The organism is Longispora albida DSM 44784 (assembly GCF_000379825.1).
Lineage (GTDB): Bacteria > Actinomycetota > Actinomycetes > Mycobacteriales > Micromonosporaceae > Longispora > Longispora albida.
Map to the genome: position 1 here is coordinate 1 of NZ_KB903814.1, position 115343 is coordinate 115343.

At 70.2% G+C, this 115343-nt stretch carries 89 protein-coding genes, 1 tRNA gene and 3 pseudogenes (1 of these 93 running past the window's edge); 38 read left to right on the top strand and 55 right to left on the bottom strand.

Features of this window, described 5'->3' with window-relative positions:
- On the top strand, positions 1-195 hold a 195-nt coding region (locus A3G1_RS33130), incomplete at its 5' end, for a transposase family protein (protein ID WP_018348249.1).
- 54 nt (positions 196-249) lie between these two features.
- Here the strand turns inward: A3G1_RS33130 and A3G1_RS0104395 are convergent.
- From A3G1_RS0104395 to A3G1_RS0104435, 7 genes and pseudogenes are all read right to left on the bottom strand, one after another.
- On the bottom strand, positions 250-546 hold the full coding sequence (locus A3G1_RS0104395) for a hypothetical protein (protein ID WP_018348250.1): 297 nt from the start codon (positions 544-546) through the stop codon (positions 250-252).
- A gap of 33 nt (positions 547-579) precedes the next feature.
- Positions 580-1354: pseudogene (locus A3G1_RS33135) on the bottom strand (transposase).
- Between the two features lie 1338 nt (positions 1355-2692).
- Positions 2693-3187 (bottom strand): hypothetical protein, encoded by a 495-nt coding sequence (locus A3G1_RS0104410; protein WP_018348253.1) that lies wholly within the window; start codon positions 3185-3187, stop codon positions 2693-2695.
- A 97-nt stretch (positions 3188-3284) separates the two neighbouring features.
- Positions 3285-10013 (bottom strand): polymorphic toxin-type HINT domain-containing protein, encoded by a 6729-nt coding sequence (locus A3G1_RS33140; RefSeq protein WP_157640911.1) that lies wholly within the window; start codon positions 10011-10013, stop codon positions 3285-3287.
- A gap of 200 nt (positions 10014-10213) precedes the next feature.
- Entirely contained in the window at positions 10214-13264 is a 3051-nt protein-coding gene (locus tag A3G1_RS0104420; RefSeq protein ID WP_169437537.1) for a LamG domain-containing protein, read from the bottom strand.
- Positions 13265-14807: 1543 nt separating this feature from the next.
- Positions 14808-15494: a hypothetical protein gene (locus A3G1_RS0104430; protein ID WP_040477653.1), complete on the bottom strand. Its 687-nt coding sequence runs from the start codon at positions 15492-15494 to the stop codon at positions 14808-14810.
- A 102-nt stretch (positions 15495-15596) separates the two neighbouring features.
- A complete protein-coding gene (locus tag A3G1_RS0104435; protein ID WP_018348258.1) occupies positions 15597-16466 on the bottom strand; it encodes a M23 family metallopeptidase in 870 nt (289 codons plus the stop codon).
- A 147-nt stretch (positions 16467-16613) separates the two neighbouring features.
- Here A3G1_RS0104435 and A3G1_RS0104440 point away from each other — a divergent pair, with 147 nt between their 5' ends.
- Positions 16614-18584: an AfsR/SARP family transcriptional regulator gene (locus A3G1_RS0104440; protein ID WP_018348259.1), complete on the top strand. Its 1971-nt coding sequence runs from the start codon at positions 16614-16616 to the stop codon at positions 18582-18584.
- Positions 18585-18620: 36 nt separating this feature from the next.
- Here A3G1_RS0104440 and A3G1_RS0104445 read toward each other — a convergent pair whose 3' ends face one another.
- Complete coding sequence (locus tag A3G1_RS0104445; protein ID WP_040477654.1) at positions 18621-19706, bottom strand: golvesin C-terminal-like domain-containing protein; 1086 nt, start codon at positions 19704-19706, stop codon at positions 18621-18623.
- A 131-nt stretch (positions 19707-19837) separates the two neighbouring features.
- On the opposite strand from A3G1_RS0104445, the gene A3G1_RS0104450 reads away from it, so the two are divergent.
- The 4 genes from A3G1_RS0104450 to A3G1_RS0104465 all read left to right on the top strand — a co-directional run bounded on the left by A3G1_RS0104450 (position 19838) and on the right by A3G1_RS0104465 (position 24606).
- Positions 19838-20383, top strand: coding sequence for a histidine phosphatase family protein (locus tag A3G1_RS0104450; RefSeq protein WP_018348261.1), 546 nt, complete (start codon positions 19838-19840; stop codon positions 20381-20383).
- A 211-nt stretch (positions 20384-20594) separates the two neighbouring features.
- Entirely contained in the window at positions 20595-22517 is a 1923-nt protein-coding gene (locus tag A3G1_RS0104455; RefSeq protein WP_083936804.1) for a M4 family metallopeptidase, read from the top strand.
- Positions 22518-22643: 126 nt separating this feature from the next.
- Positions 22644-23996, top strand: coding sequence for a M28 family peptidase (locus tag A3G1_RS0104460; protein ID WP_018348263.1), 1353 nt, complete (start codon positions 22644-22646; stop codon positions 23994-23996).
- 64 nt (positions 23997-24060) lie between these two features.
- Positions 24061-24606, top strand: coding sequence for a GNAT family N-acetyltransferase (locus tag A3G1_RS0104465; RefSeq protein WP_018348264.1), 546 nt, complete (start codon positions 24061-24063; stop codon positions 24604-24606).
- 111 nt (positions 24607-24717) lie between these two features.
- Here the strand turns inward: A3G1_RS0104465 and A3G1_RS40310 are convergent, their stop codons facing one another.
- From A3G1_RS40310 to A3G1_RS0104480, 4 genes are all read right to left on the bottom strand, one after another.
- On the bottom strand, positions 24718-24864 hold the full coding sequence (locus tag A3G1_RS40310; RefSeq protein WP_157640912.1) for a hypothetical protein: 147 nt from the start codon (positions 24862-24864) through the stop codon (positions 24718-24720).
- A 39-nt stretch (positions 24865-24903) separates the two neighbouring features.
- Entirely contained in the window at positions 24904-25449 is a 546-nt protein-coding gene (locus A3G1_RS0104470; RefSeq protein ID WP_018348265.1) for a vitamin K epoxide reductase family protein, read from the bottom strand.
- Positions 25446-26081 (bottom strand): DsbA family protein, encoded by a 636-nt coding sequence (locus tag A3G1_RS0104475; RefSeq protein ID WP_018348266.1) that lies wholly within the window; start codon positions 26079-26081, stop codon positions 25446-25448. Before A3G1_RS0104475 ends, A3G1_RS0104470 begins: the two co-directional genes overlap by 4 nt.
- 186 nt (positions 26082-26267) lie before the next feature.
- Positions 26268-26639, bottom strand: a complete 372-nt coding sequence (locus A3G1_RS0104480; protein WP_157640913.1) for a hypothetical protein — start codon at positions 26637-26639, stop codon at positions 26268-26270.
- A gap of 66 nt (positions 26640-26705) precedes the next feature.
- Between A3G1_RS0104480 and A3G1_RS0104485 the strand changes: the two genes are divergently transcribed.
- The 3 genes from A3G1_RS0104485 (at position 26706) to A3G1_RS0104495 (ending at position 31814) form a co-directional block, all read left to right on the top strand.
- The gene (locus A3G1_RS0104485) at positions 26706-26915 is read left to right on the top strand and encodes an RNA-binding S4 domain-containing protein (protein ID WP_018348268.1); all 210 of its coding nucleotides are present in this window, start codon (positions 26706-26708) and stop codon (positions 26913-26915) included.
- Positions 26916-27057: 142 nt separating this feature from the next.
- Positions 27058-27429, top strand: a complete 372-nt coding sequence (locus tag A3G1_RS0104490) for an effector-associated constant component EACC1 (protein WP_018348269.1) — start codon at positions 27058-27060, stop codon at positions 27427-27429.
- On the top strand, positions 27426-31814 hold the full coding sequence (locus tag A3G1_RS0104495) for a caspase, EACC1-associated type (protein ID WP_018348270.1): 4389 nt from the start codon (positions 27426-27428) through the stop codon (positions 31812-31814). The genes A3G1_RS0104490 and A3G1_RS0104495 overlap by 4 nt, the downstream gene beginning before the upstream one ends.
- Before the next feature lie 10 nt (positions 31815-31824).
- Here the strand turns inward: A3G1_RS0104495 and A3G1_RS0104500 are convergent, their stop codons facing one another.
- Together A3G1_RS0104500 and A3G1_RS40315 are read right to left on the bottom strand one after the other, a co-directional pair.
- Entirely contained in the window at positions 31825-33966 is a 2142-nt protein-coding gene (locus A3G1_RS0104500) for a TerD family protein (protein WP_018348271.1), read from the bottom strand.
- A gap of 59 nt (positions 33967-34025) precedes the next feature.
- A tRNA-OTHER gene (locus A3G1_RS40315) sits at positions 34026-34154 on the bottom strand.
- A 108-nt stretch (positions 34155-34262) separates the two neighbouring features.
- Here A3G1_RS40315 and A3G1_RS0104505 point away from each other — a divergent pair.
- Positions 34263-34817, top strand: coding sequence for a TetR/AcrR family transcriptional regulator (locus A3G1_RS0104505; RefSeq protein ID WP_018348272.1), 555 nt, complete (start codon positions 34263-34265; stop codon positions 34815-34817).
- A 56-nt stretch (positions 34818-34873) separates the two neighbouring features.
- Positions 34874-36598, top strand: coding sequence for an alpha/beta fold hydrolase (locus tag A3G1_RS0104510; RefSeq protein ID WP_018348273.1), 1725 nt, complete (start codon positions 34874-34876; stop codon positions 36596-36598).
- Here A3G1_RS0104510 and A3G1_RS41320 read toward each other — a convergent pair.
- Positions 36588-38000 (bottom strand): SMI1/KNR4 family protein, encoded by a 1413-nt coding sequence (locus tag A3G1_RS41320; protein ID WP_018348274.1) that lies wholly within the window; start codon positions 37998-38000, stop codon positions 36588-36590. The genes A3G1_RS0104510 and A3G1_RS41320 overlap by 11 nt on opposite strands.
- Positions 38001-38048: 48 nt before the next feature.
- Positions 38049-39029 carry an aldo/keto reductase gene (locus A3G1_RS0104520; RefSeq protein ID WP_018348275.1) on the bottom strand — a complete coding sequence of 327 codons (981 nt, stop codon included), beginning with the start codon at positions 39027-39029 and terminating at the stop codon, positions 38049-38051.
- A gap of 85 nt (positions 39030-39114) precedes the next feature.
- Here A3G1_RS0104520 and A3G1_RS0104525 point away from each other — a divergent pair, with 85 nt between their 5' ends.
- Together A3G1_RS0104525 and A3G1_RS0104530 are read left to right on the top strand one after the other, a co-directional pair.
- Positions 39115-40086, top strand: a complete 972-nt coding sequence (locus A3G1_RS0104525) for an ArsR/SmtB family transcription factor (protein WP_018348276.1) — start codon at positions 39115-39117, stop codon at positions 40084-40086.
- 84 nt (positions 40087-40170) lie between these two features.
- A complete protein-coding gene (locus tag A3G1_RS0104530) occupies positions 40171-40932 on the top strand; it encodes a hypothetical protein (protein WP_018348277.1) in 762 nt (253 codons plus the stop codon).
- Positions 40933-40991: 59 nt separating this feature from the next.
- Here the strand turns inward: A3G1_RS0104530 and A3G1_RS0104535 are convergent, their stop codons facing one another.
- Together A3G1_RS0104535 and A3G1_RS0104540 are read right to left on the bottom strand one after the other, a co-directional pair.
- Entirely contained in the window at positions 40992-43298 is a 2307-nt protein-coding gene (locus tag A3G1_RS0104535) for an ABC transporter permease (protein WP_018348278.1), read from the bottom strand.
- Positions 43295-43978: an ABC transporter ATP-binding protein gene (locus A3G1_RS0104540; protein WP_018348279.1), complete on the bottom strand. Its 684-nt coding sequence runs from the start codon at positions 43976-43978 to the stop codon at positions 43295-43297. The genes A3G1_RS0104535 and A3G1_RS0104540 overlap by 4 nt, the downstream gene beginning before the upstream one ends.
- A gap of 140 nt (positions 43979-44118) precedes the next feature.
- Here A3G1_RS0104540 and A3G1_RS0104545 point away from each other — a divergent pair, with 140 nt between their 5' ends.
- From A3G1_RS0104545 to A3G1_RS0104555, 3 genes are all read left to right on the top strand, one after another.
- Positions 44119-45324: a sensor histidine kinase gene (locus A3G1_RS0104545; RefSeq protein WP_018348280.1), complete on the top strand. Its 1206-nt coding sequence runs from the start codon at positions 44119-44121 to the stop codon at positions 45322-45324.
- Positions 45321-46001, top strand: a complete 681-nt coding sequence (locus A3G1_RS0104550) for a response regulator (protein WP_018348281.1) — start codon at positions 45321-45323, stop codon at positions 45999-46001. Before A3G1_RS0104545 ends, A3G1_RS0104550 begins: the two co-directional genes overlap by 4 nt.
- A 135-nt stretch (positions 46002-46136) precedes the next feature.
- On the top strand, positions 46137-46388 hold the full coding sequence (locus A3G1_RS0104555) for a hypothetical protein (protein ID WP_018348282.1): 252 nt from the start codon (positions 46137-46139) through the stop codon (positions 46386-46388).
- Here A3G1_RS0104555 and A3G1_RS0104560 read toward each other — a convergent pair.
- Both A3G1_RS0104560 and A3G1_RS33145 read right to left on the bottom strand, forming a co-directional pair.
- Complete coding sequence (locus A3G1_RS0104560) at positions 46381-47472, bottom strand: glycerate kinase (RefSeq protein WP_018348283.1); 1092 nt, start codon at positions 47470-47472, stop codon at positions 46381-46383. The genes A3G1_RS0104555 and A3G1_RS0104560 overlap by 8 nt on opposite strands.
- Positions 47473-47483: 11 nt before the next feature.
- Positions 47484-49244 (bottom strand): DUF2264 domain-containing protein, encoded by a 1761-nt coding sequence (locus A3G1_RS33145; RefSeq protein ID WP_083936748.1) that lies wholly within the window; start codon positions 49242-49244, stop codon positions 47484-47486.
- 77 nt (positions 49245-49321) lie between these two features.
- On the opposite strand from A3G1_RS33145, the gene A3G1_RS0104570 reads away from it, so the two are divergent.
- Positions 49322-50395, top strand: coding sequence for a LacI family DNA-binding transcriptional regulator (locus A3G1_RS0104570; RefSeq protein WP_018348285.1), 1074 nt, complete (start codon positions 49322-49324; stop codon positions 50393-50395).
- A 43-nt stretch (positions 50396-50438) separates the two neighbouring features.
- On the opposite strand, the gene A3G1_RS0104575 is transcribed toward A3G1_RS0104570, so the two are convergent.
- The 3 genes from A3G1_RS0104575 to A3G1_RS0104585 are packed head-to-tail and all read right to left on the bottom strand — an operon-like array spanning position 50439 to position 53934.
- Positions 50439-52100: a type 2 periplasmic-binding domain-containing protein gene (locus tag A3G1_RS0104575; RefSeq protein ID WP_018348286.1), complete on the bottom strand. Its 1662-nt coding sequence runs from the start codon at positions 52098-52100 to the stop codon at positions 50439-50441.
- A 59-nt stretch (positions 52101-52159) separates the two neighbouring features.
- Positions 52160-53041, bottom strand: a complete 882-nt coding sequence (locus A3G1_RS0104580) for a carbohydrate ABC transporter permease (protein ID WP_018348287.1) — start codon at positions 53039-53041, stop codon at positions 52160-52162.
- Positions 53038-53934: an ABC transporter permease gene (locus A3G1_RS0104585; protein ID WP_018348288.1), complete on the bottom strand. Its 897-nt coding sequence runs from the start codon at positions 53932-53934 to the stop codon at positions 53038-53040. Before A3G1_RS0104585 ends, A3G1_RS0104580 begins: the two co-directional genes overlap by 4 nt.
- A gap of 238 nt (positions 53935-54172) precedes the next feature.
- Here A3G1_RS0104585 and A3G1_RS0104590 point away from each other — a divergent pair, with 238 nt between their 5' ends.
- From A3G1_RS0104590 to A3G1_RS0104610, 5 genes are all read left to right on the top strand, one after another.
- Positions 54173-55165, top strand: a complete 993-nt coding sequence (locus A3G1_RS0104590) for a hydroxyacid dehydrogenase (RefSeq protein WP_018348289.1) — start codon at positions 54173-54175, stop codon at positions 55163-55165.
- 50 nt (positions 55166-55215) lie between these two features.
- The gene (locus A3G1_RS0104595) at positions 55216-56355 is read left to right on the top strand and encodes a Gfo/Idh/MocA family protein (RefSeq protein ID WP_018348290.1); all 1140 of its coding nucleotides are present in this window, start codon (positions 55216-55218) and stop codon (positions 56353-56355) included.
- Positions 56352-57383, top strand: a complete 1032-nt coding sequence (locus tag A3G1_RS33150) for a dihydrodipicolinate synthase family protein (protein WP_018348291.1) — start codon at positions 56352-56354, stop codon at positions 57381-57383. The genes A3G1_RS0104595 and A3G1_RS33150 overlap by 4 nt, the downstream gene beginning before the upstream one ends.
- A gap of 70 nt (positions 57384-57453) precedes the next feature.
- Entirely contained in the window at positions 57454-58314 is an 861-nt protein-coding gene (locus A3G1_RS0104605; protein WP_018348292.1) for a sugar phosphate isomerase/epimerase family protein, read from the top strand.
- Positions 58311-59087, top strand: a complete 777-nt coding sequence (locus A3G1_RS0104610) for a sugar phosphate isomerase/epimerase family protein (RefSeq protein WP_018348293.1) — start codon at positions 58311-58313, stop codon at positions 59085-59087. Before A3G1_RS0104605 ends, A3G1_RS0104610 begins: the two co-directional genes overlap by 4 nt.
- A gap of 13 nt (positions 59088-59100) precedes the next feature.
- Here the strand turns inward: A3G1_RS0104610 and A3G1_RS33155 are convergent, their stop codons facing one another.
- The 6 genes from A3G1_RS33155 to A3G1_RS33160 all read right to left on the bottom strand — a co-directional run bounded on the left by A3G1_RS33155 (position 59101) and on the right by A3G1_RS33160 (position 66168).
- The gene (locus A3G1_RS33155) at positions 59101-61482 is read right to left on the bottom strand and encodes a polysaccharide lyase 8 family protein (RefSeq protein WP_245563446.1); all 2382 of its coding nucleotides are present in this window, start codon (positions 61480-61482) and stop codon (positions 59101-59103) included.
- 108 nt (positions 61483-61590) lie between these two features.
- Complete coding sequence (pth2, locus tag A3G1_RS0104620; protein WP_211216222.1) at positions 61591-61938, bottom strand: peptidyl-tRNA hydrolase Pth2; 348 nt, start codon at positions 61936-61938, stop codon at positions 61591-61593.
- A 42-nt stretch (positions 61939-61980) separates the two neighbouring features.
- Positions 61981-62556, bottom strand: a complete 576-nt coding sequence (locus A3G1_RS0104625) for a hypothetical protein (protein WP_018348296.1) — start codon at positions 62554-62556, stop codon at positions 61981-61983.
- Positions 62557-62637: 81 nt separating this feature from the next.
- Positions 62638-63903, bottom strand: coding sequence for a sulfate adenylyltransferase subunit 1 (locus tag A3G1_RS0104630; RefSeq protein WP_018348297.1), 1266 nt, complete (start codon positions 63901-63903; stop codon positions 62638-62640).
- An 11-nt stretch (positions 63904-63914) separates the two neighbouring features.
- Positions 63915-64811 (bottom strand): sulfate adenylyltransferase subunit CysD, encoded by an 897-nt coding sequence (cysD, locus tag A3G1_RS0104635; RefSeq protein ID WP_018348298.1) that lies wholly within the window; start codon positions 64809-64811, stop codon positions 63915-63917.
- Positions 64801-66168, bottom strand: coding sequence for a cation:proton antiporter domain-containing protein (locus A3G1_RS33160; RefSeq protein ID WP_018348299.1), 1368 nt, complete (start codon positions 66166-66168; stop codon positions 64801-64803). The genes cysD and A3G1_RS33160 overlap by 11 nt, the downstream gene beginning before the upstream one ends.
- 29 nt (positions 66169-66197) lie before the next feature.
- Here A3G1_RS33160 and A3G1_RS0104645 point away from each other — a divergent pair, with 29 nt between their 5' ends.
- A complete protein-coding gene (locus A3G1_RS0104645; protein WP_026211814.1) occupies positions 66198-66926 on the top strand; it encodes an SDR family NAD(P)-dependent oxidoreductase in 729 nt (242 codons plus the stop codon).
- Between the two features lie 61 nt (positions 66927-66987).
- Here the strand turns inward: A3G1_RS0104645 and A3G1_RS0104650 are convergent, their stop codons facing one another.
- Genes A3G1_RS0104650 through A3G1_RS0104675 form a run of 6 tightly spaced genes read right to left on the bottom strand, consistent with a single transcriptional unit; the run spans position 66988 to position 74888 of the window.
- Positions 66988-68394, bottom strand: coding sequence for a class-II fumarase/aspartase family protein (locus A3G1_RS0104650; protein ID WP_018348301.1), 1407 nt, complete (start codon positions 68392-68394; stop codon positions 66988-66990).
- A gap of 28 nt (positions 68395-68422) precedes the next feature.
- The gene (locus A3G1_RS0104655; RefSeq protein WP_018348302.1) at positions 68423-69586 is read right to left on the bottom strand and encodes a Glu/Leu/Phe/Val dehydrogenase dimerization domain-containing protein; all 1164 of its coding nucleotides are present in this window, start codon (positions 69584-69586) and stop codon (positions 68423-68425) included.
- An 18-nt stretch (positions 69587-69604) separates the two neighbouring features.
- On the bottom strand, positions 69605-70945 hold the full coding sequence (locus tag A3G1_RS0104660; RefSeq protein ID WP_018348303.1) for a cystathionine beta-synthase: 1341 nt from the start codon (positions 70943-70945) through the stop codon (positions 69605-69607).
- A gap of 10 nt (positions 70946-70955) precedes the next feature.
- Positions 70956-72575, bottom strand: a complete 1620-nt coding sequence (locus tag A3G1_RS0104665) for a thiamine pyrophosphate-dependent enzyme (RefSeq protein ID WP_018348304.1) — start codon at positions 72573-72575, stop codon at positions 70956-70958.
- A 16-nt stretch (positions 72576-72591) separates the two neighbouring features.
- Positions 72592-73818 carry an ABC transporter substrate-binding protein gene (locus A3G1_RS0104670; protein WP_018348305.1) on the bottom strand — a complete coding sequence of 409 codons (1227 nt, stop codon included), beginning with the start codon at positions 73816-73818 and terminating at the stop codon, positions 72592-72594.
- The gene (locus tag A3G1_RS0104675; RefSeq protein ID WP_018348306.1) at positions 73815-74888 is read right to left on the bottom strand and encodes a sulfotransferase family protein; all 1074 of its coding nucleotides are present in this window, start codon (positions 74886-74888) and stop codon (positions 73815-73817) included. Before A3G1_RS0104675 ends, A3G1_RS0104670 begins: the two co-directional genes overlap by 4 nt.
- Before the next feature lie 215 nt (positions 74889-75103).
- On the opposite strand from A3G1_RS0104675, the gene A3G1_RS0104680 reads away from it, so the two are divergent.
- Complete coding sequence (locus A3G1_RS0104680) at positions 75104-76099, top strand: bifunctional lysylphosphatidylglycerol flippase/synthetase MprF (protein WP_018348307.1); 996 nt, start codon at positions 75104-75106, stop codon at positions 76097-76099.
- A 20-nt stretch (positions 76100-76119) separates the two neighbouring features.
- On the top strand, positions 76120-76263 hold the full coding sequence (locus tag A3G1_RS41110) for a hypothetical protein (RefSeq protein WP_169437539.1): 144 nt from the start codon (positions 76120-76122) through the stop codon (positions 76261-76263).
- Between the two features lie 24 nt (positions 76264-76287).
- Here A3G1_RS41110 and A3G1_RS0104690 read toward each other — a convergent pair whose 3' ends face one another.
- Together A3G1_RS0104690 and A3G1_RS33165 are read right to left on the bottom strand one after the other, a co-directional pair.
- Positions 76288-77046, bottom strand: a complete 759-nt coding sequence (locus A3G1_RS0104690) for a bestrophin-like domain (protein ID WP_018348309.1) — start codon at positions 77044-77046, stop codon at positions 76288-76290.
- A 47-nt stretch (positions 77047-77093) separates the two neighbouring features.
- A complete protein-coding gene (locus tag A3G1_RS33165; protein WP_018348310.1) occupies positions 77094-77945 on the bottom strand; it encodes an SMP-30/gluconolactonase/LRE family protein in 852 nt (283 codons plus the stop codon).
- A 596-nt stretch (positions 77946-78541) separates the two neighbouring features.
- Here A3G1_RS33165 and A3G1_RS0104705 point away from each other — a divergent pair.
- A complete protein-coding gene (locus tag A3G1_RS0104705; protein WP_018348312.1) occupies positions 78542-80101 on the top strand; it encodes an LPXTG cell wall anchor domain-containing protein in 1560 nt (519 codons plus the stop codon).
- Between the two features lie 27 nt (positions 80102-80128).
- On the opposite strand, the gene A3G1_RS0104710 is transcribed toward A3G1_RS0104705, so the two are convergent.
- From A3G1_RS0104710 to A3G1_RS0104740, 7 genes are all read right to left on the bottom strand, one after another.
- Positions 80129-82816, bottom strand: a complete 2688-nt coding sequence (locus tag A3G1_RS0104710) for a tetratricopeptide repeat protein (protein ID WP_018348313.1) — start codon at positions 82814-82816, stop codon at positions 80129-80131.
- A gap of 63 nt (positions 82817-82879) precedes the next feature.
- Positions 82880-83872: a LacI family DNA-binding transcriptional regulator gene (locus tag A3G1_RS0104715; RefSeq protein WP_018348314.1), complete on the bottom strand. Its 993-nt coding sequence runs from the start codon at positions 83870-83872 to the stop codon at positions 82880-82882.
- A complete protein-coding gene (locus A3G1_RS0104720) occupies positions 83869-85218 on the bottom strand; it encodes a GH1 family beta-glucosidase (protein WP_018348315.1) in 1350 nt (449 codons plus the stop codon). The genes A3G1_RS0104715 and A3G1_RS0104720 overlap by 4 nt, the downstream gene beginning before the upstream one ends.
- Positions 85215-86036 carry a carbohydrate ABC transporter permease gene (locus tag A3G1_RS0104725; protein WP_018348316.1) on the bottom strand — a complete coding sequence of 274 codons (822 nt, stop codon included), beginning with the start codon at positions 86034-86036 and terminating at the stop codon, positions 85215-85217. Before A3G1_RS0104725 ends, A3G1_RS0104720 begins: the two co-directional genes overlap by 4 nt.
- Positions 86033-86899: a carbohydrate ABC transporter permease gene (locus A3G1_RS0104730; protein ID WP_018348317.1), complete on the bottom strand. Its 867-nt coding sequence runs from the start codon at positions 86897-86899 to the stop codon at positions 86033-86035. The genes A3G1_RS0104725 and A3G1_RS0104730 overlap by 4 nt, the downstream gene beginning before the upstream one ends.
- 3 nt (positions 86900-86902) lie before the next feature.
- Positions 86903-88195 (bottom strand): ABC transporter substrate-binding protein, encoded by a 1293-nt coding sequence (locus tag A3G1_RS0104735; protein WP_018348318.1) that lies wholly within the window; start codon positions 88193-88195, stop codon positions 86903-86905.
- A gap of 57 nt (positions 88196-88252) precedes the next feature.
- Positions 88253-89407 carry a GH12 family glycosyl hydrolase domain-containing protein gene (locus A3G1_RS0104740; RefSeq protein ID WP_018348319.1) on the bottom strand — a complete coding sequence of 385 codons (1155 nt, stop codon included), beginning with the start codon at positions 89405-89407 and terminating at the stop codon, positions 88253-88255.
- 391 nt (positions 89408-89798) lie between these two features.
- Here A3G1_RS0104740 and A3G1_RS33170 point away from each other — a divergent pair, with 391 nt between their 5' ends.
- A complete protein-coding gene (locus tag A3G1_RS33170) occupies positions 89799-91673 on the top strand; it encodes an endo-1,4-beta-xylanase (protein ID WP_157640914.1) in 1875 nt (624 codons plus the stop codon).
- 39 nt (positions 91674-91712) lie between these two features.
- On the opposite strand, the gene A3G1_RS0104750 is transcribed toward A3G1_RS33170, so the two are convergent.
- Positions 91713-92768 (bottom strand): LacI family DNA-binding transcriptional regulator, encoded by a 1056-nt coding sequence (locus tag A3G1_RS0104750; protein WP_018348321.1) that lies wholly within the window; start codon positions 92766-92768, stop codon positions 91713-91715.
- Positions 92769-92985: 217 nt separating this feature from the next.
- On the opposite strand from A3G1_RS0104750, the gene A3G1_RS0104755 reads away from it, so the two are divergent.
- The 9 genes from A3G1_RS0104755 (at position 92986) to A3G1_RS33175 (ending at position 102566) form a co-directional block, all read left to right on the top strand.
- Positions 92986-94281, top strand: coding sequence for an extracellular solute-binding protein (locus A3G1_RS0104755; protein WP_026211817.1), 1296 nt, complete (start codon positions 92986-92988; stop codon positions 94279-94281).
- Positions 94281-95171 carry a carbohydrate ABC transporter permease gene (locus A3G1_RS0104760; RefSeq protein WP_018348323.1) on the top strand — a complete coding sequence of 297 codons (891 nt, stop codon included), beginning with the start codon at positions 94281-94283 and terminating at the stop codon, positions 95169-95171. Before A3G1_RS0104755 ends, A3G1_RS0104760 begins: the two co-directional genes overlap by 1 nt.
- Complete coding sequence (locus tag A3G1_RS0104765; RefSeq protein ID WP_018348324.1) at positions 95168-95983, top strand: carbohydrate ABC transporter permease; 816 nt, start codon at positions 95168-95170, stop codon at positions 95981-95983. Before A3G1_RS0104760 ends, A3G1_RS0104765 begins: the two co-directional genes overlap by 4 nt.
- A 22-nt stretch (positions 95984-96005) precedes the next feature.
- On the top strand, positions 96006-97613 hold the full coding sequence (locus tag A3G1_RS0104770; protein WP_018348325.1) for a glycoside hydrolase family 43 protein: 1608 nt from the start codon (positions 96006-96008) through the stop codon (positions 97611-97613).
- Positions 97610-98773, top strand: a complete 1164-nt coding sequence (gene xylA / locus A3G1_RS0104775) for a xylose isomerase (protein ID WP_018348326.1) — start codon at positions 97610-97612, stop codon at positions 98771-98773. Before A3G1_RS0104770 ends, xylA begins: the two co-directional genes overlap by 4 nt.
- Positions 98770-100161, top strand: a complete 1392-nt coding sequence (gene xylB, locus A3G1_RS0104780; protein ID WP_018348327.1) for a xylulokinase — start codon at positions 98770-98772, stop codon at positions 100159-100161. The genes xylA and xylB overlap by 4 nt, the downstream gene beginning before the upstream one ends.
- Positions 100158-100922 carry an MBL fold metallo-hydrolase gene (locus A3G1_RS0104785; protein ID WP_018348328.1) on the top strand — a complete coding sequence of 255 codons (765 nt, stop codon included), beginning with the start codon at positions 100158-100160 and terminating at the stop codon, positions 100920-100922. The genes xylB and A3G1_RS0104785 overlap by 4 nt, the downstream gene beginning before the upstream one ends.
- Before the next feature lie 219 nt (positions 100923-101141).
- Complete coding sequence (locus A3G1_RS0104790; protein ID WP_018348329.1) at positions 101142-101591, top strand: hypothetical protein; 450 nt, start codon at positions 101142-101144, stop codon at positions 101589-101591.
- A gap of 123 nt (positions 101592-101714) precedes the next feature.
- Positions 101715-102566 carry a L,D-transpeptidase gene (locus A3G1_RS33175; protein ID WP_018348330.1) on the top strand — a complete coding sequence of 284 codons (852 nt, stop codon included), beginning with the start codon at positions 101715-101717 and terminating at the stop codon, positions 102564-102566.
- Positions 102567-102773: 207 nt separating this feature from the next.
- On the opposite strand, the pseudogene A3G1_RS0104800 reads toward A3G1_RS33175, so the two are convergent.
- The 3 genes and pseudogenes from A3G1_RS0104800 to A3G1_RS0104810 all read right to left on the bottom strand — a co-directional run.
- Positions 102774-102980, bottom strand: a pseudogene (locus A3G1_RS0104800) (DNA-3-methyladenine glycosylase family protein); the annotation flags it as partial.
- Positions 102981-103130: 150 nt separating this feature from the next.
- Entirely contained in the window at positions 103131-106604 is a 3474-nt protein-coding gene (locus A3G1_RS38145) for a laminin G domain-containing protein (protein ID WP_085985666.1), read from the bottom strand.
- A gap of 81 nt (positions 106605-106685) precedes the next feature.
- Positions 106686-107657, bottom strand: a complete 972-nt coding sequence (locus A3G1_RS0104810; RefSeq protein ID WP_018348333.1) for a DNRLRE domain-containing protein — start codon at positions 107655-107657, stop codon at positions 106686-106688.
- Between the two features lie 138 nt (positions 107658-107795).
- On the opposite strand from A3G1_RS0104810, the pseudogene A3G1_RS39425 reads away from it, so the two are divergent.
- Positions 107796-108001 (top strand): annotated as a pseudogene (locus A3G1_RS39425) (transposase); the annotation flags it as partial.
- 27 nt (positions 108002-108028) lie between these two features.
- Here A3G1_RS39425 and A3G1_RS0104815 read toward each other — a convergent pair.
- From A3G1_RS0104815 to A3G1_RS0104845, 7 genes are all read right to left on the bottom strand, one after another.
- Positions 108029-108661 carry a DNA-3-methyladenine glycosylase family protein gene (locus tag A3G1_RS0104815; protein ID WP_157640915.1) on the bottom strand — a complete coding sequence of 211 codons (633 nt, stop codon included), beginning with the start codon at positions 108659-108661 and terminating at the stop codon, positions 108029-108031.
- Between the two features lie 63 nt (positions 108662-108724).
- Positions 108725-109060 carry a VOC family protein gene (locus A3G1_RS0104820; RefSeq protein ID WP_018348335.1) on the bottom strand — a complete coding sequence of 112 codons (336 nt, stop codon included), beginning with the start codon at positions 109058-109060 and terminating at the stop codon, positions 108725-108727.
- A 62-nt stretch (positions 109061-109122) separates the two neighbouring features.
- The gene (locus A3G1_RS0104825; protein ID WP_018348336.1) at positions 109123-110571 is read right to left on the bottom strand and encodes an APC family permease; all 1449 of its coding nucleotides are present in this window, start codon (positions 110569-110571) and stop codon (positions 109123-109125) included.
- On the bottom strand, positions 110571-111557 hold the full coding sequence (locus A3G1_RS0104830) for a ferritin family protein (protein WP_018348337.1): 987 nt from the start codon (positions 111555-111557) through the stop codon (positions 110571-110573). The genes A3G1_RS0104825 and A3G1_RS0104830 overlap by 1 nt, the downstream gene beginning before the upstream one ends.
- 15 nt (positions 111558-111572) lie before the next feature.
- Positions 111573-112127, bottom strand: a complete 555-nt coding sequence (locus tag A3G1_RS0104835) for a flavin reductase family protein (protein WP_018348338.1) — start codon at positions 112125-112127, stop codon at positions 111573-111575.
- Entirely contained in the window at positions 112124-112630 is a 507-nt protein-coding gene (locus tag A3G1_RS0104840; RefSeq protein ID WP_018348339.1) for a hypothetical protein, read from the bottom strand. Before A3G1_RS0104840 ends, A3G1_RS0104835 begins: the two co-directional genes overlap by 4 nt.
- Positions 112631-112665: 35 nt before the next feature.
- On the bottom strand, positions 112666-113805 hold the full coding sequence (locus A3G1_RS0104845; protein WP_026211820.1) for an acyl-CoA dehydrogenase family protein: 1140 nt from the start codon (positions 113803-113805) through the stop codon (positions 112666-112668).
- A gap of 154 nt (positions 113806-113959) precedes the next feature.
- Between A3G1_RS0104845 and A3G1_RS33185 the strand changes: the two genes are divergently transcribed.
- Positions 113960-115343 carry the 5' portion of a pyridoxal phosphate-dependent decarboxylase family protein gene (locus tag A3G1_RS33185; RefSeq protein WP_051110427.1) on the top strand. 23 nt of this gene lie beyond the right edge of the window, so 1384 of the gene's 1407 nt are visible here — the first part of the coding sequence; the start codon lies at positions 113960-113962; its stop codon lies beyond the right edge, outside the window.

Here is a 115343-nt window from a genome sequence, read left to right on the forward strand (position 1 = left end):
CGCGCAGGCCGCGCCCTGCTGCCCGCCCAAGAGTCCGACAACACCGCCCACCGCAAGGTCAGAGCACGCATCGAGCACGTCATCGGCCGCCTCAAAGACTGGAAAATCCTCCGCGACTGCCGCCTCAAACACGACGGCCTCTGGCACGCGATACGCGCCATCGCACACATGCACAACCTCGCAGCCACCACCTGAAACACATCCGGGACGCCTTGCAGCGCAAGACATCCCGGAGTTATGAAACATCTTTTAAAGGCTGTTCCGTAACGGTGGGTTGACGCCAAGGAGGATATCGCCGGCGGTGATCCGGCTGGGGCCGGTCAGGGTGATCTCTGCGGTATGTGCTGGGTCCAACTCGTTGAGGAGGAAGCGGTCGTAGCGGCAGATCTTGATGACGGTGAGGTCGATAGTGAGCCCGGTATCGCGAATGGTGTGAAAGTGGGTTCCGAGTCGGGTGAGTTCCATGCAGCGCACGACCGCGACCAGGGAGTTGGCGTCCCGGGCGTCCGCCTCATGGATGATGATCGAAGCATCGTGGAACTGCATGTGCGACATCCTCGCACCTGCGGGAACGGCGGGTCAGCAGGCCAGGCTGAGATTGTGGAGGCGGACGATGCCGGCGGTGGCCCAGTAGACGCCACGTCGCTTCCGGCGACAGTCGCGGAGAATCTTCCAGTTCTTCATCCGGGCGAAGACGTGTTCAACGCGAGCCCGGACCTGGCGGTGGGAAGTGTTGTGGTGCTCCTTCCAGTCTTCGAGCCGCTCCTGGCCGGCACGCCTTCGGCGCGGCATAACGCAGTCGGTGCCCTGGTAGCCACCATCGGCGACCACCGTGGCCTGCCCAGCCATGGCTGCGATGCCGGACTCGGCGTAGGGTGCAGTCGTTGCGGTTGCCCGGCAACGGATCCCCGACCGCGACGACCAGGTGTTTATCGGCGTGGATGAGGACCTGTAGGCACGCCGAGTGCCGGTAGTTCTTGCTCGACGCCGCCACCGTCCGGTCGTGAACGGGAACAAGGGTGCCGTCCACGATCAAGACCTGCTCAGGTCCCATCGGCTTCACCGGCTCGGTGTCCGGCAACGGCGCGAGCCGGTCGATGATCCGATGGGCAGCGGTCGTGGAGATCCCAAACAGCACCGCGACCTGGCGCATGTTCAGGTTCGTCCGGTAGTACACCGCCAGCAGCAACACCCGGTCGGCAAGCAACAACGTCCATTGCCGGCCCGGCCTCCGATCAGCGATCACGTCACCACCTCCTCGCCGAACCAGACCCACCAGCCGCCGGAACTGGCGGAGACTCAACCCTGTGAACGGGTAAATCCACTCCGGACGCTGCGACGAGATGACCTGCACACCAGCCTTAACTGACCAACACCCTACCAATTACGGAACAGCCCTTAATCGCGGGTAGCGAGCCAAGACAGCCGGGGTCCAGGTCCGAAACCGCCGCACCTTCCGATCTGGATGATCCCTCTCAAAGGCAATGCCATGAAACTAGCGCCTACGAGACCGGCTTCGGAGGGTTAGTACCACACCTATCCACACCACCGGAGAGGCGACTACAGCAATCCCGAAGAGGATTGACGTCACCGAGCCGGGGGCTTGCTCGACAAGCACCGGACCGCCACCGCACGAGACTCGCATGTCGTAGGACTCGGGGTAGCTTTCCTCGCCGGCATAGTAGTACGTAACTCCGTTGTGCACTACCTGAGCCGGCGGCCGTTTGAATACGCCGAAAAATCCGTAGCCAAGCGATGCAGAAAATCCCGTGACTCCGCTGCCATCCTGCCGGGACGACTGACAGGAAATACCAGCTCCCGAGTTGGGGTCTACAGACTGGAAGATCCAATAAGAGGCACGTGCCTTCGCGGAATAGGCAGCCTTCTCACCCGGCCGGCCAACCGGTTTTGCCTCCCTGGATTCTGGGGTGGCCAGCGCCCCAGCGACCGCAAAAACCAGGGGGAGCGCAATAAGCCATGCAATGGGAAATATATACCAGCGGCGCGAAGGATGAGTTGTCTCGGTCGAAGGACTCATTTATCGCCTTCCGTGGTATGGGCTGCATGAGAACAGGGAGCAAGTCTGCCCGTTGAGCCAGCTGATTCTCTTGTCGGGAGCCACTGGCAAGGTCCACCATGTGCAATCCCTCGGGCCAGCTACTTTCAATGAGAGGCGACCCTACGGATCATAGCGCACGTTGTCAATGCTTTTGCCGATGAACAACGAAGCGATCCGATGCAGAGTGGAACCCTGGGATTCCCAGATGATTCCAGACTTCATGGTCGATACTCAAACCGTCCGAATATTTAAACTGACCAGTGTTGTCAAATACAGCACCGAACCCATCCGGCCGAATTACGCGCAGCCCTCCGGGGAAATTGCTTCTGCTGGCCCCGGGAATTCACTCCATCACTCCACCGGGGTGCGTCAGAGCTGCGACGGCTACGTGGAGGAAGGGGGCGGCCGATGCCGTCTTTACATTCGAGAACCGGCGCCCGGGCGGACTGCGTTGTGCGCAATGTCGGCCCGGGTTCGGGTCGCCGCTAGCTAGCGAGGCTGGGGCACCCAAGCGAGCAATCAGCGCCGGGCACACACGGCAACGCGGCGGCCTTGACGCATGCAAGGCCGCCGCGATGGCTGGGAAAACGCTGATGGCCGCCAGGGGGATTCCCTAGCCTGCCGTCAATTGGGTTACGGCCGTTCGAAGGTTTCTACGTTACGGCGGTAGTCCTGGAGGCCTGGTGCCTCCTCCGCGATCTGGATGACGAAATCCGGAAGGGCGTCAGGAAGCGGTTCCCCGTCTGGTCCAGCAGAGTTCGGGTCTGCTGCCCAGTCGACCAGGTGAACGATCACCCGATAGCGGCCAGGCTCGAGGCCGATCCTGAGCGGGTCGGCTCCGGCGTCGCCTCCGATGTCCTCAAGCCCGCCGACAGCCACCGTTCCCCGGGACTCCAGCAGGTAAGGGCTGGAACTGACAAGCCGGTACTCAATTTCGGCTTCGGTCAGAGGCACAAGGTCCGTTCCGATCCGGATGATGGCCTGGAACGCCCCGTCTCCGCCGACATTAAGCGGAACGAATGTCCCCGCCTCGATGTGCCGGACCAGCGCCTCATCCTCCGCCAGCTCATCTTCCCAGGAGTCCTCATTGACTCCGGCGAACGCCTCAGGCTGCCAGAGGGCACACATGCCTGCACCGGTCTGGACAACACATGAGACTTGCTGTGGTTCTACTGGCACCGTGCTTCCTTTCTGTCCTCCATCAGCTACGCCCCTGTCCCGGCCGTCAGCATCTGGGAGTGATTGTAAGGCTACATACAACATCGCCAGGCTTGAGGCCTAGCTTGCGAATCTTCCTGCTGATCTGGGCGCCTAGGCTCCGGTTTACCGATGAATCCAGCAGCCACATGTTGCCCAGTGCGTCGGCACCGCCGAGTTGCAGGTCGATGAGGTGGTCGACGTCTTTGCCTGCTTGTGTGGTGTTGCCGCCCTTCCGCCAGACGGCGGCGGCGCTGCCGCTCCGCTTGACCGCTGTCACCACCAGCCTGCCGGCATTGTTGAGCGCCGCCACCTTCGCATCGGCCTCTGCCATCTGTGCGGCAGACCAGCCCGTCTTGTATTTCAGGTCCAGGACCGCGCCGCCGCAGTTGTGGACCAGCACAGCTGTCGTGACGGCTACAACGTAGTACGTGTGGTCGCCAGCGACCGTCAGGTCACGCATGCGCTTGCTGCCGGTGTGGTTGACGACCGTCACAACAGTGACCACGGCGCCGTCCAGCGACCGCAGCCGGTGACCGGACACCAGGTCACCGGCGTTGACCCAGCTGCTGGTTGTGACGTCCCAGAAGGGATGGTGCTGTGTCGTCGACAAGGTGTGATCCAGCTGACCGTCTGCCGCGACAGTCAGCTCAGTCAGGTCGGTGTCAAGGTTGTCGTGGAGCGCGGTCACCTGCCGCTTACTGGTTACCCCTGTGGAGGGGTCAGTTGCTGTGACCTCGTCTCCGATCGCCACGTCGGCGATGGGCTTGGCCTCACCGTCAGCCATCTGCACAGGTGTGCTGGGGTCGAAGCTGTGGGGGCAGCCCTTCGCTGTTGACTCAGCGGCGTTAGATGCAGACGAGCCCGCACCCGCAGGCTGGGCAGCCTGCTTTTCTGCCGCAGCAGCGTCAGCTCCGCGGCGTTCTGCGGCTGCTGCTTTCGCTTCGGCGCGCTGGATGGCTTTTTCTTCGGCTTCTGCGGCTCTGATGCTCTCCTCAAGGCTGTCGCCGGTGGTCTTGGCACCTGCCTTGGCAGCGTTGTCTGCGCCCTTGGCGACCTTGCCGGCGTCTTCAGCAGAGTTCCCGCCACCCTTGATGAGCTTGGAGCCCTTCCCAACGACTTTGCCGAATGGGATGAGTCCGACAACGGCCCAGCCTGCGGACTCGGCCGCGTCGCCCCACTTTCCTTCGGCTGCGTAGTACGCAGCGTTCGCACCGTCGGCTGCGGTCCCGATGACCGGGATCATTCCGGCTGCATCCAGCACGTCGTGGCCGCCGTCGTCGTAGCACTCACCTGGCCGGCATTTGTTACTGCCAGGACCGGATCCGCCTTCGGTTTGCAGCCAGCATGTGTACGGACCGCTCGAAGAGTGGCAGGGCTGATCCAGCGAAGGGTCAAGGTAGTCGTCAGGGATCATTCCGCTGGGGTCGCTGCTGCTGATGGGGCTGTTGCCGGAGTAGGCGTAGCCGTGCATCTGCTGCGGATTGCCGATGTCGATGAGAGGGTCGACGGAGAGGAACCGGCCGATGGCAGGGTCGTACTCACGTGCGCCGAGGTGTGTCAGGCCGGCAGGGTCGGTTTCACCGCCGAGGAAGCCGTGGCTGTTGACCCATGCGGGGTTGCTGCCTCGGCTGCCGCCGTATGGGGTCTGCCGGCGCTGGGTCACATCCTGGCTGGCGGCCGCCTTGATCGCGATCTGGGCGGTGCCCTGGTGGTCACTCAGCAGCCAGGTCACTCCGCTGCTGGTGCGCATGGCGATCGACTGGCCGTTGTGGCTGTAATAGCGGGTAGCGGCCACAGCCCCCGACGACGTCGTCAGGCGCAGCTCCATACCGCCCAGGTAGAGAGTCGCTCCTGTGCCATCGCGCTTGATGAGGCGTCCGCCAGCGGGATCGTAGACGTAGCTAGTTCCGTCATCAGTGCTGGCAAGGTGCCCTTCGGCGTCCCAGGCGAGCTTCTGGACGCCACCTGCCCCGTTCGGCCTGGCGGTGGTGTTACCGCGTGTGTCGTAGCTGTAGCTGACACTGCGGGTGCCCGCGTTGTCAGTGGTGCTGGCCGTCTTGAGCGTGTGCGGCTGCGGCTGGCCCGCGGCCGGGTAGGTGTAGGTGGTTACGGCTTTGCCAGCTGCTGTCTTGTGATCGGTCTGGCTGAGACGGCTGCCGGACTTATCGAACGTCCAGCTCTGCCAGTACGGAGCCGCGCCGCCCAGGACCGCAAGAGACGGAGCCGCTGCACAGTCACCGCTGGACGGCGTCCATGCCTGGTTCAGGCGCTGGAGGTAGTCGTGGTTGAAGCACTGGGTGTCGGCGGTACCGCCCTGCGGAGTGTCGGCGATTTTGGTGATCTGCCCGGACGGGTCGTAGGTGTAGTTCAGGTCTGCGGCGACGCCTGGTGCGATATCTCGCAGCACCATGCTGCGGCTGACGCGGCGGGTGCCTTCCTCGTACCAGAATCCCTGCTGGACGAACGGCCCGGAGTTCGAAGTTCCGAAGGTGTGGACCGCGGGCTCACCGAACCGGGTGTACTGGCTGCTCGTCACATAGTTCACGGACGACAGGCCCAGTGTCCCCTTGAGGGTGGTCGGCATGCCGAGTGCGTCGTAGGCGTGGCTGAGAGTTTCCTTGGCCAGCCCGCCTGCTGCCGGGAACTGCGTGGTCGCGGGGCTGCCGTCGGCGAAGTAGGTGCTGCGCAGGGTGTAGCTTCCCGCGAGGCTCTTCTCCACCGCGGGGATGGTGATGGTCTTGCCGGTAGTGGCGTAGCGGTCGGTGTAGCCCGTGACCGTGCTGGTGTAGGCGTCTGAGCCAACCCAGCGCGTTGACGAAGACTGGTAGCCCTTGGCCTGGGTGACGCCGTCTGTCATCAGGGTGGTGTCGTAGGTCATCTCAGTGCGCTTGGCGCCGGATGTGGAGCCGGTGAACGTACCTGTGACACGGCCAAGGAGGTCATAGGCGTACGCGATGGTGCTTCCGGCTGCGTCCGTCGCAGACTGCAGCTGACCGGCGTCGTTGTAGGTGTAGGTGGTGGCGCCCCGGTCGGGGTCCGTTGCCTTGGTGACAAGGCCCCGCTGGTCGTAGGCGTATGTCCAGGAGTTGCCAGCCGGGTCGGTGACACTCGCGATCTGGCCATTACGGCCATAGATGTACTTCGTCGCGTCGTACGTGCCTGCTGGTGCGCCGTTGTGATACTGGCGCAGTTCGGTCTGACGGCCCACGGCGTCGATGAACACTGAGGTCGCGGTCCCTCCGGCGGGAGGCGTGACGTCGGCTCGGTCACCCGCGTAGTAGGTGGACGTCCGCCATTTCTCCGTGTTCAGCGACTTAAGCACGCTCGCCACAGGCCGGCCGGCACCGTCGAACAGGGTGACAGTCTGCGAAGGGATGACAGCGTCACCATTCGGCAGGAACAGGTCCGTCGAGGGGCTGCCATTGGCGATGTACGCCGCGTTGGTCTTGTACGCGCGGCCGGCACTGTCGTAGATCGTGTCGGTGATGCTCCGCCCGCCGTCAGGCCCGATGGCTGGTGCCTGCGTCTGGCGGGGGCGCATCAGCGAGTCGTACAGGGTGTGGCTGGTGATGTAGCCGCCGATGGGGTTGATCCTGCGGCTGGTCACTGCCGTCGCGCCGTCGGTACGGAGCAGGTAGGTGTAGCCGACGGTCGGTGCCGAGGGGAAGGATGCCTTGTCGCGTCCTGGCAGCCAGACGGATGTGACGCGTCCGAGCGGGTCGTAGCTGATGTCGCTGCGCTTGCCGTTCGGGTCGGTGCTGGCGGTGGTGAGTCCCCAGGCGGGGTCCACGTCGATGGTGGTGGTGTGGCCGAGGGCGTTGGTGCTGGTCGCCTTCGTGAGTGGGCCGTATCCGATGGCCGGGCTGTAGGTCTTGGTGTTGCGCGCGCCGGTAGCGTCCCAGGCTTCGGTGAGCCGGCCGTTGGCGTCGTAGGCGGCACGCGAGCTCGTCGCGTAGGCCGAGCCCGCGGCGGCCCAGGTTTTGAGTTCTTCGACCTTGGTGATGGAGCCCTTCACTGGTGCGGCCCCGTAGGCCTGGCCGTCGAAGGAGTTCAGTGTGTCGCCGAGGACATCGGCTGCGGATGCTGGGCTGGATGCGCATGGCAGAGCGAAGGACTGCACGCGGCTGAGCTGCCGCCAGACGCTGGTGCTGCCGTTGTAGGTGTATCGGGTACAGGTCGCTGTGACGCCGTCGCCTGTCGCTTCGGTCTGGGTCAGCAGGCCGATGGTGTCGAACTGGCTGGCCGAATCGGTGCGGCGGAAGCCCCGGCCGCCATCGAGGGCGACGCGGCTGTGAGTGCCGGAGCTGTTGCCGAACCGGGCGTAGGTGGTGGTGTTCCCGATGGTGCGGGTGGCGGTGGGTGCCGATTGCCACGGGTCGGTGATCTGGCTCGTGACGATGCTGTTGTCGGCGATGTTGTACCCGATCTGCTCGCGGGCGCGGCCTGCGAAGGCGTCCTCGTCGGGCCAGGTGCCGCCCTGGGAGTCGGTGATGGTGGCGGTGCGTGTGCCGGAGGCGAGCTTGTCGCCGTTCATGCCCCGGAAGTACCGGGTCTCGGACAGGGTCTGTTCCCAAGGCTGTCCCTTGCGGACCCGGACGGTGTCGTAGCCGCGCCATTGCGCCCAGGACAACCGGTTCACCGGCCCAAGTCCCATGTCGGGGTCGGAGTGCCAGGCTGCGCCACCGGGGTACTCGTAGAACGTGACGACGCCGACGCCGTTGCCGGTCGCGTCGTTTTCCGACACGGTCGTGACGACGTATTTGTGGAACCAGTCCAGGACCGGTTCGGTGTAGTTGTCGGGTGTCCAGTAGACGGGGAAGCAGCGCATCGTGTTGGTGTCGGGTGAGGCGGGCATGTTGCTGCCCGCGACGCACTCGGGTGCCGAGTAGGACACACCGATGCCCGCGCCGGTCTCGGTGGTGATCGACTGGATGCGCCACCAGTTCATGCCCGGTGAGTGCAGGACACCTGCGGCGCGGTTGTTCATCTGGACGCCGCCGAAGGTGACGTCGGGGACGGTTGCGGTTCCGCCAACGAGGCCGGAGTGGGAGATCTTCGACAGCCACAGCCCGGCCTGGGTGCCGTCACCTGGGTCGGGGTAGGTGTGGGTCAGTGTCCAGGAGTCCACCTCGCGGTAGGCGGATCCGCCCCAGACGCGGGTGGTGATCTTCGACAGGCGCTTGGTGCTCCAGAACGTGGGCTGGTATTTGCCAGTGCAGGTGCCGCCCGTGCACTCCTGGTCCCAGGGGGTGTCGGTCCAGTTGGAGCCGTGGCTGGCGCAGTTGGTGTCGCACCGGTCGGCGGAGTCGAAGCCGACGGTCATCGGCGCGCCGGTGAACTCGGCGTCTGCCCGTGTGCCGTAGTCGATGCGGCTGAGGTAGCCACCCCGGGTGTATTGGGTCGCTGCGCTGGCGGTGAGGTTGCGGCTGTAGTAGTTGGTTTCGCGTGTGTACCAGTAGGACATGGAGTTGCCGAAGGCGTCGACGACGTGGTCGAGGTTCCATCGCCATGCCTGCTGGCACCAGGATGCGTCGAACGTCGCGCCGCGGCAGGGTTCACCGGTGTTGTTGCCGTACACCGGCACCGTCCACACCGAAGCCGTCTCGGCTTTGCCCGCGCTCCAGCCGGGAAGCTGGTTGCGGCCGAAGAAGAGCTGTGCGCCGTCAGGGGTCGTGAACTTCCAGTACTCGCCGTTGTCGTCGCCGTTGGCCGCGCCGGTCAGACGCTCGACCTTGGAACCGTCATCAGACTTCGGCCGCCATACACCAGTGGTGTCATCACGAACCAGTTCCGAACCGCCACCGCCGCCGAGCATCATGACCGCGTTGTCGTTGGCCCAGCACATGTCGCCGGTCTTGACGGTGTTGTTGGCGTTACCGCCGAGGTCCTCGGCGCATGGCTTGTAGCGGCGTTCGATGTAGCCGGGCCAGAAGTCGAAACCCTGCCCGATCCACGAGGGCTGGTTGTTCGTCGCGGCGGTGAGGCCGTCGACGGACTGCGAGGAGTACGACAGCTCGACATGCGGGCTGGGGCCGCCGAGCGACGGCGGAACCCGCATCGGGTACGACCAGCCGAAGTCCCCCGACGAGCTTCCCGCACTCCATGAAGACGAGGTTGTCAGCGGGGTGGCTGCGAAGCTGCCGGTGCCGCCGGATGGCGATGCAGCCGCCGCCAGCAACATCGGAGCGGCAGCACCCGCGCCACTCAGCGCAAGGCCATCCGCCGTTGCTCCGCCGCTTCCGAGGTCCACATCGGCAGACACGCTGCCAGTGCCACTGTTACGGGAGGTGAAGGGCTTGGCCTGGCACTCCGCAGCCGCAGGGGTGGTAAGCGCGCACTCGGGTAGCTGGACGATCCGCAGGCGCGAGGCCCAGTCACCGCCGAACGCGCTCGCGAACTGTGAATAGTCGACGCGCAGAGCGACCTTGCCCGGCTGGTCCGCCTGGGCACGGAACACCACGCCGTGCACACCCGCTGCCCGTGCCTTCGCCTGGTCGAGAACCTCGACGCGCAGCTTCGACGGCTTGGCCTCAGCGGCCCGGGCCGCAGCCAGGGCAGGCGCAGCGTCTACGGCTGTCGCTGTGATGGCCCCCGTCTCCTGTGCTCCTGCTGCCCGGAGGGACGGGGCAGGTGCCAGGACCGGAACTTCGCTCGCGCCCGCTTTCGGCCACACCGGCGCGGGTGCGGTCTTGCGGGTCTTGCCTGCTGTCGCGTCCGCGCCGAGTTTCTTCGCTCCGGCTTTGGTCCCAGGCACGACGCGTTCCTTCTGCGGTTTCAGCCGCACCGGTGACGCTGCTAGAGCTGGTGTCTGCCCGACCAGGGTCATGACCAGCGCGAGTGTGACCCCTGTGGTCAGCGCCCGGCCGGCCCTGCGGGCACGACGTATACCAAATCCCATTACGGGCTCTCCAAGTCTTGAACCGCGAGAAAGAGGAAAGAAGGGCTGGGGCTGGGCTACTGTGCCGCCGCAGTGGCGATCTCCTGCAGCGACCGCACCCCGGCGTAGACCTTGACCTCGTCAATGTCACCGGCGAAGTAGCTGCCGTTGCGGGCCCTGCCGAACTCCAGCGCACCGGCGGCGTTCCAGCCGGTCACATTGGCCCGGGTGCCCTGATGCGTGCCGTTCACGTAGAACCGCAGTTCGCCCGCGCTGGCGTCGAAGACGGCTGCGATGTGGGTCCACGCGCCCACAGCGGGGACAGAGCTGCCGGTCGCGTAGCGCCATTCCTGTGGGCTGCTGCCGTCAGACGGTGATGTGATCAGCCACCGGTTTAGGCCCTTGTTGTACTCCACGTAGAACGGGTTGTAGGAGCCGCCTAAGTTGTTCTGCGAGACGACCACATGCGTGGAGTTCGTGTCGGCGAGTTTCACCCAGGCTTCGATCGAAAACGACTGCTTCGTGTCCAGCACCGCGTCCGCGCTGGCCGAGAAACTTGTCGCGGCATAGGCGCTCGTCCCGTTCAGGCGCAGGCCGGTCTGATCGTGACCAGTCCCCCAGCTCGCCCCGCCCGCCAGCGTGGCGTTCCTGCCGAACGGGCCGTCATCGGTGGCCGATGTGCCCTGTCCGTTGTTGAACGACCACTGCCCCACACCGATCGCCTTGGTCAGCTCTTTGACATCAGCGTCGTTGTCGCTGTCGGGGTACACGACACGGTCATAGACGCGGACGTCGGCGATGTCCCCGCTCCACGCGCCGCCCCAGCCCCCGGCCCACTGGTAGTGGCCGAGTGTCAGCGGGCCAGTGGCCCTGCCGATAGCGAAACCCAGGTTCGATGTCGCGGCCAGCGAACCGTTGACGTACAGGCGAAGCTGGCGGGTGCTCGCCTCGTAGGTGCCGGTCAGGTGGGCCCACACACCCAGCGGAGCCTTGCTGCCGACAGCCGGGTTGGTGCCACCGGAGGATTCATTCGGCCTGGCCCAGATCGTCCAGTGTCCCGAAGCGTCCAGGCCCATGCCCACTGGATTTGCCGAGGCAGAGTTAACACCGACAGCAGTCGGATAGTCAGTCCCGGGCCGGTCGGGACGGACCCACGCCGACATCGAGAAACTCTTACTGGTGTCAATCACAGGCACAGCCGCAGCAGCACCGGCAGTACCACCGTTAAGGCCAAGAGACTGCGGCCCGCCGCTGATCCGCCCCGCCGTCCACACCGCACCACCAGAAGGTGCCAGCGCCTGACTTCCGGCGGCCGGGTCGCCGTTGCCGTTCAGCTCCCAATGCCCCACAGGGCCGGTCGCCGCGCCGGTCTTGAACACATAGTTCTTCTTGACATCGCTCTTGTGGCCCGCACGGTCGATGCTGCGGACATACAGCGTCGTAATGCCGTACGCCAGTGGCGTCACCGACACGGTCGCGGTACCGCCCAAAGTGGACGCGGCAACATAGGTCGTCGGATCATCAGCCAGGCCATACTCGTAGCCGACGACATCGCTAACGCCGTTGGCTCCAAGGGTGAACAGGCCAGGACGCCCGACGCCACCGTGAGCGGACGTTACATCCGCCGGATAGTCAGGTGACGTGATTGTCGGCTCGGCCCACGGCCTCGTCCGGTCGATCGTCATCTCGCAGAACCCCGAGTACGGCCCCCAGTCGATTCCATCAGAGGACCGGACCCGCCACGAGTAGTCGCCGTCACCCAAGGCACCGGCGGGCACGTTCAGGACGGCGTCGTAGCCGGACAGCGTCGCGTAGACAGTCGCCGACCCGATCATCGAGCCACCGGTAACCCACCACTCGAATACCGTGTTCAGGTTCTCGCCGTCCGGGTCGCTGACCCGAGCGCGCAGTTCAGGGGTCGCCGTGTTCAGGTACGGCCGGTTCGCCCACGAAGCACACCCGATCCCCGCGTTCCGGAGATTCCCTGGGACGTTCGGAACGTTGTTGAACTTCACAGAGAGCGTCAGACTTGCCGGGTCAAACGTCTTCCAGCCGTGGTGGTTGGACTCATCACGTGCTCGTAGTCCGAACACCAGGTTCGCCCAGCCCGACGAGGCATTGACCGTGTTCGTCAGTGCAGGGCTGTTCCATGTCGTCGAGTGTCCGCCGCAGTTGCCTTCCGCGCCGGACGCCAGCAGGTTGCCGGACGAGAACTGGCCGTTGTAGCCCGTCCAGTCAGTGCCCGGGCCGAACACGACGCCGGAGACGTAAAGGTCAGCAGCACCGGACCCGCAGTCCCAGGTGTGGTTGATCTTCGCGGAAAGTGTCGCGTCGAGAACGTGCTTGCCTGCGTAGGTGCTCGGAGAGAACAGGAACATCGACCGATAGGTATTGTTCGGCCACCACTCATCGTCCTCGTAGCCGACCTTCGCACCTTGATTGCGGTCGTAGGCCCAGTACGACTGGGTTGGGTACGCTTTGTTGATCATCGACCAGTTCGCCGACTTCGGCGAGGCATAGCCGGGATCGATGTACAACGGGAACACCGTGCCAGCGCCCGTCAGCACACTCTGCTGGGGCGTAACCGTCAACTGCCCACTCGAAAGTTCCGTCGTCATTGGCGACAAGCGGCGGATATCCGCAGTCGGCACTGCTGGCGCGGACGGAGCAGCAAGAGCGGATCGGGCAGCGACCTGCCCCGGCTTGTATGAGTCCCACATCCACGCCGTACCGGAAGCGAACACCACATCCCCTGCGGCGTCCTTCGCGACCGTCGATCCGCCAGGCCCGGAACTCATCGTCAGCCCCTGCGTGGCCAGCGTGAACCGCAGCTTCGCCAGCGCAGGATTCGCAGCAGCTTCACGGGTCTTGACAACCAAGACCTCGGAGAAGCCAGTCACCTCGGCACGGACCTTCAGGTCGACGCCAGGCATCAGCTCCGGATACGTTGCTGTATCCCCCGAAACCACGGGTGCCGGCAACTTACCCGGCCACCCCAGGGAAAGACGGCTACCGGAACGCTCAGCCGAAACCATCGGCCCCGTCCCGCCGCCGGAAATCGTCACCGGCTGAGCCGCCGCCGCAGGCGAATACGAACCATCGGTGTTCTTCACCAGCGTCAGATCCACCGGAACCCAGCCAGACCCCTTACGCGCCCGGACCGGCTGAGTGTGCTCCTCCGACGTGAAAGTGCCATCCGGATTCGCAAAAACCTCCCCAGCTTCCGTGCGAAGAGAAGCCACCGCTACCCGCGTGCCAGAGCGCTTTGCCGCAGCCGAAGCACTCTCCATTTCAGAAGCTCCCCCAGGAGCCGGCTCAGCCGCAGCCACAGGCGGCGGACACACCGCGAGCCCCGCAGCCACAGTTACTGCCGCCAGCACGCCACGGAAAACCTTTAAGCCGGCCCGATTCCGGGCACGCAAAATCCCCGAAGACACTTACCCTCCCCGTTTCCCCAGCCCCAGCCAGACCAGCCCAGGGCCACGGGAGAGTAAAACTGGACAATACGAGGAGGCAAGAAACGCAAGACCGGGCTATGGAGGTAGCTGCCCAGCCGCCCGATTAGTCCTCATAACATTTTGGCATCGCCGCTGAACCCAACCGATCTAGCCGCACAAGAGCAGGCCCGGTACGTCCCGCGCCCGGTATGGACGCGGGCCGGGCAGTTGCCTGCTGACCACCCCGCCTCAAGTGGCTTGCCACAAGGGCGAGCCGGAGCCTGTTCCCGAGCCCTGAATGCGCGGCTCTAGGCTGGCTGGGTAGCCGAGCCCTCTTCAGAAGCTGTGCGGCGGCAGATCCTTGATGGTGCTCCGGGTCCCCGCAGAGGCGATCCGGAGGTTGTTGCGGCAGCGTACGCGGAACCTCGGCTGTGCCGGCCCACCGTACAAGGTGTATGCCGCCGGATACGAACGACTCCTGGGCGGGACCGACACACTGGAGGAAGCCATCGCGCTGTTGGCCGGCCACCTTCCCCGGGAAGCGCCCGCATCGTAGGCGTCTGAACTGGCTTGATCCTCAATGCGCTCGCAGGTTCGGCGGAAGGGCGGTTGGCTGGTGCCGGCGGCAGGCAGAGTGGTGGTTCGAGAATCCGCCGCCAGCTCGCCTCACCGAAGTTCAAGACTCGTGCTCCCCTAAGTGGTTCTCTCCCGCCTCCATGTGCGAGCGCCGGGGCGCGGCGGTAGCCTACGCTCGCCTCAATGACAAGCCTTACATAGGAAGCGGGAACGGGATTACCTGATACTCGCCCAGGCCGCGCTGACCACCCCCGTGTGCGAGTCCGGCGAGTCCGCCCTGCTGTGCAGCACGGACAACGACGACCGCGTGTATTGGAAGTTCACCTCCCCCACGGGCTCGGTCACCCGGCCCGGCACCGGCGGGGAGATCCTCTTCCTCTGCACGCCGGGGGTGCTCTACAAGGTGAAGTACAGCGAAACTATTGGCGGTCCATCAAGCGCGACCGTTTCCGTAACCTGCAACCCTGGTCCGTGGCAGTAGCCCGGAGTCCCTTCGGATAGCAGCGAGGTGCCCCGAGGGGGCACCTCGCCCATCAGCGCCATACCGGCTCTCGCTGGCTGCTCGGCGGCTCTGGCCACCAGCCCATCCTCACCTGGCCATCGTCACCACGCTGTCGCCGGCCGGAGCCCGACGTTCGGCGTGTCACCAGCCAGCCAGTCACTCTGAGGCCGGATAGCCGATCGAGGTCAGGGTTTCGGCCAGGTCGGCGAGGGAGGCCTCCGGGTTCAGCTGCGCCACGACGGCCTCGGTCAGTGGCCGCAGGGCGCACACGTGCCGTACTGCCTCGATGTCCACTGTGGTCTCGTAGTAGTCCTCGGCCCACTCCTGGAATGCCTCCGGGCCTTCCGTCAGGATGCCGAACAGCCAGGACGCGCTGTCGTCGGCCACCTCGCCGGGCGGCAACGGCTCAGGGTTCCCGGTCCGCCACGCGGAGTCGCTCGTCTCGCGCCAGAAACAGGCCGTGATCCGGGGCGTGTCCTCCTCGTCCCAGAACGCCGGCTCTTCGAGATTGTGGACGAACACGGCCGGCAGGCCGTCGAGCAGGCCCGGCCAGACCTCCCGGCTGTCTGGGTCCCGGTAGGGGCTCAGCGGCGACTCGTGGTCGAAGCCCTGGGCGTAGACGCCTGCCGGGGAGAACACGATCGCGTAGTCGTTGCCGCTGCCGTCGGCCATCGTCGCCAGTTCCTCGCCGTCCGCCCAGGTGGCGGTGTAGGAGTAGTAGCGGAAGTCCGGGTCGGGGCACAGGATGGCGTCGAGCACGGCGAGCGCCCGGGAGCGGTCACGGACGACGGCGATCTCCGGCAGGCGTTCCGCCACGCTCCGGGCAAGGTCAGCAACAGACACCCACGCATCCAACCAGCCGGGCCGGGCGGGCACTCTGGTGCCCCGGGCCGCCTCTCGGCGGTCCGGGGCACCAGTCCCCTCAGGTGGTGCGGTTCAGGCCGGTCAGCAGTGCTCGAACGGCGATGTGTAGCTGGAGCCGCCGGTCGAGCCACCCCACCTCACGCAGCTGGGCGCTGTGCGGACCACTGGCCCGGCGTAGGAGGTGAAGTTCCCGGAGTCAGTGCTTCTGGTCGATCCCTGCGGTTCCAGGAAGGCGCTGGTCGCCGTCGCGGTGCCGACATTTGCCATCTTCAGCGTCGTGACGCAGTTCTGGCTGGTCGATCCCTTCCAGAGCAGATTGACGGTACCGGCGGAGCCGAGCTTCACCGAGTCCGTCATCTCGAAGCCCGACCCGCACACCGCTGCCGGGTCGTACGAGGTCGCGCAGTTGCGGCTCGTCACGGAGCTGTTCGGGTAGGGGTAGGTGGAGCCGTTGAACACGGCGCGGATGATGTGCGACTGCGACCGGTCCGGGTACCGCACCTCGTAGTGCAGGTGCGGGGAGATCCCGTTGCCGGGCCGGCTGGTGTTGCCGACGCTGCCGATGGCCTGCCCCCGCAGGACCGCCTGGCCGGCGGACACGGCACGCTTGTTCAGGTGCGCGTAGTAGGTGTAGTAGCCGCCACCGTGGTTGATGACGATCAGGTTGCCGTAGCCGTTCGCCGATCCCTGGTGCGCTGAGGTCTCGACGGTGCCGGCCGCTGCGGCCAGCACGGTGTCGCCGAGGTCGGCTGAGGCCGAGTCGCCCCGGTTGAAGTCGATCTCGTAGGAGACGTGGGCGCTGCTGGCGCTGTTGTTGCCCTGCCAGGTCTGGTTACACGGGAACGGCAGCTGGAAGGCTGGGGCTGCCGAGGCCGGGTTGGCGATCAGGAAGGTGCTGCCGGCGCCGATGATCAGGGCGGCGACGGTACGCAGCACGACTCGCAGGCGCATCTGGCTGGTCCTTTCCGTAGGCGGTCAGGGGGTCCGCTGCTGCGCGGGACACCGGCCAGGGTGCTCGGGCTCCCTCCAGATCACCTCCAGAGCCGCTACAACGTCCACTATGGTGTGGACTTGCCAGGCCCGAGTACCCTGACGATCATGTCCCCCGACGGCCTTGAGCTGCGCATACTCGGCCCGCTGGAGCTGGTGCGGCAGGGCAGGCCATCAGCTGTCGACGGCCGCAAGCCCCGGCAGCTCCTGGCGACCCTGGCACTGCACCACGGCCGCACCGTGTCGGTCGACCAGGTGATCGGGGTGCTGTGGCCGGGTGACCCGCCCCGCTCTGCCGTCGCGAACGTGCACACCTACGTGTCGTACCTGCGCACGCGGCTGGGCGACGAGCGCATCACCCGCCGCCCGCCCGGCTACCGGCTCGACCTCGGGCCGGCCGAGCTCGACGCGGCCCGGTTCGAGGCGTGGGGCGCCGAGCTGTCCACTGTGGATGCCGCGCTCGGCCTGTGGCGGGGCTGGCCGGTGGAGGACCTGCCGCACTGCGCGCTGTGGGAGCCGGAGGTCGACCGGCTGACGGCCACGTGGCGTACCCTGCGCGAACGGCGAGCCGGGCTGCTCATCGAGGCCGGCAGTCCCGCAGCCGCGATCACGGACCTGCACGCGCTGGTCGCCGAGGAACCGCTGCGCGAGGAGTCGTGGCTGCTGCTCATCACCGCGCTGGAGGCGACCGGGCGCAAGGCCGAGGCGCTGGCCGCGTACGCGCAGCTCCGCCGCACCCTGTCCGCGGAGCTGGGCATCGAGCCCGGCGAGCCGCTGCGGCGCGCCCACCAGCGGCTCCTGCTCCGCGAGGCCGGGTTCACCACAGGTGAGCGTCTCGACGCCTCGGCCGCTGCCGTGCTGCGCGGGCTGTCCACTGTGCGGCTCGGGCCGGTACCGGGCTGGGTCGCCTCCGCGCTGCTCGGCCGGGACGCCACCGGGGTGCTGGGGGCGCTGGAGGAGGCCAGGCTGATCCGGGCGACGGGCGCCGACGGGGCCGGGCAGCAGCGGTACGCCCTGCCGACTCTGGTCGGGCTGCTGGCCCCTGACCTGCCGGGGCAGCCGGATCCCGGTGCGCTCGGCCGGGTCCTCGGCGGGTACCTGCACCTGGCGGAGCAGGCGGCGGCCGGGCTGCCGAGTCAGCTGTTCGGGCCGGGCGTGCGGGTCGCCGCGCGCTGGCCGGCCGGCGGCAGCACGGCCGACCCGCTGGCCTGGTTCGAGGCGGAGCGGGACGCGCTGCTGGCCGGGGTACGGATCGCGCCGACCGCCACGCTCGCCTGGGAACTCGCCCACGCCCTCGTGCCGTGGTGCGACCTGACCGGCCACAGCACCGACTGGGAGGCGGCGTGCCGGTCGGCGCTGGACACCTGCCGGCGCGAGGGCGACCTGCTCGGGGAGGCCGTCATGCTGCGCGGTCTCGGCCAGCTCCACCTGTACCAGGACCACTACGAGCAGGCCTCCGAGGCGTTCAGCCGCGCCCGGCTCCTCTACGCCCGCCTCGGGAACCGGTGCGGAGAGGCCAGCGCCCTCGCCGGGCTGGGGACCGTGCACCGGGTGCTCGGGGAGCCAGGGGAGGCTGAGGCGTGTTTCCAGCGGGCGCTCACGGCGTACACCCTCGATGTGAACCTGCCGGGGATGGCCTACGCGCACGGCGCTCTCGGCCTGGTGGCGCTCGGAGCCGGCCGCCCGGCGGCAGCACGCCGCTGGATCGGGCACGGGCTGGCACTCGCCCGGCAGGCCGGCGACCCGCACCGCATCGCCCACCTCACGCACCAGGCTGGCGTGGTGGCGCTCCGCACGAGTGAGCCGGCCCGTGACCTGCTCACCGAGGCCCTTGGCATGTTCGCGCAGCTCGGCGACGCGCACGGCGAGGCGTACTGCCTGGTCGAGCTGGCCACTTTCGACACTGGCGGCGCGGCTGTCACGCGCCTGGGCCGGGCGCTGGAGATCTTCGAGCGGATCGGCGACCGGGCCGCCCAGGCCGCCACGGCCGCCCGGCTCGGCGAGCTGCACCGTGGCAGCCTCGGCGAGGCATACACCGCAGAGGCGCACCGCCTGCAGACCCAGCTCCGGCCACTGTGACGGCCTGGACCTCTCAGTGGCCGGAGACGGCGGGTGTCACACCTTCGTGATCCGGATCGCGTCGGCGATCACGTACTGCGTGCCGGATGTCCAGCGGCTGACGGCCGCCACATCCCGGGTGCCGGCGCCGAACGCGTAGGTGCCGAGGCTCCGCCACTGGCCGCCGCCCGACTGCTGGCTGACCGTCACCGTCTTGCTGCCCCCCGACGTGAACAGCACGAACGGGGTGGCCGCGTTGTAACCGGAGTCAGCCGGGAACCAGGCCTCCACTTTGTACGACGCGGCCGCGGGCAACGTCGCCGAGAAGTAGGCCGCGTCGCTCGCCCCGACCGGCGTCGCGTACCGGTAGTCGGCACCGTACCGCTGCTGGGAGAAGTTCGACACCTGCCAGTTCGCCGAGGCCCGGAACCCGGGCGAGGAGTTGTCCACGATCACCGACCACGCGGCGAGGCGGGCGGCGACCTCGGTGCGCAGCCGGGGCAGCAGGGCGTAGAACGCGTCACCCGGGCAGGTGGTGGCCAGGAAGTCCCGGTGCCCGTAGATCCGGCTGGCCGGCAGGTCGTACTGGCCGCAGATGTAGGCGCACAGGTCCACCAGCCGGTTCCAGAGCTGGGTGTTCGGCTCGATGCCCGTGTAGGTGCCCTCGTTCTCGATGCCGATCGCCTGGTCGTTCTGGCCGGTGCAGTGCGCGCCGACCACCATGCCGCTGCCGGTGCTCAGGTGGCTGAGGCTGTGGTGGCGGCCCTCCATCACGTACCCGCCACGGCTGACCGTGAAGTGCTGCCCGGTGTCCGACCAGCCGCGCGAGTCCATGTGGAAGTTCTGGATGGACCTGGCCAGCGAGTAGGCGTGGGCCTGGGTGTAGTCGGTGCTGTTCGGCGTGGCCGTGTGGTGGATCAGGATCTTGTTCGGGCTGGTGCCGATCTGGGTCAGGGGGTCGGCGGGGTTGCGCGCGCCCCACGTGCCGCAGCTCGCGATCGTGGGCGCGGGGACGGCCAGGCCGCTGGCGGCGAGTCCGGGGCCGGGGCTGGCGGAGGCCGGGCCGGCCGGCAGCAGGCTCACGCCGAGCGAAGCCCCGGTGCCGAGCAGCACAGCACGACGGGACAGGTGGCTTGGGGTCATTTCTCCTCCAGGACGATCTCTGCCGGATGCTCCAGGATGGACAGATTCGACCCGCGCGCAGCCACGCTTTTGTACCACGGCCGGACGCGCCGTGTCCCCGTTCCGTGATCATCGGGCGGCACAATGGCGCGATGAGCATCGAGCTGATCTACGAGACACACTCCGTGACCGAGGACAACGAGGCGGGCATCGCGACCGGCTGGCTGCCGGGCAAGCTGTCGGCGTACGGAGTGGAGACCGCCCGGGAACTCGGCGCGCGGCACCGCGACGCCGGTACCACGGCCGTGTACACCTCCGACCTGGCCCGGGCTGCGGAAACGGTCTCGATCGCCTTCGCCGGTACCGGCATCCCGGTCTACTTCGACGCCCGTCTGCGCGAGTGCTGCTACGGGGATCTCGACGGCGCGCCAGCCAAGGAGGTCGAGGCACGGCGGCTACAGCACGTGACCGAGCCCTTCCCCGGCGGCGGCCAGTCGTACGCGGAGATCATCGAGGCGACCCGGGAGTTCCTGGCGGAGCTTTCCGCGCGCTGGCCGGCCGGCAGCCGGGTCGTCCTCATCGGGCACTCCGCCCAGCGGTGGGCCCTGCCGCACCTGCTCGACGGCGCGGACTTCGCCGAGGTGATGATGGCGCCGTTCACCTGGCAGCCGGGCTGGCGGTACACAGTTGGTACATGATGGACAGTTGACTCTGGACGGCCACGCATCGAAGTTGATCAGAGCCAACCTGTTACTGGATTGTTTACTCAGGTAACAGGGCCTGTTATACAGGCGGTCGTGACAGCAGTCACACCCACCCCTCGTTATTTGGGAGGCACCGGTGCAGAGATCTGCCGCCGCGGCTGGAGCCGTGGTACTGATCGCCGGACTGGCAGTCGGGGTGGCCAGCATGGCCAACGCGACCCCCGACGTCCCGAGCAGCAGCCTGGCCATCGACCGCGCCAACGCGTCGATCGCCGCCAACCTCACCGCCATCCGCGGCGGTTCCGGTGACGCCTACGCCGTCAACCGGACCATCGTGGACAAGAACACGGGCGCCTCGCACGTGCGGTACACCCGTACGTACCACGGCCTCGAGGTCCTGGGCGGCGACTTCGTCGTCCACAACGCGCCCGGCGGTTCGTTCCGCAGCGCGACCGTCGGCCTGGCAGCGCCCCTCACGCTGAGCACCACGCCGCAGCTCAGCCTGGCCAGCGCCACCACGGCCGCCCAGAAGCACTTCCAGGGCAAGATCGACGCGACCGGCGAGGGCAAGCTCGTCGTCGACGCCGTTGACGGCCCCGGCGTGCTCGCCTACGAGGTCGAGGTCCGGGGCATGAAGCCCGACGGCCAGACCCCGAGCGTGCTGCACGTGGTCGTGGACGCCTCCACGGGCTCGGTCCGCAGCGCGCACGACGAGATCAAGCACGCCGCCGGCACCGGTAACACGATGTACGCCGGCAGCGTCCCGGTCGAGACCACGGGCTCGGGCCCCTACGAGCTCAAGGACCCGACCCGCGGCAACGGCTACACCTGCGACATGAACAACGGCACGTCGACGTGCTCGAACATGACGGACGCCGACAACGTCTGGGGCAACGGCCTGCCGGCCAACGACCAGACGGCCGCGGCCGACGCCCACTACGGCGCGTCGCTCACGTACGACTACTTCAAGAACGTCCACGGCCGCAACGGCATCTTCGGCAACGGCGCTGGCGTGCCGAGCCGGGTGCACTACGGCAACGCGTACGTGAACGCGTTCTGGGACGGCTCCCGGATGACCTACGGCGACGGCTCGGGCAACTCCAAGCCGCTGACCTCGATCGACGTCGCGGGCCACGAGATGGGCCACGGCATCACCGAGAACATCATCCCGGGTGGCCTGACCTACTCGGGTGAGTCCGGCGGCCTGAACGAGTCGGCCTCCGACATCTGGGGCAACATGGTGGAGTTCTACGCGGGCAACACCAACGACCCGGGTGACTACAACGTCGGCGAGAAGATCGACATCCGCGGCAACGGCACGCCGCTGCGGTACATGTGGGACCCGAAGCGGGACGGCTCGTCGAAGAACTGCTGGTACTCCGGCATCGGCAGCATCGACGTGCACTACTCCTCCGGTGTCGGCAACCTGGCGTTCTTCCTGCTGGCCGAGGGCAACGACTCGACCGAGTGGGGCGCCGCCACCACCTGCAACGGCTCCACGCTGGCCGGTATCGGCCGGGACAAGGCCTCGAAGATCTGGTACCGCGCGATGGACGTCTACTTCACCAGCTCCACGAAGTACGTCTCCGCCGGCAACACCAACGACTCGCGGGCCGCGACCCTGTCCGCCGCCACCGACCTGTACGGCCTGTGCTCCGCCGAGTACAAGGCAGTCCAGGCCGCGTGGACCGGTGTGACGGTCGCCGGTGAGGACGCCACCTGTGGCGGCCCGACCACCGGCCCGACCACGACCACGACGCCGCCGACCACCACCCCGCCCGGCTGCGGCGCGGTGACCAACGGCACCGACGTCACCATCCCGGACAACACCACGGTCTACAGCAACGTGACCGTGTCCGGCTGCGCCGGCAACGGCTCGACGACCAGCAAGGTCGCCGTCACCATCCTGCACACCTGGCGCGGTGACCTGGTCATCTCGCTGGTGGCTCCGGACGGCACGACGTACCTGCTGGAAGACATCGCCAACAACGACTCGGCGGACAACGTCATCAAGACCTACACGGTCAACCTGTCCTCCGAGGCGCGCAACGGCACCTGGCGCCTGAAGGTCCAGGACGTCGCCAGCCTGGACACAGGCCGGATCGACACCTGGACCCTGACGGTCTAGCAGCACCACCCGGGCGGGTCACCTCGGTGGCCCGCCCGGCCCGTCTCTCCCGCTCCCCCGGCTGGCTGTGCCGCCCGCCCCGGTGCCGGCGGGGAATGGCTCTCCACCCCCTCATGGAGGCCATCGATGAAACCGAAACTCCCGCTCCTGGCCGCACTGGCCACAGCTCTCCTGGCCGCAGGCGTCGCCGCGGCCACGCCCTTCGCGAACGCGACGCCGGTCAGCTCGTTCGCGGCGTTGCCGAACGGCGCGCCCGACATCCCGGTCGCCGACGTCAAGGCCCAGCTCCAGAGTCTCCAGACGATCGCGAACAACAACGGCGGCAACCGCTACACCGGCCGCACCGGCTACCGCGCCTCCGTCGACCACGTGAAGTCGCAGATGACGGCGCTCGGCTACACCGTCTCCGAGCAGTCGTTCTCGACGTCGTCGGGCACCAGCTACAACGTGCTCGCCGAGCTGCCGGGTACCGACACCAGCAAGGTCATCATGCTCGGCGGCCACCTCGACAGCGTGTCCTCGGGCCCGGGCATCAACGACAACGGCTCCGGCAGCGCCTCGCTCCTGGCCGTCGCCAAGGCCTTCAAGGCCGCCCGTCCCACTCCCGGCGTCACCGTCCGCTTCGGCTGGTGGGGCGCGGAAGAACTCGGGCTGGTCGGGTCACGCGCCTACGTCAGCTCGCTGTCCTCGGCCGAGAAGACCAGGATCAAGGCGTACCTGAACTTCGACATGACCGGCTCGCCCAACCCGGGCTACTTCGTCTACAACGACGACTCCAGGGGTGCCGCGCTGCGGACGCTGCTCGTCAACGCGTTCACGGCGATCGGCGTGCAAACCGAGTACGTGAACGTGAACGGCCGCTCGGACCACGCGTCGTTCTACAACGCGACGATCCCGACCGGCGGCACGTTCTCCGGGGCCGAGGGCACCAAGACGTCCTCGCAGGCCTCGAAGTGGGGCGGGACGGCCGGCGCGGCGTTCGACCCGTGCTACCACCGCTCGTGCGACACGACCAGCAACATCAACGACACGTCGCTCGACCGGCACGCCGACGTCATCTCGTACGCGCTGTGGGACCTGACCGGCCCCTCGACGACGCCAACGACCACTCCCCCGACCACCACCCCGCCGGGATGCGCGCCCGGCACGAACGCGAACAACGTCACGATCCCCGACAACACGACTGTCTACAGTGACGTGGCGATCGCCGGCTGCTCCGGCAACGGCTCGGCCACCAGCAAGGTCGCCGTCGACATCAAGCACACCTGGCGTGGTGACCTGGTCATCTCGCTCGTCGCACCCGACGGCAGCACCTACCTGCTGGAGGACATCGCGAACAACGACTCCGCCGACAACGTCCTCAAGACCTACACCGTCAGCCTGACCTCGGAGCCGAGGAACGGCACCTGGCGGCTCAAGGTCCAGGACATCGCCAGCCAGGACACCGGCTACGTCGACACGTGGACGCTGGCTGCCTGACGCCTGAAGGGAAAAATGCCCGCCCCGCCGCCACCTGTGCCGCGGGGCGGGCATCGTTACGGGTATGGGATTCACGTGGCGCAGGCTCACCGAGGCCGACTTCCCCCTGCTGCGGGACTGGCTGGACCAGCCGCACGTCGCCCGCTGGTGGCATCACGAGACGACACCCGAGGCGGTCGCCAGGGACTTCGGCGCCTCGGCCCGGGGTGAGGAACCCTCAGAGGACCTGCTCGTCTTCCTCGACGGCGTCCCGCTGGGCCTGGTACAGCGCTGTTTCCTGGCCGACTACCCGGACTACGCGGCGGAACTGGCCGCCATCACCGACGTACCGCCCGGCGCGGTCACGATCGACTACCTGATCGGCGAGCCCGGGCGGACCGGGCACGGCACGGGTACCGCCATGATCCAGGCGATCGTCGAGCGGACCTGGGCCGAGCTGCCGGCCGCGCTATCCGTCGTCGTACCCGTGAACGCCGGCAACGTCGCCTCCTGGCGGGCCCTGGAGAAGGCCGGCCTGCGCCGGGTGGCGGAGGGTGAGCTCACGCCGGACAACCCGGCGGAGGGTGCCCTCCACTATGTGTACAGAACGGACCGCAGGTCTGGGATGTGACCTGCGGTCCGTGGCCTGGCTACCGGTAACCGGGGTAACCCTTCACCTTCCTCGGCCCGATCGGCCTCGACCTTCTGCTGACCGGCCGGGTGGGGCGAGGCCCTCGGCGCCTCACTGGTCCACCCCGGCCGGCCCGCGCGCCGCCGACGAGATCCCCTGGCGGGCAGCCTCGGGGTTGGCTGTCACCCGGCCGGCCAGACGGAGGCCCGGGCCGGAGCGGTGCAGGGGGAAGGCCGGAACGGCCAGTCGGCGTCGCATGTGAAGAACCTACGACGGGGACCTGTACGCGCACTGTACTCAGAGTAGAAGTGTGCGCCAGTAGTCCCAGAACGCCTCCCCGATCAGCCCGATGATCACCAGGAACCACACCGTCAGCACCGCCGAGTGGTACTTCCGGAGGACCGGCAGGCGGAAATTGTGCAGGGTGAGGTACCAGAACATGGTGATAGTGACCACCCAGACGACCATGCAGTACGGGCACAGCGCGCCGATGCGGTACAGGCTCTGGAAGATCAGCCAGTGCACGAACAGCACACCGAGCGCCGCGCCGGCGTTGAGCCCGAGCATCACCCAGCGTGGCAGTGGCACCTTCGCGATCAGGAGCACGCCGAGCGTGAGGACGACCGGGAAGGCCGCCAGCCCGATCACCGGGTTCGGGAAGCCGAACACCTCGGCCTGCGCGCTGGTCATCACGGAGCCGCAGGAGACGATCGGGTTGATGCTGCAGCTCGGGACGTAGCCCGGGTTGGCCAGCACGTGGAACTTCTCGATCGTCAGTGCGGCTGCCGAGGCCGTGCCGAGCCCGCCTCCGGCCGCCAGGAGCCAGCCGAGCCGCTTGCTCACTTCGCCAGCTCCGCGTCCACGGCCTTCTTCAGGCTCTCGTAGGTGTAGTCGCCGTCGTGCTTCTTGCCGTTGACGAAGAAGGTCGGCGTGCCGGTGAGGTCCAGCGCCATCCCGTCCTTGACCTCTGCGGCCACCCGGTCGATGACGGCCTGCGACGCGAAGTCCGCCTGGAACCTGGACATGTCCAGGCCGATCTCCGCCGCGTACTTCTGGAACACCGGGCTCTGGTCGACGCGCTGCTCGCCCCAGGTCTTCTGGTTGTCGAAGAGCTTGGTGTACATCGCCTCGAACTTGCCCTGGTTGGCGGCGGCCTGCGCGGCCCGGGCGGCGGGCTCGCCGTTGCGGTGGCCCGGCAGCGGGAACAGCCGGACCACGTACGTGATCTTGCCGTTGTACTCCTTGCGGAGCTTCTCGACGCCCGGGTAGGCCGCCCCGCACGCCTCGCACTCGAAGTCGAGGAACTCGACCACGGTCACCTTGCCGTCGGCGGCGGTGGACAGCCGGTGGCTCTCCGGCCTGACCAGCGCCTCCGGCCCGGCCTGGCCGGAGCCCCTGGTGGTCAGGATGACCGCCGCGACCATCGCCACGGCCACCACGACCACGCCGATGGTGAGCTTGAGGTTGGTGCTCATGCCGGATTTCTGCCAGTTTGCAGGCTTAGCCTTAGCCATGATCAATTCCTTTTGGGGGTACGACGAGACGGGGTTACGAGCGGGATTCCGAAGCAGGGGCCGCGTCACCGGCACGCGAGCGGGCACGCCGCACGGCACGCAGAGCCCGGCACCGGGCGAACCCTGGTACCGGGAAAGAAGAAAGACCTAGTGCCGCAAGCGGCCGGACACGGCCAGCGGGGCACGGACCCGCGCCGGGGCAGCCTCGTCAGCGAACGGCGCCTCGGCGGCGAAGCTCGTGATCGCCACCGGCAGGAGCGGCGCGGCCACGGCGAACCGCGAGGACTGCGGCACCGAGGCCTGCGCGGCCTTGCCGCTGAGCATGCACTCGGCCGGCAGGTGCTGGCCGGGACAGCTCGCGGAGCCCGCGAAGGCCGTGGCGGCCGTCACCGGCTGGTGCGCGGCGTGCGCGGGGGCCGGGTCCAGCCCGAGGCCGGAGAGCGCGGCGAGCGCCGTCAGGACGAGGACGAGCCGGGTCAGCACCGCACTGAGGCGGCGTGCGGGGACCCGGGCTGTCATGGCCCGAAGAGTACTGGACCGGGGCCGCCAGCCGCCACACTCCAGCCGGGCGCGATGATGGTCCACATGATGGAAGACGTGGAGATCAGGGACGACATGGTGCGCCTCGGGCAGTTTCTCAAACTCGCCGGGATCGGCGGCACCGGCGGCGAGGTCAAGGAACTCATCGCCGACGGCCTCGTCGACGTGAACGGCGAGCCGGAGAACCGGCGCGGCCGCCAGCTCCACCGTGGCGACATCGTCACCCTCGACGGCGAGTCGTTCCGGGTGGCCTGACCGGGAAGCTCCGGCGCAGGGCGCGCCAGCCAAGCACGCCTGTCAATGAACAGACTCCGCCAGGGCATTGGACTCACGTCCGTTTCCTGGCAAGGTTGCTCCTACCGTCCAGTTCGACGCGATGGGGGCACAGGTGGAGGTAATGCTTGCGGTGCAGGCGGAGCGCGAAGCCGACGACCTGCACTCGCTCCGGGAGTGGCTGGTAGCGGAAGACCTGCTCCGGGGCCGGGTCCGGGCCGTGCGGCCCATACCGGATCCGGGAACCCTGGGCTCGGTCGTGGAGACCCTCGCGGTCATGCTCGGGCCCGGCGGGGTCGCGACAGCGATCGCCAGCGTGCTGATCACCTGGCTCCGGCGCCGCACCGGGAACGTCAAGGTCCAGGTCACCGCGCCGGACGGCAGCTCGATGGAGCTCAGCGCCACCAACGTCCGGAATGTGGACGCCGCGACGCTGGAGAAGCTGACGAACCAGCTGTCGGCCAGCCTGGGCAACGAGCGTCAGGCCCTGGAGTGAGCCTGGGATCTGCCGGCTCCCGCATCCTGCTCGCCGGCACGGGTACCCACGTCGCGGGCTCCCCGCTCCCACCGGTACCCGCGGTCGAACGCACGGTGTGGGACCTCGCCGGCGCGCTCGCCGAGCGGTGCGGGGTCCGCCCCGGCAACCTCCTGACACCGGTCCTCGACCCCACCCCCATCGAACTGGGCACAGCCCTGACGCGGGCCGCGGCACAGGCCGAGGACGTGCTCCTCTTCTACTACGTCGGCCACGGCCTCGTCAGCCCAGGCAACAAGCTGCACCTGGCGACGCGGGAAACCAGCGACCTGAGCACAGGGCTGGCGTACACGTCCCTGCCGTACTCGGCCGTCGAGGACGCGCTGACCGCCTGCCGGGCCCGGACGATCCTCGTCGTACTCGACTGCTGCTTCGCCGGGCGGGCGCACGGCTCGTTCGGCACCGCCGCGACGGACGCGTTCGAGCTCGCGGCGCTCGGCGGCACCTACGTACTGGCGTCAGCGTCGGCCAGCGAACGGGCACTGGCTCCCGTCGGCGACAAGCACACCGCCTTCACGGGGGCGCTCCTGACCCTGCTGCGCGAGGGCGACCCGGGCGGGCTGCCGGACCTCACCGTCGAGGGCGCGTACCGCTACCTCCGCCGCGAGTTACCCAAGCGCGGCATCCCAGCACCGGCCCGCCACCTCAGCGGCCACGCCGGTGATCTCGTCCTCGCCCCGAATCCAGCAGCCAGGCCGCCCGCCGTCCCGCCGGTCGCAGCGGGCCTGCCACCCGTGACTGAGCAGCCCTGCCCGTACCGCGGGCTGGACGTGTTCACGGCCGACGACACCCGGTACTTCTTCGGGCGCGAGGAGCTGACCGGTGAACTGCTGAGTCACGTGACCTCCCGGTCCCAGGACGGGCATCCGATCGCGGTACTCGGCCTGTCCGGCGTCGGGAAGTCCTCACTGCTGCGGGCCGGGCTGCTGGCCGCCGCGCAACGTGGCGAACTCAGGCTCCCCGGGTCCGGTACCTGGCCGCAGCTGGTCATCACTCCGGGCGACCGTCCACTGGACACCCTCGCCCATCGGCTGGCCGGGCTCGCGCGGACCACACCGGAGGCCATCCGCGCCGAGCTGGACGCCGATCCCGCTCGGCTCACCGCCATCGTCCGCCACGTACAGCGGCAGATCACGGGAGGCCGCGACGTGCCCGGCGGGCGGCTGCTGCTCGTGGTGGACCAGTTCGAGGAACTGTTCACCGTGTGCCAGGACGAGGAGGAGCGCCGGAAGTTCATCCTGGCCATCCGCGCCGTGGCCGGTGACGCCGCCCTGGTCGTCTTCGGCATCCGGTCCGACTTCTACGCGCACTGCCTGGCCCACCCCGACCTGGCTCCCGCCCTCCAGGACCGCCCGTTCACGGTCCCCGCGATGACGCTCGGCCAGATGCGGGACACGATCGAAGGCCCGGCACAGGCGGCCGGCCTGCGGCTGGAGCCCGGCCTCGTCGACCTCCTGCTCCACGACCTCCGGATGGGGTCCGGCTTCGGGGCCGGTGCCTTGCCCCTGCTGTCCTACGCCCTGCTGCTGACGTGGCAGGCAAGGCAGTACGGAACGCTCACCGCCGCCGGGTACCAGGCAACCGGCGGCGTCTGGGGCGCGGTCACCCACCAGGCGGACACCGTCTACAGCAGACTCGACGCGACCGGCCAGCGGGCCATGCGGCTCATGCTGCTGCGGATGGTGAGCGTCGGCGACGGCACCGAGGACACCCGCCGGCGCGTGGACCTCGCGGAACTCGCCGCCGAGATCCCCGGCGTGGCCTTCGTCCGCGACCAGCTCGCCGGCGCACGCCTGATCACCGTCGACGGCGACACCGCGCAGATCTCCCACGAAGCACTGCTGCGGGCGTGGCCCATGTTGCGGGGCTGGCTCGACGCCGACCGGGCAGGCCTCGTCATCCAGCAGAAGCTCAGCGAGGCGGCCGCCTCCTGGGAGCGGGGCGGGCGCGAGGCCAGTTCGCTCTACGGGGGGACTCAGCTTCAGCTGGCCCAGGTCTGGGCGGCCGACATGCCGGACCAGCTCAGCCCGCTGAACCGCGAGTTCCTCGGCGCGAGCGTCCGGGCCCAGCGCCGCCGCCGGCGAGTACGCGGCAGCGTGGTCGTCGCGCTGGCGAGCCTCCTGGTGCTGTCGCTGGTGGCGATGTCGGCGGCGGTGAAGGGGCGCGACGACGCGCTGGAGCAGCAGCGGGCCGCCACCGCCCGTGCCCTGATCGACCGGGCCGGCAGCGCCATCGACACCGCACCCCAGCTGTCACTCAGGCTCGGCATCGCGGCGGCCCGGCTCCACAGTGGACCCGAGACGACAACTGGTTTGCTGTCGAGCCTGATGGACCCGTACGCCGGGACACTGTCCGGCCACACGGCTCCAGTGGCGGCGGTGGAGTTCAGCCCCGACGGGAAAAGGCTGGCGACCAGCGGCATGGACAAGCGGATCCTCCTGTGGGATCCGCTGAAACCCGGCCGCCCGCTCGGCGAGATCACCAGCGCCGAAGCTGTGCAGGCGATGGCCTTCAGCCCTGACGGGAACGCCCTGATCACAGTCAATGGCCGCGGCCTGCTGGCACTGTGGGACATCACCGACCCCGCGAACCCCTCGCAAGCCAGCGAACTCGCGGGCCCGGCGCGCATGGCATCCGCCGCCACGCTCAGCGCGGACGGCACCGTGCTCGCGGCCGGGATGTCGGACGGGACAGTACGCCTGTGGAACATCGCCGACCACGAGAAGCCCAGCGAGCTCGCCAGCCTCCCGGTCGGTACAACGGACTTCATCGACGCCCTGGCATTCAGCCCGGACGGGCGTCTCCTGGTGGCGGGCGGCTATGACCGCAACAACGCCACAGGCATCTCCACTCGCGTGTGGGACGTGCGGGACACCCGCCGGCCACGTGAGGTCAGCAAGCTCGACAACCAGGGAGAGGGCGTCGGCGCGATCGCCTTCAGCCCGGACGGGCGGATCCTCGCGACCGGCAAAGCGCATCACATCGTCCTGTGGAACATCACGGACCCGGCCAAGCCCGCGAAGCTCAGCGAGCTCACCGAGCAGAGCAGCCCGGTCCGCAGCATCCGCTTCGAGGGCAAGTCCACGATCTCAGCCGCCGGCTACGACCATTCCTGGATGTGGTGGGACATCACGGATCCCGCCAAGCCGGGGCCAGGGAAAAGCCAGCTGGTATCGAAGGCGAACTGGACCCGGGCGATCGCGCTGAGCCCCGACGGGGAGCAACTGGCCACGGCCGCCGTGGACAACACGGTGACGCTCTGGCGCAGCGGGATCGACACGGGCTTCACCCGGCACGACAAGTACCTCGGCGATCACGACTCCGCTGTCCGCGCCGTCCAGTTCTGCCCGGGACGCCCGCTGCTCGCCACGGCCACCGCCGGGGGCGTCGTCAACCTGTGGGACGTGACCGACCTCGACAAGCCACGCGGGACCACGGGTACCAAGGGCCACAAGAACATGGTGGACACCCTCGCGTTCAGCCCGGACGGCCGCACCCTCACCACCGGGGACGAGGACGGTGTGGTGATCCTGTGGGACGTCACCGACCCGGGCAAGCTCCGGGAACGGACCCGGTTCACGGTGCCCGCACGACCGGCCGGGGGCTTGGCGTACGACCGCGACGGGCGCGTCCTGGCCGTCGGTACCGGAGACGGCACTGTGAGCCTGTGGAACGTCACCGAGCCGGACCGGCCGCGCCAGCTCGGTAGCGTCGCCGGCGGCAAGGCGCTCGTCCCGGCAGTCGCGTTCAGTCCCGACGGGCGCACCCTGGCCACCGCCAGTTACGACGGCACGGGCTCGCTGTGGGACGTGACCCGGCCCGCCGCGCCCAGCCCGCTCGCCCTGCTCACCGGGCACACAGGACAGTGGAGCGCGCTGGCGTTCAGTCCCGACGGGAGCACTCTCGCCACCGGCAGCCAGGACTCGACCGTCATCCTGTGGGACGTGCACGATCCTCGCCGGCCACGGGTCAGGGGCGCCCCGCTCACCGGGCAGCAGGGCACCATCCGCTCGCTCGCGTTCAGCCCGGACGGGTGGGCGCTCGCCAGCGGCAGCGCCGACCAGTCCACCCGGGCGTGGGACGTCGTCGATCCGGGCCGCCCCCGCTCACTGATCCGGATCCGGACCCAGGCCGCCATCATCATCGCGGTCGCGTTCAGCCCGGACGGGCGCACGCTGGCCACAGCTGGCGCGGACAAACGGGTGTACCTGTGGGACCTCGGCGACATCAAGGACACCCGTGCGAACGCGGTGAAGAAAGCCTGCGAGCGGGCAGGCCGAGGGCTGAACGAAGCCGAGTGGCGCCAGCACGTCCCGGACCTGCCCTACCAGAAGACCTGCCCGTAGAGGTTGGTACTCAGTCGGGGATCAGTTCGCCGAGCCGGTCCAGGGTGTACGCCTCCGAGCCGGCCGGCAGGTCCTCAGGTGCCTCGATGCCGATGAACGTGACCGGACCGGCGATCGGGCTGCCGTCCCACGTCGTCACCTCGGCCCGCGACTGCCACAGCCCGGCCAGGTACGACACGGTGAGGTAGCGCCGTTCGACCAGTGCCCGTACCCGGTCCGCCGTGCTGAAGGTGTTGCCCTCGACCCGGTTGAACGACGGCGTCCCCCGCAGGTACAGGTGCAGCCACACCGCCTGCCAGCCCCGCCCGGTCTTCGTGAACACCATCGGCAGGGCGACCCGGCCCTGGCCGCGCATGGACGAGCGTGCCCTGACGGTCCGCGCGTCGAACGGGGCACCGTGCTGGTCGCGCGTGCGGGCCTGGTAGCCGAACATCGACTCGGCGACCTCGTCGAAGGACTCGCCGGCGTAGATGTTGACCTGCGGGACCACGTACTGCCCGCCGACAGTGAGAGGGACGTCGATGAACTCGGTGGCACCACTGGCAGCCTCGGTGAGGTCGCCGGAGTGCACCACACCGTCGTGCTGGTAGTTCGTCCAGGACACCTGCCCTGCCGAGCGGAAGTCCTCGTCGAGCAGCAGCATCGACAGGTCGTAGTCGGTACGCCGGCTGGCCTGGCGCCAGTACGTGAAGAACCGCAGCAGGTCCCCGGAGACGAGCGCTCGGGAGCCCCTGGGCAGTACACCGAACCCGCCTTCCGACGCCGTGCCCGACAGCGGCAGCGCGACGTCGAGTACCTGCGGATCGATCACCAGCGGCCGGTCCCATACCGGCAGCCGGGAACTGATCTCCGCGTCGATCAGCCCCGACAGCTCGGCGACCAGCCCAGCGGGCAGCGACGGCCGTTCGTCCGGGCCGACCCAGGCGCGCCGCCAGCGGTTCGCGTACATCCGCGCGGTCGCGGGCGTGAGCCGGTTGTCGAAGTGCTCACGCAGCGAGCACAGCACCCGGCCAGACGCCGAACCAAGTGCACCGGTGACCGCTTCGACCACAGTGGACTGTTCCGAGGCGGAGGCCGTCCGCAGCAGCCGGTCAGCGGAACGCAGGAGGAGGCCCGGGGCTGCCGACAGCAGCCGGGCCGCCGGGCCGATGGCTCCGGTACGGACCGCAGCCTCCGCCCGGCCCGCGATGCTGTCTGCCGGCCGCTCGCCGCGCGCGACTGCGAACACTTCCCTCGCGTGCGGCCACTCGGCGTACTCGTGCGGGTGCAGTCGTTCTCCGAGCCGCTTCCACTGCTCGGAGTGGCGCACGACGTCACCGAGCTTGGCCGGGTTCGCCCGGACGATGTCGTCCAGCGCGGCCATCAGGATCCGCCGCTCGGGACGGCGGAACGGGCGGAACCGGGTGGGCGAGGCGAGGGAAGAGTCCCCGCCGGACACCTGGCAGGCGAGGCGGAGCACGTCGGTCGTCGTGTCCATGCCGAGCAGGCTCCGGCCGAGGGCGAGCCGGGCACCGTTGACGACGGCGCGGTTCTCCCGCACGGGCAGCTGGTCCGGCTGCGCGCCGTCAGCGCAGGCGACGGCGAGCTCGCCGAGGATCGCGAGATCCGCTTCGCCGAGCGGGGTCGTGCTGCCAGCCAGGGTCAGGTAAAGCCGCTCAGCCTCGGCCTCGGCGGTGCCGCCGAGCCGCAGCAGGGTCAGCCGGTCGCTGGAGGCGGCGACCAGCTCGTCGCGCACGGCCAGCAGGTCGGCGTAGGTGTGCTGGTAGGTGCCGTAGCCGGGCAGGTCGAGCAGGTTCACGTCTCGCAGACGTGTTTCGGCCGCTGTGCCGCCGCCGGCGAGCACAGCCGCGCGCAGCCGCTCCATCCAGAACTCGACGGTGTCCGGGACGTCGTGCGGGAAGCCGATGAAGTATGCGTTGTGCTGGACGTGGTCACCGACCAGCTCACGTACCGCTGACACGGCGGAAGCCGCGAGGTCCAGCGCCGGCCCGGGCGCCAGGCCACCGACGTGCTCCAGCAGCGCGCGCGACGCCGAGAACCCGGCTTCCAGCAGTGCAGCGTCCAGCTGCCGGGCCACCGTCGTGCCGTCTCCGGGAGCGCCGGTGCTCGCAGGTACGCGCAGGGTCTTCTGGATGATGAGCTTCTCCAGCACGCGGTCCTCCGTTCGAAAAAGCCGGCTCCTGGCACTGTTGCGCGCAGGAGCCGGCACGGTGGGCCGCCGGGGATTCGAACCCCGAACCCTTCGATCCAATAAGGAGAAGGAAGCACCCCCATGACCGCACAGGCGGGAAGCGGGCGTGCTACGCAGTCGAATGCTCTGCCAGGTTGAGCTAGCGACCCGGCGCCGATCATCGCACGGGCGAAGCCGGCGAGGCCAGGAGATTGGACACCGCGGGGGTCCCGGCCCCGGCTTGACCAGATTATGAAGACCGGTCTACTCTTCGGGGCATGGGACAGAAGGGCGAGGAGACGCGGACCCGGCTGCTGGACGCCGCCTCGCGGCTCCTGGAGTCGGGCGGCTACTTCGGAGCGGGGCTCAACCAGGTCATCGCCGAGAGCGGCGCCCCGCGCGGCTCTCTCTACTTCCACTTCCCCGGCGGCAAGGACCAGCTGGTCAGCGAGTCGGTACGCCGGGCGGGGCGTGACATCAGTGCGCTCATCACCGGCCTGGAGGCCACCAGCACCGCCGACCTGCTCTCCCAGCTGCTCGCCGTGCTCGGCGACCGGCTGGAGCGATCGGCCTGGCACCAGGGCTGCCCGGTCGCGACCGTCGCACTGGAACTGTCCGCGACGAACGACGCCGTGCAGCAGGTGTGCTCGGAGGCCTACCAGTCCTGGGAGGCGGCGCTGCGCGACCAGCTGCTCGCCGACGGGCATCCGGACGCCGAGGACCTGGCCACCACCGTCCTCGCACTGATCGAGGGCGGGCTGCTGCTCGCGCGGGCCCACCGGAGCAGGCAGCCGCTGATCCGGGTCAGCCGGACGATCAAGGCCATCCTGTAGGACGGCGCTTTTTCGTACCCAAAAAATATGTAGATTGGTCTACAGAGGGAGTGCGCATGTCGCCAGATTCGATCGTCTTCGGCGCGGCCGGGTTCATCGGCCGCTCGCTGGTCGCGGAACTTCTCGGCCAGGGCCGGCACGTGGCCGCGGCGCTCCGGCCGGGCTCGGAGGCCCGGCTCACCAGCTGGCTCAGCTCACGGGGCACGAGCCTGGACCGGCTCACTGTCGTCCACTGCGACATCACCGAGGCCGGGCTGGGGCTGCCCGCTGCCGGGTTCGACGGAGTGCGCGACGTGTACAACTCGGCTGCCGCGTTCGCTTGGGGACTGGCTGCGGAGACCGCGTACCAGGTCAACGTCACCGGCGCGCTGAACGTCCTCGAATGGGCGGCTGAGCGCCCGGGACTGCGCAGGCTTGTGCACATCACCGGCTACCGGGCCTCGGTGAAGGAGAACAGCTCCTCGGGCGGCTACGAATCGTCCAAACTGGCTGCCGACATCGCGGTGACCGCCCGGGCTGCCGAGCTGGGCGTGCCGCTCACCATCGCCAACCCGAGCACGGTGATCGGGCCCGGCCAGTACATCGGGCTGGCCGACATCGTCGCCGATCTGTGGCACGGAAGGCTTCCGGCCCTGCCCGGCGGCCGGGACACCTTCGTGCCGGTGGTGACTATCGACTACTTCGCGGCGTTCCTCGCGACCCTGCCGGAACGCACGGAGACCGCAGGGCAGTCGTACACCGTGCTCGACCCCGCGACGCCCAACCTGCCCGATCTCGTACGCCTGCTCGCCGATCACCTCGGTGTGCGGGCGCCCCGGCTCCAGATCCCGGTCGGTGTCATCCGCCGGCTGCCGCGCGCCCTGACCCGCGCCGAACCCGAGACGCTCACGTTCCTGAGCGACGACCGGTACGACACGTCGGCGGCCGACGCGCACGCCCGCGTCGCAGGCCTGCGGATGCCGCCCGTCGAGGAGTCGCTCCGTGACTGGGCCGACCACCTGGTCGCGAGCCGGTTCGGGACGGCGGCGACGGCCGGGTCCGGCAGGTTCCGCGACGGGACGTGGCTCGCGGGCGACCAGGAACACCCGGAACACGTCCTGCTGCACGGAGTGCCCGTGGACAGCGACAGCTGGACGGAGGTGGCCACAGCACTGCACCCGTCCGGGCCTGGCGAGCCGGGCTGGGCGGCGCTGCGGGCGGACCTCCCGGGGCTCGGCCGGTCAGCCCCGTCGCCGAAGTCCCTGGTGGACTGGCTTGAGGAGCTGATGCGGCCCGTCACGTCCCGGCCCGTCCTCGTCGCGCACTCCCTCGCCTGCGAACCCGCCGTCCGCTACGCCCTCACCCACCCGGACCGGATCTCCCGGCTCGTGCTCGTGGCACCCGCGTTCCTCCAGGACCGCGCCAGCCTGCTGTCCCGGTCACCCCTCGCGGTACCCGCACTGCGGCGCATACCGGCCGCCCGGCTCGCCGCGCTGCTGGGCATACCCGAAGGCACGGCAGCCGACAGTGCCGCAGCGAACCTGGGCCGGCCGGGCGCAGCGCGCCGGGTCGTCCGCGCGCTGCGGGCAGCAAGCTCACCGGCCCGCCGTGCGGAGGCTCAGAACCTGTTGCGACAGCTCAAGGTGCCAGTCAGCGTCCTGGCCGGCGAGGCAGATCCCCTGCGGACGGCGGCCGGGTACCCGGTGACAGTCATCGCGGGCGCCGGGCACTACCCCCAGATCAGCCACCCAGCCGAGGTCGCACGCGCGCTCACGCCCCTGGCCGCAAGCCTCAGGCCGTAAGCACGCCCGGGGCGAACACGTCCTCGGACATCCCGAGCCTGTGCGCGACCCCGACACAGCCGTGGCAGGGGTCGATCGCCGAGCCTTCCGGCACGTAGCGGCCGCCGCCGGTCGTCCTGATCCCGCCGGGCTCGATCATCTCGGCGAGCTCGGCGGGGCTGTGCTCGTTGAGCATGGTGCTGAACAGGTTCACGGGCGCGCAGCACCGGAAGTCCCACTGGAGCCACTCCTGCTCGCGGCCGATCGCGAACCGAAGCCACTCCCGGTACCACTCGGCGAAGCCACCCGCGACCCGGCGGTAGGTCTCGTCCGACCCGGCCGCGTCGCACCACACCTCGCCGTAGTGCGCGGAATCCATCCGGAGCACCCACACCACACCACAGCCGGCGTGCGCGAGCGGGATCAGGTCGTCGACCCGCCGGGCCGGCAGCAGCCCGTACCCGGGACCCGCACCCGAACCGGCGACGGTACCGAGGAACGCCCGATACTCCGCTGGCAGCGGGCCGACAGCCGCGTCGAGCGCGTCCAGCTCCGCCGCGCTCAGAGCCGGGGCCAGCTCGCCGCCATGTGCCCGCCAGCCACGCCAGCCGGCGGTCATCTCTGGTCCGGTCGCGCGCGCCGCGAGCCCGGCGAAGGTTCGCTCCAGTGTGGAGCGTTCCGGGAAGGGCAGTTCCTCCAGCGGTACGAGCACCGCCAGCTCCCTGAGCAGCGCGACGCCGCTGTCCGAGCCGGCTGGGGCTGCGGCGAAGGTCTCGGCGGCCGGCTGCCAGTCGCATCCGTTGACCTTCACCTCGGTGATCCGGCCGTGCGCGCTGTCGGAGACGAACACGCTGATGACGGTCGGGCCGACCAGCGCTGGCAGGCTGCCGGACTCCGCGACCAGCTTCGCGAGGTCGAACCCGAGCCCGGACCGCGCGTCGGCGATCAGCTGCCCGGGGTCGCCCTCGCCGAACATCATGGCCCGGTCCATCATCGCGCCGACCAGCCGGTAGGCCCGGCCGTCGATGGTGACCCGGTGCTCTTCGAGGTCGGGGTGCGTCGCGTTGGTGAACGCCGCCTGTAACACCGGCCCGAAGGTGCACGCCCAGTTGCAGGCCCCGAGGACGACAGCGTCGTGCGGGTCGGTGTCGTAACCGCTGGCCGACATGAACACGGGTGTGTCACCGAGCGGCCCGCCGGACAGCTCGAAGAACAGCGACGCGGCCTGGTAGCCGCCGCCGGCCTGCGTCAGCTCCGCGACCCGGCAGGACAGGCGCAGCCCGCCGAAGCCGAGGTCGATGACCTGGCCGTCGATCGTCGCCTCGCCGAAATGGCAGGCGATCCGCTCGACCAGGACCTTGCCGAGGTCCACGGTGATGGGTGGTGGGGTCAAGTCGCGCTTCTTGCGCCAGCGGCCGAACATCGGGACATCATGCCGCAGGGTACGCGTCCCCGCAGCCCCGCCCGGGGACTACCAGGCCCAGGCCTCCGGAGCCGGGCCGCCCTTGCCGATCGGCGGGAAGATCTCGTCCAGCCGGTCCAGGACGTCACGGCCCAGGGTGAGGTCCAGGGCCGGGAGCGACTCGTAGAGCTGGGCCGCCGTGCGGGGGCCGATGATCGGCGCGGTCACCTCCGGCCGGGCCAGGAGCCAGGCCAGCGCGACGGCCGAGGGTTCGAGGCCGAGGTCAGCGCACAGGTCCTCGTACGCCTCGATGGCCGGCCGGTGCTGGGCGAGGGCCCGGGACCGCCCTTCGGGCTCGCGGCCGGGTACACCGTCGCGTTCCTTGCGCACCGCCCCCGACAGCAGGCCGCGGTGCAGCGGCGACCAGGGCAGCACACCGAGGCCGAGCCCGGCCGCCGCCGGCAGGACCTCCAGCTCGACGTGCCGGGTCAGCAGGTTGTACATGCACTGCTCCGACACCAGGCCGAGGAAGTGCCGCCTGTCCGCTGCCGCCTGCGCCGCAGCCAGGTGCCAGCCTGCGAAGTTCGACGAGCCCACGTAGCGCACCTTGCCCTGCGCGACCAGCAGCTCCATCGCCTGCCAGATCTCCTCCCACGGCACGTCCCGGTCCACATGGTGCATCTGGTAAAGGTCTATCCACTCTGTACCGAGGCGGCGCAGCGAGGCCTCACACGCGGCGACGATGTTCCGCGCCGACAGGCCGCCCTCGTTGGGCCACTCCCCCATCCGGCTGTACACCTTGGTCGCGAGAACCACCTTGTCGCGCGGCCCGCCCTTCGCGAACCAGCCGCCGATGATCTGCTCGGTCAGCCCGGCGCCGAACTGCCCGCCGTAGCTGTTGGACGTGTCCACGAAGTTCAGGCCGTGATCGAGCGCGCCGCTGAGCATCTCGTGACTGGCCGCCTCGCCGGCCGACCAGCCGAAGTTCATGGTGCCCAGGCACAGCCGGCTGACCTTCAGGCCGGTCCGGCCGAGTCGGATGTATTCCACTGTCAGCTCCCCTCCGATGTCGTGACCCCACCGTAGGCACGGACAGCTGTGGCACCGAGCCGTTCGACTGTGCTCGAATACTGCGGTGATCCAGATCGAGTTCGCCGACAGCGACCTGGCCCGGGTCCGGTTCGGGCACTCGCCGATGGCCGAGGTCGTCACCAGCCTGTACGCGCTGCGCCGGACCGCCAAGTTCTGGATGTACGACGCGTGGCGCACCGCCCTCCTGCCCCGGCTGCGCGAGGCGGCCCCGCGCACGCTGCTCGCGGTGACCGGCGGGCCGGGCGGGTACGTGCCGGACTTCCTCACCCCGCTGCCGGTGGTGGCCCGCCCGGCCCTCGCCGGGGAGCTGGCCGAGATCGCCGCCACGCCCCTCGACCGGGTGGCGATGGAGGTGGCGGCTGGCTGGGCCGGTACCGAGGCACCGCCAGAGGCCGGGCGGTTCGCGACCGACCCGGCCGGCGGGCTGGCCGAGCTGGTCACCGACATCCGCCGGTACTTCGCCGTGGCCGTCGCCCCGCACTGGCCACGGCTGCGCGCCGCCGTCGAGGCCGAGCTGGCCCAGCGCGCCGCCCGGGCTGTCGAGCACGGTCCCCGGGCACTGGTCACGGATCTGCACCCCGGCCTGTCCTGGGACGGATCCGCGCTGCGGCTGGCCACTGTGGCCGATCGTGAGTCCAGCCTGGACGGTCACCCGCTGACGCTGATGCCAGCCGGGTTCTCCGGCCCGTGGGTGCACACGGTGATGAACGCGCCGGACGGCCGGGCGCTCTGGTACCCGCCGCACGGGCTCGGCCGGCTCTGGGACCAGCCGGTACCCGCCCCGTCCGAGGCGCTCGCCGCGCTGCTCGGCCCGACCCGCGCCGCCGTGCTGACCCTGCTGGCCGAGCCGGACAGTACCGGCGGCGTGGCCAAGGCGCTCGGCCTCGCCCCCGCGACGGCCTCGCACCACCTCACGACGCTGCGGGACGCGGGACTGGTCGCGGCACGGCGCGTCGGCCGGCGGCTGTGCTACGCCCGTACGCCACTCGGGCAGAGCCTGGCGGCCGGTGCGTGAACGGGGTTGCCAGGTACGGAAAGGGTCTGACATGATCCCCGGCGTGATGAACACCGTACGAAAGGGCGTACGCGCCCAGGCCGCATGACGGCCCTGCGGCACGATCGTGCCGCCTACTGGCAGCAGGCCTCCGAGATCCGCGACGAATGGTCATACCTCGGCCGCGCCTGCACTCCCGCCGACCAGCCAGCCGCAGAGTCCGCACTGACCCAGCTGTACGCGAGGCTGGGCAGGCCACGGCCCCGGTTCGCCTGGGTCGCCTCGCCGCGTGAGGCTCAGCCGCTGGTGTCGGATCTGCCCACACTGGACGATCTGTATCGCTGGATCGTGTCCCCGCCCCGGGACGGCGTCCCGCCGCTGGCCAGTGACCTGGCGGCGGCAGTCGCCCGGCTCAGGGGCGCACTGGACGACCAGATCCCCTCCCCGGCCCGGTTCGACCCGCCTCCGCCCCGGCGGAAGAAGGGCGAGAAGCTGCCGAGGATGAACGCCGAGCAGGCCCTCGCGTACGGGCTGCCGTTCGCGGAGATCGTCCGGCAGCACGTCAGGCAGGCACTCTTCGACGAGCTGGCGCACGGGTTCTACCTGCCGGCCAGGCGTGCTCTCGGGCCGGACCGGCCCGTGTGCTGGTACGGCCAGCAGGAAGCCCACTGGATCGCCTACTACGACGTGTGGCGCAGGCTCGGCCTGGCCGGCTACGGCACCGTCCTCGACGCTGACCTCGACGTCTGGCAGGTGATCGCCCGGTCGGCCGGCTGGTTCTGGCCAGGCGAGGACGTCTGCGTCGTCTCGGAACGCCCGGTCAGCCCCGGCGTCTTCGCCGACGGCTGGACCGTCCAGCTCCGGTAACCCCTGCCGTCGTGGCTGTCCCCGGCCGACGGGGGGCGGGGACAGCCACGGCCAGGTGGTTACTCCGTGCGGAGGGCGGTGGCTGTGCGCAGCCTGGCTGCCCAGCCTGCCGGGAGGAGTGCGCCGAGGATGGCGATGGCGAGCCCGCCGGGGATCAGGAGCGCCAGGAGCCAGGGTTCGTAGACGTCGAGGACGGCCACTGGCAGGGTGATGCCTGCCTGGTCGCCCATCGCCGGCATCATGACGCCGTGCAGTGCCACCCCGGCCGGCGTGCCGAGGGCCCCGCCGGCCAGGCCGATCAGGAGTACCGAGGACAGCACGACGGTGACCGCCTGGCGGGGGGTCATGCCGAGTGCCTTGTGGATGCCCAGGTCCCGGACGCGCTCGTGGGTCTGGAGCACTGCCATGTTGAGTACCCCGAGGGCGGCGATCGCGACGAGCATCGCGGTCAGCAGGCCGGTGAGGGCGTTGAGGGCGAGCAGTACCTCGCTGCTGCCGGCCTGGTTGGGCCGGGCTTCCAGGCCGAGGGGTTTCAGGGCCGTGGTGAGTGCCGCCGAGTAGGCCTCACGGTCGGCGCCGGCGGCGAGGTCGATGCGGTACTCGCTGGGCCGCAGGTCCGGCTGCGCCGGCAGCAGGGTACCCAGGCTCGTGAAGACCTGCATGCCGTCGTGGCGCGTGGAGAACACCTCGCCGACGACCCGGATCGGGACGGACCTGCCGTTGATGGTGAGCGTCATCGTGCCGCCGACCTTCGTACCGGACGCGGTCAGCAACGGGGTCGGCACGATCCCCTCCCCCGGCTCGCGGAACCAGCGGCCGGCCGTCATCTCGTATCCGGCCCACGACGCGTCAGCCGTGAACCCGAGCGCCTCCACGACGCCCGGCACACCGGCCACAGTGGACGGTACTTCGGCGATGCCATACCAGGCTCCGGTACCCGCCTGCGCCGTGACGGCCTGGGTGACCTGGTCGAGGGGCGGGCCGTCGGCAGGTGACGGTCCCTGCCGTCGGGGCCCGGACGGGCCGACGGCGATCGCGGCGGAGTCGTGCAGCCGAGCCTTCTCGATGACACTGATCGACGCGCCGAGCCCGACAGCGAGTGCGACAGCCGCCGTACCGAACACGACGGTCGCCAGCATCGCGGCCATCCGGCCCGGCCGGGCGAACGGCTGGCCGAGCCCGAGGGTGACCGGGCGCGGCAGCGGCACGCGGGCGGCGAGCACGGCGGCGGTCCGGCCCCGGTCCCGTGAGGTGGTACGGCCGGCTGACAGCGCGTCCACGGTACGGAGCCGGCCCGCGCGGAGCGCCGCGACGGTGGCGGTGAGCGTGACCAGTACCAGTGCGCCGGCGGCGACTATCACGTCCACCCAGGAGGTGATGGCGACCGGGGCGGTCTCGTAGACCTCGCTGGTCGACTGGAGCAGCGGGATCGCGATGGCGTGCCCGGCTGCCGTGCCGAGGGCAGTACCGATCGCCGCCGGGATCAGGGCCTGGCCGAGGAAACCCCGGACGACCTGGGCCGGCGTGTAGCCGATCGCCTTCAGGACACCGATCCGGCCGGTCGCGGCACCGGCCGCGCCGGCCACCACGCCCCCGATGCTCAGCACGGCCATGACCAGCCCGAGCAGGCCGAAGGCGACCAGGAACGGCACGAACAGCGCGGTGTTGCGGTCGGCTGCCGCCTTCAGGACGAGCCAGGACTGGCTGCCGAGGAGGGTGCCGGGCGGGGTGGTGGCGGTGATCGCCGCCGCGGCTTCGTCCAGTGTGGAGGAGGTGGGGGCCCCGAACCGGTACAAAATCTGAGTGTTGGGGGTTGTGCCGGGGGTGGTGAGTGCCGGGATGGCAGCGGGGAGCACCCAGGCGGCGGCTGTCTGGCTGGTGGAGCGGGCGCGGCCGACCACGGTGAGTGACGGCTTGCCGGGCAGTGCTGGGAAGGTCATGACCGCCCCGAGCGGCGCACCTTCGGCGAGTGCGATCTCACCCGGCCCGGATGGCCACCGGCCCTCGACCACGGAAACCCTGTCTATTCCTGTACCCGGCTGAGGCCGGCCCACGATCGTCAGCGGCGGCAGGCTCCCGCCGGGGTCGATGTGCGGGGCCTGGACGACCACCGGGAACGGGCCGGACGTTTCGGTGACGCCGGCCAGGTTCGGCGTGCCTGCCGTCTTCGTGCCGTCGAGCAGCACGCTGAGGTGCGCGCCGTGCTGACTGGTGAAGGAGTCGTCGAACGGCCCGGTGGAGGCGACCAGGAGCGAGCCGCCGAGGACCGCCGACGTGACGGCCATGAAGGTGGCGAGCCCGATGATGACGGTCTGCACCCGCCGCCGGGCAGCCCCGGCGCGCACCACCCGGCCGAGACCGCTCATCGGGCGGCCTCCGCCTGGACGCGGCCGTCGGCGAGCCGGATCGTCCGCGTCGCGCACCGGGCGGCCAGCGACTCGTCGTGCGTGACCAGGACCAGGGTCTGGCCCTCGGCGTTGAGTTCCGTGAGGAGCTTGCCGACGTCCTCGCCGGAGGCGCTGTCGAGCGCGCCGGTCGGCTCGTCGGCCAGCAGCACGGCAGGCTTGTTCATCAGCGCACGGGCGATGGCGACCCGCTGCCGCTGGCCACCCGACAGCTTGCTGGGGTACGCGGCGGCGTGCCGGTCGATACCCAGGGTCTCCAGGAGTGCCGCGCAGCGGCGGCGCGCCTCGGCCCGCTGCTGACCGGCCAGCAGCGCGGGCAGCACGACGTTCTCGGCCACGGTCAGGTCGTCGAGCAGGTGGAAGAACTGGAAGATCATGCCGATGTGCGCCCTGCGGTACCGGGCGGAGGCCGCCTCATTCAGCCCGCCCAGGTCCACCCCGGCGACGGTGACCGTGCCCGAGTCGGGCCGGTCGAGCCCGGCGACCAGGTTGAGCAGGGTGGACTTGCCGCTGCCCGAGGGGCCGAGCACCGCGACGGCCTCACCCGGCTCGATCGCCAGCGTCACGTCGTCCAGTGCGGGCGGGCCCGCGTCGTTCTCGTCGTACCGGCGGCTCACGCCGCGAAACTCGATGATGGACATGGAGGCGACGGTAGGGACCGGCCCGTGTGCGCTGCGCCGGCCAGCGGGCGGATTTCGCGTACCGTATCCGGCCAGCGTCATCCTCCCGGCGTAGTCCTGAGGCTGATGCTGGCCTTCTGCGGGCCGCCCATAATTGCCGGATGCGAGACGACCTGGCCGGACGGGTGTGGAAGGCGCTGCTGCCCGAGGGGCCGCGGCCACGCCCGACGTGGCGCGGTCAGCTCTTCGACGCCGTGTTCGCGCTGGTCCTGCTCCTGGCCGGGTTCGAGTACATCAGCGACCTGGCCGAGTTCGGCCACTCCATGCCGCCCGCCGGGTACGTGCTCGTGCTGCTGGCGGTGTGCGGGCTGCTCGCGGTCCGCCGCTGGTACCCGCTGACAGTGCTGTGGCTCGTGTTCCTGCTCGGGCTGACGGTCGTGGCCGGCACTCCCCGGGTCATGTACTACGCGAGCGTGATCGCCGCGTACACCGCCGCCCGCTACAGCCCGTACCGGCTGCCGGCCATCACCAGCGTCGCCATGCTCACCCTGCTGGCCTGGAACTTCACCCGGGACGGGATGCGGACGGTCCCCGAGCAGTACGTCGGCAGCATGGTGCTGGCCATCGTCGTCCTGTCCGGGCTGTCCCTGCGTCTGTGGCGGTCACGGGCCGAGGAGAGCCAGCAGCGCCTCGCCTCGGCAGAACGCGAACGCGAGGAGGCACTCCGCCGCGCCGTCGAGTCCGAACGGTCCCGGATCGCCCGCGAACTCCACGACGTGGTCACGCACAATGTCAGCGTGATGGTCATCCAGGCCGGCGCGGCCCGCCGCGTCATGGACACCGCCCCCGGCCAGGCCCGCGAGGCCCTGCTGGCGGTCGAGGCCTCGGGCCGGACCGCGATGGCCGAGCTCCGGCACGTCATGGGCCTGCTCGCCGCCCCGCCGGACGGCGGCTGCGAACTGGAACCGCAGCCGGGGCTCGGGCAGATCGCGGCGCTCGTCGGCCGGGTACGCGACACGGGCATGACCGTGGACCTCGCCGTGACCGGCACGCCGCGCCCCGTGCCGGACGGCCAGGGCCTCGCCGCGTACCGGGTGGTGCAGGAAGCCCTGACGAACGCGGTGAAGCACGCCCCGGGCACGTCCGTGACCGTCAACGTCCACTATGGAGGTTCTGCTGTGCGGATCGAGGTGACCGACACCGGGTCCTCTACTCCGGGCGGTCCGGGGAACGGTGGCGGCTCGGGGAGCGGGCTGCTCGGCCTGCGCGAACGCCTCGCGGTGTACGGCGGGACGCTCCGGGCCGGGCGGCAGCTGGTGGGTTCCGGGTACCGGGTCAGCGCGACCATCCCCGTGGAGGCGTCATGACCGGCAGTCCCCGGGTCGTCGTGGCCGACGACCAGGCGCTCGTGCGCGCCGGGTTCCGCATGATCCTCGCCTCGGACGGCATCGAGGTCGTCGCGGAGGCCGTCAACGGCACCGAGGCCGTCGAAGCCGTCCGCCGGACCCGGCCCGACGTCGTCCTCATGGACATCCGGATGCCCGAGCTGGACGGCCTCGAAGCCACCCGCCGCATCCTCACCGGCGCGCCCGGCGAACCCCGCGTCCTCATGCTGACCACGTTCGACCTCGACCAGTACGTCTACGCGGCGCTGGAGGCCGGAGCCAGCGGATTCCTGCTCAAGGACGTGACGCCGGAGCAGCTCGTGGCGGCTGTCCGGCTCGTCCGCTCCGGCGACGCGCTGCTCGCCCCGGCCATCACGCGGCGCCTCGTCGAACGGTTCGCCCGCCCGGGGCTCGCCGCCACCAGCACCCACCGTGACCTGTCGGCGCTCACGCCCCGCGAACTCGAAGTGCTCTCCCTCGTGGCGCGCGGGCACACCAACACCGAGCTGGCCGCGCAGCTCCACCTCTCCGAGGCGACCGTGAAGACCCACGTCGCCCGGATCCTCGGCAAGCTCGGTGCCCGGGACAGGGTCCAGGCGGTGATCGCCGCGTACGAGACGGGCCTGGTACGGATCGGGAACGACCAGAACTGTCCCTAGCGGACTGCCGGCGGCGACCGGTTTGCGCCCGCAGGTCACAGATCGATGACACATGATCTACGTGTGCGTGTCTGGCGGAACCCGCGTGATCCACTGTGGCTCTGGTCGATCATGAGTTCTGGGATACGTTATCGCGTGGCGTACACAACCGCGCTGGGCTTGTGGGCATTCGTCTTCAAATGGGTGCTCGTGGCGTCGATCCTGCAGCGCAACTGGCTGCCCGTCGGCATCCTCGTTGCCCCCTTACCGCTGGCCCCGCTGCTCGCCTGGTGGACGCGCAGGAGGCGTGCGGCCAGCGCCGAGGCTCTGCTCGCGGAGATCCGCGCCGCCCGGGCGGCCAGGGAGGCAGCGCGCAGCGACGGTGAGGACGAACCGATGGTCAAGTAGTGGCTCGCGCCAGGTGCTCTCCTGCGGCGGACAGCCAGCGCGCCGGGTCGTTCATCGCGGCGGAGGCCGAGCCGGCCAGGTGGGCGAGTGCGACGGCCGGGCACGGCGGCTCAGCGCCCAGTACCCCTGCGACGATCGCGGCCCGGGTCCTGGTCTCCGCCGCGAGGCCGAGCACCGTCCCCGCCACCTTCCCGGCCAGGCTGGTCGCGTCGAAGCAGCCTTCTCCGGTGATCACCAGGTCGGCCTCCGCCAGGGCGGCGGGCAGCCCGGCGAGTGCGGCCACCGCCCGGGCTCCCGGCTCCAGCCGCGCTCCCCATCCGGCGGACAGCCCGTAGCCCGTGCCGCCCGCCGCCCCGGTACCTGGCTGCTGCGGATCGCCGCCGAGGTGCGCCGCGAGGACGGCCAGGGCATGGTCGAGCGCGGCGATCTCGTCAGGGCCGGCACCTTTCTGCGGGCCGAAGAGGGCCGCCGCTCCGGCTGGGCCGCACAGCGGGCTCCGCACGTCGGTGAGGCAGGTGACCCCGCCGGCCGGAGCTGGGCGCAGTCCCGTGAGGTCGATCCGCGCGAGGTCCGCCAGCGCTTCGCCGCCCAGCGGCAGGTCACGGCCTTCCGCGTCGAGGAAGCGTGCCCCGAGGGCCGCGAGCAGCCCGGTGCCGCCGTCGGTGGATGCCGACCCGCCGAGCCCGATGACCAGGGCACGGCAGCCGGTGCCGAGAGCCGCGCTGATCACCTGGCCAAGGCCGAAGGTGTGCGCGCCGAGCGGGCCGGGGCTGCCCATGAGCGGCAGCCCGGACGCCGTGGCCAGGTCCACGACAGCCGTGCCGTCGGGCAGGCGCAGCCAGCGGGCGTCCACGGGGCGGCTGTCCGGGCCGCGTACGCCGGGCACCTCGTGCCAGACGGACCCCGGTACGGCAGAGGCGATCACGTCAGCCGTGCCCTCGCCGCCGTCCGCGAGCGGGATCAGCGTGATCCGGTCGCCGGGCCGGGCAGCCGCCCAGCCGGCGGCGATGGCCTCGGCGGCTGGCCGGGCCGCGATGCTGCCCTTGAACGAGTCCGGCGCGATCACGACGTGCAGGGAGGACATGACGGGAAGCCTCACTGGAGACGGTGGCTGTCAGGATCGTCGCGGCGTACCGACACGACGCAGGTCAGCGTGTGCTCACCCGGCGCAAGGCCTGCGTGCAGCGCCGGGAGGAGTGTGCGGGGGAAGAGCACGTGCGAGCCGGGCATCGGCTCACCGATCACAGCTCGCCGGCTGCCCGCCTCGTCCGTGATCTCGCTCGTCATGCCGCCACCGGTCACCCGCGCCGAACCGGGAACAGAGGGCAGGTCAGGCAGATCTCTGGTCAGCCAGGGCACACAGAAGCCACCCTCAGCCGTGTGCAGGTGCCGTCCCGTGACGATGGTGTGCGTCCGGCGATGGGACCCGTCCACATGCGACAGCCGCGTTTCGACCTGTACGTCAGGGAAAGGGCTCCAGCGGATGACGAGGGTGTCCCCGTCCAGTTCTGTCTCGCCTCCGGTCCTGGCGCGCCAGTGGATTCCGTCCTCACTCAGGGCGAGCGTGCTGTCGAACGCGCCGGACTCCAGATCCGGCCCGCCGGCCGGCACGCTGAACCCGGCCAGCGTGGAGTAGGCGAACTTCGCGTACTTGGCAGCTCTCCCCCGCGCGTTCCAGCCCGGAGAGTGCTGGCCGTTGAGGGCGACGACGTCACCAGCTGCGTCCCTCGCCAGGATCATGGCCGCTGCCGGCTGCACGCTCACCGTCTCGCGGGCTGGCGGAGGCGCTGGCTGCCCGCTCCAGAAGGGATGGCCGGGTGCGGCGGCGAGGGCGGCGAAGAACTTCGTTCCCCAGTACGGCGATCCGGCCGCGACATACTGCTCCACCACGCCCGAGTTGGGATAGGCGTACCCGACGGTGAGCCCCCCGTCCTCAGCGGCGATCGGCTGGCGCCACCACCAGGCGAGATGCCGTTCGGCGTGCCCGCGCGCCTCGTCCCACGGCAGCGCTTCGGTGTCCGTGGCCGCCAGCAGCCCCCAGAAAGCACCCTGGCCGAGCCGGTACGCGAGACTGCGCCCGAACGGGAGCGCAGCCCCGTCGCCGGCGAACCAGTCCCGGAACTGACCCGCAAAGGTCACCGCCCGTTCCCGGAACCGGTCGGCCCGGCCGGCGTCGAGTACCCCGAGGTTGCCGAGCAGCAGGCCGTAGAAGTGGAAGCCGAAAGGTACGTAGTAGTCGCGCGGGGCCGGGTGGCCGTTCATCCCTGGCCCGTCGGAGTACCAGCCGCCGGGCAGCGCGAACTCCTCCAGCCGGTCCAGGTGTCCGGTGATCAGCTTCGTGTCGACCGGTACGCCTGCCGACTGGAGGCCCGCTGCTGCCAGTACCGGAAAGAAATGCCAGTTGTTGTCCACATGCCGCGCGCGGCTAGCGGCGAGCAACCAGGCAGCCAGATTGTCCCGCTCCGCGCCCGTGAGCGGATCCCACAGCTCGTGCCCCGCAGCAGCAATGGCGTAGCCGATCGCGGCCGACTCCACGATGCGCTGGTCGTGATCGCCAGGCGGCCCGACGTACCAGGGATGGGCCGGGTCGACGGCAGCGGTGAGCGCCGCGCGGATCTGGTGCCACTGCTCCTCGGCCCGCCCGCCCCCGGCCGCGTGCGCGGCCAGCCCCCACAGCGGCCGGGCCACCAGCTCCAGCCAGGTCGCTCCCGGATCGTGGTTGCTCGCCGTAACCGGCTGCCAGCCCGGGCCCCTCGCCGCCGTCCGGGCCGCCGGGGCGGCCAGCTGGACCAGCGCACGGGACCAGCCGTCCCTGCCAGGGGTGACGTCGCCGTGGAGCTGCTGCAAGGAAGGCATACCCGGCAGACTACGAGGACAGTAACCGCTTACACAAGTGTTACCATCAGGTCTGCCAGCCACCACGAGGAGATCCGTTGAGCGAGCCGAAGAAGCGCCCCACCATCCGTGACGTGGCCAAGGCCGCAGGGGTGTCGGTCGCCACCGTCTCCCGCACCCTCGCCGGGGACTACCCGGTCGCCGCGGCGACCCGGGCCCGCATCCAGCGCGCCGTGCGCGACCTCGACTACGTGGTCAACGCGCACGCCCGCGCGTTGTCCGGCACCACCTCGAAGATCGTGGCGATCGTCGTGCACGACACCACCTCGCCGTTCTTCGCGCACATCGCCAGCGGCGTCGAGCAGCAGGCCACCGAGGCCGGCCGGCTGTGCCTGGTGTGCACCACCCACGGCGACCCCGACCGCGAGCTGGAGATCGTCAAGCTGATGCGGGAACAGCACGCCGACGCGGTGATCCTGGTCGGCGGCGTCTTCGAGTCCGAGGAGTACCTGGAGCGGATGAGCCGCTACGCCCACGGGCTCGCCGAGGCCGGCTCCAAGCTCGTGCTGTGCGGCCGGCCATCGCTCGGCAGGGACATCCCCGCGATCACCGTGGAGTACGACAACACGGGCGGGGCGTTCGCCGCGACCGCGCACCTGCTCTCCCACGGGCACCGCAGGATCGCGATGCTCGGCGGGTTCGCCGGGCTCACCACGAGCGAGCAGCGCATCCAGGGGTACAGCGACGCGCTCACCGCCTACCGGGTGCCCGTGGACCCCGCGCTGGTCTCGCACGGCGAGCTGGTCCGCGCCAGCGGGTACGAGCGGACCAGCGAGCTGCTGCGCCAGGGCACGGAGTTCACGGCGATCTTCGCTGGCAACGACCACGTGGCCGCCGGGGCGCTGGCCGCGCTGCGTGAGGCGGGCAAGCGGGTCCCTGAGGACGTCAGCGTGATCGGCTTCGACGACACCCCGTTCTCCGAGGACCTCAACCCGCCACTGACCACTGTGCACCTGCCGCACCAGGAACTGGGCCGTACGTCCGTGCGGATGGCCCTGCAGGCCAACGGATCGAGCAGGCAGCACGTCATGCTGGGCACGCACATCGTCGTCCGCGACTCGGTGGCCGCGGCCCCCAGGCCGGACTCAGGAAGAAGCCGGGGACGGGCCTGACCTCCCGTCCCCGGCTGACCGCCGGGCACCACCCCGGTGGCGTCTAGTTCGCCGCGGCGTACTCCTTGGCGTACTCCTCCGCCATCTTGCTGCCGCCGTCGGCCAGGTACTTCTTCACGGCGTTGTCCCAGTCGGACACAGTGGACCGCCCGGAGACGAAGGCGACCAGGGCGTCGGTGATCGCCTTCTTGATCCCGGCCTCGCTGCGGCTGGCGGCGTCGGACGTGAGCCCGAAGGCGGGGTTGTACACCAGCCCGGCCTCCGTCTTCCGCTCGAACGAGTGCATCGCCGTGATCTGAGCCGGTGTGACGCCGGCGTAGTAGAGCACCGCGGGGGCGTCGCCCAGGTAGCCCACCGGCAGGTTGACCCTGTTCTCGCCGCCGGTCCACGTCTCGGTCTGCACCGGGGCTCCGGAGCTGTTCCGCGTGAAGTGGGTGCCCTCGACGCCGTGGTGCAGCAGCTCGTACTCCTTGGTGCCGAACGAGGCCGACAGGAAGTCGAGCACCCGCAGCAGCATCTTCACCCGCTCGGCCGGGGCCTTCTTGATCACCGTGTACCCGAAGATGCCCCGGCTCGCCCACTGCTTGGCACCGCTGGCTCCGCCCTGGTACGGCAGGGCCGGCACCACGTCGTAGGCGCCCTTCGCGGCGGGGATCAGCGTCTGGTACGCGCCGAAACCGTCGGTGATGCTCGCGGTGGTCTGCCCGGCGAACTGGGTCTTCGCGTCCACCTGGGACACGGTCATCGCGTCCGGGTAGTACGCGCCCGCCGACTGGAGGTCGCGCATGAACAGCAGGGCCTGCTTGAACTCCTCCGTGGCGTACGTCGGCGTGAAGGCCCCGTTCTCGACCTTCCACAGGTTCGGGGCGCCGAACGCCCCGCAGTGCACCTGGAAGCCGAAGAACCCGGCCTTGCTCGCGCCGAGGGCGTACCGGCGGTCCTTGGACAGGGCCTTGGCGCCCGCGAAGAACTCCGCCTTCGTCCAGCCGTCGGACACCGCCTTGTCCGCCAGGCCCGCGCCCTGCCAGAGCTGGCGGTTGACGTAGAGCAGGCTGCCGGTGGCCGGGCGCTCGACCGGCACGCCCATGATCCGGCCCTTGATCCGGCCCATGCCCTTCCAGGCGTAGCCGGGGATGCTGGCCAGGTTCGGGTACGCCAGCACGGCGTCGCCGGACAGGTGCTCCGACAGGTCCGCGAACTTGCTCGCCACGAACTCCGCCTCGCGCGGCAGCACGTACCCGCCACCGAAGTTGATCAGGTCGGGCAGGTCGTCGCCGGCCATCAGCGTCGCCATCTTCGCCTGGTAGTCGGCGTCGGGGATGACGGTCAGTTCCAGGTTGATACCCAGCGCGGCGTTGATGGCCTGGAGGAACTTGTTCGTCTCCTTCGGGGCCGGCGGTGTGCCGTACGTGATGACCACGGCGCGGACCTTCGAGCCGTCGCCCGGGACGCCGCTGGTCGCCGTGCCGAGATTCGCCGGGTACTTGGTGTACCCGTGCTGGAGGCCGCTGGCGTTGCCCGCCAGATCCGGGGCAGGAATCTTCGCTGGCTTGTACGTCGGCCACGGCGCGAGCTGGGCTCCGGCGTTGCCGACCCCGGACTTGGCGCCGTCACCGCAGGCACCGAGCGCGGAGGGGATCGCCACGGCGCCAGCGGCCAGGCCGGCGGCGCGTAAGAGGGATCGGCGGCTGATTTCAGCGGACATCGGACTCGGTCCTTTCGGAAAAATTCTACGGCTGTGCCGGGGACGAGGGGGTACGGCGGTCAGCTCTTCACGGCTCCGGTCAGCACGCCCTTGACGAAGTAGCGCTGCACGAAGGGGTAGATCACGACGATGGGGATGATCGCGATGACCAGCACCGCCATCCGGACGGTCTCGGGGGCAGAGACCATCCCGGCCTCGCTCGCCGAGGGGTCGGCCAGCTGGGCTCCGGAGATGATGTACGTACGGAGCAGCTGCTGCACCGGCCACTTCGCGTCGGACATGTAGATCGAGGCGTGGAACCAGGCGTTCCAGTAGCTGACGGCGTAGAACAGCCCGACGACAGCCAGCACGGCCTTGGACAGCGGGACGACGACGTGCCGGAGCACCTTCCACTCACTCGCGCCGTCCAGCCGCGCCGCCTCGAACAGCTCGGCGGGCAGGCCCTGGATGAAGCCCCGGATGATCACGAGGTTGAACACGTTGACCAGGACCGGTGCGATCAGCGCCGCGTAGCTGTCGAGCAGGCCGAGCTCCTTGACCACCAGGAACGCGGGGATCATGCCGGGTGGGAAGAGGAACGTGAACAGGATGCCCAGCATGATCTTCCGGCCGCCGACGAGCTGGGGGCGGCTCAGGGCGTAGGCGAGCAGCGTCGTGGCCGTCAGGCTCGCGGCCGTGCCCACAATGGTGATCCCGGCGCTGACGCCGATCGCCCTGGTGACCTGGCCGCCCTGGAAGATCTCCCGGTAGGCGTCCAGGGTCGGGTGCTGCGGCCACAGCACCCAGCCGCCGTTCGCCGTGACCTCCTCGGGGCTGGCGAGGCTGGTCGCCACGACCACGAGGAAGGGAACGGTGACGAGCAGGCAGATCACGGTGAGCGCCACGGCCTTGGCCGTCACGGTGACCGGGCCGGGCTTCTCGCTCCACGCTGGGCGGCTCATCGGTATACCCCCTGTTCGCCGAGGCGGTGGGCGATCTTGTTGGCCGCGTACACCAGGACCGCGCCGACCAGGCCCTTGAAGATGCCGGCGGCCGCCGCGTACGGGAAGTCGCCGCCGACGATGCCCTTGTAGTAGACGAAGGTGTCGAGGATTTCGCCCGCGGCCGGGCCGACGGCGTCGCGCTGGAGCAGGACCTGCTCGAAGCCGACCGAGAGGATCTCACCGAGGCGCATCACGAGCAGCAGCACGATCACCGGCCGGATGCTCGGCAGCGTGACGTGCCAGAACCGCCGCCAGGGCCCGGCACCGTCCACGACGGACGCCTCGTAGAGCGTGTCGTCCACCTGGCTGAGAGCCGCCAGGAAGATGATGGTGCCCCACCCGGAGTCCTTCCAGATGATCTGGGCGACCAGCAGCGGCTTGAACGCGTCCGGGTTGCCGATGATGTCGATGGTGTGCATGCCGTTGTCGGCGAGGAAGCCGTTGAGCACTCCGGCTCCGCCGAGGATCTGCTGGAACACCGCCACCACGATCACCCACGAGATGAAGTGCGGCAGGTACACGACGTTCTGCACGAAGCGCTTCACCGTCGTGGACGTGAGGCTGTGCAGCAGGAGCGCCAGCGCCAGCGGGACCGGGAAGAAGAACACCAGCTGGAGCAGTGAGATCTCCAGCGTGTTGAGCACCGCGTGCCAGAAGTCGGGGTCGCCGAACATCCGCCCGAAGGTGCCGGGCCCGGTCCAGGAGGCTTCGCCGATCCCGCCGCCGGGCCAGTAGTCGGTGAAGGCGATGCCCATGCCGAGGGCCGCGCCCAGATGGAAGATCAGGAAGTACGCGAGCCCCGGCAGGAGGAACAGCCACAGTAACCGGTCTCTTACCAAGCGGCGCCACATGGGCACATTATTCCTCTTAACGGTATGAACCGGACCTGAGGTTTCCTGTCCCCGCTGCGCCGGGGGGCGAGTCGCAGCACCGACAGCCATGGCCCCTCCCTTCTTGCTGGTGAGGCAGAACATAAACCGGTTACCACGCCGGGGTCAAGCATTCGCCATAAGGTCATCCGTTGACCGCCCCAGAGCACGGCGTCTACAGTGCGAGAGGCAAGGAAACCGGTTACTAAGGAGCGCCCCTATGACCCCTCACCATCCGGTCGGCGCGTTCGCCATGCAGCCCGAGGTGCTGCCCGCGGCGTTCCCTGGCGAGCTGCTGGCCCGCCTCGGCACCCGGCTGGACCTGCTCGGCGGCGGCACCGAGGTCCTGGCGCTCGACGACCCCCGGCTCGCGCACGTGACCGTGCTGTTCACGTCCTGGGGCTGCCAGCCCATCGACGCCACGGTGCTCGACGCGGCCCCCCGGCTCCGGGCGGTGATCCACGCGGCCGGGTCGGTACGCGGGCACCTCACCGAGGAGGTGTGGCACCGGGGAATCGCGGTGTCCTCGGCGGCAGACGCCAACGCCGACCCGGTCGCCGACTTCACCGCCGCGGCCATCTCGTTCGGCGTGAAGCGCGCGTTCCCGCTGGCCCGCCGGTACGCCGAGGGCCACTATCCCCAGCTGCACGAGCGCCCGGGTGCTGACGGCCGGGTGGTCGGCGTCGTCGGGGCGTCCCGGATCGGGCGTCGCGTGATCCGCCGGCTGGTGGCCACCGGATACCAGGTACTGGTCGCCGATCCCTACCTGTCAGCCGCCGACGCCGCCGAGCTCGGCGCGCGTGTGCTCAGCCTCGACGAGGTGTGCCGGCGCAGCGACGTGCTCACCGTGCACGCCCCCCAGCTGCCATCGACCCGGCATCTCGTCAACGCCGCTCGGCTGGCGCTTCTCCCAGACGGCGCGCTGGTCGTGAACACCGCCCGTGGCAGCCTGATCGACACCGGCGCCCTGCTCGCTGAGTGCGCCACCGGCCGGCTCGACGCGATCCTCGACGTCACCGATCCGGAGCCGCTGCCAGCGGGGCACCCACTGTTCGCCCTGCCGAACGTCCTCATCACCCCGCACGTCGCCGGGGTGCAGGGCACCGAGGTGCGGCGGTTCGGCGCGTACGCGACGGCGGAGGCGGAACGCTTCGTCGCCGGTGAGCCGCTGCTGGGCGAGGTACTCCTCGCCGACCTGCCCCGGCTCGCCTGAGCCCCCACCCTCGCCTGAGCCCCACCAGAGAGCACGGAGACGACACAGCGATGAAGAAGATCAGCATCCTGATGAACGGCGTGACCGGGCGGATGGGTTACCGCCAGCACCTGGTCCGCTCCGTTCTCGCCATCCGCGACCAGGGCGGCCTCGTCCTGCCGGACGGCGAGATCCTGTACCCGGAGCCGGTCCTGCTGGGCCGCAGCGCCGCGAAGCTCGAAGCCCTGTGCGCCCGGCACGGCCTGACCAGGTACTCCACCGACCTGGACGCGGCTCTGGCCGACCCGGAAGTGGAGATCTACTTCGACGCCCAGGTGACCACGGCCCGCGTCGCGGCGCTGACGAAGGCCATCGCGGCCGGGAAGCACGTCTACACCGAGAAGCCCACCGCCGAGACTCTGCCGGAGGCCCTGGCGCTGGCCGAGGCGGCCCGCGCACGGGGTGTCCATCATGGAGTAGTCGCCGACAAGCTCTACCTTCCCGGGCTCCAGAAGCTCAAGCGGCTGGTGGCCTCCGGCTTCTTCGGCCGGATCCTGACCGTGCGGATCGACTTCGGCTACTGGGTGTTCGAGGGCGACTGGCAGGCAGCCCAGCGCCCCAGCTGGAACTACCGCGCCGAGGACGGCGGCGGGATGATCCTGGACATGTTCCCGCACTGGCGGTACGTGCTCGACCACGTCATCGCGCCGGTCCGTTCCGTGTACGCCCAGCCGGCCACCCACATCCCGCACCGGGTCGACGAGCGGGGCGAGACCTATGCCGCGACGGCCGACGACGCGGCCTACGCCGTACTGGAGCTGGAAGGCGGCATCATCGCCCAGATCAACAGCTCCTGGGCCACCCGGGTGGACCGTACCGAGCTGGTGACCTTCCACGTGGACGGCACGCACGGCAGCGCCGTCGCCGGGCTGCGCGGCTGCCGCATCCAGCACCGCAACGCCACCCCGAAGCCCGTGTGGAACCCGGACCTGCCCGTCACGCACGATTTCCGTGCACAGTGGACGGAGGTGCCGGACAACGACGAGTACGACAACGGGTTCAAGGTGCAGTGGGAGCAGTTCCTCACGGCCGTGGCCACCGGGCAGCCGTACGCGCATGACCTGTTCGCGGGCGCGCGCGGCGTGCAGCTCGCCGAACTCGGCGCCCAGTCCGCCCGCGAGGGCCGCAAGCTGGAGGTGCCGTCGCTGTGAGCAGCCGTACCTTCTACGCCGCCGCGCACGTCGTGGCGCACCCGGAATCTGGCGTCGACTGGGACGCCACCCTGGCCTTCCGCCGGCATCTGTGGGACCTCGGGCTGGGCGTCGCCGACGCGATGGACACCGCCCAGCGGGGCAACGGGCTCGACTGGGCCACGACCGCCGAGCTCATCCGGCGCAGCGGAGCGGAGGCCAGGGCCGGTGGCGGGCTGCTCGCCTGCGGCGCCGGCACCGACCAGCTACCGGCTGGGGCGCATCCGGTCAGCGCGATCGAGGCCGCGTACCGCGAGCAGGTCCAGGTCGTGCAGGAGTCCGGAGCGAAGGTCATCCTGATGGCCAGCCGCGCACTGACCGCGAGCGCCACCGGCCCAGAGGACTACCTCAAGGTGTACTCACAGGTGCTCGCGGACGCCGGCCAGCCCGTGATCCTGCACTGGCTCGGCGACATGTTCGACCCGGCCCTGCACGGCTACTGGGGCAGCACTGATCTCGACCGGGCGGCGGACACCGTACTGGAGCTGATCCACGCCCACGCCCCGAGAATCGACGGCATCAAGGTGTCCCTGCTCGACGCGAGCCGGGAAATCGCACTCCGGCGGGTCCTCCCGGAAGGCGTCCGGCTGTACACCGGAGACGACTTCCACTATCCCGAGCTGATCGCGGGAGACGAACACGGCTACTCGCACGCGCTGCTCGGCGTCTTCGACGCGATCGCGGAACCGGCGGCCCGGGCGCTGGCCGCCCTGGACGAGGGCGATGTCGCCGGGTTCCGCGCGGTCCTCGACCCGACCGTGCCGCTGGCCCGGCACATCTTCGCCGCGCCGACCTACCACTACAAGACCGGAATCGTGTTCCTGGCCTGGCTCAACGGGCACCAGGACCACTTCAGGATGGTCGGCGGCCACGAGACCAGCCGTCCGATCGAGCACCTGACCACTCTGTACCGGCTGGCCGGCGAGTGCGGCGTCCTCCGCGACCCGGACCTGGCCGCCGCCCGCTTCTCGGAGGTGACACAGTCATGAAAACGATCAGTGAGCCGGGCCTCGGCGGGATTGGCTGCCGGAGAACCGCTGCGGGGATCGGGGATGTGGCGTGAGGCTTCCTCCGGAACGGTTCCCGGGTGAGAGTGGCCTGCCGCTGTCGCTGAACACCGCGACCATCAAGAGGGCCACGCTGGCCGAGGCCGCGAGACTGGCCGCCGAGCACGGGATCGAGGGCATCGGCCCGTGGCGGGACGTCGTGGAGGCCGCAGGCGGAGCGAAGGCCGCGAGGGCGCTGCTCGACGGGTACGGCCTGACGGTGACGAGCCTGTGCCGGGGCGGGTTCTTCACCGACGCCGACCCTGGGGCGCGGGCCGGGGCGCTGGCGGACAACCGCAGGGCGATCGAGGAGGCCGCGATCCTCGGTACCAGGGAACTGGTGCTCGTCGCCGGCGGCGTACCAGCTGGGTCCAAGGATCTCCGGTCAGCACGCGAAGCGGTCAGTGCGGCGCTGGAAGAGCTGGTGCCGCACGCACGCCGGTGGGGTGTCCGGCTGGCGATCGAGCCGCTGCACCCGATGTTCTGCGCCGACCGGGCCGTGGTGTCCACACTGGGCCAGGCTCTCGACCTGGCCGCGCCGTTCGAGGCCGCAGACGTCGGCGTGGTCGTCGACACGTACCACGTGTGGTGGGACCCCGGCCTGTTCCCGCAGATCGAGCGGGCGGGCCGGGAAGGGCGGATCTCGGCGTACCAGGTCTGCGACTGGCTCGTCCCGCTGCCCGCCGACACGCTCCTCGGCCGGGGGCACGTGGGCGACGGGCGCATCGGTTTCGCCCCGATCACCACAGCCGTCACCGGCGCCGGCTACACCGGCTACGTGGAAGTGGAGATCTTCAACCAGGAGATCTGGGACGCCGACCCGGCCGCGACGGTCGCGACGGTGGTGGAACGGTACCGGAGGTACATCGGGTGAGGCTGGCTTTCTCGACCCTGGGCTGCACGGGTCTCGCGCTCCCCCTCGTCGCCACGCTCGCCCGGATGACCGGGTGGACGGGCGTCGAGCTGCGGACCGCCAGCGACGAGCCCGTCCACATCGGACTCTCCGCGCGGGAACGATCCCGGGCCCGGCAGCAGCTGGCCAGGGTGGAGGCGCTGTGCCTGGCCTCGTATGTGCGAGTGGCCGCGCCGGGTGACGACGCGGCCTGTGTCGCCGAGGCTCTTGAGCACGCGCGGCTGGCTTCCGACCTGGGGATTCCCGCCGTGCGCGTGTTCACGGGCGCTGATCGGCCCGGCACGGAGGCCGACGAACGAGCCGCCCGGCGCCTGGAGCTGATCGCCGCCGAGCTGCCCGAGGGCGTGAACGTCTGGCTGGAGACCCACGACTCCCATCCCCGGGGTGCCGACATCACCCGGGTACTCGACCGGGTGGGCAGCAGCCGGGTACGCGCGATCTGGGACGTCCTCCATCCGTGGCTGGCGGGCGAGGAGCCGCAGGAGACACTGGCCTCGCTGCGGCCATACCTCGCGCACGTCCAGCTCAAGGACGTCGCCGGGCCCGCCGTCCTGTCTCCGCTGCCCCTCGGTGCCGGAGTCGTGCCGCTGACCACGGTGCTGGATCTGCTCACGGCCGACGGCTACACCGGCTGGCTGAGCCTGGAATGGGAACGCAAGTGGCATCCGGAGGCTGCGCCACTGGCCGAGGCACTGAGCGCGAGCCGCACCTGGCTGGCGACCGTACTCCGCTGACCGCGTACCTGACTCAGAGGGTCACCGTTGCCTTGTGGGTGGCCCCGGCGCTGCCAGCGGTGTTCACCTTGAGCACGAGCGAGGAACCCGCAGACACCACGGTGACTGAGGGATCCTTGCTCGTGACGGCGGAGACCGGCCGGTTCCAGGTGAGCGTGATCTCGCCGGCGTTCTGGCGCGGGTCGGCCAGGCAGACCGCCGCCGTCGTCCCGGTGACCCGCACGAGCACCGAGCACGGCTTGTCCACCATGATGCCGCCGATCGGGCCGAGCGGAGCCGACCAGTAGTTGATCGCGGTCACCCCGCGGGAGGGGATCTGGACGGCCTGCTGCCAGCGGGTGTTGTTCAGGATGGTCATCCAGCCCCCGTCCGCCGCCCGGGCCTGCGTCGCGCCGCTGGTGGCGAAGGGCATCATCTGGTACGCGTAGCTGGCGTTGACCGGGTTGGTGCCGTGGTCGAGCCACAGGGTGAGGTACTTGCGGCTCAGCGCGGCCGCCGAGCCGTTGACGTTGATGTCCCGCCAGGCTCCGGTCCGGTTCTCGCGGATGGCGCGGAGGCTCGCCCCGCCGGGGAAGACGTAGCCGGCGAAGGTGTGGTGAGCCCAGCTCGCCGCGGCGAAGGTACCGCTGGAGCCGACCGTGGCCAGCTGGGCCGTGCCGTTGACGAGGAGAGGCTGGGTGCCGCTGCCGGGGCCGAGGTTCCGGTTGTCCACGATGGACTCGACGGCGTACCCGTCGGTGGACGTGATCCCGGCCCCGAGGCAGATCACCGTGTCGTCCAGGCAGATCCAGGTCTTGCGGGCCTGGAGGGTGGACTGGAGGCCCTGGCAGAGCTGACCGGCGATCGAGTACTCGCCGTCGCTGGCCCCGCCCGCCCACGGATCGGACGGGCGCGACCCGCCCCAGGCCGGCCCGGCCGCGTCCGCCAGCGGCTTGCGCGAGACCGTGGTGCCGGGCAGCCGGTACGGGTCGACGGTGGGCCAGAAGGCGTCGCTGTACTGGCCGTTGCCCGTCGTGGCTCCCCAGGAGTACGTCATGCCGTTGTTCGTGTGCCAGCCCCGGACGTTCTCCCCGTTGCCGTGCTCGTAGAACGAGGTCCGCGACGAGCACATGCTGATCGACAGCGCCCAGCCCGGCCGGCGGTGCGTCAATCGGTCCATGCTGCCGAAGACGCGGCTGGCGACGGGCTCGGCGATCGGGCTGACCGAGGTGTCGTCCAGGAGCGCCTTCGCGCGGGCCAGAGCCGGGATCTGCATGGACATGTCCGCGAGGGGCTGGCTCCAGTAGTCGCGCTGGTACCAGCCCTTGGCCAGGCCGCGCCACCGGTCGCGCTCGGCGGGCGAGGCTGCCTCGGCGAGCACGAGGATGCCGTTGACGATGCCGTGGCCCCGGCGGTGGTCGTCGTGCTGGAGCTGGAGCGGGTCGCCCGCCGACACTCCCCGGCTGCTCCCCCGGCCGCTCACGCCGTCCATGACGAGCCCGTTGAAGAGGAACGGGGCGTAGGACTTCTCCACGGCGTCGAAGACGACCTGCCGGTTCGGGTCGGTGACCGCCCAGGCCGAGCCGCCGAGGAGGGCGAGCAGCCCGCCGAGCGCGCTGAGGAGCACCGCGCCGTACGTGCCGGCGTACGGGATCCAGGTGTGCTGGATGAACGAGCCGTCGCGGTAGAAACCGTCGCCGGAGGAGACGTACGGGAAGACGGGTGAGAGGGCGTCGCGGGCGAGGCTGATCTTCGCGGCGTTCCTGCCGAGGATGCCGCGCAGGGCGGTGCTCAGGCACAGGTCGACCCGGTTCGCGCCGGTGCTCGTTCCCGAGTAGCTGTCGTAGCGCGAGTCGGGGATGTAGTGGTCGACGGCGGCGAGCCAGGCCGTGGTCTGGGCGCTCGACAGGTGGCCGTGGATGACGCACATGACGCCGAGGAGGAGCTGCGGTGAGCCGATCTGCCAGTCCCACCAGTTGCCGTACGTCGCGCGGCCGGCGGTGTAGGCATGGGCGTTGAGGTGGTCCAGGCCGCTCCTGATGCTGGCCAGCAGGCTCGCGTTACCGGTGAGCCCCGTGCCGGGCATCGCCCAGGCGAGCGTCATGACGCTGAGGCGGCGGTAACTGCTCGTGACGTTGGCCGAGCTGGAGCCGAGCGGCAGGTCCGTCCACAGTGCTGTGGTGCTGGCGGTGGTCATGGCGGCCTGGTACTGCCCGGCGACCTGGGCCTGGGTGGCGAGCTGGGTGGCGAAGGGCTCGGCCGCAGGATCGTAACCGTTTCCTACCAGGAGCCCCGCGTACCGCTGACGCAAGGTGTCGTACTCGTCAGCCGCGAAAGCGGGAGTATTGGAAAGTCCCACTACAGCGGCTGTTGATCCCCCGATGGCGATGAGCAGGTTACGCCGGGAAAGCTCCACGGGTGACACTCCCTGAACATAGAAACCGGTTACACATGGGCCCAGGGTAAGGGAGTGGTGCCCGTCACACAAGCGTCCAGCGGGCGGGGACCAGGGGTCAGGGCCGGGTTACAGGAGGGACAGCGAGCCGGCCACCCGGTCGATCGCGGTGATCGGGGCCGGGCCGATCGCGCAGCACGTGGCCGTGCCCGCCTCGACCTGGGTACGGCCAGCGTCATGGATCACCTGCACCGGCAGGCCCGCCGCCTCCGCCGCCGCGGCGACCTGGCTCAGCCGCTCGGCGCTCGGTACCTTCAGCACCACCTTGGGCTGGCCGTCGCGCAGCCAGGCGGCCAGTGCCGGATCGGAGAGGCTGGACAGCACAGCCCCGACAGCGGCATGCGCGACCTGGGCTGCGATCTTGCCGCGCCCCATGTCCAGATCGGTCCGGACCACCACGACCATCTTGTGCGTCACCCCGACACGGTAACGGCCGGCCGCCGGGCGATGGGGAGCCGGTCAGGTGATCTCCTCGGCCAGCCGGCTGAGGAAGCCCGGGGAGCCCACGCCGAACGAGCAGCCCAGCACGGCGGCGGCCAGCAGGTCGAAGGGCTCGGCCCCCTGGTACCACTCGGCAACGTTGACCGGGGACGGCTGGCCGGCGCTGACCAGCCGGGCGACCGGCTCGCCGTCCCTGAGCAGGCTGGCGCGGCTGAACCAGACCTGGCGCAGCTCGTACCGCCGCCCGGCCAGCGTGGCCCTCGCGTTGTAGGTGGCCCGCCGCATCGCCCTGCGGCCGGGGTCGACCTGGGCTGGCTGGCCGTCGAGGGACAGCGACACGTCGGTGCGCCCGGCCGCGAGCACGGCGGGAGGGGCGACCGTCCAGCCCAGCACCTTCGTCACGCCGTGGTCGGTGACGACAGCCGTCCAGGGGGCGCCGCCGGGGTGGGTGCCGGGGCCGGTGAAGGTGACGGTACGCGGAAACCAGGAACCCTCGACCGTGACCTGGCCGAACGGGGCTCCGGACACGACGAGCCGGACATCGGGCAGGGTGACCCGGGTGTCCAGGAGTTCCTTCACCTTCTTGAAGATCATTCACCCATTGTGGGCCAGGCCCGCCAGCAGGCACGAACGCGAGGTGAGCCCTGCCACCGGGGCTCACCTCTCCTTCCGTGCTCAGAGGATGATCGCCGCTCCTGCCGTCTTGTTGGTGGCCTCGTCGATGATGATGAACCCGCCGGTGGCGCGGTTGCGGCGGTACTCGTCGTGGAGCAGCGGGACCGTCGTCCGGAGCCGCACCCGGCCGATCTCGTTCAGGTTGAGAGCGGTGGCGGCCTCGTCGCGGTGCAGGGTGTTGATGTCGAGGCGGTACGTGAGGTCCTTGACGATGGCGCGGGCCGTGCGGGTGGTGTGCTTGACGGTGTACTTGCGGCCTGGTGCCAGGGGTGCCGACTCGTCCATCCAGCACACCAGCGCCTCCACGTCCTGGGAGACCTGTGGCGAGTTGCCCGGCCGGCAGATCATGTCGCCCCGCGAGATGTCGATCTCGTCCTCCAGCCGGACGGTCACGCTCATCGGCGGGTACGCCTCCGTGACCGGGCCGCTGGCCGTGTCGATCCCGGCGATCGTGGAGGTGAAGCCCGACGGGAGCACCATCACCTCGTCGCCCGGCTTGAGCACCCCCGAGGCGACCTGGCCTGCGTAGCCCCGGTAGTCGCGGGCCTCGCCGGCCTGGGACTGCGGCCGGATCACGTGCTGGACCGGGAACCGGGCATCGACGAGGTTGCGGTCGGATCCGATGTGGACATTCTCCAGGTGGTGCAGCAGCGAGGTGCCGGCGTACCAGGGCATGTTCTGGGAGCGCTCGACGATGTTGTCGCCCTTGAGCGCGGAGACCGGGACGACGGCGAGGTCGGGGACGTCGAGCTTGGCGGCGAAGGCGGTGAAGTCGGCTCGGATCCGCTCGTACACCTCCTCCGACCAGTCGACCAGGTCCATCTTGTTGACGCACAGCACCATGTGCGGGACGCGCAGCAGCGAGCACAGGAACGCGTGCCGGCGCGACTGCTCGACCAGCCCCTTGCGGGCGTCGACCAGAATCAGCGCCAGGTCAGCCGTCGACGCACCCGTAACCATGTTCCGCGTGTACTGAGTGTGCCCCGGGGTGTCCGCGATGATGAACTTCCGCCGGGGCGTGGCGAAGTACCGGTACGCGACGTCGATCGTGATGCCCTGTTCGCGTTCGGCGCGCAGGCCGTCTGTCAGGAGCGCGAGGTCGGTGTAGTCGTCGCCGCGGGCCGTGCTCGTGGCCTCGACGGCGGCGAGCTGGTCCTCGAAGATGGACTTCGAGTCGTAGAGCAGGCGGCCGATCAGCGTCGACTTGCCGTCGTCCACCGAGCCTGCCGTGGCGAAACGCAGCAGGTCGGGTGCTGACTGATCCATAGTGGTCATCTCTAGAAGTACCCTTCCCGCTTGCGGTCTTCCATCGCCGCTTCCGATACCCGGTCGTCGCCCCTGGTCGCGCCCCGCTCCGTGATCCGCGTGGCCGCGACTTCTGCGATCACGTCCTCGACAGTCACCGCGTCGGAGCGGACGGCGGCTGTGCAGGAGGCGTCGCCGACTGTCCGGTACCGCACGCGGGCTGTGAACGGGGTCTCGCCCGGCCTGGCCGGCAGGACCTCGTGGACGCCGTAGAGCATGCCGCCCCGGTCGACGACCTCGCGCTCGTGGGCGAAGTAGATGTCCGGGAGGGCGATGTTCTCGCGGCCGATGTAGTGCCAGACGTCGAGTTCCGTCCAGTTCGACAGCGGGAACACGCGGATCGACTCGCCGGGTGCGACGCGGGCGTTGTAGAGGGACCAGAGCTCCGGGCGCTGGTTCTTCGGGTCCCACTGGCCGAACTCGTCGCGGAACGAGAACACCCGCTCCTTCGCCCGGGCCTTCTCCTCATCCCGCCGCGCACCGCCGAACAACGCGTCGAAGCGGTACTTGTCGGCCGCTTCCAGCAGTACCGGAGTCTGGATCGCGTTGCGCATGCCCGACGGCGGTTCGGTGACGAGCCCCCGGTCGATGCCGTCCTGCACAGAGGCGACGATGAGCTGGGCGCCGGCCCGGCTCGCCGTGGCGTCGCGGAAGTCCAGTACTTCCTGGAAGTTGTGGCCGGTGTCCACGTGCATCAGCCCGAACGGGATGCGGGCCGGCCAGAAGGCCTTCTGCGCGAGGTGGACCAGGACGATGGAGTCCTTGCCGCCGGAGAACAGCAGCACCGGCCGCTCACACTCCGCCGCCACCTCGCGGAAGATGTAGATTGCCTCGGATTCGAGAATGTCCAGATGAGACTCAGTGTGCACGGCTGCCGTCCAGGATCAGGTCGGGTTCATTGACAGGCCGCTCCGCGCGTACCACCCGGCGGAGCAGCGGCCCGGTCATCGCGGTGGTGACCAGGGCCATGATCACGAACATGACGAACAGGACCGGGGTGAGCACGCCCAGCTGGAGCCCGAGGTTGAGCACGACCAGCTCGGTCAGGCCCCGGCAGTTCATCATCACGCCGAGCGCAGTGGCCTCCCGCGCGCTGCCACCGGTCGCCCTGGCCGCGATCCAGGTACCGGAGAGCTTGGTGGTGACGGCCACCACGACGATCACCGCGCACACCAGCCACTGGCCGGCTCCGGCGAGCGAGCCGACACTGGTCTTCAGGCCGACGGTCGCGAAGAACAGCGGCAGCATGAACCAGAGCGTCACGCCCTCGATCTTGCTGGTCAGTTCCGTGATGAGCGCCGAGTCGCGCGGCATCACCACTCCGGCGAGGAACGCGCCGAAGATGGCGTGCACGCCGATCTGCTCCGTGGCCAGCGCCGAGGCGAGGACCAGGCAGACCAGGCCGGCGTAGAGGGCGACGCGCGGGGTGTGGTTGCGTTCCGCGCGGGCGACCACCCGGGCGACGAGCGGGCCGACCACCCAGAACATGACGGCCGCGAAGACCAGCACGTACACCATGGACAGCACCGCTGACATGACCGACGTACCGCGCACGATCGCGATCACGACGGCCAGCAGGCACCAGGCCGTCACGTCGCCGATGCCCGCAGCCGTCATCCCGGTCGCGCCGAGCGGGGTACGCAGCAGGTTCTGCTCGGACAGGATGCGGGCGAGTACCGGGAACGCCGTGATGGAGAACGACAGGCCGACGAAGAGGATGAACGGCAGCCCGTCCCCCGGCAGCCACCACGCCATGCCGACCCCGGCCAGGAACGGCAGCGCGATCGAGGCGTGCCCGACGATCACACCGCGCGCACCACTGCTGCGCAGCGCTCCCGGTGCCAGCTCGGTACCGACGAGGAACATGAAGAACACCACGCCGAACTGGGCCAGCGCGTCGAGGTGCGGGACGATCAGCGGCGGGAACAGTGCCTTCATCACGCCGGGTGCGAGCGCGCCGAGCACCGACGGGCCGAGGACCAGCCCGGCCACGATCTCGCCGACCACCCGGGGCTGGCCGAGCCTGCGGGCGAGTGCGCCGCCGAGGGCAGCCGCGGCGACCACGATGGAGGTCGCGATCAGCAGCCGGTACACGATCTCGCCGTTGCCCTTGCCCGGTGCGGAGGTGAGGGTGGTGTCACCGGAGGCCAGCCACGCCACCAGGAGAACGGCGAGGGCGATGGGCACGGCGACCACCAGGAAGTAGACGCCCAGATATCGTCTCATTGGCTCCGATCCCTCTACTATGGTCAGTCGTGGGCAGACTCGCAGTGGTTTCCGGCGGTGGCACCGGCATCGGCAGGGCCGTCGCCGCCGCACTCGCCGCCGAAGGTTCCGAGGTCGTGGTCGTGGGCCGCCGCCCAGAGCCGCTCGCCGCCGTAGCGGCCGGGCTGCCCGGGGTCAGGGCCGTCACCGCCGACCTCACCGACCCGGCCCAGGTGGCCAGGGCAGCCAAGGAGATCGGCGGGCCGGTCGACGTGCTGGTGAACAACGCCGGCGGCAACTTCGCCCCGGCCCCGCCCGAGCCCGGCGACCTGGAGACCCTGCGCGCCCAGTGGCTGGCCAACGTGACCGGCAACGTGCTGCCGGTCGTGCTGCTCACCGAGGCGCTGCTGCCGGTGCTGTCCCGTCCCGGCGGCCGGATCGTGACGATCACGTCCGTCGCGGCGTTCCGTGGCCCGGCGACCTACGGCGGGTCGAAGGCCGCGCTGCATCCGTGGTCCGCCGAGCTGGCCGCCCGGCTGGCCCCGGAAGGCGTCACCGTGAACGTGGTCGCGCCCGGTTACATCCCGGAGACCGAGTTCTACGGCGAGCGGATGAACGCCGAGTTCCACGCCGGCCGGTCCGCGCAGTCGCCGTCCGGCCGGGGCGGTACCCCGGCGGAGGTCGCCGCGACCGTCGCGCACCTGGCTAGCCCCCTCGCCGGCTTCCTGACCGGGCAGATCATCCAGATCAACGGCGGGGCGATTCCCGGCAGGGGATGACAGGTTCCCCCGGCCGTCCACGGTGATGGCCGGCCGGGAGTTCGCGGCGGGAGCAGGCACGTCAGCCGATCCGCTTGCGGGCCTCGGCGACCACCCGCATGGTCAGTACCGACGAGGAGCCCAGGTAGGTGGCTGGGTCGAAGATCTCGTCGAGTTCCTCGCGGCTGAGCCGGGCGAGCAGGATGCCCAGCTCGGTGTCTGCGGCCCTGGTCAGTTCCGCGGCCAGCTCGCGGACCTCGATGCCCCGGTCGGCGGCCTGCTGCGTGAGGTCGTAGACGTACTCGTGGGCGTGCTGCTTGCCAGCCGTCCGGCCGAGCGCCAGCATCAGGCGTTCCGACATGACGTTGCCGGTCATGACCTCGACGTTGCGGGCCAGCCGTCCGGTGTGGACGATCAGCCCGGTGACGCTCTCCAGGACCATCTGGCAGGCGGCCAGGCTGTAGTGGGACACGTCCGGCACGGCGGCCCACTCGATCCGCAGCGCCCGCGCGTCCCGCTCGTGGTCGCCGATCATCGCGGCCAGCGTGGCGCCGGCCGCGGCCGCTGCGAGCCGGGCCATGACGACGACCTGCTCGCAGCGTTCCGGGTTCCGCTTGTGCGGCATGGTGCTGCTGCCGACCTTGCCCGGCCGCCACGCCTCCTCCAGCTCGCCGAACTCCGGCCGGACCAGTGTGCGGATCTCGTCGGCGATCCTGGCCATCGTGCCGGCCACCATCGCCATGAACCCGGCGAACTCCGCCACCCGGTCCCGCGCCACGTGCCAGCCGGTCGCAGGCACGCCGAGCCCCAGCCGGGCCGCGAACCGTTCGAGCAGCTCGGGACCCTGGTCACCGAAGCCAGCCATCGTGCCGGCCCCGCCGAACAGCTGGGCGGTCAGGACGCGCTCGCGCAGCTGGCCCAGGCGCTCGGTGTGCCGGAGCAGCTCGTCGATCCAGCTCGCGAGCTTCAGGCCGAAACCCATCGGCAGGGCCGGCTGGGCGTGGGTCCGGCCGAGGGCCAGGGTGCCCGCGTGCTGTTCCGCCAGGTCTGCCAGGCGGGCGATCACCGCGTCGAGCAGCGGGCGCAGCGCGTCGAGCACGTCCCGGATCTCCAGGGACTGGCCGGTGTCCTGGATGTCCTGCGTAGTCGCTCCATAGTGGATCCACTGCCCGGCCTCCGGCCCGCACGCCGCCTCGAACACGCGCAGCAGGCCGACGAGCGAGTGCCCGGACTTCTCGATCTCCTCCTGGACGGCGTCGAGGTCGACCAGGTCCACCTTGGCGCTCGCCGCGATCCGCTCGGCCATGTCGGCCGGGATGATGCCCAGCTCGGCCTGGGCCAGCGCCAGGGCTGCCTCGATGTCCAGCCAGCGCTGGTTGCGGCAGACGTCGCAGAAGATCTCCCGGCTCGCCGGGGTCGCGTACCGGTTGCCATAGAACCGTGAGTCTGTGATGTGCCCGCGTTCGTGGCGGCACTGGGCGGCGTGCATGACGGACCTCCGGGGGAAGGGTGCGGGGCTAACGGGTGGGCGTGGTCAGGTACGGGCACTGGCCGTACGGCGGGGCAGCCGGGTCGACCGTGCGGCTCGCGGCCAGCTGGAGTGCGGCCTCGCGGGGCGGGAGCGAGTACCGGCGGGACGTCTCGGCGACCTCGCCGACCAGCTCGCGCATCATCTGGGCGAGGTTGCCGAGTACCTGCCGGGCGCTGGGGGCCTGACGCGGGGCGAACAGCGCCTCCATCGAGGCCGAGCCGCCGATGCCGCCGATGAAGTCGGGTACGACGAACACGCCCCGGGTGTGCAGGGCGTCCTCCGCGTCCTCGCTCAGCCCGCAGTTGGCGCCGACCACGACGGCGGCGAACGGCGGGCCGGCGGTGTGCGCTGCGCTCATCGCGTCCTTCACAGCGGCCAGGACCAGCACGTCGGCAGGCATCTCGAACACGGCGTTGGAGCGCATGCGCACCCCGGGCGTGTTGAGCTGCGGTACGGGCATGCCGGGCGGGCTGGACAGCATCCCGGCGATGTCAAGCCCTGCCGGATCGACCACGCAGCCGTACTCGTCGGCGACGGCGACCAGCTTCACGCCCTCCTCCAGCAGCGTGCAGGCCGCCGCCCGGCCGAGGTTCCCGAAGCCCTGCATGGCAGCGGTGACCTGGCCGGTGACCTCGGCAGCGCGGGCCGCCCCGATCACGGCGTGCCCGACGGCGTGCCCGGCGCGGCGCTGGCTGAGGGTCATCAGGCCGACCTGGTCGCGCAGCCGGGCCATCCGGTTGAAGAACTCCTCATCCGTGAGCCCCTGCGCCTTGCGGATCGCGTACTTCGTGGACGGCACACCGGCGGCTGCGGCGAGCTGCTGGAGCTCCTGCCACTCGGTACCCATGTCCGGCCCCATGCTGAACCGGTCGCGCAGCTCGTCGCGCAGGAACGTGAGGAAGCGGCCCAGCGCGCCCGACCGGCCCGCCGAGCGCGGGTTGTAGTCGATACCGCACTTGGCGCCGTCGACGTTGAGGCCGAGTATCCGCTGTTTCAGGGTCATCCGGCTGGCCAGCACGGACAGTTCCCCGCCGGTCAGCCCGGCCTGTGCCCGGCAGCCGCCAGCGGCGAGCTGGCTGTCCGTCGCGTCGTAGGCCAGCCAGCCGCGCAGCCCGTCCGCCGGGTCCACGTATTCCAGGATCTTGGTCATGGCAGCGTCTCCAGATCTCTATGGGAGGGCGAGCAGGTCGCGCAGGGTGACCAGGCCGGCGGGCAGGCCGCCGTCGACGGCGAGGACCGCGCCGTGCTCGGTGACCAGCGCTGCGGCCGTCGAGGCGAGCTGGCCGCAGCCGGCCACCGGCAGCTGGGCTGTCATGTGCGCGGCGACCGGGTCGGTGAGCTGGATGCTGCCGGTGGCCAGGCCCTCGGCCAGCCCGGCCTCGGAGACCGTGCCGGTGATCTCGGCGAGCCGGACCGGCGGCGGGGCGGCGGAGACGGGCAGGTGGCTGAGCCCGGTCGTCCGCATGACCTTGATCGCCCCGGCGATGCTCTCCTGTGGATCGACGGTCACGAGTTCCCTGGCCACGTCGCCGAGCCGGGTGCCTTCGCCGGGCTCAGCCTCGAAGCCGAACCGGCGGACCCAGCCGTCGTCGAAGATCTTCGAGAGGTAGCCGCGGCCGGAGTCGGGGATGACGACGACGATCACGTCACCGGGGCCTGCCTGGGCGGCCACGCGCAGGGCTGCGGCCACGGCCATGCCGCCCGAGCCGCCGGTCAGGATGCCTTCCTCGCGGGCGAGCCGCCTGGTCACGGTCACGGAGTCCAGGTCAGAAACAGCCAGGATCTCATCTGGTACGGCCGGGTCGAACGAGCCGGGGAAGGTCGGCTGGCCCACGCCCTCCACGTGGTACGGCCGGCCGCCGCCCCCGGTGTAGACGGAGCCGTCCGGGTCGGCGCCGATCACGCGTACCCGGCCGCCGGACACCTCCTTGAGGAACCGGCCGGTACCCGAGATCGTCCCGCCCGTCCCCACCCCCGCCACGAGGTGCGTGATCCGCCCGTCGGTCTGCGCCCACAGCTCGGGCCCCGTCGCGGCGTAGTGCGAGGCGGGGTTGCTGAGGTTGTGGTACTGGTCGGGCCGGAACGCGCCCGGGATCTCCTCCGCGAGCCGCGCCGAGGTGGCCCGGTAGGACTCGGGGTGGTCGGGGTGCCGGGCGGCCGGGCAGATCACGACCTCGGCGCCGTAGGCCCGCAGTACCGCGATCTTGTCGGCCGAGACCTTGTCGGGCACGGTGAACACGCACCGGTACCCCTTCTGCTGCGCGACGAGCGCCAGCCCGACACCGGTGTTGCCCGACGTGGGCTCCACGATGGTGCCGCCCGGCCGCAGGTGCCCGGCGGCCTCGGCGGCCTCGATCATGCGGAGCGCGATCCGGTCCTTGGCCGAGCCGCCCGGGTTCGCCGACTCCAGCTTGGCGAGCACGAGCGGCTCCAGCCCGCTCGTCACGGAGCGGAGCCGGACCAGCGGCGTGCCGCCGATCAGGTCGATGACCGAGTCGTGGTACTGCATGGTGGCCCTTTCAGATGCGGCGGTATGCGGTGATGTGCTTGAGGCTCGTGCGGACCTCGATGACGGCGGGCCCGCCGGAGCCGAGCGCCTTGGCCAGCGCCGGGCGGATCTGCTCGGTGCTGTCCACGCGCAGCCCGAGTGCCCCGAAGGCCTCGGCGAGGCGGGCGAAGTCCGGGTTGGCGAGGTCGGTGGCGATGATCCGGCCGGGGTGGTGGAGTTCCTGGTGGAGCCGGATGGTGCCGTAGCTGCCGTTGTTGGCCACGATGACGACCAGCGGCAGGCGGCGGGCGCACGCGGTGATCAGCTCTCCGGGGTTCATGACGAAGCCGCCGTCGCCGATGACGACCACGGTCGGCGTGCCGTCGCTCCGCAGCGCCGCCGCGACGCCGGCCCCGACGCCGAAGCCCATCGAGCTGGAGCCGAGGCCGAGCAGGCGGCCGCGCTCGCCGAGCCGCACGTACCGGTAGGCCCAGCTGGTGAAGGTGCCGGAGTCGACGACGAGGTTCAGGTCGCCGCCGGTCTGCTCGCCGAGTTCGGCCATCACCGCGCCGAAGACGACGCCGTCGGCTGCCTCGGCTGGCTCCCAGACGGCCTTGTCGGCTTCGAGCTGGTGCAGCCGGGCCGTCCAGCCGTCCTCAATGGACGATGGCTCCCAGGTGGCCATCTCGGCGAGGAACGCCGCCGGGCTCGCGTCGACGCCCAGGTCGACCGGGTGCCAGGAGCCGATCCGGGCCGCGTCGGGATAGACGTGGACGAGGCGCTGGCCGGCACCGGGGAAGGAATGGTCCTTTGTGGTCACTGAGTCCAGGCGGGTGCCGACCGCCAGGACCAGATCGGACTCGAGGAAGGCACTGAGCTGGCCGGACTGCGTGGCGTTGTGGAGCATCCCGGCGTAGGACGGGTGCTGGCCGGGCAGCAGGTGCTGGTGCTTGTTGCTCGTCACGACCGGCAGGCCGTGGCGTTCCGCGACCTTGCGGATCAGCTCACGGCCCTCGGGGTTGCTGAGCCGGCCGCCGGCGAGCAGCAGTGGCCTGCAGGCCTGGGCCAGGAGCCGGCGCGCGAGCCGCAGCGAGGCACCGCCGGGCAGCGTGGCCCCCATCGCGGCCTGCGCCGACGGCACGCCGATCGGGTCCTCGCGGGCCAGAACGTCCTCGGGGAGGGTGAGGATGACCGGGCCGGGCGTGCCGGACTCCGCGAGCCGGAACGCCCGCGCGGCAAGGGAAGCAGCCGCTGCCGGGTCGTGCAGCGTCCAGGCCGCCTTGGCGATGCCGCCGAAGAACCGCCCGCTGTCGAGGCTCTGGAAGACCTCCTGGTCGATCTCCGCCTCGGCGACGCCGCCGACCAGGAGCAGCAGCGGCGTGCCGTCCTCGGCGGCGGCGTGCACGGCCACGGCGGCGTTGGCGGCGCCCGGCCCCCGGCTGACCAGGCAGACACCCGCCCGGCCGGTGAGCTTCGCGTCGGCCACCGCCATGAAGGCAGCCGAGCCCTCATGGCGGCAGGTCACGACGTCGATCCCGGAGTCGTGCAGGGCGTCGAGCACCGGCAGGTAACTCTCCCCCGCCACGCAGAACACCCGGTCCACGCCGTGCCCGGCCAGGCTGGCGACCAGAGTCTGTGCTGTCGTCGGCACCCCGCACACTCCTTCGTTACTTCTTCGGCGGCTGGTAGGCGGCGGTCGCGGTCTGCGGCGGCCAGATGATCGCGGAGTCGTCGAAGCTCTGCTGGTAGGTCTGGTACTGGAGCAGAGCCAGCTCCGGCGCGACGTGGTGCCAGTGCGCGGGCCCGTGCTCGAACCGGATCGGCCCCTGCCACGTGTCGAACTCCATCGACTCCAGCGCGTCGAGCAGGTCCTCACGGCTGTCCGAGCGGGCGGCCTCCAGCGCTGCGGCGATGATGGTCACGTCGGTGAAGTGGGTGAGCGCGGTGTCGGGCGGGAAGGAGCCGTAGCGCTCGGTGTACCGGTCCACGAACCACCGCCCGATGTCGGTGATCCCCTGCCACGACGGCCGGTACCGCATGCCAGGCCACATCGTGCCCACGCCGGCCTCGCCCGACAGCCGCCAGAAGTCCTCGGAACGCAGCGGGAAGCCGAAGGTGACCATCATCGGGATGTCCGGGATCAGCCCGACCTCGGTGGCCTGCTGGACGATCATGTAGTTCGTCTTGATGACCGCGCCGTTGATGAACAGGTCCGGCCCGAAGTCCTTGATCGCGCGCAGCTGCTCGCGGAAGTCCTCGGTGTCGTCCTGCGGGAAGTCGAAGCGGATGAACTCCATGCCGTGCTTCTGCGTGCCGTACTCGACCAGCGTGTCGGCCATCATCGCGCCGAACACCGTGTCGGCGGCGATCAGCCCGATCCGCCGCATCCCCTGCGCCGCGGCGAAGTCCAGCATCACCGGGACCCGGTCGGCGATGGTGAAGTACGCGCGGAAGACGTTGCGCCGCTTCTGCGCGGTGATGGTGCTGTGGCCGTTCTCGACGAAGACCGGCACGTCGTAGCGGCTGAGCACGTCCACCACCCACGGCGTCGTGCGCAGGTGCCACTGGCCGACAGCCGCGACCACTCCGTCGACCAGCGCGGCCTTGGCCGCCTGGGCCGCCGACGAGCGGGCCATGCCCTCCTCCGCGGCGGTCTCCTGGTCGTTGTAGAGCACGAACTCGATACCCCGGCCGCCACGCACGCCGCCGTGCTCGCGGACGTACTCCGCGGCCAGGCACGCACCGCGCACGACCAGCTCGCCGGCCGTGGGGTCACCCGGCCCGGTGAGCGGGGTGATGATGCCGATCCGCACCGGGTCGTCCCCGGCGAACTTGTTGGCCTCTTCGACGTTGGCCCGTGCCCGGTCCTCGTGTGTTCCCTCGGGAGTGGTCATCTGTCCTCCTCTGACAGTCCGAATCCGGCCAGGTAACCCGCGAACCGCTCGTCGAGCAGCTCCCGGCTCAGGCCGAACTCCCCGGCGGTGTATTCGTGCCGGGGCGGCTTGGAACCAGCGCTGGGCGCCATCTGTGCCCTCGCGTCCCGCGTCAGCTCCACGCCGATGAATTCGCAAACCTTTTCCGCCGTACCCATCGGGTCGCGCACCAGATCGGCGTAACGCACGTCGAGCACCCCGGCCTCCGGCCTCAGGCCCGGCAGGACGCGCTCGGCCTCGGCCAGCCAGTAGGCGCCGATCTCGCGTTTGTCCACAGTGTCCGACCGGGCCGCCCGGACGACGGCGGTCAGGCTCGACACGCTCGGCAGGCACACGGCCGGGGAGCGGTGCATCCGGATCACCTTCGCGCCCGGGTACACGGCACGCAGCTCGTCCAGGTGCCACAGGTGCGACGGGCACTTGAGCACGACCGGCGCGCCCTCCGGGGCCGGCCGCCGCCACAACAGCGCCCGCAACTGCTCCCGGTGGTACTCGAACGCGGGGACCATCGACTGGGTACGCAGCCACGCGGTGTAGGACGGGATCCTGTACCGCAGCGCGTAGATCGGGTCGCGGAAGGAGTTGGCCGTGAGCCGGTGACACTCCTCCGGGAGCCGCGCGTCGAGGTGGTGGATGGCGCGGAAGGCCGGAGCGGCCCGGTAGTACTCAGCGATGTAGTCCTCGCACGCCGCGATCAGAGCGGCCTCGGGACCAGGGTCGGCTGGCGTCATCAGCTCCCACAGCTCCGGCGAGCGCAGCCCAGGATGCCCGGCCAGCAGGTGCTGGAGGAAGGTCGTGCCGGTCCGCAGCAGCCCCGTGATGAACACCGGCCGCACGGGCAGCTCCGCGATCTCGGGATGGGCCGCGTACAGCGCGCCGAGGTGAGCCTGGCCGGCCAGCGCGTTCTTGAACGCGGCCCGGGCCCTGTCCCGCCCGGCGGGGGTCAGGTTCGCCTCGCTGTCCACCGCGGACACCAGTTGTTTGAGCTCCTCCAGGTACCGGAAAGGCCCGTGAGGGTCGAGATCCGTCATGTCCGCCCCTTCAGCCATTGCCCGCGACACGCCCTATCGACGTAAGCCAGTGTCGCAATGGGACCTGACTATCGGCTGACCTCGAACTGATATCGATGGGTTTCCCGCGTGCTGACCCAGGGCTGACAGGGCGCTGACCTGGGCAAACTTGTCATTGCGACGGCTTTTTGACTGTGCGATAACTCAAGGGAGACCGCCGAGGGAATGGACTGACCATGACGGAAACCATCACAACGTCCGACCTGGCACTGGAGGCCATCCAGCGGTTCAGCGCGGCAGACAACCCCAGCTCGTTCCTCGCGGTGAACGAGGGCAACAGCTACTTCCAGATACCCGGATCGCCCGGCGTCATCGTGTACCGGACGGTCGGCGACTACATCGTCCAGTTCGGAGGGCCGTTCGCCCCCGAGGCCGACCTCCGGCCGCTGCTGGCAGCTTTCGTGGCGCACGCCAAGGAGCAGGGCAAGGAGATCGTGGGCGTGCAGCTCCAGGCCAAGGAGGCCCAGCCGTACCTGGAGCAGGGCTTCGTGGTCAACCAGATGGGCGCGTCCTTCGCGCTGCGGCTGGCCGACCACACGCTCAAGGGCACCCGGTACATGCAGCTCCGCAACAAGATCCAGCGGGCGCTGCGTTCCGGGCTGACGGTGAGCGAGGTGCCGTTCGCCGAGTGGGAGAAGCGGGTACGCGAGCTCGACGCGAGCTGGCTGACCCTCAAGGGCGGGGCCAAGCCGCTGGAGTTCCTGGTCGGCCAGACCGGCGGGCGCTACCAGCACATGCGCCGGCTCTTCGTCGCCCACCGCGGCGAGGACCTCGTCGGCTACATCTCCTACTCCCCCGTCTACGGCACCCGGCCCGGCTGGATGCACGACCTCAGCCGCCGCGAGCCCGACTCACCGCCCGGCGTGATGGAGGCGGTGAACAAGCACGCTATCGAGGTCTTCCAGTCCGAGGGCGCCGAGTGGCTCCACTTCGGATTCACCCCGTTCACGGAGCTGGAGTCGCAGCCGAGGCACGAGGGCCGCAGCCTGGCCTTCCACTGGTTCATGTCACACCTGTGGGCCAACGGCTCGATGGTGTACCCGGCGCAGACGCAGCTCGCGTACAAGGAGAAGTGGAAGCAGGACGTGGTGCTGGGCGAGTACATCGCGTTCACCGGCAAGGCCAGCATCCCGGCGCTCGTGCACATCTTCCGCGCCTGCAACGCCGTCTGACCACTATGGAGGCTGAACTGATGACAGAGCAGGAACGGATCGAGGCGGCCGGGCAGAAGGTGTTCGAGATGTTCGGCGCGTGCGCCGCCGCCCCCGACGACAAGGAACTCGGCCGCCAGGCCGACGAGGCCCTCGCCGAGCTGGAGGGCCTGCTGCGGGCCTGACTGCGAGAACGCCGGGAGTCCTGGTCAGCGGCCGATCTGCTCGTAGCGGACCAGGGCCTCCCGGTAGGCGTCGGGCTTGAGGCTCACGCCGCCGGAGTACGGATGGTTGATCTGGAGCACCAGGAAGATCATGTACGCGACGCCGGCCGCGCCGATCGCGAGCAGCCCGTAGTGCAGCAGCGTGGCCGGGCGGCCGACGAGCGTGATGACCGTCAGCGTCACGAGGCCAGCCCCGACCATGAGCGCCAGGATCGGCGGGGGCACCTGGGCGTCCTTCTGGGCCAGGCGATCGCGGCGCGCCACGTACACGTCGCGCAGCCTGGCCGTGGTCTCGGCCTTGGCCGCGCGGGCCGGCTCGCCGTCGGCCTGCATCTGGTAGACGTGCAGGCGGAGGCCGTCGAGCTGGCGGACCGTCGGCTCGCTCGCCCGGCGATCCCGCATCGCCGGCCACTCGGCGTCGATCACCGAACGGGTGTACGCGACCACCTCGCCGCGCACCCGGTCCCGGTCGGCCTGGGCCAGGCCCTGCGCGGCGAAGTAGGTGTCCTTCAGCGCGCTCGCCTCGGTCAGCGAGGCCTTACGGGCCGCGTTCAGCTCGCCCACCGCGTTGACCGCGAGGAACGCGAACGAGAACACGAACAGCCCGGACACCGCGCCGACCGCCATCTCCACGCCCTTGGGCATCGCGATCGGCTCACCCTCCTGCCGGCGGGACAGGAGGTGCGAGACGGCCACCACGACGACAGCGCCCAGGAACATCACGAGCAGCGAAGAAGAGAGCATTGCCCTATTTTGCGGTACCTGCTCCGCTGCGCGCGGGAGGCGCCGCCCTAGATCTCCACGGCGCTGATCGTGAACGGTGCGGCGGCGGTGCCGTTGCGGCCGGCGACGAACTGCGAGTTGACCAGCAGCATCCGGCCGCCCAGCCAGGCCACAGTGGTCGGCGTCTGCTCGGTGTCGCGCTGCCAGCGCCGGGCCAGCTCGAAACCGCGCAGGTCAGCGGGCAGCGTGAACTCCGACAGGTAGAACTCCAGGCCGTCAGCGGTCTCGGCGTTGTCGCAGGCGTAGAGCTTGCCGCCGAGCAGCACCAGCCCGTCGGCGCTCACCTGGCCGTCCAGCTTCTCCGCCGACCGGCTGGCGATGTCCACCCGCCACAGCACCTCGGTGCCCTGGGCTGCCACGAGCAGGACGGTGTCGTCCAGGGCCGGGACGATCCCGTTCAGGTACGGCGTCAGCTCGGCCTCGCCCAGGTCCAGCCACTCCTCGGCCTCGCCGATCTCCGCGTCGGAGCCACCCAGCGCGAACCGCCAGATCACCGGGCGCTTCGAGTCCGTGACATAGGCGTAGCCGCCCGCGACACACACGTCGTTGAGCAGCGTCTCGGCGGCCGGTACCTGGCGGCGGGCCACGAGCTCGCCGCTCGCCGTGTCGTACCAGAAGACGTAGCCGCTCTCGGACCCGCACACGATCAGCCGGCCGTCACCGGTGACCGTCAGGCCGAGCGCGTTGCCCCGGCCGTCCGCGCCGCCCGGCTGCCACACCTCCAGCTCAGGCTGGCCGATCCGGCCACGGAAGATGGTGCCCTGGCGGGCGCTGGAGACGTAGAAGGTCTCGCCGTCCGGGTCAGCGGCGATCCCCTCGGGATGCACGTTCTCGCCCGGTAGCAGGTAAGTGTCGATCACGCCCGGATGCTATCCAGCCTGGCAACCGTATTCGCCTCGTAGCCGGGTTCCATGGCCGCCGTCCATACTTTCGGCCCTGGCCGAAACACGTTGATCGCCCAGCCGGGCCTGGGGATAGTCCGCCGCTGTCGCCTGCGCAGCGGGGGTAGCTGCCACCGTCACCTCCGCAAGCCCGGCTTTCGCCACGCCTACGGGCTGCTCGGCCGCCCGCTACAACACGACAACGGCCATCGCTTACTGCAGCGGCGGGACAGGCTCCTACCGTGTGTCCGTGGTCTGCGACTATCCGTCTGGCGTGTCCGACGTGAAAAAGGGCGGCTGGGTGACCAAGGGCAACTACTCCTACGCGCAGTGCTACAACGCCACCTTCGGCGGCCTGGGCACCCCCGGCATCTGGCGCGTCGAGTTCTGATCGGCGGCCAGCCCCGGTACGGCGACGTGGCCGGGGCAGGCCCCCGCTCGTAACACTTGGATAACCCCTGGTCAGTACGGGTGACTGATTCGGCGATCGCGCGACATCGCCGTACCTTGTGCCCGTATTGGCCGTCAGTAAGGTCCTCCGGAGTTCCGTCTATCACTACCCCTCCGGTGGACTCATGAAGCGCTTCTATGCCGGCGCGGCCCTCGCTGGGCTCGCAGCCAGTACGCTCGCCCTCGCCGTGCCAGCTCCGGCGCTGGCCGAGACCCCGGCCGCCACGCCGGCCGACCTCGCCGTCGGCATCAAGGCCCGCCAGCTCGTGGTGGACTCCAACGGGAAGACGTTCTTCCTCGAGGTACAGAACAAGGGCGGCACCACCGCGAAGAACGTGAAGGTCGTCATCGACCTCGGCCAGCTCGGCCCGGACGTGGTCGCCGACCTGCCCGGCACGTCCTGCACGGGTGACCGGGCCGCCTACGTCTGCGAGCTGGGCGACCTCGAACCCGGGTACCTCGACGGCAACCTCGGCGTGAACCTGCGGCCGGCCTCACCGGACGCCCCGCTCGGGCGGGCCGGGAAGCTGACCGCGACGATCAGCTCCGACTACCACGAGGACATCGAGCACAAGGGCGACAACTCCACGACGTACAGCGTGGACCTGGCAGCCCCCGGCATCGACTACGGCGTGCTGGCAGGCAACCTGACCGGCCTGGCTCCCGACACCGACACCGAGCTGTGGATCGCCGTCGACAACAACGGCTCCCAGACCGGCTCGGGGCTCTCCCTGTCGCTCACGCTGCCGGAGCACGTCGTGTTCAGCCAGGAGGTGCAGGGCTGCTCGTACACGCAGATGCGCGCTGCGGTCTGCGAGTGGTCGTCCTACCTGGACAGTGATGGCGCCGAGCAGCCGATCGTGCTGGACGCTGGCAGCAGCTTCGACACGCTTGTCTTCGGCCTGAAGGTCCGCGCGACCCCCAGCGCCCCAGCGAACACGAACCTCGGTGCGGCCACGGTGACCGTGGGCGCGTTCGGCGAGTACAAGCCAGCCCGGGTGCCGTCGGAACTGACCGGCGACACCAAGGTCAGCAAGGCGAAGGTGACCGGCAAGCAGGTCGACCGCGACAAGGTCGACAACTCGGCCCGCTTCACCCTGACCACCGGCGCCGCGAACGCCGACCTGGCCGTGACAGCGGCCGGGATCACCGGCGCCGCCGGCCAGACCGTCAAGACCACCGCCGAGATCACCAACCACGGCCCGTGGGACAGCCCGGCGGGCGGCGCGCTGGCCTTCCTCAAGCCCGAGGGCACGGAGCTCGTGTCCGGCCCGGTCACCCTGCCGGCCATCCCGGCCGGCGGCAAGGCCACGCTGGAGTTCAGCGTGAAGATCCTTTCCGCGGGTACCAAGGCCGGGTCCGTCACCGTCACCGGCGCGCACCCCGACAGCCAGCAGGCCAACAATTCCGCCGAGGTCGGCCTGAAGGTGACTCCGGCTCCGGTCGTGCCCACGCCGTCGGCCAGCCCGTCGGCCACGGCTACCGCGACTCCGGCCGTTTCCCCCTCCGCCGTCCCGGTGCGGGAGAGCGAGGCGCCCGTGGCGAACCCGGGGACCACGCTTCCGGTGACCGGTACGCAGATCATGGCCATCGCCGCTGCCGGAGCCGTGGCCCTGGCCGGTGGTGTGCTGCTCGTGACGGCGGCCCGCCGCCGCCGGTCCGTCCACACGCGACTGCCCGAGTAGCCAGCGCAGCGCGCGTCAGCGGCGGAACTACTCCGCGTCTTCCCGTCCTTCGTGAAGCCGCCGGAGCAGTTTCGCCGCGACGGCGTTCCCGGCACCGGCCGCCTCACGCAGCCAGTGCTCAGATTCGCGCTTCTTGCCCTGCCCGGCGAGCAGGTCGCTCAGGTTGAGCATCGCGCCGCTGTTGCCCTGGCCAGCGGCCTGCCGGAAATACGCCTCTGCTTCGCTGGCCCGGCCCTGCCGGTGCAGCAGCCGGCCGAGCGCGTTCGCCCCGTGCGAGTTACCGGCCTCGGCGGACTTCCTGAACCACGGCTCGGCCTCCGCCGTCCTGGCCTGGTCGGACAGGAGGCTGCCGAGCCAGTACGTCGCGAAGCCGTCGCTGGTGCTGGCGGCTTTGCGCAGCCACTCCTCGGCCTCGGCGAGCCTGCCCTGCCGTTCCAGGAGCCGCCCGAGATTCGACTGTGCGTAGATGTTGCCGGTGGCGGCGCCCTCAAGCAGCCAGCGTTCGGCTTCCTCCAGCCGGCCCTGGCGGTCGAGGAGCCGGCCGAGGTTGGTCATGGCGTACACGTCGCCCAGTCCGGCCGCCTCCAGGAACCACCGCTCTGCCTCGTCCAGCCGGTCGTCGTCGCGCAGCATGACGGCCAGGCGCGCCATCGCGTACGTGTCACCGGACCCGGCAGCCTTCCGCAGCCACTCCTCCGCCTCGGCGAGCAGCCCCCCGTCGTCCAGCTGCCTGCCCTGCTTCTCCAGGAACCGGCCGAGCGTCACCTCGTCGTACGGGTCGCCGGACGCGGCGGCCCGCCGTAGCCAGTGCTCGGCTTCCGCCACCCGGCCCTGGCTGTCGAGAAGCCGGCCGAGGTTGAGCATCGCGTACGTGTAGCCGGTGTCCGCGGATTCCAGGAAGTACTGCTCAGCCTCCCCTGCTCTGCCCTGGTCCCTCACCAGCTGGCCGAGACTCGTCTTCGCGTACGTGTTCCCGGCCCCGGCCGCCTTCCGCAGCCACTCTTCGGCCTCGGTGAGCAGGCCCTGGTCGCCCAGGTGCCTCCCCTGCTTCGCGAGGAACTGGCCAAGGCTCGACTCCCCGTAGGCGTCACCGGAACCGGCGCCCTCCCGCAGCCACCGTTCGGCCTCCCCGAGCCGGTTCTGGCGTTCCAGGAGCCGGCCGAGCCTGGTCATCGCGAACGCGTCGCCCCGGCCGGCCGACTCCAGCAGGCACTGCTCGGCCTCGTCCTTGCGCTCCAGGCGTTCCAGGAGGAGCCCGAGGCTCGTGTTCGCGAACGTGTCACCGGCACCGGCCGCTTTCCGGAGCCACTGCTCGGCCTCGGCTAAGTCGCCCCGCTTCTCGAGGAAGAAGGACAGCCGGTTGATGGAGTAGATGTCGCCGGCCCCGGCGGCCTTGCGCCACGCCGTCTCGGCCACGGCCGGGTTGCCGGTGTTGTTGGCGATGAAACCGATCCTGCCCAGGTGGTACCGGTCCGCGATGCCGATCACCGCAGGCCAGACAGCGTCGGCGATCGGGACTCCGGCCAGCGGGCTCGGCGGCTCGGCCGAGCGGTCGAGCAGGTAGTCGGCGGCCGAGTACGTGGCATCGGGCAGCGGGGTCAGGCACGAGCTGGTCGGCGTGCCCGCGAGCGGCCGGCACGCGTGTCCCAGGGCCTGGCCGATGCTCGGCAGGTCCGCGCGGCGCAGCGCGACGGGCAGGTAGCCGGGCGCGAGGGCGTGCAGGGTGGCCGCCGGGATCGGCTGGTCGTACCCGGCCCGCCGGCAGTCGATGGCCGCGCTGATCGCCGCGCGGCTCAGGTGCGCCTCGGGCGTGTCGCCGGCCGCCCAGTGGTCCATCATGGCCGGACCGGCGATCAGGTGCTCGCCGAAGCCGGTACCGGAGGCCACCGCCGTGCTGATCCGCGTGTCGCCCCGCTGCGCCCGCGCCTGCACGGTCACGGCCCGGTCGCGTTCGGCCGGGCTGAGCTGCTTGCCGAGCCTGACCAGCCGGCCGGCCTGCTTGAGCTGGTGGGCGAGGCGCGCGCCGGGCCGCTCGGCTCCGGCCGCCCGGTCGTGGCCGGAGCCCGACTCCGCGTCCAGCAGCCCGGTCAGCTCGTCCTCGCGGATCGTGGCGATCACGGCGACGTCGGAACGGCCGTGCGGGCACAGCCGTTCGAGCAGTGCCTCGTCAAGGCCGGACGAGCCGAGGAAACGTTCCAGGTCGTCGAGCCAGACGACGGCGTCGCGTGGCCGGAATCCGCCGTCGAGCAGCGCACGCAGTGCGCCCTGGTGCGAGGGGACGAGCAGTGTGCGGCCGGCGAGCAGCGGGGTACGGAGCAGCTCGGCCGCCGCCCGGGTCTTGCCTGCCGTCGCCGGGCCGTGCAGGACGAGCATGCCGCCGGCGCTGGCCAGGTCGACGAGCACGGCGTCCTGGTCGCGGCCCACGTACCCGGTGAGGCCGAACCGTGCCGTGTCCAGCGGCTGCTTGACCCCGAGCTCCACCGGGTCCAGCGCGCCGGCCAGCGGCGCCCGGCCCGCCGTCGTGAACCGCAGGTGCGCCGACAGGTCCAGCTCGGCGCGGGCCGGGACGGCCTGGCGGTACAGCACGGCAAGAGCGGTACCCGCCGCGATCAGCATCGACACGATGGAGGCGACCTCGTTGCCGAGCGTCGTACCCCGCCGGAGCACCAGCCAGGCCATCGCGCCCAGGAGGACAGCGCCGGCCGCCGCTAACACGAATCGCCACCATCCGGCACGCACAGCCATCACGCCATTGTGGACCACCCTGCGGTAGACCTCTTAGGTGGACTGGCGGATGGTCAGGTGCGTGTCGAGCACGACGGCTGGCCGGTCAGGCGCGGTGCCAGCGATGCGGTCGAGCAGCAGGCGCACAGCCGCCGTCCCCATGGCCTCGACCGGCTGGTGCACGCTGGTCAGTGGCGGGTCGGCGTGCTCGGCGATCACCGAGTCGTCGAAGCCCGCCACCGCGACGTCGCCGGGCACTGCCCGGCCGAGAGAGCGCAGGACACGTAGCGCCCCGGCCGCCATTGGGTCGGACGCGGCGAACACCGCGTCCAGGTCCGGCGCGGTGTCCAGCAGCTCGCGGAGGGCCGCCGCGCCACTGGCCTCGCTGAAGTCACCGTAGGCGACCAGGTCAGCGGGCAGCCCGGCCGCCGCCAGCGCTTCGGTGGCTCCAGCCAGCCGGGCGACGCCTACGGCCATGTCCTGCGGCCCGGCGAGGATGCCGATCCGGCGACGCCCGGACGCGGCCAGGTGTTCGACGGCGAGCCGCGCGCCACCGGCGTTGTCGGCGTCCACATAGGCCGCTGGCGTGGTCAGGGGCCGCCCGATCAGCACGGCCGGCACGCCACGGCTCTCCAGCTCGCCCGGCAGCGGGTCCTCGCCGTGCAGTGAGAGCAGGATGACCCCGTCGACGTGCTGGCGGGTGAGGTAGTGACCCAGCCTGCGGCGGTCCTGGGCGATGGCCAGCAGCAGCTGCACCTCGGAGTCCCTGAGCCCGGCGGAGACCCCGCGTACCACGCGGCCGAAGAACGGCTCGGTGAAGAAGCGCTCCTCGGACTCGGGCACGACCAGGGCCACGGAGTCGGTACGCCGGGTGACCAGCGAGCGGGCCGCCCGGTTCGGGATGTAGCCCAGCTCGGCGATCGCGGCGTTGACGGCGGCGCGGGCCTGCTCGCTCGCGCGGGGCGAGCCGTTGATCACGCGGGACACCGTGCCACGGCCCACGCCGGCCCGGCGCGCCACCTCCTCCAGGGTGGGTCTCTCCTTCATCCTGCCATCACACCACGGGACCGGATGACCGCCGCGTACCAGCGCGCGCTGTCCTTCGGGATCCGCCGCTGGCTGGCGTAGTCCACGTACACCAGCCCGAAGCGCTTCGAGTAGCCGAAGGACCATTCGAAGTTGTCCATCAGCGACCAGGCGAAGTAGCCGCGCAGGTCCACGCCGGCCTCGATCGCCTGCTGGCAGGCGCTGAGGTGCCCGGCCAGATAGGCGATCCGGTCGTCATCGTGTACGCCGGAAGCGGCCACCTCGTCCGCGAACGCAGCCCCGTTCTCCGTGACGTACAGCGGCACGGCGGGGTACTCCTTGTGCAGCCGGGTAAGTACCTCCGCCAAACCGCCGGGATCGATCTCCCATCCCATGTCCGTGACGGGCAGCCCCCGTGATCCAAAGCGCACCGGCTGCCCAGGGAAAGCCGCCGCCCCGGATGATGGGACCCCTGATGCTGCTATAGCAGCATCAGGGGTCCCACTACTGACTGTGTGCGCGGTGTAGTAGTTGACGCCGAGGAACCCGATCGGGGTACCGATGACGGCGAGGTCACCGTCCCGGACGTGCCGGAAGTCGGTGACGGCCGCCAGGTCCGCGAGCACGTCCGCCGGGTAGCCGCCGCGCAGTACCGGGTCGAGGAACAGCCGGTTCTGGAGGCCGTCGACCCGGCGGGCGGCGTCGGGCTCGCCGTGGACCGGGTACAGGTTGAGGGTGAGCCCGGCCCCGGGCAGCTGGGCGGCCGCGAGCCCGTGACCGAGCAGCAGGTGGTGTGCGGCGCGCACGGCCGCCTCCCCGTCGGCCCGGCCCGGGGCGTGCTCGCCGCTGGCGTATCCGAGGAAGGCCGAGCACCACGGCTCGTTCAGCGTCGTCCAGCGGGAAACGCGGTCGCCGAGCGCCCCGGCCACGAGAGCGGCATAGTCGGCGAACCGGTACGCGGTGTCCCGGGCGGGCCAGCCTCCGCTGTCCTCGAGGGACTGCGGGAGGTCCCAGTGGTACAGGGTCGGCCACGGTTCGATGCCGTGTTCGAGCAGCGCGTCGATGAGCCGGGCGTAGAAATCGAGGCCGGCCTGGTTCGCCGGGCCGGTGCCGCCGGGCTGGATCCGTGGCCAGGCGATCGAGAACCGGTACCCGGTCAGGCCCAGGTCCGCCATCATCGCCACGTCCTCCCGGAACCGCCGGTAGTGGTCCGCGGCGAACTCGCCGGTGTGACCGGCGTGCACCTTGCCCGGGGTACCGGAGAAGGTGTCCCAGATGGACGGGCCACGGCCGTCAGTGCGGGCAGCCCCCTCGACCTGGTAGGCGGCTGTCGCCGCGCCCCACACGAACCCGTCAGGGAAACTCACGATTTCACAGCACCTTCCGTGATTCCGCCGATGATCTGGCGGCCGAACACGAGGAACACGAACAGCAGTGGCAGGGTGGCGATCGCGGTGGCCGCGAACACCTGGGCGTAGTCGGTGTAGTAGGCGGTGGCGAGCAGGCTGAGTGACAGCTGCACGGTGGGCGTGTCGGGATCGAGCACGGCGAAGGACCAGAGGAACTCGTTCCACGTCTGCATGAAGGTCAGCAGGCCGAGCACTGCGGCGGCCGGGCGCAGTGCTGGCAGCACGACCGACCAGAAGATCCGCAGCGTCGAGGCGCCGTCGATGATCGCGGCCTCGATGAGCGAGTCCGGGATGGCCGACGCCGCGTACTGCCGCATCATGAACACCCCGAAGCCCGACACGAGGAACGGCACGATCACCGCCTGGAGCGTGCCCTGCCAGCCGAGCCGCACCATCAGCATGTACAGCGGGATGATGCCGAGCTGGGTGGGCACCATCATCGTGCCGACAATGACGAGCAGCAGCGCGCTTCGGCCCCGGAACCGCAGCTTGGCGAAGGCGAACCCGGCGAGCGAGGAGAAGAACACGACCGACACGGTCACCACCGCCGACACGATCAGCGAGTTGACGAGCCCGTAGAGGAACGCGGCGTGCTCGTTCGCGAAGGCACGGCCGGCGTTCTCGCCGAACGAGCCTCCGGGCAGCAGTGGCGGCGGCACGTCACTGATCACGTCGTTGGTACGGGTGGCGACGACGAACATGAAGTACAGCGGGAAGGCCGAGAGCACGCAGGCGGCGATCAGTGCCAGGTACGTCAGGCTGTTCTTCCTGATCATCGGGCCGCCCTCCTGACCAGCAGCGCGTTGACTCCGGCCACGGCAGCGATCACCAGGAACAGCGTCCAGGCGATGGCGGAACCGTAGCCGTACTGGAACCGCTGGAACGCCGTCTCGTACATGTACATCGCGACCGTCTGGAACTGGCCGAGCGACCCGCCGAGCATCTTGCCGTTGCCGAACATCAGCGGCTCGGTGAACAGCTGGAGCCCGCCAATCGTGGAGATGATCACCGTGAACACGATCGTCGGCCTCAGCAGCGGTACCGTGATCCGCCAGAACTGCCGGGACCGTGAGGCCCCGTCGATCGCCGCCGCCTCGTACAGGTCACGCGGGACGGCCTGCATCGCGGCCAGGAAGATCAGCGCGTTGTACCCGGTCCAGCGCCAGTCGACCATCGTCGCGATCGCCAGCCACGAGCCGGCCCGGCTGCCCTGCCAGTCCACCGGCCCGGCGCCCGCCAGGCCGAGCAGCCAGTTGACCAGGCCGAAGTCGCGCGAGTAGAGCTGGGCGAAGACGATGCCGACGGCGGCGACCGACGTGACGTTCGGCAGCAGGATGCCCATCCGCAGCGCCGTCCGGGCCCGCAGTCCCCGGTTGAGCAGGCTGGCCAGCCACAGTGCCAAAAGAAGCTGCGGAACGGTGGCCAGCACGAAGATACCTCCCGTGTTGGCCATCGCGTTCCAGAAGTCCGGGTCGGACAGCAGGCCGGTGTAGTTGGCGAGCCCGACGAACTGGTGGCCGCCGATCAGGTGCCAGTCGTGCAGGGACACCCAGCCGGTGTAGAGGAGCGGGTACACCCCGAAGACCGCGAACAGCAGGAAGAACGGGGCGATGAGCAGGTACGGGGTGATCCGCCGCATGACCTACCTGGCTTCCTTCTTCGCGTCGGCGAGCGCCTTCGCCCAGGCGGCGTCGGGCTTGGCCTGGCCCTGCTCGACGCTCTGCAGCGCCGGCTCGAAGGCGCGTTCCTTGATGGCCTGGTGCTTCGGGCCGAGGTACACCGGCTTGAGGGCCTTCGCGCCGGAGCCGAAGATCTGCCCGACCGGGGCGTTGTTGAAGTACTCGTTCTTGTAGGCCCGGAACTCCGGGTCGTCGAGCGCCTTGACGTTCGACGGCAGCGGACCGGCCTTCTTGAACGCCGCGACCTGGCTCTTCGCGCTGGTCAGGAACTTGGCCAGCTCGGCGGCCTCCTTCGGGTGCTTGCTCTGCTTCGGCACTGCCAGCCACGAGCCGCCCCAGTTGCCGCCCCCGCCGGGCACAGCGGCGACGTCCCACTTGCCGGCGTTGTCCGCGCCGGAGTTGTTCCTGATGATGCCGAGCATCCACGACGGGCACGCGGTGACAGCGAAGCTGCCCTGCTTGAAGCCGGCCTCCCAGTCCTTGGACCACGTGGTCGCCCGGGCCGTCACCCCGTCGCTGATCATCTTCATGGACAGATCCCAGCTGCGCCGCACGGCCGGGCTGGACTCGGCGGCGAGGGCACCGGAGCGGTCGTAGAAGTTCGTGTCGCCACTCTGGAACATGATCGCGTTGAACGGCGTGGTCACCGAGTCCACGAAGCCCTTCGCCCCGGTGTTCGCGGCGGTGAACCGCTGCCCGGTCGCGATGAACTGCTCCCACGTCGGCCACAGCTGCGACACCGCTTCGCGGTCGGACGGCAGCCCGGCCTTCGCGAACAGGTCCCGCCTGTAACACATGGCCAGGCCGCCCACGTCGGTCGGCAGCCCGATCAGCTGCTTGCCGTCGGCGGTCGTCCCGCCCTCCCACTTCCAGCCGAGGAAGTCGTTCCTGAGGTCGCCGGCCCCGTGGTCGAACAGATTGACGAAGTTCTGCGACTGGGTCTTGAACTCGTTGAGGATGCCCTCCTCCAGCCCGACGACATCGCCGGCCCCGGTACCGGCCGCGAGCCACTGGGCCAGCTTCGGCTTGTAGTCGTCGAGCTTCTCCACCGACCGGATCTGCACGTGGATGCCGGGGTGGGAGCGCTCGTACTCCTTGATCAGATCGGCGTACCCGAAGTCGCCGAAGTAGTCGATCGTGATGGTGAGCTGGCCGGGCCTGGCACCGGAGTCGTTCTTCTTGCTGCAGGCCGAGCCGGTGGCGACCAGGGCGAGGACTGCGGCGGCCACGAGGGCGCGGCGCGCGAAGGTACGCATGTGGAAGTCCTTTCAACGAAGGGGAAGCGGGGTGCGGGGGTGCCGCACCCCGTGCGGTCAGGACAGTGACCAGACCTGGTTGGGCTGGGTGCCGCCACCGCCGTAGCAGTCCCAGATCTGGAGCTGCGCGCCGTTCCAGGAACCACCGGCGTCGAGGCACTTGCCGGACTGCGGGTTGGTGATCGTGCCGTTCGCATTGACCTGCCAGCCCTGCGCGCCAGTGCCGTTGCACGTCCAGAGCTGTACCTTGGCCCCGTTGGCGGTCGAGCCGCCGTTGACGTCGAGGCACTTGCCGGACTGCGGGTTCACGAGCTGGCTGCCGGTGCGGTCCCACAGCTGGTTCCACGTGCCCCAGCAGTCCCAGAGCTGCACGGCAGTGCCGTCAGCTGTGCCGAACCCGGCGACGTCGAGGCAGCGCCCGCTCTGCTGGCCCTTCACGCTCTTCGCCGTGCCGCCGCCCTCGGTCACGTTCGCGGAGAAGTTGCTGACCGCCAGGCCGGTGCCGCCCTGCCAGGGCTCGAATCCGGCCTGGATGCTGGTGAGGTACCAGGCGCTGGTGACCTGGGTGCGGGCGTCCACGTCGTCCAGGAAGTCCTTGACGTTGAACGACCAGCTCGTGATCGGCGACGGGGCCACATAGGACACGACGTCGTTGCCGCCGTTGTTGCCCTGCCAGACCTCCCAGCTCCGGCCGCCGATCGTGGTCGTGCCGCGCTGGGTGCCGATCGGCTGGATCGGCCCCTGCCGGTTGAACCAGATCATGATCTCCATCTGGTTGACGCCGTCCTTCTTCGGCGCCGGATCGAGCCAGATGTCGTAGGAGGCGTTGAAGATCCCGGGCGTGTAGTGGTAAGTGATCGACGAGTCCACCCGGCCGATCGTGCTGACCTGCTTCGGCAGGCTCGTGTCCGGCGAGCACTGGGTGTAGTGGCAGCCGGCGAAGATCGATGGGTAGGACAGCGGCGCGCCGTTCGCCGGCACCGAACCCTGCTGCTCGGTGATCTGGAAACCGCCGCCGGTAGCGTTGACGCACTGCCGCGCGGTGCTCCCCCATCGGTTGTTCTGCACGATGTACCTGCCCTGGACCGACGAGCCGAACTGCTCGCAGACCACGGTGTCCGCGTGGGCCGGCGTGCCGGCTGCCACCTGTGTCGTGAGGGTGGCGGCCAGGGCCAGGAGCGCCGTGACCCAGAAGCGGTGGAGTTTCATCATCGTCCTCCAGACTGGATGGTTCCCGAAAGTGTGGGAGCGCTCCCACACGGCAGTGCGTCACATGAAACCACACCGAAACATCGAAGAAAAGCTCTGCCCCGCGCCAACCCCGGCGAGGGCCGGGCCGCAGATCCTCAAGGGACTTTCGGAAACTCTCCCTGCGGACCCCACCCGAGGACACCTCGGCGGCAGACCAGCAGGTGAGCTACTCCGGCAGGAGACAGGCCAGTTCAATCCACTGTGTACCGAGGCTCGGCGTGCACGAACTCGGCGTGCCACACGTATTGACGGCCGTTCATCGCTAGCCCTATCTTCTCGGTAACTTCCCGGAAACACGATCGGAAAGTTTACGATACATGTCTCTCCCTCAGGCACAGGAATGGAGCACGGCATGCCCAGTTCCACCCGACAGCCCCGGCAGTACTCGTCAGGCCCTCCGATGCGCTTGCTGTCCACACTGGCCGCAGCCGCGCTGTGCGCCGGAGCACTCAGCACCGTGACGGCAAGCCCCGCGTCGGCGGCGCCCGTGACGCTCAGGTCCGCCGCAGCGGCCAAAGGCATCTACTTCGGCGGAGAGATCTCCCAGCCCCTGCTGTCGAACTCCACGGCGACGTCCCTGGCCGCCGCCCAGTTCGGCATGATCACGCCAGAGAACGAGATGAAGTGGGACGCCACCGAACCCTCACCGGGAAACTTCACGTTCGCCGCCGGCGACGCGATCGTCCAGTTCGGACGCTCGAACGGCATGCGGGTGCGCGGGCACACGATGGTCTGGGCCAACCAGGTGCCGTCCTGGGTGGGCGCGCTGCCGCCTGACCAGGTCCGGGCAGCGATGGAGCGTCACATCTCCGGCCTCGGCAACCACTACCGTGGCCAGGTCTACGCATGGGACGTCGTCAACGAGCCCTTCGACGACAGCAACAACTGGCGGGACAGCCCGTTCCTGCGGGCGATGGGCCCCGGCTACATCGCCACGGCACTGCACGCGGCCCGCGCCGCCGACCCGGGAGCCAAGCTCTACATCAACGACTACAACATCGAGGGCGTCAACGCGAAGAGCGACGCCATGTACAACCTCGTGAAGTCGCTCAAGAGCCAGGGCGTGCCGCTCGACGGCGTCGGCTTCGAAGGTCACCTGATCACCGGGCAGGTACCTGCGGACCTCCAGGCCAACATGGCCCGGTTCGCCGCGCTCGGCGTGGACGTGGCGATCACGGAGCTCGACGTCCGCATGCCGGTACCCGCGAGCGAGGCCAACCTCGCCCAGCAGGCCACCGACGACGCGAACATCGTCCGGGCCTGCCTCGCCGTCCCGCGCTGCGTGGGGATCTCGCAGTGGGCGGTCGGCGACGCGGACTCCTGGGTACCGGGCTGGTTCCCAGGAGAGGGCGCCGCAACGCTGTTCGACATGAACTACCAGCCGAAGCCGTCGTACCACGCGGTGATCGCCGCGCTCGGCGGCGGGCCGCAGCCCCAGCCGGGCGGTTCCACCTCGCTCGGGGCCGCGACGTGGCTGATCAGCTCGGGCTCGCACCGGTGCCTGGACGCGCCGGCCGGCGGCGGGAACGGTTCCCGGATGCAGATCTGGGACTGCTGGGGCACGGCGAACCAGTCGTTCGTCCTGGCCGGCGACGGCTCGGTCCGGCTGCAGGGCGCGCAGGCCGGCACGTGCCTCGACGCCCCGCTCGGCGGTGGGGCCGGCTCGGCGGTGCAGATCTGGGGCTGCTCGGGTAACAGCAATCAGAAGTGGGCACTGAGGACGGACGGCTCCCTGGTGAGCGAGCCGACCGGCCTGTGCGCCGGGGTCGCTGGCGCGGCAACGAACAACGGCAGCGCGATCATCCTGTGGCAGTGCCTGCCCGTACCCGACCAGCGGTGGGGGTTCAACGGGCACCAGATCGCTGGTACCGGGTCCGGCCGGTGCCTCGACGAGCCGCTCGGCGCGGGCAACGGCACGCAGCTGCAGATCTGGGAGTGCCACAGCGGGCAGAACCAGGTGTTCACGCTGGGCGGTGACGGGGCGGTCCACGACCGGTACGGCAGGTGCCTCGACGTGCCGGCCGGCGCGGGCAACGGGGCCAGGCTCCAGGTCTGGGACTGCTCGGGCGGGCAGAACCAGAAGTGGGTACTGACGGCCTCCGGCGCGATCACCAACCCGGCTTCGGGCCTGTCGCTGGACGTGGCCAACGGCAGCACCGCGAACGGCAGCCGGGTCCAGCTGTGGACGTACGGCGGCGGCTCGAGCCAGAAGTGGAGCATGCGCTAGGTACTCCCACCGGGTGCCCGCCGTCCCGCGGGCACCCGGTCACCCCCGCGGAGCCGGGCCGGTGCTCTCCCGGACGACCAGGCGGGTGGCCAGTTCCATCCGGAGGGTCCCCTCGGGGAGCACGGAACCCGCGCCCTGGAGGACGATCCGGGTGGCCATCGTGGCCATCTCCCGGAGCGGCTGGCGCACCGTGGTCAGCGGCGGGGACGCCCACTCGGCGTTCGGCACGTCGTCGAATCCGACGATGCTCACGTCCTTGCCCACCCGCAGCCCGGCCTGCCGGACCGCCTCGTACGCGCCGAGGGCCATCAGGTCACTGCTGGCGAACACCGCGGTGGGCGGCTCGGCGAGTGCCAGCAGGTCCCGCATGCCGGAGAAGCCTGTCGTGTAGTAGAAGTTGCCGGGCCGGATCAGCTCCGGCAGGACCGGGAGGCCGGCGGATTCCAGTGCCGAGCGGTAGCCGTCGAGGCGGGCCCGCGCGCACAGCGTCTCTTCCAGGCCCTGGAGGATGCCGATCCGGCGGTGCCCGAGTTCGATGAGGTGCTGGGTGGCCGCCATGCCGCCCTGCCAGTTCGTCGCGCCGACGGACGGGATGGCCGGGTCGGGGCTGCCGACCGGGTCGACGACGGACATCGTGACGCCCAGCGACTTCACACGCTGGCGCTGGGCCGGGGTGAGGTCGGTGACGGCGAGGACAACCCCGTCGGAGCCGCGCTTCGCGAGGCTGTCCAGCCAGCGGGTCAGGCCGTCGGTGTCGCCGTGCGTCGCAGTCAGCACGACGCCGGAGCCGTGCTCGGCCGCCTCGCGCTGCACGCCCTGCATCACCTCTCCGGCCCAGAGCGTGTCGACTTCCCGGATCAGGAGGTCGACCAGGCCGACGGCCTGGGTGGGGCGGGGACGGCGGCGCAGGTAGTTGTGCCGGCGCAGCAGCTCCTCCACGCGGGCCCGCGTCTCGGGGGCGACCTGGCTGTGCCCGTTGAGGACCTTGGAGACGGTCGGCTTGGACACCCCGGCCTCCTCCGCGATCTCCGCGATGGTGACGCGGTGCGGCTCCGGCGTCCGCTCGGCAGCCCCGGGACTCTGTCGGCCTGGCATGTGCACCCCTTCGCTTCCGCTGACCCGTCAGCCCGGAGATTAGCAAACCCTCTCACAAGTTTCGGTCGTGTTTCGGCACCAAGGCCAGCCCAAGACACCCTCGTTACCGTGCCGTTACCGAAGTAGACATTGACACTCTTCTTGCCAGCGCTCTACGTTCGCTTCGAAACATGTGACCGCAACTCTACGAAAGTTTCTGTGATCGAAGGACGATCCCATGACGAGAACTCGCAGCACACTCCGTACCGCTGTGGCCGTGGCGGCCTCGGCGCTGGCACTGGCACTGGCCGCGTGCGGCTCCCCCGCGGACGCCGGGCCGTCGATGCAGGTGTGGGTGCTCCAGGACAAGGCGCTCAACCCCGTCCAGCAGAAGGTCACCGACACCTACAACGCGGGGAAGCCCTCCGTGCGGGCCGCCGTCCAGCCGTTCGCGAACGACCCGTACAAGCAGAAGCTCCAGACCGCGATTGGCTCTCCCAACGCGCCGGACGTGTTCCTCAACTGGGGCGGCGGCAACCTGAACACGTACGTGAAGGCCGGCAACGTCACCGACCTCACCGCGGCGCTCGACGCGAACCCTGCGTTCAAGAACTCGTTCCTGCCCAGCGTGCTCGACGGCGGGAAGATCAATGGCAGGTACTACGGCGTGCCGATGGCCGGCGTGCAGCCCGTCATCCTGTTCTTCAACAAGGACGTCCTCGCCAAGGCCGGCGTCACGGCTCCCCCGGCCACGTGGGCAGCCATGCTGGCCGCGATCGACCGGCTCAAGGCGGCGGGCGTCATCCCGATCGCGCTGGCCGGCTCGCAGGCGTGGACGGAGCTGATGTGGCTGGAGTACCTGCTCGAACGGGTCGGCGGGCCGCAGGTGTTCGCGGACATCGAGGCCGGCAAGCCTGGTGCCTGGTCGCATCCGGCCGTCCTCACGGCGCTCACGATGATCCGCGACCTGGTCGACCGGGGCGCGTTCGGCACGAGCTTCGGGTCGGTGGGCCAGGACTCGGGCGGCGCTGACGCGCTGCTCGCCAAGGGCAAGGCCGGGATGCTGCTGATGGGCTCGTGGGAGTACGCGGGGCAGCTGTCCACCGCGCCGGAGTTCGTCCAGAACGGCAGGCTCGGCTGGGCACCGTTCCCGGCTGTCGAGGGCGGCAAGGGCGACGCGAAGGCCGTGGTCGGCAACCCGTCCAACTTCTTCTCCGTGTCGGCCAAGTCGGCGCACGGGCCGCACGCGATCTCCTACATCGAGAAGACGGTCACCTCGCCCGACTACGTCAGCGGCCTGATCAAGATCGGGCAGGTACCGGCGGTGGCCGGCCTGTCCGCCCAGCTCGCCAGCGGCCCGAACGCCAGCTACACGACGTTCGTCTACGACATGGTGAAGGACGCGCCGTCGTTCACCCAGTCCTGGGACCAGGCTCTCGACCCGGCGACGGCCCAGAAGATGCTGACGAACCTCCAGCAGGTGTTCAACAAGCAGATCAGCCCGCAGCAGTTCGTCACCGCGATGGGGACGTAGTGGCCCGCGAACCCCGGTCCGGGCGGCCCGGCCTGGTCTGGGCCGTCCCGGCACTCGTGTACTTCGCCGCCCTGGCACTGTTCCCCATGATCCTGGTCGTCGGCCTGAGCTTCTGCTCGTGGAACGGCCTCGGCGATCCACAGTGGATCGGGCTGGGCAACTGGCGGAAGCTGGCCAGCGACCCGCAGCTCGGGTCCTCGCTGTGGCTGTCGCTGGAGACAGGCGTGGTGACCTGGCTCGTGCAGACCGCGATCTGCCTGCCGCTGGGCGTGTGGTCGGCCGGGCGGCAGCGGTCCCGCGCTGTGGTCTCGACGATGTTCTTCGTGCCGCTGCTCATGTCCAGCGCTGCCATCGCCCTCGTGTTCAGCGCGCTGCTCGACCCGAACTTCGGCCTGGCCGGCCTGCTCGGGCCGTGGCTCGGCGTGGACGACGGGAACTTCATCGGCAGCCCCGGCCTGGCGATCTGGGCCGTGATGTTCGTGATCACCTGGCAGTTCGTGCCCTTCCACACCCTGCTGTACCAGGCGGCCACCCGCCAGATCCCCGTCGTGCTCTACGAGGCGGCCACTCTCGACGGAGCCGGCCGCTGGCGGCAGTTCTTCTCGATCACCGTCCCGCAGCTGCGCAACAGCATCGTCACGTCCTCGGTACTCATGCTCGTCGGCTCGCTGACCTACTTCGACATCGTGCTGCTGCTCACCAGCGGCGGGCCGGGTACCGCGACGCGCACGCTGCCACTGCACATGTACCTCACCGGGTTCAGCAGCTTCGACATGGGACTCGGCAGCGCGCTCGCCACACTGCTGCTGATCGCCGGCACGGCCCTCTCGCTGCTGGTCGTCCGGGTGACCGGCTTCCGGCGGATGGCCAGCGTACGGGAGGGCCTGTGAGACGGCTGAACCTCCCGGGCGGGACGGCCGCAGCACTGTGGCTGGTCGTCGTCGCCGTCCCGCTGTACTACGTCATCGGCTCCAGCCTCCGCACGCAGGCCGACTACCTCGACGCGGGCCCACTGGCACCGCCGTCGGACCCCGTGCTCTCCAACTACGGCACGGTCTTCGCCTCGGGCTTCGGCCACTACCTGCTCAACAACGTCCTCGTCACCGTGGCCGTAGTGGCGATGACGCTGGGCTTGGCGATGCCGGCGGCGTACGCGATCGTCCGGTCCCGCAGCCGGCTGGTGTCCGCCGGGTTCTCCGTGATGCTGATGGGGCTGGCCATCCCGGCCCAGGCGGCGATCATCCCGGTGTACCTGATCATCACGCGGCTGCACCTGTACGACACCCTCGCGGCGATCGTGCTGCCCTCCGTGGCCTTCGGCCTGCCGATGGCGATCCTCGTGCTGTCGTCGACCCTCCGCGACATCCCCGCCGAGCTGTACGAGGCGATGACAGTGGACGGCGCCGGCCCGCCCAGGGTGTTCACGAGCCTGGTCCTGCCACTGACCAGGCCCGGGCTGATCACCGCAGGCATATACACCGCGCTCGGCGCGTGGAACGGCTTCCTGTTCCCGCTCGTCCTCACCCAGTCCGACTCGCAGCGCACCCTGACCCTCGGCCTGTGGAACTTCCAGGGCCAGCACGGCATCGACGTGCCGGCCACGATGGCCGCCGTCGTCCTGTCACTCCTGCCGCTGCTCGGCGCGTACCTGGCCGGCCGGCGTCACCTGCTGTCCGGCCTGACCGCCGGGTTCGGCAAATGACTCCCCGACCCGAGAGGCAACCATGCTGATCAGCAACCCGGTACTGCCCGGCTTCCATCCCGACCCGGCCATCCTCCGCGCCGGAGAGGACTACTACCTGGCCACGTCCACCTTCGAGTGGTATCCGGGCGTGCGCCTCCACCACTCCCGCGACCTCGTCCACTGGCGTCCCCTCGGCGGGATCCTCGGCGAACGGCGGCTGCTCGACCTGTCCGGAGTTCCCGACTCCGGCGGTGTCTGGGCGCCGTGCCTGTCCCACGCGCACGGCCTGTTCCATCTCGTGTTCACGCGCGTCGACAACCACACGGGTGGCTGGTGGGACGCGCAAAACTATCTGACGACGGCCTCGGACCCGGAAGGACCGTGGAGCGATCCGGTGCCGCTGCACGCGCGGGGCTTCGACGCCTCGCTCTTCCACGACGAGGACGCGTGCTGGCTGTTGTCGCTCACCGCTGACTGGCGGCCTGGCCACAACCCCTTCGGCGGTATCCAGGCACAGCGGTTCGACTGCGAGAAGCAGGTGCTGACCGGGGACGTGCACCACATCTACTCCGGTACCAGCGCCGGGATCACCGAAGGCCCCCACATCTACCGGCACGGCGGCTGGTACTACCTCGTGACGGCCGAGGGCGGCACCTCCTGGCAGCACCAGGTCACCATCGCCCGCTCCCGTACCGTGCTCGGCCCCTACGAGACCGACCCGGCAGGCCCGGCACTGACCTCCCGCGACCATCCCGGCCTCGCCCTCCAGAAAGCCGGGCACGGCAGCCTCGTCGAGACCAGCACCGGGCAGTGGTACCTCGCCCACCTGGCCGGCCGGCCGATCACCGAACGCGGCCGGTGCGTCCTCGGCCGGGAAACCGCGCTCCAGCCGGTCACATGGGGCGGCGACGGCTGGCCCCGGATCGGCGACGGCACACCGGCCGTCGAGGTACCAGCACCCAGCCTGCCCGCGCATCCCTGGCCAGCGACCCCTGTCACCGACACGTTCGCGGATTCGCGGCTCGGGCCGGACTGGAGCACGCTGCGCAGGCCAGAAAGTCCAGAGTGGATCGACCTGGGCACGAGCGGGCGGCTGCGCGTGCACGGCGGCCAGTCCCCGCGCGGCAACCGTTCCCCGAGCCTGGTGGCCCGGCGGGCGACGAGCCTGCACTGCGCCCTGGAAACCACCATGCTCTTCACACCGGCCACACCACACCAGTTCGCCGGGGTGGCCGCGTACTACGACACGCGCAACTGGCACTTCGCCCACGTGCACCCGCATGAAGGCGGCCGGGCGCTGAGCGTGCTCACGTGCGACGACGGGACCCTGACTGCCCACAGTGGAACGGCGGTCGCCCTGCCGGACGGCGAGCCCGTCCAGTTGCGGGTCGCCATCGACGGTGACCGGGTGCGGTTCGCCTACGGGCTCATCCCCAGCCGCCAGTGGCACGAACTCGACGCGGACTGCGACGCGACGATCCTCTCCGACGAGTACGCCGGAGAAAAGAACCCGCCAGACGGCCGTGAGGGCAGTCCTGCCTTCACCGGCACCTTCCTCGGCCTCTGGGTCTGCGACCTCGGCGCCGACGGCGGCTATGCCGACTTCACCCAGGCCACCTACACCACCCAGCAGAGGAGCACACGATGAACCCTGTCCCCGCCGACCGGTTCACCTTCGGCCTGTGGACCGTGGGCTGGCGGGCCGCCGACCCGTTCGGCGACCCTGCCCGGCCAGCCATCGATCCCGTGGAGACTGTCCACCGGCTCGCGGAGCTGGGCGCGTACGGCGTCACGTTCCACGACGACGACCTCGTGCCGTCCGGGGCTGGCGAGCCAGAGCGCGCCGACCGGATCAAGCGGTTCAGGGCGGCGCTGGACGCGACCGGCCTGACCGTGCCGATGGCCACCACGAACCTGTTCACCCATCCCGTTTTCAAGGACGGCGCGTTCACCGCCAGCGACCGGTCCGTCCGCCGCTTCGCGCTGCGCAAGGTCATGCGGAACCTGGACCTGGCCGCAGAGCTCGGCGCGGAGACCTACGTGTTCTGGGGCGGCAGGGAAGGCTCGGAGTCCGACGCGGCGAAAGACGTGCGCGCCGCCCTCGACAGGTACCGGGAAGGGCTGGACGTCCTCGCCAGCTACGTGACTGACCGGGGCTATCGGATCCGGTTCGCGATCGAGCCCAAGCCCAACGAGCCCCGGGGCGACATCCTCCTGCCGACGATCGGGCACGCCCTGGCCTTCATCACGACGCTCGATCACGCCGGCATGGTCGGGCTGAATCCCGAGGTCGGGCATGAGCAGATGGCCGGGCTGAACGTCGTGCACGGCGTCGCGCAGGCGCTGTGGCACGGCAAGCTCTTCCACATCGACCTCAACGGGCAGCGCGGGGCGAAGTTCGACCAGGACCTCGTGTTCGGCCACGGTGACCTGCTCAGCGCGTTCTTCCTCGTCGACCTGCTGGAACACTCCGGCTACGACGGCCCCCGCCACTTCGACTACAAGCCGGCCCGTACCGAGGACGTGACGGGCGTGTGGCAGTCCGCCGCCGCCAACATGCGCACGTACTTGCTCCTCAAGGAGCGAGCGGCAGCCTTCCGCGCCGACCCCCGGGTACAGGAGGCGCTGGACGTGGCTCTCAGCGCCGAGCTGGCAACGCCGACCCTCGGCGAGGGCGAGACCTACGCGAGCCTGTTCTCCGACCGCTCGGCGTACGAGGACTTCGACCCGGAGGCCGCAGCCACGCGCGGTTGCGGGCACGTCCGGCTGAACCAGCTCGCGATCGAGCACCTGATGGGTGAGCGATGACGCTGGTGGCTGGCGTCGACTCGTCCACCCAGGCCTGCAAGGTCGTGGTCCGGGACGCTGCGACCGGAGCCCTGGTCCGCCAGGGCTCCGCCCCGCACCCGGACGGCACCGAGACGCACCCGGAAGGATGGTGGCTGGCGCTCGGCACCGCGATCAGGGCAGCCGGCGGGCTCGGCGACGTGGCGGCGCTGGCCGTCGCCGGTCAGCAGCACGGCATGGTCTGCCTCGACGACACGGGCGACGTCGTCCGCCCCGCTCTGCTGTGGAACGACACCCGGTCAGCCACGGCAGCCGCTGACCTGGTGTCGGAACTCGGCGCGGCGGCCTGGGCGGACGCCGTCGGCACTGTCCCGGTCGCCTCGTTCACCGTGACGAAGCTGCGCTGGCTGGCTGAGCACGAACCGCACAACGCGGACCGGGTCGCCGCCGTGTGCCTGCCCCACGACTGGCTGACGTGGCGACTGCGGAACAGCCGTGACATCACGGCGCTCACCACAGACCGCAGCGACGCGTCGGGCACCGGTTACTGGTCACCGGCCACCGGGCGCTATCGGCTCGACCTGCTCGAACGGGCCTTCGGCCGGACGGTTGCCGTGCCGGCCGTCCTCGGCCCCGCTCAGCGCGTGGCTGGAGTGTCCCGGGTGCTCGGGCCCGGCGCGGGTGACAACGCCGCCGCGGCCCTCGGGCTGGGGGCCGGGCCCGGCGACGTCATCGTGTCGATCGGGACCTCCGGGACGGTGTTCGCCGTGGCCGAGAAACCGAGCGCAGACCCGTCAGGGACCGTCGCCGGGTTCGCCAGCGCCACCGGCCGCTTCCTGCCGCTGGCCTGCACGCTCAACGCGGCCCGTGTCCTCAGCGCGGCCTCGGCGATGCTCGGCGTGGGCCTCAGCGAACTGTCCCGCCTGGCCCTGACAGCCCCGCCCGGCGCCGAAGGCCTGACCCTCATCCCGTACCTGGAAGGCGAACGCACCCCCAACCTGCCACACGCGACCGGCTCGATCCACGGCCTGACGCTCGCCAACGCCACCCCCGGCAACCTCGCGCGCGCCGCGATCGAAGGCATGCTGTGCGGCCTCGCCGAAGGGCTGGACGCGATCACCGCACTCGGCGTACCCGCGCACCGAATCCTGCTGGTCGGCGGCGGTGCCCGTTCCGAGGCTGTCCGGGCCATCGCGCCCGCGATCCTCGGCCGGCCGGTGCACGTGCCGCCACCCGGGGAGTACACGGCCACCGGAGCAGCGATCCAAGCAGCCTGGGTACTCAGCGGAACCAGCGAACCACCACAGTGGACCATTGGCCCGATGGAGGTCCGCGAATCCGAGCCAGCGCCGTGGATCCAGGAAAGGCATCGTGCTGTGGCAGCACCGCTGTTACGCTCCGCCGCGTGACGCACACTCGCACCATCGGCACGGCCACCGTCGTCGCGCTGGCCGACGGCCACGGCTCCCTCGACGCACCGCGAGCCGAGGCCTTCCCCTCCGCGACAGCTGCGGACTGGGCCCGGGCCGACGCGCTCGACCCGCACACCCTGACGGCGGACGGCCAGTGGTCCCTCTGGTTCCGCGCCTACGCCATCCGGCTCGGTGAGGACGAGGTCGTCATCGTCGACGCCGGGATCGGCCCGGCCGACTCGCCCGCCAGCTCGTGGGCACCCGTGCCCGGCACGCTGCCCGACGAGCTGGCCGCTGCCGGCATCAAGCCGGAACAGGTACGGCGGGTGGTGCTCACCCATCTGCACCCCGACCACATCGGCTGGTCGGGACTCTTCCCGGACGCCAGCCTGCTCGTGCAGCGGGCGGAGTGGGAGTGGATCCCTGAGGAGCTGCGCGAGCTGATCCCCGCCGACCGGCTCGAACTGCTGGACGGTGAGACCACACTCGCTCCCGGTGTCACCGTGCTGCCGACGCCCGGGCACACGCCGGGACACCAGTCCGTGCTGGTCAGCGACGGCGAGAGCCTCGTGGCGATCACGGGAGACCTGTTCGTGCACGCCATCCAGGTCGTCGCGCCGGAGGCCGGCTTCGCGCACGAGATGGACCAGGACGCGGCCCGCCAGTCCCGCCTCGCCCTGCTGGACCTGGTCACCCGGCACGGCGGCGAACTCGCCACCCCGCACCTGACCGCGCCCTTCGTCCAGCCTTCCCGGTAACACCACACCGCACAGACCGTGGACCGGGACAGCAGGAGGCGGACTGACTCGAACTGCCGGCCGCGACCTCGCCTGTCACCGGACTGTTAGCACCAAAAAGTCTGCCTTGAAGGTGCCGAGTTCGCCGTCGAAGCGCCGCTGTGCCGCGATCTGCGCCTGAGCGTCTGCCGGCAGCGGGAACTGGATTGCCTCCGGTCCGGCTCACGAGAGAATGCTCCGATGAGCAACGACGTGAGGCGGGCCGCAGTGGCCGCGCTGGTCAGGCTTGGAAGAAGCCACTACTACCACGACAGGGCGGACGCGGGGCGCAGCCTGGCCAGCTTCGCTGAGATGCCCGAGGCACGGGCGGCGTTGCTGGGCCTCGTGCTCGATGCCGGTGACACGTTCGTCACCCGCGCGACCGCAGAGGCGCTGCTGCGGCGTCAGGACTCAGCCGGGCTCGCCGTGGTCGCCTCGGCGCTCGCCGTCGCCGATCCCAACCACGCCGATTGGATCCACACCGCAGTGGACGATGTATTCGGGGTATTAGCCAGCGAACGGGACGCCGCCGTACGGGAGTGCCAGGCGCTGGGGCGAGACGCCGATGAGCAAATGCGCCGCGGCGTGCACGAGCTGACCGCCAGACTCACCAGAATCAACCCGATCCTGTACCCAGATTCGGCTGACTAGGCATCGGCCCTGTGCTGCGTGCCCTCGGTGTCCTGCCGATCTTCGCCGGGCCTTGGCGGCCTCGTGCCGGGCCTTGCGGCGCGGGACCGCCAGGAACGTGACGGCCGCCGTTACGATGCCCGCATGCGTCGTGCCTGGCTGCCTGCCCTGGCTGGCCTGGCCGTGGCAGCCGCCCTGGCCGGTGCCGCGTGGTTCGCGCTGGACACGCCGGTGGAGCCCGCCCCGGCGCCGTCGTCTGCCGCCGCAAGCCCCGAGCCGGGTGCCGGTGCCAGCCCGGGCGCGGAACCGCACTCGGTACTCCCGCCGTCTGCCTCCCTGCCGGTGATCGACTACTACAAGGTGCCCGAAGGCTTCCCAGCCGACCCCGCGCCGGCCAGCCTCGCGCGGCTCAAGGAGGGCCTGCACCCCAACACCAGAATCGGCGTGTACGACGCCCCGGGTGGCCGGCCGCTCGCCTTCCTCGCCCCGGACATCCTCACTGTGCCGATCACGATGCCGATCGCCGCCGAAGACCGCGGCTGGGTGGCGGTACTGCTGCCCTCGGTGAACCGGACGATCGGCTGGACCCCGCCCGGCGACTGGGCCAGGGTACCGCTGCGCGACCAGCTCGTCGTGCGGCGCGGCGCGCACACCCTGACCTGGTTCCGTGACGACGTCGAGCAGAAGACCTGGCCTGTGACGCTGGGCGTGGCGGCCACGCCGACCCCGCTGGGCCGGACGTTCGTGCTCGGCCGCTCCCGGCTACGCGGCGAGGTGTACGCCGACACCGACGTGTGGGCACTCGGGTCCGTGCCAGACGATCCGATGTCCGTCCCCGAGGGACTGCGGGGCGCGCACACCGGCATCCACACCTGGCACAACGACTGGGCACTCGGCACAGACGACTCCGACGGCTGCATCCGGCTGACCAAGTCCGGACAGGAACAACTCCTCGCCGAGATCGCACCCGGCACGCCGGTCGTGGTCGTCGACTAGACCAGCTTGCCCTCAGCTACCAGCCATACAGCACTCTCCCCGAGCAGAACCCACTTGGGAAGACCCGTACCTGGCAGGCCCCTGTTGCCCGTCAGGCCAGGACGGCGCCTCACGTCAGGACCATTTCTCCCCACCACGAACACCCGGCCAGCCCGGGTAGCGGCGCACGGGATGCATCAGCGCACAGAAGAGATCGAAACGGAGGGCCTAGGCGGGGAGTTCGAGGGCCTGCCAGAGGTACCAGCTCGCGACCGTCCGGTACGGCTTCCAGCGCTCGCCCCGCTTCGCGACATCCTCCTTGGACGGCAGCTCCTTCGTGCGGAAGGCGAGCATGAAGCCCTTGCGGATACCGTAGTCGTCGAGCGGGAGCACGTCGGGGCGGCCGAGGCGGAACATGAGGAACATCTGCGCCGAGCTCGGGCAGCAGGCCCTCGTCGGCCCGCCGGGCGAGGTCGCGGCTACGCCTGGCTGAGGCCGTACGCTGCGGATGCCCTACGGCACCTGATGGGAAGTGCCCCGTTCCGGGGGATTGGGGAGCGAATCCCCCGGAACGGGGCACAGCTGTTAGCTGGCGGGGAGACCCTGGGTGACCAGCACCTCATCGATCGCGCCGTACCAGCGGTCCGCCGGGCCGGGCGTCCCGCCGGGCTGTGTGAACCATGCCCCGCCGATCAGGAACTGCCCGTTGGCGTCCCAGCCAGGGGTGGCCTTCGTGGCCGTGGTCGCCGGGCCGTCGTTCACCGACAGGCTCAGCTCCCGGGTCACCCCGTTGTAGGAGGCGGTGAGCTTCACCCACGTGCCGAGGTCCGCAGCCGAGATCGGCGTGGCCGACTTGGCGTGCACGAACGGGGACGTGCCCTGGTCGGTGTCAGCCTCCCGCATGGAGAACGACCAGTGCGGCACCCCGTCGAACACCCGGTAACCGAGGTAGAAGCCGGACACGTAGGTACCGCTCTGGGAGATCGCCGTCCGGTTGCCCGTTGGCAGGGTCGTGCCGTCGAGCCTGACCCAGGTGGTCACCGTGTACGACTGGCTGGTGCGCAGTACCTGCCCGGTCTGGGCATGGCCGGTGCGGTCGAACAACGCGCCCACCCCGACCTTGCCCGCCCCGGAGGCCGGGATGCTCGTACCCCCGGTGAAGCTCAGGTCATGCCCGTAACCGGAGGAGTCGTACGCGGCCGGGTCGGCACACGGCCCGCAGGGACCGTCGAAGTTGTACCCCGCCACCTTGGTCTGGCCGCCCAGCATGGTGGTGATCTCGGCGGGGGTGATCGCCCGGTCCCAGGCCCGCACGTCACGGATCTCGCCCACGAAGTACTCGCTGGGGTTGTTCCACTTGCTCCGGCCGATGGTGAGTGGCCCGGTGGCCCGCCACGGCACGGACGGCGCGGCGGCCGAACCGGCCAGCTTGCCGTTCACGTACAGGTGGATCTTCGCAGTGGCCGGGTCGTGCACGCCCACCAGGTGTGTCCACAGGTTCGGCGTCCCGGCACCCGTCGCCAGCACCACTGTGCGGGTGGTGGTCCCCGAGTCGGACTGCGACATGGAGAACTCCCAGCAGCCACAGCCCTTGGCGAGCTGGAGCTTGAAGTTGTACATGCTCACAGTGCCGTCCTGGCTGACCACCGCACGCCCCGAACTGGTGCCCCAGTTGACCGTGTCGGTCACCCGGGCCCAGGCCGAGACGGAGAAGGCGCGGCTGGTGTCGAAGACGTAGGGCACCGAGGCGTACTGCCCGGAACCGTTGAGCTTCAGAGCCGTGTCACCGCCGACGATCGGCCCGTCCGCGCCGAGCGTCCCGCCGCTCAGGGTCGCGTTGAGGCTCGTGCTGTCCGACATCGCGTTGTCCAGGACGGTCTCGCCGCCGGCCTCGTTCAACAGCCACTGCGCGACCGCGGGCTGCGGGGCGCGCACCGTGAACTGGTGGATCGTCCGGGCCCTGCGGCCGGCGAGGTCGAAGGCATCCACGTACAGGGTGCGCGGCCCGGCCTCGGCCAGGGTGGGCGTCCAGTAGACCGTGACGCTGCCACCGGTGGCCGACGGGAAGACCTGCGTGTCCGGCGCGTCACGCCAGCCCCACTTGTAGTACGCCACATCCGGTGAGCTCTGGAAGGTGAACTTGCCGGTCCTGCCGACCGAGCCACAGCCCTCCGGGGCACAACCGCTCGTCTTGTACACGTCGGCGTAGATCCCCGGCGCGGCCGGGTCCTCCAGGTCCACCTCGAACTCGCAGCTGTACACCAGCCCGCTGACCCCGCCACGGTAGTCGTTGGACTGCACGCGGAACTGGTACCGGCCCTGTGCCAGCGCCGGGAGGGTGATGTCCGCGTAGCCCCAGTTCGGGATGGAGTCCCGGTAGGTGCCACCCACATCGGTGTACCCGCTGCCGTTCCACTTCGCCCAGGCGAAGTGGACCTGGTGGTTGTCCGGGTCGTTGTTGTCACTGGCCCGGGCACGGATCGTCGGGGTCGCGGTACTCACGTACTGCTTCGCCCCGCCGGCCACGCAGCCCTTGCTGTCCACCTGGAGCTGGTCGGGGTTGTTGGGGATCGTGTTGTAGTCCACGGACAGCACGGGATTCGTGCGGAACCGCTTCCATTGGTTGAGGGTGCCCTCGTCGTGCGCGGCCAGGCCGAGCGTGACGTTGCCCCAGCCACTGCCCACGGCGTGCGCGACGATGTGCCCCACGCCGAACTCGATGTTCCCCGCGCCCTGGCAGCCTGCCTGCCCGTCGGAGCGCCGGTTGGCCGCGGTGCTCGCGGTCCATTCGCCGAACCAGTGGGGCTGGGCGTTCCAGCTCGTGTTGCCGTCGATGGCGCCGGTCAGCCAGACCTTGGCGTCCGAGGCGGGGTTGCAGGTCCAGGAGTGCCGCTGCTCGATGATGAACTTCGCGCCCTTGACCTGCCGTCCGGCCAGGAACCCGATGTCCATCCGGAACATCGACCTGATGAGGTACTGCTCCGAGTTGCAGGGGTAGGTGTCACAGGTACGGCCCACGCCTGCGGCGCCCTTGTCGGCGGCGTTCTGCATGAACCCGCCGCCCTGCCAGAACTTGCTGTTGCGGGTGTCGGAGCGCGAGACGACGAGGGTCCAGGCGTTGTCCTGTACCTGCCCGGTCCACTCCGGGTCGATGTGCACCGGGTACCGGGTCGCCGGGTCGGTGAGCACCGCCTGGTCGGGGACGACAGTCAGCTCCCCGCCGGAGACACTGACCGGCATCGGGGTCTGCTTCGGGCCGCGCGACTCGCGTTCCTGCTGGGCCTCCTTGAACTCCGAGGCGCTGGCCGCCTTGGTCCGCGAGACCGGGGCCGGCCGGGTACCGGAGTCCCACATCAGCGGGGTAGCCGAAGTGAACACGGGCTTGCCCGCGCCGTCCTTGGCGACCAGGCCGCCGCCAGAGTCCGAAGTCGACACACCCTTGGCCTGGAGCCCGAACCGGACCTTCTTCAGCGCCGGATGGGCCGCGGACTGCTGGTCCTTGACGATCAGAACCTCGGAGAAGCCCAGGGCCTTGGCCGTCACCTTCAGGTCAACGCCCGGCAGTACCTCGGGATAGGTGGCGCTGTCGCCGGACAGTACCGGGGCGGGCAGCGCGCCGTGCGGCCAGGAGATCGACACCTCCCGGCCCTGCTGGTCGGCCAGGGTGGCCAGTGGCCCGGTACCGCCGCCGGAGAAGGTCACCGGTAGCGCCCCCACCGCTGGGCGCACCAGGCCGTCCGTGCCGGGCTTGAGGGTGGTGTCGATCGCCGCCCAGCCGCCCGGTACCCGGCCCCACCGGGGCTCGACGGACTGCTCCAGTGTGAAGTCACCGGAGGGCTGGGCGAAGACCTGGGCGTTCTCGGTACGCGCCGACTGCACCTCGATCCGCTTGCCGCACTGCCTGGCCAGCTGTACGGCCGCCTGGTGGTCGCTCGCCGCCTCGGGCAGGCAGGGCTGGGCGGGGGCCGCGCCGGCCGGGCTGGTGGCCAGGGCGATCGGGGTGAGGCCGCCACTGAGGATCGCGGCCATGAGTAACAGGGGTGTTCTGAGGCTGGACATGGTTCATCCCATCCGGGAGGGGGAGATGGACCGGCCCGGTTGGCGCGCGCCAACCGGGCCGGGGACTTGCAGGGAAGGCTGCTACGCCTCGAACTCGCAGGGGAGGCTCACCAGGCCGCTGAAGCCGGTGCTGTCGGAGCTGAAGGCGAAGAACCGGTAGATCCCGCCCGGCTCCAGGCCGCCGATCCCGGCCTGGCCGAAGGTGTTGTGCGCGACGCCGTCCACGCCGGTCACACCCTGGGAGACGAAGGCGGAGCCGTTCCACTTCTCGTAGCTGAAGTTCAGCCGGGCCGTGGTGCCGCCCGTGCGGGTCAGCGCCATGAAGGTCGCCGTGGTGTCGGCGATGACCGGCCGGGCCGGGCCGCTGGCGCAGCCCTCACCGTTGACGGAGATCTGGATCGGCGCTTCGAGCCTGGAGTACTCGACCACCAGCTTCGCCGTGGACGGGTCGAACCGCCGCCAGCCGGCCAGCGAGCCCTCGTCGGCGGCCTTCATGCCCAGGGCGATGCTGGCCTGCCCGGCGTTCGCGGTCTGCTGAAGCGCGCCGGTCACGTCGAACTGGACAATCCTTGACATGCCGGGGCTTCCGCACATGCCGCTGGTGTTGGAACTGCCCGGGCTCTGGCTGCCGAGCTTGGCATTCCAGAGCGGCTGGGTGCCCCAGGTGGTACCCGGGTTGATGAGGCCGGTATTCCAGAGCTCGACCGGGACGGTGGGCGAGCAGGACCAGGTGTACGTCTGCGTAATCACGAACCTGGCGTTGATGATCCGGCTGCCGGCGTAGGGCGCGGCGTCCATCGTGAACAGTGACCGCGTGATCTCCGTGCCGTTTGTGGTGATCCGGCCGGTCACTGCGGACTTGGCGGGGTCGCCGGCGTAGCCCTGGTTGTAGTAGGACGTCGAGGCGTAGAGGCTGCTGACCACGGTCCAGTTGGTCTTACCGGATTCCTGGACGGCGGCGCTGGCCGGTGATCCGCCGAGGGCGAGCCCGCCGAGAACGGTGGCTGCGGTCAGGGCGACAGCCCGACGGAGCAGGCCGGAAAAAGGGCGCACTTCGCCCCTGGATCGAATATTCATGAAAGCCCCCGTGGCTGATAGAAATCGACGGGGGCAGTCAATAGGTTCACGGGGCCCGGCGTCAAGCCCCCTTCGGCTCGGCCCCCAGTGGAGCGTCCAGAGTGGACCCATTTCATGACCGCACGCCGCGCGTACCCGTCCGATCTGTCCGACGCTCGCTGGGCGCTGATCCAGCCGGCACTGACCGCCTGGCGGAAGGCCCGGCTTGACCGGCGGCCCACGGGTTCCCGAACCACCGCACGGTCTACGGCTACTATGCCGCCTGGCGCGACGAGGGCATCTTCGCCCAGCTCAACTACGACCTGACCGCGAGAGATCGGAGACGGGGCGTCGGCTGCGCCGGAAGCTCAGGCGGGGAGTTCGAGGGCCTGCCAGAGGTACCAGCTCGCGACCGTCCGGTACGGCTTCCAGCGCTCGCCCCGCTTCGCGACATCCTCCTTGGACGGCAGTTCCTTCGTGCGGAAGGCGAGCATAAAGCCCTTGCGGATACCGTAGTCGTCGAGCGGGAGCACGTCGGGGCGGCCGAGGCGGAACATGAGGAACATCTGCGCCGTCCACGGGCCGATGCCCCGGACCTCGGTCAGCGCCTTGAGGACCTCGTCGTCGGAACAGGAGCCGATGGCGCCGAGCTCGGGCAGCAGGCCCTCGTCGGCCCGCCGGGCGAGGTCGCGCAGCGACAGGACCTTCGCGCGCGACAGCCCGGCCCCGCGCAGCTGCTCGTCGGAGGAGCCGAGGATCTGCTCGGGAAGCGGGCAGGACTCGCCCGGCGGGAAGAGTGCGCACACCCGGCCGAAGATGGTCGCGGCGGCTTTCCCGCTGAGCTGCTGGTAGACGACGGCCTCGGCGAGCATCGCGAAGACGCTGGGCGCCGGGCTGATCGGCAGGGCGAACTCGCCTGCCCGGGCGATCAGCTTGCCGAGCTGGGCGTCCTTGGCCGTCAGGTACGCCACGGCCTCGGCGGGATCAAAGCTGTACGTCATGGTCACAGGCTCTCAGCCCCGCGCGCCCCGGCGAGGCGGGACGCGCGGGGCGGAAGTGCGGTCTCAGCCCTCGCAGACGCAGAACTGGTTGCCGTCCGGGTCGGCCAGGACGGTCCAGCCGTCGTGTGCCTTGACCTCGGTGGCGCCCAGGCCCTTGAGCCGGGCGATCTCGCCGGGGAGGTCGGGGGTGAACAGGTCGAGGTGCAGGCGGTTCTTGCCCTGCTTGCCCTCGGGGACGACGAGCAGGGACAGGCCGACGCCGTTGCTCTCCGGGTCCTCGAGGTAGGTGGAGTCGTCACCGGAAGAGGAGACCTTGTACCCGGTGACGTTCTGCCAGAACGCGACCGAGCGGCCGAGGTCGTTGGTGTCGATGCCGATGTTGCCGATGCGGATGCCCACCGCTGGTCCTCCTTGGCTGTTACCTGCGTTACACGAACACTACTGACCATAACCGGTCATAGTCAATTACTGGTTACCGGGGCCTCGGCGGCAGCGAGCGCGCTGTACCGGGCCGGGCGGGCCGACCGCAGCCACCACGCGTACCCGAGCCCGGCGGCGAGCGCCACCACGTACAGCCACGGCGTCAGGTTGACGATCGCCGAGTCCGTACCCGTGACGACGGAGAAGTTGCTGATCAGCAGGACAGTCGCGCCGATCAGGCCAGCCAGCGCCAGGAGCGGGGCGAGCACGGTCCGCCACCAGTGCCGGTCGGGGTGGCCGCGGAAGAACCCGATCACCGACAGCGCGGCGCCAGCCTGGAGCAGGACGATGCCGAGCGTGCCGAGCCCGAGCATCGTGGTCGCCAGGTTGGTGTACGGGTGCAGCCCAGCAGCCCAGAACACGGCGCACACGGCCACGGTGACCGAGACCTGCACCATGCTGGCCCGGTGTGGCGCGTTGTGCCTGGGGTGCAGCGAGCCGAGCCACGGCGGGAGCACGCGTTCGCGGCCGAGCGCGTACATGTACCGGTTGGCGGCGTTGTGCAGCGCGAGCATCGACCCGAACAGGCTGAGGCACAGGAGGACCTGCATGACGGTCGTGGCCGCCGACCCGAGGAACTCGTCGCCGAGGTGGAAGAACAGGTCACCGAGTTCCCTCGCTGACCGCTCCTGGAGTGCGCCGGTACCGACCGCGCCGACGGCGGCCCAGCTCACGAGGAGGTAGAAGCCGGAGATGAGGACGACGGAGGCGTATGTCGCCAGCGGTACCGTCCGATGTGGACTTCTTGTTTCCTCGCCGTAGAGCGCGGCAGACTCGAAGCCCACATAGGACACCAGAGCGAACATCAGCGCGACACCCAGGCCGGGGCCCGCGACGGTGCCAGGGTTCATGGCGGCGGCCGGGAAGGTCGCAGCCCCCTTGTCCAGGAAGACGGCGGCGACCAGAGCCAGCAGGATCCCGGTCTCGGCGATCATCACGACGGCCAGCAGCCGCGCGCTGAGATCGATCTGCCGGTAGCCGAGGACGGCCATCAGGGCGATGCCGAGTGCCGACCAGAGCTGCCAGGGCAGGTCGAGGCCGTGCGAGGCGGCGACGAGGTGCACGAAGTAGCCGAGTGCCCCGGCCAGGCCGACGGTGATGGCGTTGTAGGCCAGGACGGCGACCAGGCCGCCGGACAGCGCCGGGGCGCGGCCGAGGCCACGCGCGATGTAGGTGTAGAAGCCGCCGGTGTTGACGATCCGGCGGCTCATCGCGGCGTAGCCGACGGAGAAGCAGAGCAGCGTCAGCCCGGCCAGGACGAACGTCGCCGGGACGCCGGCCCCGTTGCCGATCGCGAAGGCCAGCGGCACGGTACCGACCATCGCGGCCAGCGGCGCGGCAGCGGCCACGACCAGGAAGACGACCTTGGGGGCGGTGAGGGCCGGGCGCCGCGCGTGCTGCGCGGCGGCCGGCCGGGTGGTGGCGGTCATCAGAGGATCCGCGGCGCCGACGCCCGCAGGAACTCGATCGCTTCCGGGATGCCCATGTAGGCCAGCCGGGCGTCGGCGAGCTCGTCGTTCCACTGCGCGGCGATCGCCCAGCGGTCCTCGGGCGTGGTGTCGATCAGGCGCTTGCCCGGGAACAGCTCGTAGTCCTTGAGCAGTTCCTTGTGGGCCTGCATGCCCTCCTGGAACAGCTGCTCGCGGGTCATGACGAACTCGGCGTCCTCGATCGTCCCCCACAGCTCGCGGCCACGGCGCAGCACGTCGAGCACGTGCGGCCGGTCCTCGGGGTGGTCGATGAGGTGCTGGCGGACATAGGAGGAACCGACGGCCAGGTGCCGGATCTCGTCGATGGCCGCGCCCCGGGCGATCTCGCCGGCCGCCGGGTCCAGCACGCCCCACTTCAGCTCGCTCAGCTCGGTCGAGGCGGCGAGCACGCCCTCGATGATGATGGCGAAGGCGACGACGCCGCCGACGAAGTCGCCCTCGGTGCGGACGATCTGCGTCGCGAACTCCTGGACAGGGGTCAGGACCTTCTTCTTGTACTCGGCACCGGTCTGCCGGATCCAGTCCATCAGCCCCTCGGCCGGGTGGCCGAGGTTGAGCAGGTGGTTCCGGAAGATCATGTGGTGGCGGGCCTCGTCCATGAGCTGGGTCGAGAAGAACTCCAGCTCCGGGATGTCCGGGGCCATCGCGACGTAGTCGGCCAGTACCTTGGTGGCGGCCTCCTCGTCGAGCGAGCGGTACACCAGCTCCAGGGTCAGCGCCTCACGCAGCGGGCCGGGCTCGCGCATGTAGTCCGGGGTGGACAGTTCGCCGGAGTACCCGTCGGGGCGGCCCTTGAGCGTGCCCTGGGCTACGGCGGAGAACCAGTACGACAGGTCACACTGCGCGACGGTCAGTTCCAGGTTGGCCGCGCCGTCGAGCAGGCCGGGTGCGGCGTCCCAGTCGGCTTCGGCAGGTACTTTCGTCATGATCTCTCCTTGGTCTCAGGTGTGCAGCCGTCCGGCGAAGGTGAGCAGTGGCAGGCCGGCGCCGGGGTTGCCCCCCAGCACCTCGGCGATGATCAGGTCGTGGTCCCCGGCAGGGAACCAGTCGGTGGCCCGGCAGGACAGGTGGGCCAGGCAGCCGCCGAGCAGCGGGGCCCCGGTCACCTGGTCGGTGGTCCAGCGCTCCGCGCCGAACTGGGCGTCACCGGGCCGGCGGCGCGGGTCTGCGAACCGGTACGCCAGGTCGCCCTGCCCGCTGGCCAGCACGTTCACGGAGAACAGCCGGGCGCGCTTGACCATCCCGGCCAGCGAGGACCCGGAGGTCAGGCAGGCGGCCACCAGCAGCGGCTCGCGGGACACCGGCACGAGGGCGCTGACCGTCGCCCCGTGCCGCAGCCCGTCCTCGCTGATCGTCAGGACGGTCACGCCCGAGGCCATCCGGCGCAGCGCGCGGCGGGCCGCGTCACCGTCCGGAGTGGACAGCGCCCCGGAGCCCTCGCCGAGCCCGACGAGAAGCTCGACGGTGGCGAGGGCCCCGGCCGTGCCGCTGGTCACGCCTTCACGTCCGCTGGGACGTCCTCGGCGAGCGGGGCCGGCACCCGGGTGACGGCGTCGGAGCGGGAGCGCAGGCGCTCGGCGAGCTGCTGGTACATCGGGTTCGGCATCGGCTCGAAGGTCTGGCCGAAGGGCTTGAGGAAGTTGCCGAACAGGCCGCGGTCGCCGAGCACGTGGAACGGGATGGCCAGCAGTGCCCACTCGGGCCCGACGAAGTACAGCCACAGGCCGATGACGGCCATCTGCGTGATCAGGCTGTGCGCGAAGTTGTAGAGCACGTAGTACGTCTTGGAGATCCGGCCGTCGGGGCTCCTGCGGAACGCGATCGCGCCGGGGATGTAGCCGACCAGGTCGATCCACGCGAACAGCAGGATGAACGGGATCCACCTGATCTCGGTGAAGTGCACGATGATCAGGATGATCGACAGGGCGAAGGCCACCAGGTACTCGGCGCGGTGCAGCTTGAACGTGACCGGCGACTCGTAGGGGTTGAGCTGGTCCATGACGGACACTCCTTGGCTTGCTGGGGGCTTGGGTGTTACTGGAGCCTGAGCTGCTGACCCTGGAAGTACTCGTCGAGCTGCGTGGCCACGCTGGCCCGCGACGGCGGGTGGAAGGCCAGGGCCCGGACGGCCGAGGCCAGGTAGGCCACGTCGAAGGACTTGATGAACGCGATGCCCCCGAGCATCTCCGCGGCGAGGTCCACCGTCGCGGCCAGCAGGTCCTGCCCGGCGTAGCGGGCGACGAGCACCGAGGCCACCGCCTCGTCCCCGCTCAGCCCGGCCTCCACCGCCCGCGCGGTGCCTTCGAGGAGCGCGATGGCTGCGTCGAGCTTCGTCGCCAGGGCCGCGCGGGACTGCGCGTCGCCCCTTCCCGCCTCGAAGACCGCGTTGACCAGCGTGGACGCCGCCCCGGTGTAGGTAGCCGAGGCCAGCAGCTCGAACCAGAGGAAGCCGGACTGCTGGAGGTCGTCGAGCCGGTCGGCGTCGTCCGGGGTGCTGGTGATGGCCAGTTCCTCCGGGACGAGGACGTTGTCGAGCAGCACCTCGTGGCTCTGGGCGGCGGCCAGTACCGGGCTCGCCCAGAACGGCCGGGTGGTGATGCCAGGCGAGTTGCCGGGGATGAGCAGCAGGGCCAGAGCGCCGTTGCCGTCGGCGTCGGTCACGGCAACGCTCGCCGTCAGGACGTCCATCGCCGACGAGAGGCTGCACGGCTTCTTGGAACCGTTGACCCGGTACCCCTCCGGCGTCAGCTCTGCGGTCACCGAGGGCAGCAGGATGTTCTGGTCGGTGCGGCCCTCCGCCCAGCCGGAGGCGAGCAGCAGCCCGTCGGCCGCGATGCCGGACAGCACCTTGACCTGGGCCGGGGTCAGCCGGTCGGCGGTCTCGGCGAGCGCGAAGAGCATCGCGACCGTGAAGTGGTGCATGGCCGTGGCGATGCCGAGCGACGGCGACAGGGCCGACAGGGCGCGCTGCACCCGGACGGCTTCGAGCGGGCTGGCCTCACCGCCGGCGTACGAGGCCGGGACGAGCAGGCCGGGGCCGTTGTGCCGCCGGTAGATCTCGATCACGGGGCTGCCCTCGGCCTCGCGCTCGGTGAGGGTGAGGTCCTCGAGCGCGGCCAGCAGGCCGGGGTGGAAGCGCTCGCAGGCCTCGCGGGCCACGGTGAGTGAACGCAGCATCGCCTCTGCCTCTCTGCTGGGGAAGCCGCTGACGGGCTGGGGAAGTCACAGACGAGCATGGCAACGCGGCCTGACCAGGGCCTGACTCCGACCTGACCCGGGTTTTGACGAGGTCAGCACGGGATCAGCCGGACGGGCATACGGTGAGAGAATGAGTGATGTCGATACGGATGTGCTGAATCTCGCGGCGCGGCAGGCGATCGGCTACCTGACGGGCCTCGCCGAACGGCCGGTCGGCCCGGACACCACCCCGCAGGCGATGGCCAAGCTGCTCGGCGGGCCGCTGCCGGAGGGCCCGAGCCCGGCGGCCGAGACGATCGAGCTGCTGGGCCGGGCCGCCGCGGAGGGCGGCGTTGTCGCCAGCTCCGGCCCCCGGTACCACGGCTTCGTCGTCGGCGGGACGCTGCCGGTGGCGATCGCCGCCGACTGGATCACGTCAGCCTGGGACCAGAACAGCGGGGTCTACGACCTCGGCCCGGCCGTCGCCACCGCCGAGCAGGTCACCGGCCGCTGGCTGGCCGAGCTGTTCGGGCTGCCGGAGGGCGTGTCGGCGGGCTTCCCGACCGGCTGCGCGATGGCCCACGTGGTCGCGCTGGCCTCAGCACGCCACCACGTGCTGGCCCAGGCAGGCTGGGACGTCGAGCGCGACGGGCTGGCCGGGGCGCCGAGGGTGCGGATCGTCGTGGGTGCGCAGCGGCACCTGACCATCGATCTGGCACTGCGGTACCTGGGTTTCGGTACGGGTGGCACGATCGTGGTCCCCGCCGACGAGCAGGGCCGGATGATCCCGGCCGAGCTGGAGCGGGCCCTCGAAGGCGGCGATGGGCCGCTGATCGTGTGTACCCAGATCGGCGACGTGAACTCCGGCGCGATCGACCCGGTCGGCGAGCTGACGGACATCGCGCACCGGCACGGCGCGTGGGTACACGTCGACGGGGCGTTCGGGCTGTGGGCGGCTGCCAGTCCCGCGTTGCGCCCGCTGGTGGCCGGGATCGAACGGGCCGACTCGTGGGCCACCGACGCGCACAAGTGGCTCAACGTGCCCTACGACTGCGGGCTCGTGTTCGTCCGGCACGCGGCGGCGCACCAGGCGGCGATGCTGAACACCAGGGCCGAGTACCTGCCGGACGGCACCGCAGACAAGCGCGACCCGATCGAGTGGGTCACCGACTTCTCCCGGCGGGCGCGGAGCCTGCCCGTGTGGGCGGCGCTGCGGACGCTCGGCCGGTCCGGGGTCGCGGCGCAGATCGACCGGTCGTGCGCGATGGCCCGCCGGTTCGCCGGCCAGCTGGCCACAGTGGACGGTGTGGAGATCCTCAACGAGGTCGTCCTGAACCAGGTGATGGTCCGCTTCGGCGGCTCCGACGCGCTGACGAAGGACGTGATCGCGCGGTTGCAGGCCGGCGGCGAGTGCTGGTTCGGCGGGACGGCGTGGCGGGGTCAGGGCGCGATGCGGATCTCCGTGGCCTCCTGGCGGACGGGGCCGTCCGATGTGGACCGCACGGTCGCCGCGATCCGGGGCGCGCTGGCCGCCG

What these genes read in the sequence shown, in the direction of transcription:
- A3G1_RS0104395 (WP_018348250.1), bottom strand. Translation starts at nt 546, where the DNA reads ATGCAGTTCCACGATGCTTCGATCATCATCCATGAGGCGGACGCCCGG.
- A3G1_RS0104410 (WP_018348253.1), bottom strand. Translation starts at nt 3,187, where the DNA reads ATGTGTGCCCTCTGGCAGCCTGAGGCGTTCGCCGGAGTCAATGAGGAC.
- A3G1_RS0104435 (WP_018348258.1), bottom strand. Translation starts at nt 16,466, where the DNA reads ATGCGCCTGCGAGTCGTGCTGCGTACCGTCGCCGCCCTGATCATCGGC.
- A3G1_RS0104440 (WP_018348259.1), top strand. Translation starts at nt 16,614, where the DNA reads ATGTCCCCCGACGGCCTTGAGCTGCGCATACTCGGCCCGCTGGAGCTG.
- A3G1_RS0104445 (WP_040477654.1), bottom strand. Translation starts at nt 19,706, where the DNA reads ATGACCCCAAGCCACCTGTCCCGTCGTGCTGTGCTGCTCGGCACCGGG.
- A3G1_RS0104450 (WP_018348261.1), top strand. Translation starts at nt 19,838, where the DNA reads ATGAGCATCGAGCTGATCTACGAGACACACTCCGTGACCGAGGACAAC.
- A3G1_RS0104455 (WP_083936804.1), top strand. Translation starts at nt 20,595, where the DNA reads ATGGCCAACGCGACCCCCGACGTCCCGAGCAGCAGCCTGGCCATCGAC.
- A3G1_RS0104460 (WP_018348263.1), top strand. Translation starts at nt 22,644, where the DNA reads ATGAAACCGAAACTCCCGCTCCTGGCCGCACTGGCCACAGCTCTCCTG.
- A3G1_RS0104465 (WP_018348264.1), top strand. Translation starts at nt 24,061, where the DNA reads ATGGGATTCACGTGGCGCAGGCTCACCGAGGCCGACTTCCCCCTGCTG.
- A3G1_RS40310 (WP_157640912.1), bottom strand. Translation starts at nt 24,864, where the DNA reads ATGCGACGCCGACTGGCCGTTCCGGCCTTCCCCCTGCACCGCTCCGGC.
- A3G1_RS0104475 (WP_018348266.1), bottom strand. Translation starts at nt 26,081, where the DNA reads ATGAGCACCAACCTCAAGCTCACCATCGGCGTGGTCGTGGTGGCCGTG.
- A3G1_RS0104480 (WP_157640913.1), bottom strand. Translation starts at nt 26,639, where the DNA reads ATGACAGCCCGGGTCCCCGCACGCCGCCTCAGTGCGGTGCTGACCCGG.
- A3G1_RS0104485 (WP_018348268.1), top strand. Translation starts at nt 26,706, where the DNA reads ATGATGGAAGACGTGGAGATCAGGGACGACATGGTGCGCCTCGGGCAG.
- A3G1_RS0104490 (WP_018348269.1), top strand. Translation starts at nt 27,058, where the DNA reads ATGCTTGCGGTGCAGGCGGAGCGCGAAGCCGACGACCTGCACTCGCTC.
- A3G1_RS0104505 (WP_018348272.1), top strand. Translation starts at nt 34,263, where the DNA reads ATGGGACAGAAGGGCGAGGAGACGCGGACCCGGCTGCTGGACGCCGCC.
- A3G1_RS0104510 (WP_018348273.1), top strand. Translation starts at nt 34,874, where the DNA reads ATGTCGCCAGATTCGATCGTCTTCGGCGCGGCCGGGTTCATCGGCCGC.
- A3G1_RS41320 (WP_018348274.1), bottom strand. Translation starts at nt 38,000, where the DNA reads ATGTTCGGCCGCTGGCGCAAGAAGCGCGACTTGACCCCACCACCCATC.
- A3G1_RS0104530 (WP_018348277.1), top strand. Translation starts at nt 40,171, where the DNA reads ATGACGGCCCTGCGGCACGATCGTGCCGCCTACTGGCAGCAGGCCTCC.
- A3G1_RS0104535 (WP_018348278.1), bottom strand. Translation starts at nt 43,298, where the DNA reads ATGAGCGGTCTCGGCCGGGTGGTGCGCGCCGGGGCTGCCCGGCGGCGG.
- A3G1_RS0104540 (WP_018348279.1), bottom strand. Translation starts at nt 43,978, where the DNA reads ATGTCCATCATCGAGTTTCGCGGCGTGAGCCGCCGGTACGACGAGAAC.
- A3G1_RS0104545 (WP_018348280.1), top strand. Translation starts at nt 44,119, where the DNA reads ATGCGAGACGACCTGGCCGGACGGGTGTGGAAGGCGCTGCTGCCCGAG.
- A3G1_RS0104550 (WP_018348281.1), top strand. Translation starts at nt 45,321, where the DNA reads ATGACCGGCAGTCCCCGGGTCGTCGTGGCCGACGACCAGGCGCTCGTG.
- A3G1_RS0104560 (WP_018348283.1), bottom strand. Translation starts at nt 47,472, where the DNA reads ATGTCCTCCCTGCACGTCGTGATCGCGCCGGACTCGTTCAAGGGCAGC.
- A3G1_RS33145 (WP_083936748.1), bottom strand. Translation starts at nt 49,244, where the DNA reads ATGCCTTCCTTGCAGCAGCTCCACGGCGACGTCACCCCTGGCAGGGAC.
- A3G1_RS0104575 (WP_018348286.1), bottom strand. Translation starts at nt 52,100, where the DNA reads ATGTCCGCTGAAATCAGCCGCCGATCCCTCTTACGCGCCGCCGGCCTG.
- A3G1_RS0104580 (WP_018348287.1), bottom strand. Translation starts at nt 53,041, where the DNA reads ATGAGCCGCCCAGCGTGGAGCGAGAAGCCCGGCCCGGTCACCGTGACG.
- A3G1_RS0104585 (WP_018348288.1), bottom strand. Translation starts at nt 53,934, where the DNA reads ATGTGGCGCCGCTTGGTAAGAGACCGGTTACTGTGGCTGTTCCTCCTG.
- A3G1_RS0104590 (WP_018348289.1), top strand. Translation starts at nt 54,173, where the DNA reads ATGACCCCTCACCATCCGGTCGGCGCGTTCGCCATGCAGCCCGAGGTG.
- A3G1_RS0104595 (WP_018348290.1), top strand. Translation starts at nt 55,216, where the DNA reads ATGAAGAAGATCAGCATCCTGATGAACGGCGTGACCGGGCGGATGGGT.
- A3G1_RS0104625 (WP_018348296.1), bottom strand. Translation starts at nt 62,556, where the DNA reads ATGATCTTCAAGAAGGTGAAGGAACTCCTGGACACCCGGGTCACCCTG.
- A3G1_RS0104630 (WP_018348297.1), bottom strand. Translation starts at nt 63,903, where the DNA reads ATGGATCAGTCAGCACCCGACCTGCTGCGTTTCGCCACGGCAGGCTCG.
- A3G1_RS33160 (WP_018348299.1), bottom strand. Translation starts at nt 66,168, where the DNA reads ATGAGACGATATCTGGGCGTCTACTTCCTGGTGGTCGCCGTGCCCATC.
- A3G1_RS0104650 (WP_018348301.1), bottom strand. Translation starts at nt 68,394, where the DNA reads ATGCACGCCGCCCAGTGCCGCCACGAACGCGGGCACATCACAGACTCA.
- A3G1_RS0104655 (WP_018348302.1), bottom strand. Translation starts at nt 69,586, where the DNA reads ATGACCAAGATCCTGGAATACGTGGACCCGGCGGACGGGCTGCGCGGC.
- A3G1_RS0104660 (WP_018348303.1), bottom strand. Translation starts at nt 70,945, where the DNA reads ATGCAGTACCACGACTCGGTCATCGACCTGATCGGCGGCACGCCGCTG.
- A3G1_RS0104670 (WP_018348305.1), bottom strand. Translation starts at nt 73,818, where the DNA reads ATGACCACTCCCGAGGGAACACACGAGGACCGGGCACGGGCCAACGTC.
- A3G1_RS0104675 (WP_018348306.1), bottom strand. Translation starts at nt 74,888, where the DNA reads ATGACGGATCTCGACCCTCACGGGCCTTTCCGGTACCTGGAGGAGCTC.
- A3G1_RS0104680 (WP_018348307.1), top strand. Translation starts at nt 75,104, where the DNA reads ATGACGGAAACCATCACAACGTCCGACCTGGCACTGGAGGCCATCCAG.
- A3G1_RS41110 (WP_169437539.1), top strand. Translation starts at nt 76,120, where the DNA reads ATGACAGAGCAGGAACGGATCGAGGCGGCCGGGCAGAAGGTGTTCGAG.
- A3G1_RS0104690 (WP_018348309.1), bottom strand. Translation starts at nt 77,046, where the DNA reads ATGCTCTCTTCTTCGCTGCTCGTGATGTTCCTGGGCGCTGTCGTCGTG.
- A3G1_RS0104705 (WP_018348312.1), top strand. Translation starts at nt 78,542, where the DNA reads ATGAAGCGCTTCTATGCCGGCGCGGCCCTCGCTGGGCTCGCAGCCAGT.
- A3G1_RS0104715 (WP_018348314.1), bottom strand. Translation starts at nt 83,872, where the DNA reads ATGAAGGAGAGACCCACCCTGGAGGAGGTGGCGCGCCGGGCCGGCGTG.
- A3G1_RS0104725 (WP_018348316.1), bottom strand. Translation starts at nt 86,036, where the DNA reads ATGATCAGGAAGAACAGCCTGACGTACCTGGCACTGATCGCCGCCTGC.
- A3G1_RS0104730 (WP_018348317.1), bottom strand. Translation starts at nt 86,899, where the DNA reads ATGCGGCGGATCACCCCGTACCTGCTCATCGCCCCGTTCTTCCTGCTG.
- A3G1_RS0104735 (WP_018348318.1), bottom strand. Translation starts at nt 88,195, where the DNA reads ATGCGTACCTTCGCGCGCCGCGCCCTCGTGGCCGCCGCAGTCCTCGCC.
- A3G1_RS0104740 (WP_018348319.1), bottom strand. Translation starts at nt 89,407, where the DNA reads ATGATGAAACTCCACCGCTTCTGGGTCACGGCGCTCCTGGCCCTGGCC.
- A3G1_RS33170 (WP_157640914.1), top strand. Translation starts at nt 89,799, where the DNA reads ATGCCCAGTTCCACCCGACAGCCCCGGCAGTACTCGTCAGGCCCTCCG.
- A3G1_RS0104750 (WP_018348321.1), bottom strand. Translation starts at nt 92,768, where the DNA reads ATGCCAGGCCGACAGAGTCCCGGGGCTGCCGAGCGGACGCCGGAGCCG.
- A3G1_RS0104755 (WP_026211817.1), top strand. Translation starts at nt 92,986, where the DNA reads ATGACGAGAACTCGCAGCACACTCCGTACCGCTGTGGCCGTGGCGGCC.
- A3G1_RS0104770 (WP_018348325.1), top strand. Translation starts at nt 96,006, where the DNA reads ATGCTGATCAGCAACCCGGTACTGCCCGGCTTCCATCCCGACCCGGCC.
- xylA (WP_018348326.1), top strand. Translation starts at nt 97,610, where the DNA reads ATGAACCCTGTCCCCGCCGACCGGTTCACCTTCGGCCTGTGGACCGTG.
- xylB (WP_018348327.1), top strand. Translation starts at nt 98,770, where the DNA reads ATGACGCTGGTGGCTGGCGTCGACTCGTCCACCCAGGCCTGCAAGGTC.
- A3G1_RS0104790 (WP_018348329.1), top strand. Translation starts at nt 101,142, where the DNA reads ATGAGCAACGACGTGAGGCGGGCCGCAGTGGCCGCGCTGGTCAGGCTT.
- A3G1_RS33175 (WP_018348330.1), top strand. Translation starts at nt 101,715, where the DNA reads ATGCGTCGTGCCTGGCTGCCTGCCCTGGCTGGCCTGGCCGTGGCAGCC.
- A3G1_RS38145 (WP_085985666.1), bottom strand. Translation starts at nt 106,604, where the DNA reads ATGTCCAGCCTCAGAACACCCCTGTTACTCATGGCCGCGATCCTCAGT.
- A3G1_RS0104815 (WP_157640915.1), bottom strand. Translation starts at nt 108,661, where the DNA reads ATGACGTACAGCTTTGATCCCGCCGAGGCCGTGGCGTACCTGACGGCC.
- A3G1_RS0104825 (WP_018348336.1), bottom strand. Translation starts at nt 110,571, where the DNA reads ATGACCGCCACCACCCGGCCGGCCGCCGCGCAGCACGCGCGGCGCCCG.
- A3G1_RS0104830 (WP_018348337.1), bottom strand. Translation starts at nt 111,557, where the DNA reads ATGACGAAAGTACCTGCCGAAGCCGACTGGGACGCCGCACCCGGCCTG.
- A3G1_RS0104840 (WP_018348339.1), bottom strand. Translation starts at nt 112,630, where the DNA reads ATGGACCAGCTCAACCCCTACGAGTCGCCGGTCACGTTCAAGCTGCAC.